General features: G+C 42.3%; 80 protein-coding genes and 1 rRNA gene (1 of these 81 only partly in view). 8 read left to right on the top strand and 73 right to left on the bottom strand.

Annotated features, from left to right (window positions below; genetic code table 11):
- From LC455_RS17750 to LC455_RS17665, 18 genes are all read right to left on the bottom strand, one after another.
- Positions 1 to 302: ribosomal RNA gene (locus tag LC455_RS17750) — 16S ribosomal RNA — on the bottom strand; the annotation flags it as partial.
- Positions 303 to 764: 462 nt separating this feature from the next.
- Positions 765 to 1982 carry a CaiB/BaiF CoA transferase family protein gene (locus tag LC455_RS17745; protein ID WP_223592733.1) on the bottom strand — a complete coding sequence of 406 codons (1218 nt, stop codon included), beginning with the start codon at positions 1980 to 1982 and terminating at the stop codon, positions 765 to 767.
- A gap of 54 nt (positions 1983 to 2036) precedes the next feature.
- Positions 2037 to 3206, bottom strand: a complete 1170-nt coding sequence (locus LC455_RS17740) for an acyl-CoA dehydrogenase family protein (RefSeq protein ID WP_223592732.1) — start codon at positions 3204 to 3206, stop codon at positions 2037 to 2039.
- 119 nt (positions 3207 to 3325) lie between these two features.
- The gene (locus tag LC455_RS17735) at positions 3326 to 4126 is read right to left on the bottom strand and encodes an enoyl-CoA hydratase-related protein (RefSeq protein ID WP_223592730.1); all 801 of its coding nucleotides are present in this window, start codon (positions 4124 to 4126) and stop codon (positions 3326 to 3328) included.
- A 14-nt stretch (positions 4127 to 4140) separates the two neighbouring features.
- A complete protein-coding gene (locus tag LC455_RS17730; RefSeq protein WP_223592728.1) occupies positions 4141 to 5070 on the bottom strand; it encodes a hydroxymethylglutaryl-CoA lyase in 930 nt (309 codons plus the stop codon).
- A gap of 433 nt (positions 5071 to 5503) precedes the next feature.
- Entirely contained in the window at positions 5504 to 6052 is a 549-nt protein-coding gene (locus tag LC455_RS17725) for a Fe-S-containing hydro-lyase (RefSeq protein ID WP_317851450.1), read from the bottom strand.
- A gap of 16 nt (positions 6053 to 6068) precedes the next feature.
- Positions 6069 to 6920, bottom strand: a complete 852-nt coding sequence (locus tag LC455_RS17720; protein ID WP_317851449.1) for a fumarate hydratase — start codon at positions 6918 to 6920, stop codon at positions 6069 to 6071.
- Positions 6921 to 6927: 7 nt separating this feature from the next.
- Positions 6928 to 8436 (bottom strand): FAD-binding protein, encoded by a 1509-nt coding sequence (locus LC455_RS17715; protein ID WP_223592723.1) that lies wholly within the window; start codon positions 8434 to 8436, stop codon positions 6928 to 6930.
- 52 nt (positions 8437 to 8488) lie between these two features.
- The gene (locus LC455_RS17710) at positions 8489 to 9838 is read right to left on the bottom strand and encodes an MmgE/PrpD family protein (RefSeq protein ID WP_223592722.1); all 1350 of its coding nucleotides are present in this window, start codon (positions 9836 to 9838) and stop codon (positions 8489 to 8491) included.
- Positions 9835 to 10752: a succinate--CoA ligase subunit alpha gene (locus LC455_RS17705; protein WP_223592720.1), complete on the bottom strand. Its 918-nt coding sequence runs from the start codon at positions 10750 to 10752 to the stop codon at positions 9835 to 9837. The genes LC455_RS17710 and LC455_RS17705 overlap by 4 nt, the downstream gene beginning before the upstream one ends.
- 1 nt (position 10753) lies before the next feature.
- On the bottom strand, positions 10754 to 11953 hold the full coding sequence (locus tag LC455_RS17700; protein WP_223592718.1) for an ATP-grasp domain-containing protein: 1200 nt from the start codon (positions 11951 to 11953) through the stop codon (positions 10754 to 10756).
- Between the two features lie 59 nt (positions 11954 to 12012).
- A complete protein-coding gene (locus LC455_RS17695) occupies positions 12013 to 12678 on the bottom strand; it encodes a GntR family transcriptional regulator (RefSeq protein WP_223592716.1) in 666 nt (221 codons plus the stop codon).
- 92 nt (positions 12679 to 12770) lie between these two features.
- Complete coding sequence (locus tag LC455_RS17690) at positions 12771 to 14231, bottom strand: SLC13 family permease (protein ID WP_223592715.1); 1461 nt, start codon at positions 14229 to 14231, stop codon at positions 12771 to 12773.
- Between the two features lie 71 nt (positions 14232 to 14302).
- Complete coding sequence (locus tag LC455_RS17685; protein ID WP_223592714.1) at positions 14303 to 15700, bottom strand: MmgE/PrpD family protein; 1398 nt, start codon at positions 15698 to 15700, stop codon at positions 14303 to 14305.
- A gap of 370 nt (positions 15701 to 16070) precedes the next feature.
- Positions 16071 to 16928, bottom strand: coding sequence for an HpcH/HpaI aldolase/citrate lyase family protein (locus LC455_RS17680; protein ID WP_223592713.1), 858 nt, complete (start codon positions 16926 to 16928; stop codon positions 16071 to 16073).
- 57 nt (positions 16929 to 16985) lie between these two features.
- Positions 16986 to 17630 carry a GntR family transcriptional regulator gene (locus LC455_RS17675; protein ID WP_223592712.1) on the bottom strand — a complete coding sequence of 215 codons (645 nt, stop codon included), beginning with the start codon at positions 17628 to 17630 and terminating at the stop codon, positions 16986 to 16988.
- A 30-nt stretch (positions 17631 to 17660) separates the two neighbouring features.
- On the bottom strand, positions 17661 to 18929 hold the full coding sequence (locus LC455_RS17670) for a TRAP transporter large permease (RefSeq protein ID WP_223592711.1): 1269 nt from the start codon (positions 18927 to 18929) through the stop codon (positions 17661 to 17663).
- Positions 18926 to 19480, bottom strand: coding sequence for a TRAP transporter small permease (locus tag LC455_RS17665; RefSeq protein ID WP_223592710.1), 555 nt, complete (start codon positions 19478 to 19480; stop codon positions 18926 to 18928). Before LC455_RS17665 ends, LC455_RS17670 begins: the two co-directional genes overlap by 4 nt.
- A 222-nt stretch (positions 19481 to 19702) precedes the next feature.
- On the opposite strand from LC455_RS17665, the gene LC455_RS17660 reads away from it, so the two are divergent.
- The 3 genes from LC455_RS17660 to LC455_RS17650 are packed head-to-tail and all read left to right on the top strand — an operon-like array spanning position 19703 to position 22210.
- Positions 19703 to 20287, top strand: a complete 585-nt coding sequence (locus LC455_RS17660) for an amino acid synthesis family protein (protein WP_223592709.1) — start codon at positions 19703 to 19705, stop codon at positions 20285 to 20287.
- Positions 20284 to 21222, top strand: coding sequence for an NAD(P)-dependent oxidoreductase (locus tag LC455_RS17655; protein ID WP_223592707.1), 939 nt, complete (start codon positions 20284 to 20286; stop codon positions 21220 to 21222). The genes LC455_RS17660 and LC455_RS17655 overlap by 4 nt, the downstream gene beginning before the upstream one ends.
- Positions 21167 to 22210, top strand: a complete 1044-nt coding sequence (locus LC455_RS17650; RefSeq protein WP_223592705.1) for a DctP family TRAP transporter solute-binding subunit — start codon at positions 21167 to 21169, stop codon at positions 22208 to 22210. The genes LC455_RS17655 and LC455_RS17650 overlap by 56 nt, the downstream gene beginning before the upstream one ends.
- A 138-nt stretch (positions 22211 to 22348) precedes the next feature.
- Here the strand turns inward: LC455_RS17650 and LC455_RS17645 are convergent, their stop codons facing one another.
- The 24 genes from LC455_RS17645 to LC455_RS17530 all read right to left on the bottom strand — a co-directional run bounded on the left by LC455_RS17645 (position 22349) and on the right by LC455_RS17530 (position 51810).
- Complete coding sequence (locus LC455_RS17645) at positions 22349 to 23419, bottom strand: tartrate dehydrogenase (protein ID WP_223592703.1); 1071 nt, start codon at positions 23417 to 23419, stop codon at positions 22349 to 22351.
- Between the two features lies 1 nt (position 23420).
- Positions 23421 to 24005, bottom strand: coding sequence for a FumA C-terminus/TtdB family hydratase beta subunit (locus LC455_RS17640; protein ID WP_223592701.1), 585 nt, complete (start codon positions 24003 to 24005; stop codon positions 23421 to 23423).
- Between the two features lie 12 nt (positions 24006 to 24017).
- Positions 24018 to 24860, bottom strand: coding sequence for a fumarate hydratase (locus LC455_RS17635; RefSeq protein WP_223592699.1), 843 nt, complete (start codon positions 24858 to 24860; stop codon positions 24018 to 24020).
- A gap of 6 nt (positions 24861 to 24866) precedes the next feature.
- Positions 24867 to 25535, bottom strand: coding sequence for a GntR family transcriptional regulator (locus tag LC455_RS17630; protein ID WP_223592697.1), 669 nt, complete (start codon positions 25533 to 25535; stop codon positions 24867 to 24869).
- Between the two features lie 632 nt (positions 25536 to 26167).
- Complete coding sequence (locus LC455_RS17625; RefSeq protein ID WP_223592696.1) at positions 26168 to 26875, bottom strand: hypothetical protein; 708 nt, start codon at positions 26873 to 26875, stop codon at positions 26168 to 26170.
- A gap of 490 nt (positions 26876 to 27365) precedes the next feature.
- A complete protein-coding gene (locus LC455_RS17620) occupies positions 27366 to 29534 on the bottom strand; it encodes a transglycosylase domain-containing protein (protein WP_223592694.1) in 2169 nt (722 codons plus the stop codon).
- A 296-nt stretch (positions 29535 to 29830) separates the two neighbouring features.
- Entirely contained in the window at positions 29831 to 30205 is a 375-nt protein-coding gene (locus LC455_RS17615) for a FixH family protein (protein ID WP_223592691.1), read from the bottom strand.
- Positions 30206 to 30296: 91 nt separating this feature from the next.
- Positions 30297 to 31562: an FHA domain-containing protein gene (locus LC455_RS17610; protein ID WP_223592690.1), complete on the bottom strand. Its 1266-nt coding sequence runs from the start codon at positions 31560 to 31562 to the stop codon at positions 30297 to 30299.
- Positions 31563 to 31642: 80 nt separating this feature from the next.
- The gene (locus LC455_RS17605) at positions 31643 to 31945 is read right to left on the bottom strand and encodes a pore-forming ESAT-6 family protein (RefSeq protein ID WP_223592688.1); all 303 of its coding nucleotides are present in this window, start codon (positions 31943 to 31945) and stop codon (positions 31643 to 31645) included.
- Between the two features lie 26 nt (positions 31946 to 31971).
- On the bottom strand, positions 31972 to 32274 hold the full coding sequence (locus LC455_RS17600; protein ID WP_223592686.1) for a WXG100 family type VII secretion target: 303 nt from the start codon (positions 32272 to 32274) through the stop codon (positions 31972 to 31974).
- 19 nt (positions 32275 to 32293) lie between these two features.
- Positions 32294 to 32485 carry a hypothetical protein gene (locus LC455_RS17595; RefSeq protein ID WP_223592684.1) on the bottom strand — a complete coding sequence of 64 codons (192 nt, stop codon included), beginning with the start codon at positions 32483 to 32485 and terminating at the stop codon, positions 32294 to 32296.
- Between the two features lie 17 nt (positions 32486 to 32502).
- The gene (locus LC455_RS17590) at positions 32503 to 33897 is read right to left on the bottom strand and encodes an Mbeg1-like protein (RefSeq protein ID WP_223592682.1); all 1395 of its coding nucleotides are present in this window, start codon (positions 33895 to 33897) and stop codon (positions 32503 to 32505) included.
- Positions 33898 to 33901: 4 nt separating this feature from the next.
- Entirely contained in the window at positions 33902 to 34588 is a 687-nt protein-coding gene (locus LC455_RS17585) for a hypothetical protein (protein WP_223592680.1), read from the bottom strand.
- Positions 34589 to 34702: 114 nt separating this feature from the next.
- Entirely contained in the window at positions 34703 to 34954 is a 252-nt protein-coding gene (locus LC455_RS17580; RefSeq protein WP_223592678.1) for a methyltransferase, read from the bottom strand.
- A complete protein-coding gene (gene essC, locus LC455_RS17575) occupies positions 34947 to 39569 on the bottom strand; it encodes a type VII secretion protein EssC (RefSeq protein WP_223592676.1) in 4623 nt (1540 codons plus the stop codon). Before essC ends, LC455_RS17580 begins: the two co-directional genes overlap by 8 nt.
- A gap of 100 nt (positions 39570 to 39669) precedes the next feature.
- The gene (locus tag LC455_RS17570; protein WP_223592674.1) at positions 39670 to 45789 is read right to left on the bottom strand and encodes an Ig-like domain-containing protein; all 6120 of its coding nucleotides are present in this window, start codon (positions 45787 to 45789) and stop codon (positions 39670 to 39672) included.
- 37 nt (positions 45790 to 45826) lie between these two features.
- Positions 45827 to 46396 carry a hypothetical protein gene (locus LC455_RS17565; protein ID WP_223592672.1) on the bottom strand — a complete coding sequence of 190 codons (570 nt, stop codon included), beginning with the start codon at positions 46394 to 46396 and terminating at the stop codon, positions 45827 to 45829.
- An 11-nt stretch (positions 46397 to 46407) separates the two neighbouring features.
- Positions 46408 to 48090, bottom strand: coding sequence for a serine/threonine protein kinase (locus LC455_RS17560; protein WP_223592670.1), 1683 nt, complete (start codon positions 48088 to 48090; stop codon positions 46408 to 46410).
- 15 nt (positions 48091 to 48105) lie between these two features.
- Positions 48106 to 48876, bottom strand: coding sequence for a PP2C family protein-serine/threonine phosphatase (locus LC455_RS17555; protein WP_223592668.1), 771 nt, complete (start codon positions 48874 to 48876; stop codon positions 48106 to 48108).
- 197 nt (positions 48877 to 49073) lie between these two features.
- On the bottom strand, positions 49074 to 49661 hold the full coding sequence (locus LC455_RS17550) for a hypothetical protein (protein ID WP_223592666.1): 588 nt from the start codon (positions 49659 to 49661) through the stop codon (positions 49074 to 49076).
- Between the two features lie 24 nt (positions 49662 to 49685).
- A complete protein-coding gene (locus tag LC455_RS17545; protein WP_223592664.1) occupies positions 49686 to 50003 on the bottom strand; it encodes a hypothetical protein in 318 nt (105 codons plus the stop codon).
- A 10-nt stretch (positions 50004 to 50013) separates the two neighbouring features.
- Entirely contained in the window at positions 50014 to 50310 is a 297-nt protein-coding gene (locus tag LC455_RS17540) for a DUF4176 domain-containing protein (protein ID WP_223592662.1), read from the bottom strand.
- Between the two features lie 43 nt (positions 50311 to 50353).
- The gene (locus tag LC455_RS17535; protein ID WP_223592660.1) at positions 50354 to 51469 is read right to left on the bottom strand and encodes a hypothetical protein; all 1116 of its coding nucleotides are present in this window, start codon (positions 51467 to 51469) and stop codon (positions 50354 to 50356) included.
- 17 nt (positions 51470 to 51486) lie between these two features.
- Positions 51487 to 51810: a WXG100 family type VII secretion target gene (locus tag LC455_RS17530; RefSeq protein ID WP_223592659.1), complete on the bottom strand. Its 324-nt coding sequence runs from the start codon at positions 51808 to 51810 to the stop codon at positions 51487 to 51489.
- 180 nt (positions 51811 to 51990) lie between these two features.
- Between LC455_RS17530 and LC455_RS17525 the strand changes: the two genes are divergently transcribed.
- Positions 51991 to 52623, top strand: a complete 633-nt coding sequence (locus LC455_RS17525) for a phosphotransferase family protein (protein ID WP_223592658.1) — start codon at positions 51991 to 51993, stop codon at positions 52621 to 52623.
- Positions 52624 to 52789: 166 nt separating this feature from the next.
- The gene (locus tag LC455_RS17520) at positions 52790 to 53044 is read left to right on the top strand and encodes a hypothetical protein (RefSeq protein ID WP_223592656.1); all 255 of its coding nucleotides are present in this window, start codon (positions 52790 to 52792) and stop codon (positions 53042 to 53044) included.
- Between the two features lie 123 nt (positions 53045 to 53167).
- Here the strand turns inward: LC455_RS17520 and LC455_RS17515 are convergent, their stop codons facing one another.
- The 11 genes from LC455_RS17515 to LC455_RS17465 all read right to left on the bottom strand — a co-directional run bounded on the left by LC455_RS17515 (position 53168) and on the right by LC455_RS17465 (position 64777).
- Complete coding sequence (locus LC455_RS17515; RefSeq protein ID WP_223592654.1) at positions 53168 to 53326, bottom strand: hypothetical protein; 159 nt, start codon at positions 53324 to 53326, stop codon at positions 53168 to 53170.
- A 96-nt stretch (positions 53327 to 53422) separates the two neighbouring features.
- Complete coding sequence (locus LC455_RS17510) at positions 53423 to 53782, bottom strand: VOC family protein (protein WP_223592652.1); 360 nt, start codon at positions 53780 to 53782, stop codon at positions 53423 to 53425.
- A 312-nt stretch (positions 53783 to 54094) separates the two neighbouring features.
- Positions 54095 to 54532, bottom strand: coding sequence for a hypothetical protein (locus LC455_RS17505; protein ID WP_223592650.1), 438 nt, complete (start codon positions 54530 to 54532; stop codon positions 54095 to 54097).
- Positions 54533 to 54793: 261 nt separating this feature from the next.
- Entirely contained in the window at positions 54794 to 55771 is a 978-nt protein-coding gene (locus tag LC455_RS17500; RefSeq protein WP_223592754.1) for a 2-hydroxyacid dehydrogenase, read from the bottom strand.
- A 128-nt stretch (positions 55772 to 55899) separates the two neighbouring features.
- A complete protein-coding gene (locus LC455_RS17495; protein ID WP_223592648.1) occupies positions 55900 to 57000 on the bottom strand; it encodes a Ger(x)C family spore germination protein in 1101 nt (366 codons plus the stop codon).
- On the bottom strand, positions 56997 to 58097 hold the full coding sequence (locus LC455_RS17490) for a GerAB/ArcD/ProY family transporter (RefSeq protein ID WP_223592646.1): 1101 nt from the start codon (positions 58095 to 58097) through the stop codon (positions 56997 to 56999). The genes LC455_RS17495 and LC455_RS17490 overlap by 4 nt, the downstream gene beginning before the upstream one ends.
- Positions 58098 to 58101: 4 nt before the next feature.
- Positions 58102 to 59649, bottom strand: coding sequence for a spore germination protein (locus tag LC455_RS17485; protein ID WP_223592645.1), 1548 nt, complete (start codon positions 59647 to 59649; stop codon positions 58102 to 58104).
- Between the two features lie 220 nt (positions 59650 to 59869).
- Positions 59870 to 60577, bottom strand: a complete 708-nt coding sequence (locus tag LC455_RS17480; protein ID WP_223592643.1) for an HNH endonuclease — start codon at positions 60575 to 60577, stop codon at positions 59870 to 59872.
- On the bottom strand, positions 60564 to 61877 hold the full coding sequence (locus tag LC455_RS17475) for an AAA family ATPase (protein ID WP_223592641.1): 1314 nt from the start codon (positions 61875 to 61877) through the stop codon (positions 60564 to 60566). The genes LC455_RS17480 and LC455_RS17475 overlap by 14 nt, the downstream gene beginning before the upstream one ends.
- Positions 61878 to 62010: 133 nt before the next feature.
- A complete protein-coding gene (locus LC455_RS17470) occupies positions 62011 to 63447 on the bottom strand; it encodes an HD domain-containing protein (protein ID WP_223592753.1) in 1437 nt (478 codons plus the stop codon).
- A gap of 235 nt (positions 63448 to 63682) precedes the next feature.
- The gene (locus LC455_RS17465; RefSeq protein ID WP_223592639.1) at positions 63683 to 64777 is read right to left on the bottom strand and encodes a mechanosensitive ion channel family protein; all 1095 of its coding nucleotides are present in this window, start codon (positions 64775 to 64777) and stop codon (positions 63683 to 63685) included.
- A 252-nt stretch (positions 64778 to 65029) separates the two neighbouring features.
- Between LC455_RS17465 and LC455_RS17460 the strand changes: the two genes are divergently transcribed.
- Positions 65030 to 65998: a bile acid:sodium symporter family protein gene (locus tag LC455_RS17460; protein WP_223592638.1), complete on the top strand. Its 969-nt coding sequence runs from the start codon at positions 65030 to 65032 to the stop codon at positions 65996 to 65998.
- 579 nt (positions 65999 to 66577) lie between these two features.
- On the opposite strand, the gene LC455_RS17455 is transcribed toward LC455_RS17460, so the two are convergent.
- The 11 genes from LC455_RS17455 to LC455_RS17405 form a co-directional block, all read right to left on the bottom strand.
- The gene (locus tag LC455_RS17455; protein WP_223592636.1) at positions 66578 to 67591 is read right to left on the bottom strand and encodes a LacI family DNA-binding transcriptional regulator; all 1014 of its coding nucleotides are present in this window, start codon (positions 67589 to 67591) and stop codon (positions 66578 to 66580) included.
- A 53-nt stretch (positions 67592 to 67644) separates the two neighbouring features.
- Positions 67645 to 68679: an ADP-ribosylglycohydrolase family protein gene (locus tag LC455_RS17450; RefSeq protein WP_223592635.1), complete on the bottom strand. Its 1035-nt coding sequence runs from the start codon at positions 68677 to 68679 to the stop codon at positions 67645 to 67647.
- The gene (locus LC455_RS17445) at positions 68672 to 69670 is read right to left on the bottom strand and encodes an ADP-ribosylglycohydrolase family protein (RefSeq protein WP_223592634.1); all 999 of its coding nucleotides are present in this window, start codon (positions 69668 to 69670) and stop codon (positions 68672 to 68674) included. The genes LC455_RS17450 and LC455_RS17445 overlap by 8 nt, the downstream gene beginning before the upstream one ends.
- A 153-nt stretch (positions 69671 to 69823) precedes the next feature.
- On the bottom strand, positions 69824 to 71935 hold the full coding sequence (locus LC455_RS17440; RefSeq protein WP_317851448.1) for an ADP-ribosylglycohydrolase family protein: 2112 nt from the start codon (positions 71933 to 71935) through the stop codon (positions 69824 to 69826).
- A gap of 86 nt (positions 71936 to 72021) precedes the next feature.
- On the bottom strand, positions 72022 to 73176 hold the full coding sequence (locus tag LC455_RS17435) for an ADP-ribosylglycohydrolase family protein (RefSeq protein ID WP_223592633.1): 1155 nt from the start codon (positions 73174 to 73176) through the stop codon (positions 72022 to 72024).
- A 13-nt stretch (positions 73177 to 73189) separates the two neighbouring features.
- A complete protein-coding gene (locus LC455_RS17430) occupies positions 73190 to 74653 on the bottom strand; it encodes an extracellular solute-binding protein (RefSeq protein ID WP_223592632.1) in 1464 nt (487 codons plus the stop codon).
- 57 nt (positions 74654 to 74710) lie between these two features.
- Positions 74711 to 75589 (bottom strand): carbohydrate ABC transporter permease, encoded by an 879-nt coding sequence (locus LC455_RS17425; protein WP_223592631.1) that lies wholly within the window; start codon positions 75587 to 75589, stop codon positions 74711 to 74713.
- 15 nt (positions 75590 to 75604) lie between these two features.
- Positions 75605 to 76507: an ABC transporter permease gene (locus tag LC455_RS17420; RefSeq protein WP_223592630.1), complete on the bottom strand. Its 903-nt coding sequence runs from the start codon at positions 76505 to 76507 to the stop codon at positions 75605 to 75607.
- A complete protein-coding gene (gene rbsK, locus LC455_RS17415; protein ID WP_223592629.1) occupies positions 76482 to 77402 on the bottom strand; it encodes a ribokinase in 921 nt (306 codons plus the stop codon). Before rbsK ends, LC455_RS17420 begins: the two co-directional genes overlap by 26 nt.
- A gap of 13 nt (positions 77403 to 77415) precedes the next feature.
- Complete coding sequence (locus LC455_RS17410) at positions 77416 to 77727, bottom strand: DUF4387 domain-containing protein (RefSeq protein WP_223592627.1); 312 nt, start codon at positions 77725 to 77727, stop codon at positions 77416 to 77418.
- Positions 77728 to 79086, bottom strand: coding sequence for an acyclic terpene utilization AtuA family protein (locus LC455_RS17405; RefSeq protein WP_223592625.1), 1359 nt, complete (start codon positions 79084 to 79086; stop codon positions 77728 to 77730).
- A 394-nt stretch (positions 79087 to 79480) separates the two neighbouring features.
- Here LC455_RS17405 and LC455_RS17400 point away from each other — a divergent pair, with 394 nt between their 5' ends.
- Complete coding sequence (locus tag LC455_RS17400) at positions 79481 to 79765, top strand: transporter (RefSeq protein ID WP_223592623.1); 285 nt, start codon at positions 79481 to 79483, stop codon at positions 79763 to 79765.
- Positions 79766 to 79816: 51 nt separating this feature from the next.
- Here the strand turns inward: LC455_RS17400 and LC455_RS17395 are convergent, their stop codons facing one another.
- The 3 genes from LC455_RS17395 to LC455_RS17385 are packed head-to-tail and all read right to left on the bottom strand — an operon-like array spanning position 79817 to position 81867.
- Positions 79817 to 80554, bottom strand: a complete 738-nt coding sequence (locus LC455_RS17395) for a GNAT family N-acetyltransferase (RefSeq protein WP_223592622.1) — start codon at positions 80552 to 80554, stop codon at positions 79817 to 79819.
- Positions 80555 to 80588: 34 nt separating this feature from the next.
- Positions 80589 to 81392 carry a cytochrome c oxidase assembly protein gene (locus LC455_RS17390; protein WP_223592620.1) on the bottom strand — a complete coding sequence of 268 codons (804 nt, stop codon included), beginning with the start codon at positions 81390 to 81392 and terminating at the stop codon, positions 80589 to 80591.
- Complete coding sequence (locus tag LC455_RS17385; RefSeq protein ID WP_223592750.1) at positions 81382 to 81867, bottom strand: DUF2243 domain-containing protein; 486 nt, start codon at positions 81865 to 81867, stop codon at positions 81382 to 81384. Before LC455_RS17385 ends, LC455_RS17390 begins: the two co-directional genes overlap by 11 nt.
- A 722-nt stretch (positions 81868 to 82589) precedes the next feature.
- Between LC455_RS17385 and LC455_RS17380 the strand changes: the two genes are divergently transcribed.
- Positions 82590 to 83339, top strand: a complete 750-nt coding sequence (locus LC455_RS17380; protein WP_223592618.1) for a glucose 1-dehydrogenase — start codon at positions 82590 to 82592, stop codon at positions 83337 to 83339.
- Positions 83340 to 83485: 146 nt separating this feature from the next.
- Here the strand turns inward: LC455_RS17380 and LC455_RS17375 are convergent, their stop codons facing one another.
- The 6 genes from LC455_RS17375 to LC455_RS17350 form a co-directional block, all read right to left on the bottom strand.
- The gene (locus LC455_RS17375) at positions 83486 to 84907 is read right to left on the bottom strand and encodes a hypothetical protein (RefSeq protein ID WP_223592616.1); all 1422 of its coding nucleotides are present in this window, start codon (positions 84905 to 84907) and stop codon (positions 83486 to 83488) included.
- A 495-nt stretch (positions 84908 to 85402) separates the two neighbouring features.
- Positions 85403 to 86206, bottom strand: a complete 804-nt coding sequence (locus LC455_RS17370) for a Cof-type HAD-IIB family hydrolase (RefSeq protein WP_223592615.1) — start codon at positions 86204 to 86206, stop codon at positions 85403 to 85405.
- 18 nt (positions 86207 to 86224) lie between these two features.
- Complete coding sequence (locus LC455_RS17365; RefSeq protein ID WP_223592614.1) at positions 86225 to 86935, bottom strand: L-ribulose-5-phosphate 4-epimerase; 711 nt, start codon at positions 86933 to 86935, stop codon at positions 86225 to 86227.
- A gap of 97 nt (positions 86936 to 87032) precedes the next feature.
- The gene (locus LC455_RS17360; RefSeq protein ID WP_223592613.1) at positions 87033 to 88571 is read right to left on the bottom strand and encodes an FGGY-family carbohydrate kinase; all 1539 of its coding nucleotides are present in this window, start codon (positions 88569 to 88571) and stop codon (positions 87033 to 87035) included.
- Positions 88572 to 88615: 44 nt separating this feature from the next.
- Positions 88616 to 89728 (bottom strand): alcohol dehydrogenase catalytic domain-containing protein, encoded by a 1113-nt coding sequence (locus tag LC455_RS17355; RefSeq protein WP_223592612.1) that lies wholly within the window; start codon positions 89726 to 89728, stop codon positions 88616 to 88618.
- A gap of 39 nt (positions 89729 to 89767) precedes the next feature.
- Positions 89768 to 90080: the end of an ABC transporter permease gene (locus LC455_RS17350; protein ID WP_223592611.1), read on the bottom strand. 674 nt of this gene lie beyond the right edge of the window; 313 of the gene's 987 nt are visible here — the last part of the coding sequence; its start codon lies beyond the right edge, outside the window; its stop codon occupies positions 89768 to 89770.

The raw sequence follows: 90080 nt of genomic DNA, 5'->3' as shown, positions 1-90080 counted from the left end.
GATCACCCTCTCAGGTCGGCTACGCATCGTCGCCTTGGTGAGCCGTTACCTCACCAACTAGCTAATGCGCCGCGGGCCCATCTGTAAGTGTCAGCCGAAACCGACTTTCAGCTTTTCCTCATGAGAGGAAAAGGATTATCCGGTATTAGCACCGGTTTCCCGGTGTTATCCCAGTCTTACAGGCAGGTTGCCCACGTGTTACTCACCCGTCCGCCGCTAGACTCCGAAGAGTCTCGCTCGACTTGCATGTATTAGGCACGCCGCCAGCGTTCGTCCTGAGCCAGGATCAAACTCTCCAAGAAAGTTGATTAGCTCATAAAATAAAACGTTGGCTTCGTTTCAGAAGAAACGATTATTATTGTTTGTTGACGTTTTTGTTTGTTTAGTTTTCAAAGAACAAGGCTACTACATTGAATTACTTCTAGAGAAACAACTTTGAAAATTCTACTTGCAGCCTTGCGACGAGCTGAACAATACAGCTTTGAATACGCTATGGCGCAGGAGCAATGTCAAGTTGTTTTTTAGAATTTCTAAGTTATCGCTCAAAAGCGACTTTATTATCATAACAAGTTATTAACTCGAAGTCAACAACTTTTTTGTTTTTCTTTCATCGCCTCGCTGACGACTTTTCATATATTACAGGAGATATTCAGATTGGTCAATAGTTTTTTTAAAAAAATAAAAATGATTTTCGAGTAGCGGTAGCAGCCTAAAAACGAACACCCACTGCTATTATGCAGTGGGCTCATTTAAAGCAATCAATTCTATTTACACGATTCTATCTTCTTATATTCAGCCTGGATCGTACCATCATGGATAAACTGTTTTATTTTTTCATGATCGTAGCCAAGCATAGCTAATATCTCTTCCGTATTCTCTCCAAGTTTAGGCGGAGCTTTTTGAATGGAAACTGCTGAGGTGCTAAGTTCAAAAGGAAGTCTTGCCAGTCTGAAGTTGTTAATAGAGGAGTGAGAAACATCCGTCCACATCCCGATAGCTTCTGTTTGCTGATCCTGAACAACTTCTGATATTTTCTTAACCTTCGAACTCGGTACTCCCGCATCAGCTAATAACTGTACCCATTCATCAGCCGTCTTAGCCTGAAGAATGTTTTCAATCGCCACTCTTAATGTTTCCCGATGCTCCACCCGCTCTGGATTATTTTTGTAGCGCGGATCCTCTATCCATTCATCCTTACCAAGCACCTTACATAATCGCTTGAATAATGAGTTATTGGAAATGCCAATAATAACAGGAGCATCACTGGCCTGAAAAGCCCCATACGGAGCAAAAGCCGTATGGCCCGCACCATTTTTCTTCGGCTCATTCCCGGTCGCAAGCCAGGATAACATATGATAGCCGACCCAGAAGACGCCTGTTTCATAAAGAGAAGTGGTTACTAATTGTCCTTCTCCTGTTTTTAGTTTATGAAATAAGGCGGAAATTACGCCAATGGCACCCCACATGGCACTGCCTTGATCTAATACGGAAACAGGAACGCGGGCAATCTCCGCTCCTTCTGCTCCGTTAATTCCAATAATCCCTGAATCCGCCTGCGCGATAGCATCATAGCCGGGACGATCACAAAGCGGACCTTTCTGGCCATAAGCCGATAAAGAACAATACACTAAAGAGGGATTTAGTTGCTTTAATTTTTCATAACCAAGCCCCATTTTTTCCGCTTTTTGATAGCGGAAGTTTTCTACAAATACATCAGCAGTCTGGACAAGGTCATACACAATCTGACGGCCGCTTTCCTTTTTTAAATCGATGACAATCGATTGTTTATTCCGATTGATTTGAAGGAAATAAACTCCTTCTCCTTCCCAAAAGGGTCCCATTCCTCTAGAATCGTCTCCAGTTTTCGGTCTTTCAATTTTAATAATTTCTGCCCCTAAATCAGCTAAAATCATTGTTAAACTTGGGCCTGAAATATTTGTCGTTACATCTACTACACGAATGCCGCTCAATGGTCCTGGCATCTTGGCTCCCCCTTTTCTAAATAGAGGACCTGCTGCCCTCTTGATGGTCTTTTTTTAAAATGAACGTGGCAATCCAAGGACATGCTGTCCTACATAGCTTACAACTAGATTGTTGGTAATCGGGGCTACAATAAATAAACGTGCTTCCTTAAATTTTCTTTCGATATTGTATTCTTTTGCAAAACCATAACCGCCATAGGTGTCCATAGCTGCATTCGCTGCGCGCCAGGTGGCTTCAGAGGCCAAATATTTTGCCATGTTTGCCTCAGCTCCGCATTCCACGCCTGCATCGAACATTTCAGCCGCCTTATCTCTCATCAATTTTGCGGCCTGGATATCCATATAGCCTCTGGAAAGCGGGAATTGAACCCCTTGGTTTTGCCCAATCGGACGGCCAAAGACGACCCGTTCATTGGCATATTGGACTGATTTATCAACAAAGTACATTCCGTCGCCGATGGATTCAGATGCGATGAGAATCCGCTCTGCATTCATCCCGCCAAGAACATAACGGAAGCCTTTTCCTTCTTCCCCAATCAAGTTTTCAACCGGGATTTCAGCCCCCTCAAAAAATACTTCTGTTGTTGCATGATTAATCATCGTATCAATCGGGCGGATATCAATTTTATCGGCTTGTTCTTTCATATCTAAAATAAACAGGCTCAAACCGTCTGTCTTTTTTGCCACTTTGTCTTTTGGTGTCGTTCTGGCCAATAACATCATTAGATCGGAATGCTCCGCTCTGGATGTCCAAATCTTTTGGCCATGCACCACATATTTGTCTCCGACTCTTTCGGCAAAGGTTTGGATGCTGGTGGTATCACTTCCGGCAGTAGGTTCTGTGATCCCAAACGCTTGCAGGCGAAGCTCACCGCTGGCAATCTTCGGAAGGAATCTTCGTTTCTGATCCTCATTGCCGTGGCGCAGCAGGGCACCCATCGTATACATTTGAGCGTGGCAGGCGCCAGCGTTGCCGCCTGAACGATTGATTTCTTCTAAAATAATGCAAGCTTCCGTCATTCCTAGTCCGGCTCCGCCGTATTCTTCCGGAATTAAAACAGACAGCCATCCCTCTTCGGTTAAGGCTTGGACAAAAGCGGTAGGGTACTCGCTTTTTTCATCTAATTCCCGCCAGTAGTCTTCTGGAAAGCGCTCACATAAAGAACGAACGCTTTTGCGGATCATTTCGTGTTCCGTGTTTTCCATTAATTTTGTATTGGACATTTTTTATATACCTCCTGGTTTATAAAATTGTAACGAGTTTCTTGAGAGTAAAATCGGTTTATCTGAGAGTTACGCTACCTTATCCGCGACTTACGCAATCTCGTCCGCGAGTAACCCTGTTAACGCCCTCTCCACTCCGGCGCACGCTTTTCATTAAAAGCATAAATACCTTCAAGCCTGTCTTCTGAATTCGCACATGTATAGTAAGCTTCTAATTCCAAAACAAGTCCGGTAGCTAAATCCGTTTCCGTTCCTTTATTCACAGCCTTCTTCAAAGCTTTTAAGGAAAGCGGCGCATTCAAGGCGATGCTTTCAGCGAGCTTAATCGTTTCCGCTAGCAAGGCTTCACTCTCAAACACATGATTGATAAGCCCCCACTGCTTTCCTTCTTCTGCAGTAATCCGTTTTCCGGTGAATAGGATTTCTTTTGCTAAGCCGATTGGCAGAATGCGGGGAAGCAATTGAGATCCGCCAATGCCTGGAATCAACCCCAATTTCGCCTCTGGAAGACCTAATCCAACCTGCTCAGCAGAGGTTCTTATGTCGCAGCTAAGCGCGATTTCAAGTCCTCCGCCTAATGCATAACCGTTAATCGCACCGATGACAGGATAAGGAAATTCCCGAATACTTTCTGTTACTTTTTCAAAATAATCGTGCTGCTTTTTCCAGTCCTTCTGGGACATGCCATTCCGCTCTTTGAGGTCCGCCCCGACACAGAAGCTTTTAACTCCGGAACCGGTTACCACCAATACACGGACACTCTCGTCGTATTTTAGTTCCTCTAAGGCTTCTATTAATTCCAAAGCCATTTTCGTATTCATGGCATTCATCGATTCCGGGCGGTTCAAGGTTAAAATCGCAATCCCTTGATGGCTTTCTGCCCTTTCCAATTTAATGGTTTCATAAGTTTTCACTAGCATGTATTCTCATCCCTTTAACATATTTTAGTAGGCACAGGATATATGCGAGAGCTTTTACCAGCCTTTGCGACCTGCCCCGGCAAATCATGTTCTAGTAATTCTTTCAAGCGGTGGGAAGCTTCGATTAAATAATCTAGATTGATAGAGGTACGGACACCCATTTCCTCCAGCATGTGGACCACGTCCTCCGTGCAAACATTCCCCGTTGCACCAGGAGCAAATGGACAGCCGCCAATCCCGCCTAAGGAAGCATCGAAGATTGTGACCCCGGCCTCTAAACCAGCCACGATATTAGCCAGCCCCATTCCCCTTGTATTGTGAAAATGGCAGCCAAATTCAGCATCCTTCCATTCATTCACGATTTGCTTCGTCAATTGATAGACTTGCTTCGGATTGGCCATTCCGGTTGTATCTGCGAGCGTAATTCTTTTGATGTTATGTAAGAGAAGTTTTTCAATGAGATTCATGATGCGTTCGGGCGGGACTGTCCCCTCAAAAGGACAGCCAAATGAAGTAGCAACTGTAACGTTAAGTTGGATCTCGTTATCTGATGCGAATTGAGATAAATGCTTGAAGTTTTCCAATGACTGTTCGGTCGTTTGCCGGACATTTTGTTCATTATGGGTATTACTTGCTGAAAAAACATAATTGACGGACTTGATGCCATTTTGTTTGGCCAGTTCGAGTCCTTTTAAATTAGGTACCAGGGCAACGAGCTGCATTTCGTCCAATGACTTTAGATGCGAATAAAACGCTGCGGTATTGGCCATTTGCGGCACGAGTTTTGGGTGGACAAAGGAGCCGAATTCGATTTCGGATACATTGGCCTTTTGCAAAAGAGAAAAGATCTCTACTTTCTCGTCGACTGTTAAAACTTTGGATTCTAGCTGAAGTCCATCCCGCAAGCCTACTTCGTAAATGGTGACTTGGTCGGCTAATTTCATCGTTATCGCTTCCTCTATAAAAAAGTGATCCATCTTTATAAATAGGATACTGTATCCAATATACAATTTCAACAGTTTTTAGAATTTTCATAAATTAATTTAGGTTTTCTTAAACACTAGAGCAGGGATAACGTGGAATTGTCCCATAAGTGGAAAATGTTTATGGGACATAATTGATATATGAAACTACGAAACTGTCCCATAGACAGGCTCTATGAGACAAAATCATCCTGAAAAACTGCCAAACTGTCCCATAGAAAGCCTCTATGAGACAAAATCATCCTGAAAAACTGCCAAACTGTCCCATAGAAAAGCTCTATGGGACATAATCGCACAGAAAAACCCCCAAAATGTCTCATAGAGGCAAACCAAATGTATAGTTTCCATAACAAAAAAAACAAGGCAGCCGATCAACTCAATCAGCGCCTTGTCCTTATTGAAATTGCAGTTTCCCTATTTTGTACCAATCATTTCCCTCGCTATCCACGATGACCACGGCTGGAAAATCTTTGATTGTCAGCTTATAGATCGCCTCTGGCCCCAGGTCCTCATAGGCGACGACCTCCACGGATTGGATCGTCCGGGCAATCAATGCCCCCGAACCGCCGATAGCGGCAAAATAAACGGCTTTATTTTTCTTCATCGATTCAATGACTTCCTCGCTGCGGTAGCCCTTTCCGATCATTCCCTTTAAACCAAGATCCAGCAAAGAAGGAGTATACTTATCCATCCGTCCGCTTGTGGTCGGGCCGGCGGAGCCAATCACATGCCCCGGCTTCGAGGGAGTCGGCCCGACATAATAAATCGTCTGCCCTTTCACATCAAAAGGCAATTCCTCGCCTCTTTCCAGCGCTTCAAACATTCTTTTATGAGCCGCATCCCTGGCCGTATAAATCGTGCCGCTTAATAGAACGCGATCACCCGCTTTTAACTTCAACAACTCCTGTTCGGATATTGGATTCATTAAATGAATAGCTGACACCACTAATCCCTCCCCCTTAGATTCTGACCTCTTTATGTCTGCTCGCATGGCAGTTCAAATTGACCGCAACCGGCAAGGCGGCAATATGGCATGGTTCAATCTCAATTTTTACATCCAGCGCCGTCGTATTCCCTCCCATCCCCTGCGGACCGATGCCAAGCTCATTGATTTTTTCCATCAATTCCATTTCCAGCTCCGCGATTTCCGGCCGTTCACTGCGATGTCCAATCGGGCGGAATAACGATTTCTTCGCCAAATACGCACAGCGCTCAAAATTGCCGCCGATCCCAACTCCGACGACCAACGGCGGGCAGGCATTCGGCCCGGCTTGAGCGACAATGGTTAAAATATAATCCTTAATCCCCGCTAACCCGTCGGCAGGCTTCAGCATTTTCAATGCGCTCATATTTTCACTGCCACCGCCTTTGGCCGACATATGGATGACTAGTTCATCCCCAGGCACGAGCTCAACATGGATAATGGAAGGAGTATTATAACCTTTACTCTTTTCCCTTGTAATCGGGTGATCGACGATCGAATGCCTTAAATACCCTTCTTCATACCCTTTCTTGACCCCTTCATTGATGGCATCGTACAGACTGCCGCGGCTAATATGGCAATCCTGGCCTACCTCTACGATAAAAACGGAAACCCCGGTATCCTGACACATCGGCACACGCTCTGAACGGGCAATATCCGCATTCAGCAGCAATTGTTCTAAAATATCTTTCCCCGTTTCCGATGTTTCTTTTTTCAAGGCAGATTGAAAGGCTTGAATCACATCCTGTCCCAGCTCAAAATTGGCCTCTTGACACATAGCTGCCACCTGATTCACTATCTCCTCATAAAAAATCGTCCGCAAAGCCATCTTCCCCTTATGCATGAATTTCTTTCGTGAATGTAATGTTATCCCCTTGAATCACTAAACTACCTTCCCATTCCTTTTTTTCCACTTTCACATCCTGCAGGATATGAGCCCCTCTGCTTTCCTTCCTCTTCGCACCTGCAAAGGCCGCAGCCCACGCTGCCCGGACTTTATCATGAAGCTGCAGTGCCGCAACCCCACTTTCTTTATTTAAATAGAAAGCCAACTCACTCAACTCTTTTTCTGCCTTTTCCAAGGAACTAGAGGTTCGTTCAATGCCGACAAGGTTCCACATGATTTCTTTTAACCGTTGGGAAACCTCCAGGGTTTTGCCTCCAGGAAGTGTATCTTTTCCGAAACGCTCTGCCTCGGCCTTTACCGCAACAGGCACGGGCACTCCCTCCAGCGCAGCCATTTTCCCTGTCCGCTTCCCGAATACAAGGGCTTCCGTCAAGGAACCGCCGCCAAGCCGGTTTGCACCGTGAAGGCCGCCGGTCACTTCCCCGCAGGCATATAATCCTTTAATATTCGTCCGGCCATACTCATCGGCTTTAATCCCGCCCATGCAATAATGCTGAACAGGATACATCTTCCAGACGCCTTGATATCCTTTTTTCACAAGCCTGTATACATAAGGGCTGTCCTTCTCCAAGTCTTTAACAGGAACAGCCGAAAAATCCAAATAAACTTCGTTTTGCTTGAACATTTCGTAGCTAAGGATGTCCCTCGTTTCCAGCTCCCTCCTCGGGAAATCCTCCATAAACCGCTCCGAGGACCCATTCAAAAGGATGGCTCCTTTTCCAAAAATCCTCGTCATTACATCGATGTTGGCAGGCTGCTGCAGTCGGTACGGATAAAACTGGACAAATTCCATATCCACAATCTCCGCCCCATGCCTCCAGGCCAGGCCGATGCCCTCTCCCGAAACATCCTTTGGATTATCGGTAGATGCATAGAGCCCGCCGAATCCGCCGGTTGCTAGAATCGTAGAAGGGGCAGTAAATGCCATCACCGTACCTTCCTTTTCCACGACAACTCCTATAACCGCTTGGCCGTCCTTGAGCAAATCAACCAAGACTGCCTGCTCGAAAAATTCTACCCCAATCTCAATGGCATATTGCCTTAACACCTTTGTGGTGTTTTTTCCGAGTCCGTTTGCCGCATAAACCCTGCGGGGAAACGAGTGGCCGGGCGTAGCGACCTTCCGCTCCCGTTCCAGCTCAATCCCGAATTTGCTTTCCAGTTCATTGACCCGTACAGTACATTCCTCTGCTAAAATTCTCGCTAATGCTGGATTGGATAGACCTCTGCTTCCGCGCAGGATATCGTCGAAAAACGTTTCCGGAGAATCCCCTTCTGAAAAAATTGCCGATTGGACGCCGTCCGAAATGACAGAGGAGCCGCCGAATCCCGCTTTACCTTTTGTCAGCAAGGCAACCCGCGCCCCTTCTTCCCTTGCCGAAATCGCTGCACCAAGGGCCGCCTGACCCCCGCCGATTACGATCACATCATAGTTCACGTCTTCACCAACTCCCCATTATTAGTTCGATACGAAACAGGGGTAATCCTGTTTAATGCGGCAAATGCAACTTTCTTCCCAGCCATTCTCTCGTCTCGATGCTATCTAATTGAAAAATCGCTTCCACTTCTGCTTCCGGATTTTCTAATTTATCGGCGGTCATGGAAATAAACTTCTGAATCAATTCCTCTTTGCTCGCCATTTTTTCAGGATCGCCCTTTGGATAATCGGTTGCTTTTTCAAAAATTTTCCCATTATCAAGGAGTACCTCTACACTGGCTCCCCATTTTTCCGGATAGGCTTCTTCATAATAGGGATCAACGAGCACGTCTACTTTTTTCACCAGACTCAAAATCTCAGAGTCTCGTAAGCTTTCTTCCGTAAAATCCCTTAATGAAGCGGAGCCCTTTACAGCGGCGAGACTGGCGCAGAACTGACTGCTGAATTTGCAGGCATAAACGCTGTCCGGATTCGGTTTGTCGGTGATATTCAAGACGGTTTGATACGTTTTAATCGTAATCCGCTCAATCTGCTGATAAGAAAGGGAATGTTCATTCATGATGTCGAGGATGCAATCGATGGCTGGATGTGTATGACGGCAGGAGGCATGGATTTTAAAGCTGTTCTCGGTGATCTTCCACTCTTCCCCAAGATTTTTCGTGATTTTTGAAGGATCGGCCGCTTCCGCCATCGCTTCAAAGAACCCTCTTCTTCCTTCTAAAATTTTCGTCGCGGACGTGAAATTCTTTTTCGCCAGCAGGGCGGCGAGTGTGCCGTTGTAGGCAGCTTTCGCGGTGTGCAGTTGTTTCGTGTTGGCCCCATCCTCGATAAACTCCCACAATCCGGCTGCCTGGCTTCCGGCATTTCCGAGGGCGTACATCGTTTGCTCCACGTTTAAGTTTAATAGCTTGGCAACGGCGGCGGCTGAGCCAAAGGTTCCGCAGGTAGCGGTATTATGCCAAAAATAATAGTGGGACGGAGAAACGGCTTCGCCAATCCGGTAGCAGACTTCATAGCCGACAGCCACGGCAGTAATCAAGTCTTTCCCTGATAAGTCATAGGCTTCAGCTGCTGCGACTGCCGCCGGAATGACCACGGTACCGGCATGGATAATCGAAGATTTATGAATATCGTCAAGCTCGACAATATGGCTTGCAGCCGCATTGACCAGCACCGCATTGCCAAGCGAAGATTTTCCGCCTGTCACAAGGCTTGTCTGCTCATGCCCGCCCCATTCTTCCACAAGCTCTTTCATCGCCTGGATTGGCGGCAGGTCTTTACCGGCCACGGCAGAGCCATACCAGTCGAGGATACAAATTTTTGTAAATTCCACAACATCTTCCGGCAAATCTGTAAAACTCGTACGGCAAACATACTCAGCTAACTTTTTAGATAATGTCATTGTCCCTTCCCCACTTTCTTTCCTACGATTTTTTTTAAAACTTCAAGGATATCATCGTACTCTTCAACGACGATGGCACCGGCTTCCCTGAGCGCCTTCATTTTTAAAGAAGGGCGTCCGGTATCGCCGGAGATCATCGCACCGGCATGTCCAAAAACCGTTCCTTCCGGCAGGCCTTCCGTGAATTTTCCAGCAACAAACGAGATGAGCGGCTTGGTAAATCCGCCGGCTTGGATAAAGGCAGCCGCCTCTTCTTCAAACGAAGTTCCCGGTTCAGAGAATGTTACTACGGCTTCCGTTTCCTCATCTTTTTCAAAAAGAGCCAATAAATCTTTGATGGTGGTTCCGATTAAACTATCGCCGCCAATTCCGATACTGGTGGTGACCCCAAAGCCGGCCCGTTTGACCATCCAGGACGTTTCCGCCGTCATTCCGCCGCTTCTGGAGATAACCCCCACATTGCCGGGTACAAAACAGCGCTCCGGCCGGTCCCCGCCAACCGACCCCATTTTGATTCTGTCTTTCGGATTGATCATCCCGACCGTATTAGGCCCGATGATGGTTACCCCTTCTTTCCGCGCCGCATGCAGCAGCTTGACGGCATCCTGCTGGGGAATGTTTTCGGTGGTGACAACGATTAATTTGATTCCCTGCTGGATTGACTCGAGTACGGCATCCAAGGCAAATCCGGGCGGGACGATGATTAGACTGGCGTTAACCTGATGTTTCTGGAATGCCTCCGCGACGGTGTCATATACCGGGATCCCTTGAACAAACTGGCCGCCCTTCCCAGGAGTGACGCCGGCAAAAATTTTCGTTCCGTAGTCGAGCGTATGGCCGACCACCATGGCGGCTTCCCTGCCGGTAATCCCCTGCACGACAATACGCGTATCCTGATTTATAAGAATCGCCATCCTAGCTTACCCCCTTCATCTTTTCAACCATCACTAACGCAGTTTCCTCAATGGTCCGTTCTTCGCCAAAATAGGTAATCCCTGCCTTCACAAAAATCCGCTTACCTTCGTCGTCATTCACGCCTGCCTGCCGGACGACTATCGGAAAGGTGTTGAGGTCAAGTGCCATATCCTGCACCGCTCTGACGATCCCTTTGGCCATCACATCAATTTGCGTATTATTGGTGATGTTTTGTGAGACAAACAGTCCCTTCACTCCCTCTTTGGAGAGAATTCCTTTTGTCAGTCCATACACCTTCTCTTCTGAAGGATTTCCGCCCGTTTCGGTATAATTGGCCGGCTTGCCGCCTAAGCGGGTCAACGCGTCAAAGCTTAACAGACTTCCGCCTCCGCCTCCGCACATAAAGCCGATATTTCCGCCTTCCATTTCCGTGTAGCGGGCAGTACCGCGGTAATCGGCATCGTTCACCATGACCATTTCTTTTTCAAGCTTTGTCAGCGGCCTCCACGACCGTTCACTCCCGGACTCCACTTTCCCTGAAAGCTCCGGCTGGCGGTAGAGCGCCGAATCATCGATCCCCATCACCGATGCCGCCGCCACTACCTCTTCGTCCTTTGTCAGGACCAGCGGGTTAATTTCTAAGATATAACAATCATATTTTGTAAAAATATCATAAAGACTGCATAAAACGGCCGTGGCCTTAATCAGCGGCTTACCGGTTACCCCAAGCCTGCTCCATATTTCCTTCGCCTGATAAGGATACAACGGAAGGAAAGGGTCCATATGGTGGATAACCACTTTATCCGGGGCGTCTTTCACGAGATCCTCCACTTCCACTCCGCCTTCGGTTGTCGTAATGATGACCGGAAGCTGTTTTTCACGGTCAATCGTAATCGAAACATACCATTCTTCATCAATATCAATCTTCTCTTCTATTAAAAGCTTTTCGACTAGATAATTCCGGACGGTCATCTTTAATAGCTGCTCTGCCTTCGCTTTTGCTTCTTCGATGGTCTCGGCAAACTGAATCGCCCCGGCCTTTCCTCTTTTTCCGACCGGCACGAGCGCCTTTAGGACACAGGGTTTCTCGATATGCTGTTCCGTGATTTCATCTGAAGAAGTGATCACCCAGTGGCTGGGAGCGGGAACACCGTTTTGTTTTAAAAGCGTTTTACTGGCGTCTTCAAGCATTCTTCCCATCTTCATGCACCACCTACTTTGGATATTGGATACAATTATTTTTTAAAAAAAAGAGAGAATTAATTTCTTCCCTCTTCTTTTAAACCCTTCACTAACATCTCACCGGTTCGCGAAATGTGTTTCGAAACCAAGTAAGCGGCTGTTTCCTTATCTTTACGTAAAACGGCATTTAAGATACTTCTGTGTTCGACATTAGATGTATCCTTTTGTCCTTTTAAAATATGGGGAGTTTGCATCGGCAGGCCGTTCCATAAGGTACTGATAAACGTGTTTAGACGCTCCCAGGTACATCTCTTGATTAACAGCCGGTGAAATTCGATATTATAGCGGACAAACTCATCCACATCCGGACTTGCTTCCATTTTCTCCACTAATGCCGTTAATTCCTTCAGGTCATCCTCGGTTAAATTCTCCACACTTTGGAAGACGGCCATTTTTTCTAATTCGGACCGGAGGGCATAAATCTCCTCAATATCCCCCACATTGATGGATTTCACCACGGCGCCTTTATGCGGTTCAAGCTTAATCAGCCCTTCGGCTTCCAGCTTTTGAAACGCTTCACGGATCGGCATCCGGCTGACACCCAACGCATCGGCAAGTTCCGATTGTTTAAGGCGCTCGCCTGGTTTAAAATCGCCTTTTAAAATCGCTTCGCGTATTAAGTTAAGAACTCTTAAATGCAATGTATCTCTGTTTTCAATCATGAGTCCATTTTTTTCGATCATCTTTAACGACCTTTCCAAATCCTATTTGGAATTAGGATACAGAATCCATTTCAAATTGTCTATAGATTCTGATGACTTGCCACAAATATTTCTTATAGGAGCCCTAGCCAGTTCCACCAAGTAACGGCAGTTAAGAGGACTACGATGCTCATGAGGACCGTCAATAAAATACCTGGAATTAAAAACTCTTTTTGCTCGATCCGTCCTGAACTATGAACGATGATATTTGGTGTTGCTTCCACTACCAGAATATACCCATGAAGACAGGCAATCGAGGCGGTTAAACAAATAAGAACAGGGTCCGCCCCGGCTTTAGCAGATAATCCGATAAAAATCGGCACAAGGGTGACGACGGCGGTCGAGACATTCGCCACGGCCAAATGGAGAATATGGGTAATCACGAGAATCGTTATGACCGCCAAAACCGGCGAGTGGAGAAAATAAAGAATCCAGTCGGAACTTAAACTATCGCCAACCAGCTTTGCGGCTCCCGATTTATTAAACGCATAGCCGAGGGAAAGCGTAACACCCATCAAAAGAACCGTATCAAAATTGATCTTCACCAAATTGTCCCATTTCGTGCAGCCGATCCCCGGCAAGCCCATTAACACCACGCCAATCAGGGCGGGAACACTTGGATGTAATCCGTGCAAAGGCTCGGTAAACCACAAGGCGACAATCATGAACAGGATCGCCAAACACTTTTTCTCTTTGGTGTTTAATTTACCCAATTCTTCGAGCTTCTGTTCCAGCTCTTTTTTTACATGGGGAAATTGTTTCTCTTCCTCCGTTAAGGGGAACCGTTTTAATAATGTAAACCATACGACCGGGATCATGATGAGCCAAATGGGGAAGGTGTAGGCAAACCACTGAATGTAGGTGATTTTGATTCCCACGAACTCCTTCAATAATTCCACCGTTAAAATATTCCCGATGGCCGCGGTCATTACCGCAGTGCCGCTGACCGTCCCGCCAAACGCTACCCCAAGCAGGAGCATTTTTCCGAGATTCCCTTTCGCTTTTTCGCCAATGGTGTCCAGTGACATCATCGCGACCGGAAGCATCAGCGTGGCCCTGACCGCTGCTGCCGGAATAAAAAACGACTGGATCTGCGGAATAATCAGAATGCTCCCCAGCAGACCCTTGGCCGTTCCTCCCCATTTCGATAAAAAAACATAGGCGATTCTTTTGGTAAGCGTTGTGTCATTGACCCCTTTGGCAAGCATCATGCCGCCGATAATGAGAAAAACCGCTGGCGAAGCAAATCCGCTATAGACCACATCTGTTGTCACCACGCCGAATACCAGCATTAAGATGAGCAAAATCACGGCCGTCAAGCCAATCGGAATTGGCTCAAACGTCCAATAAAAGACACTCAGCACCAAAAATGCCAACATGATTCTGGCCGAACCGGTAAAGTTGGCAGGGAGGATGAAATACACTCCTGCCATTAAAAGAATGCCAACAAGCAGGATGATGATTTTTTTTACTTCGGGATGTGACTTTTGCTTCTGTTTTGTTAGTACACTTACTCTTGTATTTGGGAAAGCCATATTTCTCTCCTTTTCCCCTGAAAGACATAATCACCTAAGGGACCAGACTGGCGTCCCCTCGGTGATTGGTTTTAATATTGATTTGCGGTTTCCTTCGGCTGGCACAGCTGGAAGAACGACGTCAAATCCTCCACTTCTTCAAAGCGGTCAACAAGGTCAATCAGTTCATGTTTCGCTTCGAGGCTGATGATATCTCCTGTTACATCGATGAATTTCTCTTTGATTTGTTCATCTGTCATCGGGTTATCTTCACTGCCGATCGCTTGCTCAACAAAAAGGGAAAACTCGGTGCCAGCCGTTAATTTAACGGTGAGTTGCACTTGGTCTTCTTTAATCTTTTCATTGATGACAAGGGTAATTTTGTCCCGAAGCTCTTTCACAGCAGGGTCATTTACATATTCATCGGTAAACTCATAGACGCCGGCCTTCAGGTTAAAGAACCCAGCAGCGACACAATGATACACACTGAATTTCCCTTCAAGCCCGGTGGTAATGTTAGTTTTTCCAGTAAGCTCTTTGACAAGCGGATGGGCGGTGATCGTGATCGATTCCACTTCCTCTGCTTGAAGTTTGTGCTCCTTTTGAATCGAAATAATCGCATCAATGGCCGGATGGGTGACGATTCCGCTTGCGTAAGGCTTGTAGCTGTTCTTCTCCACTTCCCACTTATCGCCCCACTGTTCCGTCACGAGCTCGGCCTTGTTCTCTTCAGATAATACTTGGAGGAATCCGCGTTTCGCTTCAAGCGGCTGTTTGGAGGCGGTGAAGCCCTGTCCTCCTAATAATGCTGCTAAAAGTCCGTTCATCGCCGCTTTGCCTGGATGATACGGCTTTGTCATCGTGCCAAACATTTCGCGCAGCCCTGTCGGATCGGTTGCTGCAATCCCAAGGGAGTAAATGGTATTTTCTAGGTCTGAGCCCATCAGTTTGCTGATTGCTGCTGCCGCGCCAATTCCGCCGACGCTTCCGGTAATATGCCAGCCGCGCCAGTAATGTGACGGGTAGACACTTAAGGCCAGTCTCGCTTCGACCTCACAGCCGATGATAAAAGCTTCCAGGACATCCTTTCCTGTTTTGTTATGTTCCTCTGCATAGGCCAGGATCGCTGGAAAAACAGGCGCGGAAGGATGTAATACCGTTTCTAGTAAGGTATCGTCAAAATCAAAGATATGGGAGGACATTCCGTTGAGCAGGGAGGCAAACAGCATGTCGACTTTTTCATTTCTTCCCAGCACGGTTGCCTGCGGCTGGCTGGATGTCATTCTGGCAACGTTCAGTACCATATCCATCGATTCGTGGTTGGCCGCGCCGATCGCCACCCCGAGCCAGTTTAATAGACTTCGTTTCGCTTCCCTTAAGGCATTTTTGCTAAATTGCTCGTAAGATGTATTTGTGATATGTAGGGCTAGTTTTTCGGTTACCATCTGGTTCCCCTCCGTTATTCTAGTTATTTTAATCTGCAGCTTCATTTACGTGGAGCCCTCTTTTTGGCTTTGGCGGGCAATGAAATACCTTATTATTAGCTCTCATCCCGTTTTAGAGATTCGTAGAACCTCTCTACTTGACCGGATTCTTACCTCGACCTCGTTTTGGGTAACGTAGAACCCCTCTATGTGACCGGATTCTCACCTCAACCTCGTTTTGGGTAACGTAGAACCTCTCTACTTGACCGGATTCTCACCTCAACCTCGTTTTAGGTAACGTAGAACCTCTCTATGTGACCGGATTCTTACCTCGACCTCGTTTTAGGTAACGTAGAACTTCTCTACGTGACCAGATTCTCTCCCCAACCTCGTTTTGGGTAACGTAGAGCCACCACTCTCCCAGAGGAAAAGTCACTTAAGAAAGACCAACCGACAGCAGCAACGCTTTCGCTTTTTTATAAACCGGATAATCTACCAGCTTATTCCCCACTGCAATAGAGGCAATCCCTTGCTGCTCTGCCGCTTCAAAGGCATTCACAATTTCTAATGCTTCATCCAATTCCATTTGGCCTGGCGAGAAGATCTCGTGAATCGGCTGCAATTGCTTCGGATGGATGGCAAGCTTCGCCTTGTAACCAAGCCGCCTCGCCCTTTGCGACTCGTTGATCAGCCCCGGTTCATTCGCAAGATCAGGGTAGACGGCATCAACAGGGCTGCCGATGCCCGCCGCTTTCGAGGCATTAACCACCTGCGACCGGGCATACAGCAGCTCGATTCCGTCATCGGTCAACTCGCAGTCCACATCCAACGAATAATCAATCGAGCCAAATACTAATCTCTTAATCATGTAATGAGCTCCCGCAATTTCATAAGCAAATTGAACCCCTCTTGCCGTTTCAATTAATGGAAGAACGACAAAAGAATGAAGATCCCGATTCTGTCTTTCGAGGAAAACAAGGGCTGTTTCACATAACATCTTCATACTATTGGCATATTCCGCCTTCGGGACGACCACCCCGCTTGCCCCCGCCACAATGGCGGCTTCTAAATCCTCTCTCCAAAAAGGAGTATTTACATCGTTAATCCGAATCAACACATCTTTTTCTGGCTGGTTGTTTTCGAGAAAAACTTTTGCACGCTCTCTTGCCTCTTGTTTTTCAGAAAGGGCAACGGCATCCTCTAAATCAAAAATGACACAATCAGCTTCACTAGCCAGCGCCTTCTCATACATCCTGGTTGACGTGGCAGGAACAAATAAATAGGACCTCTTCATTTTTATAGAATCCCTCCTTTTAGGATATTGGATACAATTCAGCGGAAAAATAACTGCTTACTCTAGTAATCGAGTAAGTGTATTCCCCGTTCTCATAATATGGTGCTCCACCAGCTGGCCGAGCCAAATAGGATCTTTTTCATCAAGAGCTTTAAGCATAGCCTTATGCTCTTCATTCGAAACCAGTGTGGTATCTGGAATTAAGCTCGGAACATGTGCAGGATAGCCTTCAATAAATTGTTTGCATAATACCTTTACTTTTTTCCATTTACACCCGCTCTGGAGCAACAAATGAAATTCCCTATTATTCTCCACAAATGATTCCATATCACCTATCGCGATATCTCGATCCATTTTTTCTACTAACTCCTGAAGCCTTTCCCGATCTTCATTCGTTAAAAAGTTCATCGATTTTTGTACGGTAACAGCTTCCATCTTGGATCTGAGAAAATATAACTCTTCGATATCATCCCTTGTGAGCCCCGTTACTTGAGCCCCTTTATGAGGAAGGATTTCAACCAGCCCTTCCCTTTCCAGGTCTCTTAACGCTTCGCGAATCGGCATGCGGCTTACTCCCATTAGGGAAGCTAACTCATCCTGGATTAGCCTTTCACCCGGTTTTAAATCTCCGGTGATAATCGCTTCACGTAGTCTCGTTGTTACTTTATTTTGTAAGGTCTCAAATTCCATAACCGCTTTCATCCTACTACCTTCTTTACAGCTCGAGTCAGATTACTTGGCCAACAATAAGGATACCTGCGGGAAAATAACCACGATCGCCAGGGCGAGAATCATTAAGGCAAAGAACGGCAGAACGCCTCGGACTACTTCCCCAACCTTTTCCCTTGTAATGCCGCTGACAACGAATAGATTCAGCCCAACAGGAGGTGAGATCATAGCCAGCTCCATATTGATAGTCATAATGATGGCAAAATGGATAATATTAATATCAAATAATGCTAAAACCGGTAATAAAATCGGCAAGGTGATTAAAATGATGGCAACCGAGTCAAGGAACATTCCCATAATAAAGAACATGATATTAACACCAATCATAAAAATCCACTTATTAGATGTGCTTGCTTCAATCCAAGTCGCAAATTCCTGCGGAACCTGTTCTGTTGTCAGGAACATACCGAAAATCATGGCCGATGCGATGACAAGGAAGATCATCGAAGTAATGTTAATCGATTCTTTCAGGACCTCTCTAAATTTCGGAAAGCTTAATTCTTTGTAGATAAAAATAGAGACAATTAATCCATATAAGCACGATACAAATGCTGCCTCTGTTGGTGTAACCGCACCTGAATAGATTCCGCCAAGAATAATGACAGGAAGCAGGAAGCCCCAAAATGCTTTAGCCGTCTTTTTCCATCTTTCCTGCATCGATTGTTTTGGCAATTTCCCATAATTATTGATTCTTGCATGAATAATAGCAGAGACTAATAGAATTCCTCCAAGCATTAATCCAGGAATGATTCCCGCAGAGAACAGCTTTCCAATTGATTCTTCAGCAACCGTTCCATAGATAATTAATGGAATCGAAGGCGGAATCAAGATTCCTAGTGTACCAGAGGCAGCGACAAGCCCCATCGCGTACCTTTTGCTATAACCCGCTTTCACCATACCAGGGATCATGATGCTTCCAACGGCAGCCGCCGTTGCCGGGCTTGAACCTGAAATGGCCGCAAAGATCATACAAGCGAGGACTGTGATAACAGCCAGTCCACCACGGATATGCCCTACCCAAGATTTCAATGCCTCAATTAAATAGTGCGAAATGCCGCCTTTTGACATAATGATTCCAGCGAAGACGAAACCTGGGATGGCCATCAATGTGGCTGAGTTTAAGGAATTGAACATTTTTTGAATAACAGTATATAGGGTAAAATCCGACATTGAAAGTGCTATGACACTTGATAATCCCAAGCTGACGGCAATCGGTACCCGTATTAAGCACAGGACGGCAAAAACTAGAAACAGGACTAAAACTGGATTCATGCGCCTACTCCTTTCTCATTTGAACTTCCTTCTTTTTGCATCTCTTCATATAACAGTTCAATCTCACCGATAAGCTCTCTTTGATCGCCTTTCGCCGCTTTGTAAGCCTTTACAATAAAATAAAGACCTAATAGCCCCATTCCGATAGGAAGTACCAGATAGGAAATCCAGATTGGCATACCGACATCAATTGTCTTCGTTCCTTGTTCTTTTGAAACCGTTATCAATTCTAAGGATGAATAAGCAAGGTAAAGGGCAAATCCTGCTCCTATTAAATTACTAATAGTTGCTACAATTCTTTTTAAACCTTTAGGAAGCTTATCAAATAATAATTCTACTTGGATGTGCCGGTTGTCTTTGAGTGCCAAGCCGAAACCGATAAAGATGGACCAGGTGAGCAAAAATTCAAAGATTTCCGTGATCCAAGATTCTGGCGCATTCAAAACATACCTTGTAAAAACTCCGTACAAACTTACAGCTACTCCTCCAATAAACAGCACTCCTGCTAAACCTTCTTCGATGTGATCAAGCCATTTAAAGAGTTTCTTCATAAAATCAACTCCTTATACTGTGGATTGTATCCAATCTACAACTGGACCTAATTTAAAATATACAAGATGGTACCCAAAAAATAAATAGAAAATTTTATTTATTTTGTATTTTTTGTGTATTCACAATATTTATCGATTTTGTTATAGTGGTAATATCAGCATTTGACGAAGACATCTCGACTGTAGATTGTATCCAAAATCCAAAATATCAGGAGGGTAAAAATGGAATTAGAAATCAGAAAAATCGTCACTGTTTCCGAAGAGACCTTTATTGAAGGATTCAAAAAAGCAGATAAGCCTGTTCGGATTGCGGCTGCCTTAGCCGTCATTAAGAACCCTTATGCTGGCAAGTATGTGGAAGACCTTCTTCCTCTCATCCAAGCGTGTTCCGAACAACTTGGTGAACTGCTGCCAAAGAAAGCGATGGAAGCTTTAGGTGTTACAGGTGAGGAAGTAGAAGGTTATGGAAAAGGGGCACTCGTTGGACTCGATGGAGAGATTGAACATGGTTCTGCGATCATCCACACGCTAACCTTTGGAAATCCGTTCCGTTCTCAATGCGGGGACGCGGAAACACTCCTCCCTTCTGCTGAAAAAAGAGGGGCCGCCGGCAGCAGTTTGGATTTAGCTATTAAACACAAAATGGATGCGAAAATCCGAAGTCATCATATGACATTTGAAGTAAGAATCCCTGATGCACCTAGAAATAATGAAATCGTCATTGCGGCTGTCGTGACAACAAGCGGACGTGCTCACCCGCGCATTGGCTCTCTACATAAAGAGCTTGAAGGAATTTTTCCTTCATGATCCAGACAGTAGGTTTTATTGGGCTTGGTAAAATGGGGCTGCCGATGGCAAGAAACCTGCTGACAAATGGATACGATGTTTACGGAATGGATGTCAATGATTCCGCAATCAGCGAATTCCAGAGCTATGGCGGGAAAACTGGTAAACTTTTAGATTGGATTCACAACGTCCAAACGATTATTCTCATGCTCCCCTCATCTAAGATTGTAAATCAAGTCATCGACGAAATTATTGATCATTACTCCTCAGAGTCTTTAACCATCATTGATATGAGCAGTTCCTACCCGGAAGAAACAAGAACCAATTTTAAAAAACTAGAAGAAAATAACATCGAATTTTTGGACGCGCCAGTCAGCGGAGGCGTTAAGAAAGCGGTCACTGCTGAGCTAACAATCATGATTGGGGGCAGGGTTGATATCTTCACCAAATGTAAGCGTTTGCTAGAATCGATGGGAAAAAGCCTCTTTCATGTTGGCCCCATTGGAAGCGGTCACTTAATCAAGGCGATTAACAACTATCTTTCTGGCACGCATCTATTGGCTACCTGCGAGGCCGTCCAATTGCTCGAGCGTTTTGAGGTAGAGCCCGAAACAGCCATTCATGTCTTTAACCAAAGCACTGGCCGAAGCGGTTCAACCGAGTATAAGTTTCCATCCTTTATCCTGACGGAAAGTTTTGATTCTGGTTTTAGTCTGGAACTGTTACGGAAAGATTTAGAAATGGCTAAAAATCTATTTTTACAAACAGAAGCCGAGACAAATCTTCCGCAGCTTGTTTTTAACAGATTCGATGACGCCAGTCAGGCACTTGCAAAGGATGCGGACCATACAGAAATCTATCAATATGTATCAAGCTATTTATTACAAAGGGGGAAATTAAATGAAAAAGATTCAGAAACTATTCATTGCAGCGGTAACTCTTCTATTAGTATTTAGTCTAGCTGCCTGCGGCTCATCATCAAAAGAAACAAGCGGTTCAGGCGGTAAATCTGGAGATGGCATTCAAGAATTAACGATTAAAATTTCCCATGTTGTTGCGGAAAATACACCAAAGCAAGCCGGGGCCCTTGCCATGAAAGAATATATTGAAAAAGAATCCGGCGGCAAAATTAAGGTTCAAGTATATCCAAATAGCCAGCTATTTGGTGATAAAGATGAATATCAGAACCTGGTAGCCAACAACGTTCAATTTATTATTCCGGATATGTCCAAGCTGGTTGGTAATGACCCTGGATTCAATGTTCCTGCCATGCCTTTCTTGTTTAAAGATGATGCAGCTGCCGACGCCTTCTGGGATGGCGAAAAGGGCCAAGAAATCTTTAAGCGTTTAGAAAAAGACGGCGTACATGGTCTTGCCATGTGGCCAAACGGTGCAAAACACATGACGAACAATAAGAAACCAATTAAGTCACCAGAAGATTTAAAAGGCCTAAAGATTCGTACCCAAGGCGGACAGTTACTAGAAGAAATTTACAGCAAGCTAAATGCAGGTTCCGTATCCATTCCATTCGCTGAACTTTACACAGCCCTCCAGCAAGGTACGGTTGACGGAGAAGAAAATACTTACAGTAATATCGAATCCAAGAAATTCGACGAAGTTCAGAAGTATACAACAGTAATGGGACATACCCGTGTTGACTATGCCCTATTAACAAATACGAAATTCTGGAATAGCTTGAATGATAAAACAAAAGCTATTGTTCAAAAAGGTGTGGAAGAAGGAACAAAAGTTGCTCGTGATTCTGCCGAAAAGTTAAATGAGGAATCACTTAAAAAGCTAAAAGAGCGCGGCCAAACTAAAATTAATGAGCTAACTCCAGAACAAATTGATGCATTCAAAAAAGCCCTTCAGCCAGTTTACGACGAATGGAAAAAGAAAATCGGCGAAGACATCATTAATGATGCTGAAAGCAGAAACAAATAATCGCTAGTTAGTTTAGTAAACCCCTAGTCTTGTAGATTAGGGGTTTCGTTTGTGGTGAGGCGGCACTTTGCTAACCACAATAAAAAAAAGAGATTGCCTCAGTACAGAGACAGCCTCTCTTATTTAATCACGAAGCACTTAAGACACAGAGCAAACCTTCTTCAACCGGCTACAAATGGCTTCGCCAACCTCAACCGTTGAGGATGTGCCGCCGATATCCGGAGTCTTGATTCCCTCATTCGTTACCTCTTCCACTACATCCAGAAGCTTCTGACCCAGCTCGTGCTCCCCAAAATGATCAAGCATCATTTTAGCGGTCCACACCTGGCCGATTGGGTTGGCAATGCCCTTGCCATAAATATCCGGCGCTGAACCATGCACTGGCTCGAACATAGACGGATACTTTCCATTTAAATTAATATTCGCAGCCGGCGCAATTCCGATACTCCCCATGATCGCCCCGCCAATGTCGGTTAAAATATCACCAAATAGATTACTAGCGACAATCACATCAAAAATCTGCGGACGTGTCACGAAAAAGGCCGCTAAAGCATCAATATGATAGGAAGCGGTTTGAATATCCGCATAGTCTGCCTTAACATTATTAAAGACCTCATCCCAAAACGGCATCGAGTGGACAATACCGTTCGACTTTGTCGCGGATGTAACATGGCCTCTTCTTTGTTTAGCCAACTCAAACGCGTAGCGCATCGCACGCTCTGTACCTTTTCTAGTGAAAACAGCATTTTGGATGGCAACCTCATCATCCCCGCGGTGAATCCTTCCGCCCACTTCGCTATATTCACCTTCACTATTTTCCCTCACGACGATTAAATCAAAGTCATTAGGATTAACTAGCGGTGACTTCAAACCTTTAAAAAATTTAGCCGGACGAATATTGATCGATTGTTCAAATTCGCGGCGAATCTTAATCAAAAGCCCCCATAACGAAACATGATCTGGAACCAGCTGAGGGTTTCCAATCGCTCCTAGAAAAATCGCATCAAAGTTTTTTAAGATATCCAAACCGTCTTCCGGCATCATTTTTCCATGCTCGAGGTAGTAGTCACAGCTCCATGGAAACTCTTTGTACTCAAATTTTAAACCGCCATGAATTTCAGCCACTGTATCTAAAACCTTTGTGGCAACCGGAACGACTTCTTTGCCGATTCCATCTCCTGGAATGACAGCAATCTCTAGTTTCTTCATATTATATACCTACTTCCTTATTGGCATTTTTATTAAAATTTTCATACTTGGCAATCTCTTGTTCATACAAATCTTGACCGTGCGCGTCATAAGCAACCAATAAAGGAAAGTCCTCGACTTCGAGCCGTCTGATCGCTTCCGGTCCTAAGTCCTCATAAGCCACTACCTCAACCGCTGTCACCCTTCTGCTTAAAATGGTGGAAAGCCCGCCGATTGCGGCAAAGGAAATAGCACCAAACTGCTTACAGGCTTGCTTGACCATATCTCTTCTCGGCCCTTTTCCAATTGTCCCTTTTACCCCGTATTCATACATCGCAGGAGCGTAAGGGTCCATGCGAAAGGCTGTCGTCGGGGCCACGGGTCCGATAATTTGCCCAGGCTTTGGCGGGCAAGGACCGGCATAAAAAATAATTTCATTCCTTAAATCAACTGGCAAAGGCTGATTTGTTTCGAGCAGGTCAACCATTCTCTTGTGGGCGGCATCGCGAGCCATATAAATTGTCCCTGTTAAAAGAACTTGATCCCCAATCTGCAGCTTTTGGATATCTTCATCGGTCAGCGGTGTTTTTAGTCGATATTCTGCCATTTCCGTCCCCTCCTACAGCACAGCCGACTTTTTACGGGCGGCGTGACATTGAATGTTTACTGCAACCGGTAATGCGGTGATATGACAGGCATAGGTTTCAATCGGCACCCATAAAGCGGTACTGGTTCCGCCTAACCCTTGCGGACCAATTCCCGTGTTGTTAATTTCCTCCAGAAGTTCTTTTTCCAATTGGGCAATATGCGGTTCATGATGATGAACACCTATTTCCCTTAACACAGCATGTTTCGCAAGCGAGGTTACTTTATCAAAGCTTCCCCCGATGCCCACTCCAACAACAACCGGCGGACATGCTTTCCCTCCTGCCTCTTTAATCGTCTGCAGAACAAAATTTTTAACCCCTTGTATGCCTTCACCTGGAAGCAGGAATTTCATCGCACTCATGTTTTCACTGCCTCCGCCTTTTGGGAGCACCGTGAATTTAATTTGATCACCGGGAACAATCTCGGTATGTACGACAGCTGGTGTATTATCCCCTGTATTGACGCGGATGAGCGGGTCCCCGACGACCGATTTTCGCAAATAACCTTCGCGATAGCCGGTCCTCACCCCTTCTTGAATCGAATCTAAAAAGTTTCCGCCTGTGATATGGACGTCTTGACCGACTTCCACAAACACAACGGCCATGCCCGTATCATGACAATAAGGCATGTGATTCATCCTGGCTTCATCTGCATTTTCCAGCAGCTGCTGCAAGATAGTTTTTCCAATCGGAGAAGCTTCTGTTTTCTCCGCACGTCTAAATCCCGCTAAAACGTCTTCAGGCAAGTAATAGCAGGCCTCCCAGCAAAATTTGGCAACGGTTTCAACAATTTGATCGACATGGACGATTCGCAATACTTATCACTCCTCTAACTGTTCAATAATATGAATTAAATTGGATAGATCCTCGTGCGTATGCTCTTTTAATCTATCAGATGCTTTTTTAGGGTTTCTTTCTTTTATAGCAAGGTAAATGTCCGTATGACCTTTTAATATCGCGTCCAACCGGCCATCACCTTGGATATTTAAGACACGGTAATAATAAATGAGGCTGTTTAAATCCTCAACTAATTTCATTAGTCTTGCATTCCCGCTGTATAGGATAATTAGTTCATGAAAACGGGCATTACATGCTACAATAATCTCAGTATTACCTGCTTGGATGGCTTCCGCTGTTTGCTCTAATATTTTTCCGAGCTCTTGAAGCTGCTCATCGGTTCCACGTTCCGCTGTCAGTTCAACTGCTTTAGACTCAAGTGAAATCCGGCATTCGTAAATATCGCGTACATCCTGTAAATTTGGCTTGTAAACGGATATTTGGGACTTTTCGTCCATAACCAGCAATCCTTCAATAATCAACCCTCTAATCGCTTCTCGAACGGGACTGCGGCTGATTTGATAATGTTTAGCAATCTGGGCCTCATAAAGCCGGTCCCCAGGTTTGTAAACACCACTAAAAATACTTTCTTTTATGGATTGCTGAATTTGTTGATAATATGGCAATGGCTTTTGCAATGGACTGTCAAACATTTGTATACCTCTTCTCAATTTTTAGTTCCATTATGGTCATTTCTTAGACGTTATTTTTATCACGATGTCGGCTGTCGACAAGATACACTTTAATTATATGATAAGTTTTCAGACATTTCAAATTTTAATTCCTTATGTTCAAAAAATAAAAATGACAAAACTTCGGAACAGCGGCTTTGTCTATTTTTTAAGGGGCTTTGTCTATTTTTTTGGGTGGTTTGTCTATTTTTGAGGGCACTTTGTCTATTTTTTTAATAGTTTTGTCTAGCTAAAAACTGGAAACCAAGGAACTCAACTTCAATTCCCACGAATATGCTTTGGACATTTTTTGTGGTGCTTTGGACTATTTCGAGGGCACATTGGACATTTTTAAAAGCACATTGGACATTTTTTCAAACAGTTTGGACATTTAGCTGAAAAATGGAAAAACAAAGCCCCATTTATGGACCATTTCATATCAGTCATGGATAATCTCATTGGCCATATCAATCAAGTCACTAAACTAATCGTTTGATTAGTTTTCCCCTTAACCTTGTTATAACAATTTTCCCCCTTTTCATCTCGAAAGAAATTTGTCGAATGTGAAGTAAAAAAACAAGCGCTCCCATAAAGGAAGCGCTTGTCCACAATTTTTAAGATTTACTTAATTCAATAATCGCATATAGCTTCAATGCTTCGTATTCTTCAGGCGTTAACCGACTCATAACCGTTGATTGAATCTCCGACTTTACTTCAGGAGTTAGTCCTCCCTTAGCTTTATCGGCGAAACCCATTAGCTCGCTCATCGTGAATTTCGTTAATAAAAACTTCAAGACTTCATCTCTTGAAGAGAACTTTAATTTCGAATCATTAGTGGACGTTTTTTCCGTTTTCGGTGATTTCGGGGCTACCTTACTTCCTCCCGCAGCAGCCTGCTCGTTACCAGCAGAAGCAGTGGTAGAGGCAGAAGCAACTAGCGGAGTATTCGCCATTTGCACCACTGAATACTTATCAAGGATTTGCTGTTTTTTTTCAGAGCCTACTTCATCCTCAATGAATTGCTGAACGGATGGATCTGTTAATAGTGCTTGGATCTCCTTTTTCGGTACTTGATGAGAAATTTCTTTGACCACTTTTTCGGAGGCAAGGTCCATCCCAAATTGATAGCCAAAAAAGCCAATTACAGCAAGTAGAACGACAGGCAGCCCAAGCTTGAACCGTTTCTTCTTCCAAAAAGGTGTGACAGGGAAACGGTGATTGGATCCAACCTTTTTATAATATTGTCCGTCCTCATCCTTATAATAGCGAATTCCAAAAAGCTTCATAGGTGTTCTAGTTTCTTTCATTTTCATCTTGTGCATGACGAGTACCCCTTAAAAAAATTAAATCTGAACCCATTCATTTTCTTGCTATTTACAAAAAAAGTCAACAACAAAATGATGGACTTTTAAAACCGAATTTATTTGTATATAATAGACATATAATAAAAAAAGAGAAGTGCGCTAACACTTCTCTTCTGCAACCTCTACCGTCAGGGTGGTGGTTGTCATGTTTAGTTATTTACTTTGAGAACCACCCTTTTGCTTGCGACGGCGCGGGGTGGTTTTCTTGTACTCTAAAACGGTTTTCCGAAAGAAATAGGCACAAACTTCACGCAAAATTCCCTTCAGGGCTTCTCGTAATATTTCAAGAAATAAATCCAGTATTATCACCTCCTTCCCTAATGCCGGAAAAGAAGATCACAACCTGGCCACCCTCACAATATTCAGTTGCAACTCCATTCTAACACTTTCTAATAAAATAAAACCCTATCAATCTTCGACAAAATCCGAGGAGGGAAAAGCATCGGAATCAATCGCCGTGTTTATGCTTTCCTTTGCCCTTCTCTTTTCCTTGCTCTTTCCATTCCTTTTGTTGATTTTTCATTTCTTCTTTTTGCTTTTTCTCTTCATCTTTCTCTGACTCTTCTTCTTTCTTAGGAATGATTGGAACCTCCGCAGAACTTATACCTCTGATATACAATTCATTATTCATTCTGTAAACACTGCTTGGCTGTTTAAAATTGGATGCGTCCGTACCGAAAGCTTGCATCATCGCTTTAAACATGAGCTGCGAGATTTTCGTCGTAGTGCCGCTCATATAGTTCCCCTGGCCGTTTTGCGCATAACCCGTCCAGACAGCCATGGTGTATTGCGGGGTGTATCCAGCGAACCAGCTGTCATTTGTCGCGGAACTTGGATAGCCATATTTAGCCCTCGTTTTTGCATCAAAATTGGTGGTACCTGTTTTACCGGCAACATCCAGCCCGGGAACATTGGCTGTTTTCCCTGTCCCTTCATTAACGACTGAGCGCATCATATCTGTCACCATATAGGCCGTATAATCATGCATCACTCGTTTTTCTTTTCCCGCAAAACTAACAACTGTCCCATCCGGAAATACAACCTTTTGGACAAAATGCGGTTTATTGTAAACACCATTATTGCCAAAAGCACTGTAGGCACCTGCCATATCTAATGGACTTACAGTATTACCACCAATCGAATAGGATTCATACACTTGGTTATTTTTAAAAGTAATGCCGAGATTTTCTGCAAAATTCTTTGACTTATCCATCCCAACCTCTCTCATTGTTAAGAGCGCCGGGATATTGTAAGAGTTTTTTAATGCCGAACGTATGGTCAGCACCCCATGATACCCGTGATCCCAGTTGGAAATGGACTGGCCGGTTTCATAGGTCGTCGGCTGGTCATCAATTAAATGTGCAGTCGACCACTTTAAGTTTTCAATCGCCGGGCCGTAATCAAAAATCGGCTTAAAGGAAGACCCCGGCTGACGGTTAATATCAACGGCAAAGTTGTTGCCCAGGAATGACGCTTTATAATCATTCCGCCCGCTGCCAATCGCCCTGACTTCCCCCGTTTTCGTATCTAAAAAAACAAAAGCTCCCTGAAATTTCGCATCCGGATAGTCTATAACTTCACTGGTATTCATCATTTTGTCAGCATAATTCTGTGCTTTTGGATCGAGGGCTGTATAAATTGACAACCCATCCTCGCTAATGTTGACATCCTTCAGTTTACCCTTTACTTCTTTCACCGCCGCATCCAAAAAGGCTTCATATGGCATGCTTTGCTGCGCGCTTTTAGGTAACAGTCCCTCTGTTACAGGAACTTTTTCTGCTTCTTTCATTTGTGCTTCCGTAATATACCCATCCCGAAGCATCGAACTTAGGACAATGTGACGGCGCTTCGTGGCTGATTCTTTGTTTTCCGGTTTGGTCGGATCATAATTATTCGGACTTTGCGGCAAACCGGCTAACATTGCTGCCTGCGAGAGCGTCATTTTTTTCAAATTATTGGCTTCAAGTCCATAATAATTCTTCGCGGCCGCCGCCACTCCGTAAGAGCGGTTTCCCAGATAGATTTTGTTCAAATACATCATCAAAATTTCATGCTTGGAGTACTCTTTTTCCAACTGATACGCCAGATCCCATTCCTGCACTTTTCGCTTCAATGTTTTCTCTGGAGACAAAAAGGAGTTTTTAATGACCTGCTGGGTAATCGTACTACCCCCCTGAGATCCGAAATCTCCGGTCACGTTCACGAAAATGGCCTTGGCCGTCCGTTTGAGGTCGATTCCATGATGCTCGTAAAAATGGGAATCCTCTGTGGCAATAAACGCATGTTCCAGCACTTTGGGCACTTGTTCATACGAAATTTTCGTCCGCTTTTCCTTCCCGTATTCATAAAGGAATTTTCCGTTCTTATCATAAAATTTCGTAGAAAGCGGATCCTCCAGCTTTGAAGCATCTAATGAAGGTGTACCCTTAACCATTGAAGCGAATGTGATGGCTCCTGCTCCTGTTGAAACAAGGCCAAGCACCAAACAGACAATAATTACTTTTTTCCATAAAGATCCCTTTTTCAATAAGGATCCTCTTTTCGGTGTATCGTTATTTTGTTTTGCTTTTTCCGCTTGTTTTCTTTCCTCACGAGATTGATAGGTTTCTTCTGACATTCTTCTTCTCTCCCAGGTTAAATTACTCAAAGTTGATTAATCCAGTATTTGGATGTCATTTTACGTGGAACTATTTATATACATTCGGAAGGCAGCTTAAATTTATGGGTGAGGACCAGGCTCTTTTTTTTTTTAAAATAGGATTGGACATTTTTTTGCGGGTATTGGACAATTTCGGGGTGGGTTTGGACATTTTTTCGTAGGCATTGGACAATTTCAGGGTGCCTTTAGACATTTTTATATCCACTTTGGATTATTAGACAAAAAATGGAAAAACTCCAGCGCCCGAATCTACGCTAGTGTGCATTCTTATAAACAATGGAAAACCGTTTTTCCCCCGCCCATTTTTCTTCTTTGTAATCGATCTTAATGGCTGCAGTATAATCGCCTTCCATCTCAATATTCGCTTTTCCGGCGTAGACTCCATCCCCCATTTCCTGCAGCTTCATGGAAAGATCGCCATGACTCATCCCTTGCATTTTCAAAACTGCGCTAACCTTTGCACCTTCCACTGGTTTACCTTCACGGTTCAGGATTTTCAATTCAATGGGAGAAGCCTGCCCAGGTGTAAACGATTTTGGCGTAGAGAGCTTTATCTGAAAGTTATTTGAGCTGCAGCCTGAGATCAAAACCAATACGATACTAAAAACAACGACAATAAATTTGTTCATCTCATCACAACCTTTCAGGTCATTATAACACAACAGGGACGATTCTCTAGGCTCAAAAAAAGCCATGAGAACCGTCCCCGTGGTCTCTATGTTAAAATAACTTAAACACATATTCCTCATTCGCCAATTTAATCGTATCCTCATGTCTCAGCTTTACTTTTTCAAGCGGAAGCACTTTTTTGCCATTAAGATAACTGCCATTCCGTGATTGCTGATCGATTAAGAAGTATTCCCCGTCTTCCATTACCACTTCAGCATGAATACGGCCAACAGCTTTGTTCACCGAAGCATAATCGGCTTGTTCCGGGTCGCGGCCGAGCTTAAATACATCCTTTGAGACCGTGATCTTTTCGCCTGACTGCACGAAAAGTAAAAACGGTCTTGGAACCGAATGCTCCTGCATCCCCAGAACCGTCGTTCCCTCCCCCTGGAGTTCAGACAGCTGATAAACACCTAATACGGTGGTGCCCCCTTGTTCCTCCTCCACAGAAGAAGCGTGATAATTCGGAACAATATTGATCGAGGTGCCGGCAATGGACGCTGAACTCTTTAATACCGAGTCTCCTTCACCCAGCTCCGTACGGGTAATCCTTTTATATTGAACCTCTTCTTCAATCTCCAGCTTCTGGCTAGTTTTCTTATCTGCTTTTCTGCTGGTGTTTTGCGAAGTTAACATACCATTATCAACAGAAGACAATACTTCACTAATGTTCAATTGCCCAGGGCTGTAAAATTGACCATCCAGCTCTTCATCAGGAGCTTCCACCCGTGCCGGCTTTTCTTCGTGTCCACCCGCATTAGAAAACCCGACTAGTTTTTCCTTGAACTCTGCTAAATCAATTTCCGCCTCACCAGTAAGATTATTATGGAGACGGATAAAAAACGCTCCATCATCCCCCTCATCATAAGGAGCTGCGGCCACTAAATCCCTTAAAAACTCTTTCATTGATACCTTTTCAAAAATATTATTTTTAATAGGGATATACATAAATACTAATCTATTTGAAAAGTGATCAAGAAAAATATACTTTTTATCCAGCAGGAGATGATCCAAAACCAAAGGGCTTTCCTGCAATTCTATTAAACCATCCACCAATTTTAATAAATAGGCGGTCAGATGTTCTTTCGTAAGCTTTTGTGAAAACAGTCGTTCCACCGTAAAATCAGAGACCTGGTCATAGCGGATATAAAGATCCTCTTCTTTTTTCAAAACAGCCAGGGGCAGGATGCCTGCAGCTCTATTATGGGATATATAGTCGACAGCTTCACCGTCTATTTCCACTTCGGAAGGAACGTGATAAAAAAAGAATTTTGAGATGCCGTAGCTTTCTACCTTAAAATTGAGATGTTTAATCATTTCGTATCGTCTCCATTATTGTAATGAGAATAATCCTAACTCTCTCCTTTAAAAAAGAAAGAGTTAGGATCACGGAATGTTTATTTGAACGCTCCCGCGTTATTATTAATGGCATCTTCTGTCGCGTTATACGCATTAACCGTTTGATCTAGAAAGGTTGCGTAGCTATTCACGATTTCACGAAAATTTTCAAACGTTGGTTGAAGAGCATTAAAATTGGTTCTAATGGTATTGGATGCATCACTGTTCCAAGAGCTTTGCAATGCATTCATTTCTCGTTTAATATCTTCAAGGCGGGCGGCCAAATTGTTGTTTAAGGTACGAATTTGGTTCGCTGTACTTTGAACCTCATTAAGAGAAATTTTAATTCCTTCTACTGCCACAGAATTTCACCTCACGATTCTACTGATTAGTTTGTTAAACGCCTTGCTGCGTTTACGATTTCCTGTTGAGTATCACGGTAAGTTTTTGCGCTTAATTTTAAGAACTCAGAATACTGCTGCATTAATTGAGTCATTTTTGCCAAGTCATCCTGGAACTGCTCAATTTGGGTTGTGTAAGCGATATTGTCTACCCCGTCCCAAGCAGCCTTCATAGCGCTGACTTCACTGAAAAGTTGCTTGTAAATTCGTTGATAATCAGCCGATTGTTGGTCAATCTTTGCGGCAGCAGTGTCTAACTTCGCTGGATCTACTGTAATCGATCTTGCCATTCTTCTCACCTCCTTTAAATTATATTTTTCTTAACTCATTGCTTACCCGAAGGTACTTATTAGCCGCACTCTGAAGGCTTGAAGCACTGTTGGCAGAGCCAATTCCTTTAAACTCCGATCCTAAGCCTCGGGATATTTCATCTAATTCCTTTGCAATATTATTAATATCGTATATTAGACTACTAATCTTATTTTTCAATGCTTTATCCATATGGTTCCCCCAACTAATTAATGTAAAGATCTCGCTTTAGCAACTAACTTAGACTCGGCTCTTTCTAAAAGATCAGCTGCTGTGTTTAGATACGATATATTTTGATTAATTCTTCCGTTGAAGGTGGTCATGATATCAGCTTTTATGACATTATCTAAACCAGATAGCCCTGCTTCTAAATACAAGGAATCAATTCTATCATTTAAGTCAGCCGTCCTGCGTTTAATGGATTGAAGCTTTTGTACATAATAAGCAAGCCTTTGGGTATTCACTTTCATATAGGGTTCCACAGGAAAGCTATGACTGCCGAAGGCTTGTCCAATCCTCTCGCCTAATAAACGGACTTTATTTTTTACCTTTTCAAAGAAGTTCTTTACACCGTCTATTACATTGTTGGCCACTACCTTTAACCCTGCTATGAATTTTACACAGGCGTTAATGGCAAAATTGGCCGCTGCCTTCAACCCTTTCCATGTGGCCTGGATAACCATGAGGGTTGTTTCTCGAATAACAATAAATTGTTCCCTAATTTTATTCCCTACCCAATCTACTAACTTATCAGCGTACATGGAAGTGATAACAGCAAAGTCAACGATATCGCTATACCATTTCTGCCCAGCGTATGAATCCTTGAAGTTTCCATTTTTATCAAAATCAACACTTGTTTCATAATGAGGATAAAAGGGATCATCATAGTCAGGATCATTAATCTTTACTGTTCTATCAACGTAGGGTGCTGTTCCTAATTGTGAGACAATATCTCCTTCGTATACGATAAAATTGTTTCTGTCCCCGCTTAATACTTCCCTTTGAGAAGAGGAAAGGGTATCCCAATAAAGCGGAGCTCCGTTAATGATATAAGCTTTTAAATCTTTATTGATATCATAGTAATGCACTAGGACATAGGCAGCTAAATTACCACCCTTAGAATGACCAAAAACAAACTTTTCTCCCGGTGAATTTTTTATAAATTGCTCATAGAATTTACCGGCTTCTTTTTGCTGCTGAATTTCAATTCCCAAAAAAGCTAACGCATTTGATCCCCAATCCGTTTTAAGATGATCTGGATTTTTCATATCCTCACTACCCCTAAATACGGCAGTGGCGTTCCCGTCTTGATCTTCCCAGGCATAGCCTACAAAGCCTGATTCAGACTTGCCACCCATGTTTGGATTATTGTTCTGATACCCTTTTAGAGTTACATTGGCTAGATTGGAGTGCTTAAATCTATCAGAATGAAAGTATTCTTCTAACTTTTCCCTTCTAACATCTCCACCGTTGTCGGGAAGTCTCTTTACTTTTTCCCATATCTGTTCAACAGTGAGACCTTTAGTACGTCCTTCTGGTAAATCAAAGTATGACAATTGGAGGAGGATGTTTTTTTCTTCATCATTTAAGGTATTAAGTGACATAGGATCACTCCTCGACCTTTTCATAATAATCTTTGATTTGATCAGACTCCGTTATATTGGAAAGATTATCAACCATAATCGTTCCGTAAACCTTAGCATCTAAATTTGTCCAGGGGACATTATTAATATTGGAAGTCCGAATATAATCGGAAATATCTTCGGAACTGTCTACAAATCCTACTGAAACGCCATAAGATTCGATGTTCAATGTTTTCAGTAACTGCAACAAACGATAAACCGGCTCATAATATTCGGTTACATCTGGGGACTTTGATGTTTTTACTGCAATTTTTAATACAACATCAGCATCCTGATTTTTATTGGCAAAATACTTAAAGACAGACATGTCCTTCATAGAGCTATCGTATTTTCCATCTTCCACATATACTAGGGCTCTATATTCAAAATCTCCCGGAAGAATGCTTTTTACATCTGAATCGAATTTCTTGGTAAGCTCATTAGACCATTTTGATAACACATACGTATCATAGTACTCACCTTCATGATCTCTCTTTTCACCTGCTAAAAAAACATTCTCTGGCTTTCCTTCGGGGTGAACAATCACTTTGTCTGAACCATACATTGATTTGAAAATAGGACTTCCTTCTTTAACGTTTTCCACTTCAAATGTTTCATCGTATGTCTTTTCTAAATAGTTGATAATTTCATTTTCAGGAGTATTCTTTTTCATACAACCTGTTCCCCCTATTATTAATATGGATGGAAGAAGTATTGCTAATATCCTCTTTTTCAGTTTCATGTCTGTCCCCTTCCTTGAGGCGGTTTAAAGTAGATCCCGCTGACGTTATAGCAGCATCAGCTTGGATCCATTTTTCAAACCAATTTCTTCAATGGTCATGTTGATATCAAATACCTGCCCCGTGATTCGGTCGCAGAGGGCGGTTTGTTGGGTGGCCTTATAGTGCCCTTGGGATAATTCCGTTACCGTATTCGAAAGCAGATAGGTTACTTCGTAGATCTTGCTTTTTAACGGAATGAATACATCGAATGAATGGTTGGAGGCGGGATTATACACTTCTACTAAAATCTTATGCATATTCTAGTACCCCCTCTTCCTTTTCCACGGTCGCTACCAGTTTTACTAGTTTTACTTTTCCTTTTCTTAGTATCCAGCCAAAGTCTTCCGGAAGCTCCCCATACATGTCATTGGTCATCTTATTAACCTTCAAGACAAACTGATCGGAGATTCCGCTGCCCACCCAGATGGCCTCACTTAGAGAAGCTTGTTTTTGGAACCAGCTTTCATACGTATAAGAGCTCATTCGATCCGCTGCATCCGAAAGAATGATCGAAACGTTTAAGCCCTCTCCTCTTTCCAGGAAGACCTTCAATTTATCGAAGCGGTCGTCAGATAAAGAGGACTGTAGATCCGAGAACCCATGAATGAGACACGTGATCGTATCAAATACCGGAGCTTCTTTACCTTCGGCAAGTGCATCCTTCGTTGTGTTGTTGCGGAAAACCAATGTATTGAAGAGATACACGATCATTTCATCTAACTCGTTCATTTCGCTTACATATTTGCAGGCTAGATTCTCACCATTGGCAAACTGGCTGCCTGGATCGATGACAATGACTTCCTTGCCCTTTTGTTTGGCCGTCATCACTTCTGTAAGACCTTGCATAAAGGAAGTGCTTGACTCCAAGTTAGCAGACGTCACCAGATTGATGAAGGAATCCGTAAAGTTATAGGAAGAAACACGTAAAGATGCTTTTTCCACTCCAATTGGAACCACGCCTGATGGGCCAAAGTGAATTTCATCATGCAAATAGTCGATGTCCACTTTTTCCGGAAGAATCGGAATTCGTTTGGCTCCATTCTTGCCCCATCTTTGCTGATAGTCCTGACAATACTTGGTGATAAAGGAATAAATGTCTTCAGCCCCCTTAGAAATTTGGGCGGTTTGGAATTCATAAACCGAATCCGTTTTGACTATTCCTCTGCCTTTGAACTTAGATGGATAAACGCCATCGACACTGCCCAATACACCGGAGTATTCGGATGGATCATTCAGCTGCAGCACATACATCTGCTTAAAGTTTTGCAACAATTTATAGCGGATTGCTCCTGTATTGAGGGCAGTTACCACAAAGTAAAGGCCATACTTCGTACCTTCGCGCGTTAAATAAGAGAGTGCTTCCTCGTGCTGTTCATACATCTCAGAGAACGCCGAGTAGTTATGAATCATCACCACAATGGATGGTGCTGTCTTACCTGATAGTCGGTTGTACTGGTGGAAGTCCCCTCCATATGGTGAGAACAGCTTTTTCCGGTTAGCAATTTCGCTCGTTAATATCTTAAATAAGTTATCAATTTTCTCGCCTTCATGGGACAGCATCACATCACCAACATGCGGTGCATCTTGGTACCAGCTTAATGTTTCGGAACCGAAATCTAGTAAATAAAGATTTACCTCCTCCGGTGTGTGATCTTCCATTAACGAGAATAGAAGTGTCGTTAAGAAGGTCGTCTTACCGCTTCCAGCCACACCGTAGACAACGGTATTCCCTTCCTGACTGATTGGCAGCGTCAACACCGACTGGCTTTGTTTGGCCGGATCATCGTATTCTCCGATTACCGGATTAAGCGTAAAGCTTTCAACTGAAGCTCGTTTGTATTTCTTTTTCAATTCGCCAATATAGACGAGTGGCGGAATTGGATCCAGCCATAATGGCTTGACTTTAATATTTTCTTGGCTTGCAAGATTGGCTAAGTATTTGGTTACCTCATCAATTTGACTTGATGGCTTTTGACCAGTCTTTTTCCGTTTATCCATTTTGGCCGCCTTCATCACGCGTCCTAAATTATCAATTACCGCAATGCCATCGTCTTCTGTCTTCTCCACTTTATCAGCTGGATAATAAGGAGCGCCTGCCCAAGCCGATTGGCCCAGCTCAAACAATTCATTGTAACCTACCTGCAGGAAGAAGCGGCCGGTTTGTTTGATTTCAGCCGCATCCGGACGTTTAATCACTTCCATACTATCGGCTTTTTCTTGTACCTTTAAGCTAATTCGGAATTTACTGTTACTCCAAATTTGATCATCGACAACCCCGGAAGGCTTTTGCGTGGCCAAAATCAAGTGAACCCCTAAGCTTCGCCCAATCCTTGCGGCACTGACCAGCTGATCCATAAACTCCGGCTGCTGCGTTTTTAATTCGGCAAACTCGTCGGAAATCATAAACAAATGCTGCAAAGGCTCAGAGACAACGCCTTCGCGATATAGTTTTTGATATTTATAGATATCAATAATACTTTCATTTAAGCGGCGGCTTGTCTCACTAAAGATCGCCTGACGCCGTTTTAATTCACTTTGAATCGAAACCAAGGAACGTTTGACCGCAGCTCCATCCAGGTTGGTTATCGTACCTGCAAGGTGCGGCAGGTTTAAGAAGGCATTCGCCATTCCGCCGCCCTTATAATCGATTAATATAAACGCCACTTCATCTGGATGATAGTTAACCGCCAATGACAAGATAAACGTCATGATAAATTCAGACTTACCGGAACCGGTCATACCGGCAATCAAACCATGCGGACCATGATATTTTTCATGAAGGTCAATTTTAAACGGTTCGCCCATTTGATTGACCCCAATCTGGGTTTCAATCGTCAGCGTTGGATTATTTTCCTTCCAGCGGGTAGGTGAATTTAAATGTTCCACCTTTCCTACACCAAACATTTCTAAGAATGTCAGCATATCTGGAAGGCTATACGCATCAACCGAAGAGGCCAGTTGAATGTTGGCCAGCTTTATCGCCATCTCTTCCGGATCCTGCTGCATGTAAATATCGGCCTTAAATGGCTGATACTTGCCGGAAATATCATCTTTATCATAGATTTTGCTAACCGGTTCATCCAGCTCGATGACGTTGGAGCATTCCTTCGGCAGCCTTTCCAGCTCGTTATAGAGCGTGACCAAACTGATGCCAAGGTCTTTCTTTTCTTTTAAAAGCAAGTTCACCATTTCCGCCTTGCCGGCCAGCTCTTTGCTCATCGAAAACACAACATAATGCTGGGTAAACTCTTGTTGTTCTTTTTCAGCCATTGCTGCTCGGTTAGCTATTTCTTTTTCAAAATAAACGGAAAGCTCCTTCATTTCATTGGCGTCAGAGGCAATAAATCGGATATTGGTATTTTCCGACCAAACATGCGGAAGCCACTTGACGAACTTCCAGGACTCCTGTTCACTTTGGTCATAGAGGAAGACCATTTTTAACTCGTCATAACTATGTAAGGACGCAAGTTGAAAAATAACCCCTTTTACAAACTCAATGACATTCTCTCTCTTTCCAATAATTCCGCTTACGCGCTCTTCGACAAGTGATAAGGTGACAGGCACTTGTTTTAAAACAGAAGGAGTTTCGACTAATTTATAAAGCTCATCTTGGAGATTATCTTCCTCAATCGTAAATTTCTTTTCTGGATATTTAATCTCGACTTCCAGCGGTAAATCCCCTAAACCTAAGCGGATCTTTAAGAAATCATTCTGCCCGATCACCCGCTCCCACAATGTCCGGTCACGTTTGTCGATCCTCTCAAGGCAGGAATAAAGGGAAATATGATTTTCATGAAGGATTTCTTCCTGATACTTACCTTCATCCTGGATCGTCTGTTTCATTTCTTCTAGATACTGCCTGTACTTTTCTTGACGGATATTCTCATTTTCAATTCGTTTTTTCTTTTCATGCTTTTTAGTCAGAATCGGCCAAAGAATCGTCCCAATCAACATGCTCAGCGACATGATCAAGGTCGGCAGAGCATTCATCATATTGCCGCCGTTCCTTGCCACGTTTTGAACCGCGAAAATCCCTGTAAACAAGGACGCCATCCCCATCGTCATCGATGGTCCAAGCATGAGCATTAAAGGTGTTTCTTCCATCGTATTCATCTGCGGCGGCGGGTCAATCTTGATCGTTTTTTTCTCAATATCCCGCTTAAAGCGCGGCGACCGATAAAATAAATCTTGATTTTCAGCTTCGACTAAAAAATCATCTAACTCTTCTTCCGTTTGAATGACCGGCTGCCCGGCCACAAATGGCTTGAAGGCATTTCGATCTAGAAAAACCAATTGATGAGGGTTATTTAAACTAATCAATCTGCCATTAAAGATGATTCTTAATCCCATGATGGAGATGACATCACCAATTGCGAGTTCCTTTTTTTCGATTTTTTCACCATTAACATAGGTTCCATTGGAACTATTATGGTCTTTAATCACCGCACGCCCTTGTTCATTGTATTCAATCGAACAATGCGAGCTCGATACCAATTTATTTGTAAAACAAATGTGGCTGTCCTTTGAGCGTCCGATTTTAATCACATTGGCTGAAACAATATGTCTCGTAAACTCATTCCGATCTTCACTAAAAGGTTCAACATATAAGAGAGCAGCTGGTTCATTATCCCGGAAAATTGTATACGTGCTGAAGGGTTCAACTGCTGCTTTTCGAGCCTTTTCGTTCGCAATGCTTTTTAGATAAGCAAATTTATTGGACTTCAGATACCACTTGCCATCTTCCGCTTCTACAGCCATTAACTCAATGGAGTTATTGTTCTGATCGACGGTGGTTAAATGATATCTTCCCGTGATTTTTTCAGGTAAAACCGTCGTAAAAGCTTTACCCTTATCAAAAAGTGTTAATATCAAAACAATTCTCTCCCTAAACAATGATGCCGTATTCGATTATAAAGAAGGATATCCCTCCTATTGTCTATATATAATAGAAGGGATACGGATTAATCATAGATTAGCTTGCTGCTTCTTCGTGATCATCTTCGAATTTCTTCTTTTTACGGAAGAGGAAGAAGGATGTAGCGGCAATAGCCAGACTGCCAACTCCCCCAAGAGATCCTGCAAATAATGGCTTATTATTATACCAGCGGACAATTGGGTTAGTGGAAACAAGCAAATCATTTACTTCTTTCGTTAATTCATTTCCAGCTGCATCGACAGCAACAATCTTCACATTCTGCTTATCATTGGAATTCTTAATCGCAAAGGTGTAGTTTTCACCATCTGCTTTATTCTCTACCTTTTGATCATTCACATAGAATTCAGCACCGTTTAAGACAAGATTATCCTTGATGGAGACTGTAACAGCTTTTTCCTCTACTGGATACTGCTTGCCGCTTTCGATATTAACCGGCACGACGACTGGAGCTGTTTTATCGATACCGAAAGAAATTTCTGCTTTTTTGGCTTCATCAATGTTTTCATTAATATTACCGGCTGCGTCTTCAGAGTAAAGTGCGACGGTGTAACGGCCATCGCCGCTGAACAGCTTCTTCTTCACAACATAGGTGTACTGGCTCCACTTACCTTTTCCGCCTGTTTCTGTCACCGTATAATCGGATCCTTTCACAAGGTCAGATGGTGTGCCATTTTTAGTCACCTTCATCTTAATGGTGTCTTGCTTTAAGCTGTCAACATTGGTTTCAGTCAGGATGACATCTTGTTCGTTCTTCACATATTTTCCTTCGATCGCTTTGAGTGAATCATCAAAGACATAGACAGAGCCAAAACGATTGACAGAGAAACGGATTGTTTTCGTTGAAACATTTCCTGCAAAGTCCGTAAGGGTAGCGGTCAAGGTATAGAGATCGTCATTTTCCTTTTTCTTTTCGAAGTTTTTGTACTTAAATACCTGGCCATTTGCTGCATCGGTATAGCTTCCGGCTAATTTAGCTGTGCCTCTGTTTGCACCTTTTAAAGAAATTGATACGGCTTTTTTATTGAAGTTCGTATCAGAATAGGTGATAACAGGAGCGACATCTTTATTATTGGCCGACATATCCTCCACACCTGTAATGGTCAATTTAGGCACAGTTTGGTCAATAATGAACTCATCCTTTGGATAATCTGCCGCGATGTTACCAGCCATATCGGTGTACTCAATATCAAAGCTATACTTCCCATCGGCTGCATAACTGATTGTCGCGGTATGAACATCCCCATGGTTTGACCATCCGCTTACACGCGGGAATGCCGCCGGCTTGCCGCCATCGGATGCGTTACCTGTTACTTTAATTCGGCTTGTTTCAAAGTTATGCTCGGTAATGGAAATGGTGGCCGTTCTCGCCGCTTTATAATAATTTCCATTAGCTGCTGCGTTGTTATTATATGAAACTTTAATAACAGGAATAGTTTTATCAAGTGTAAATTTTTGCTGGGCAAACGGTGCAGCTGCATTTCCAGCATTATCTTTATACTTGATATCAAACGTATAATCTCCATCCGCACTATATTTCACGGTTGCCGTATGCGTTGTTTTATTTGGATCTTTCGTATTGGCGACTGTTTTCCAGCCAACCAATTTTGGAATCACTCCATCGGTGTTGGTAATCTTATGGACCACATCCGCTGCTTTAAAGTTACGCTCATTTACCACAATCGTGGCTGTACGGTCAGCTTTGAAATAATCAGCATTTTGCGGGTCATCTGTGTTGTTATCATAAGTAACATCAATGGTTGGTGCTGTCTTATCAATACTGAAGGTAATCTTCTTTTCCGTCGTATTACCTGCCCGGTCGGTCATTTTCACCTTGACATTAATGTCATTACTATCATTCTTAACCGTAATGGTTTTGGTCATTTCTTGAACAAGGTTTTGATCGAACTCGGTATGTTTCCAGCCCTCTATATTACTGCCATCCGTATAGCTTTTATCATTATTAATCTGGAGGCGGCCATGCTGGTTGTTCTCCTGATCGTATGGTGCTTCCACCCACCATTCAATCTCCCCAATACCAGAATACGTATCGGTAACGGTTAGATTCACATCCACATTTTTGTTATAAAGATCAGCATTGTTAGTATCTTTTAGAGTCGTTTTGGCTCTATTAAAATCAATATGTTCTTCTTTTCCGTGCTTCGCTGCATCTTCGATTACCGAGCCATCTGGTTTTACCACACCACTCGTATTATTGACATTGTCAAAAGCTTCGGCAAAAATCTGTCCTTTAAAAGAGGCCGGAACCGTAAATGTTAATTGACTTGTTGTAGGAATCCCTTCAACAGTTGAAATATCCTTTGTTTCACTCAATTTACCCTTTGCATGCTCTGGATCATTCAAAGGATTATTCAATGAGTCAGGAATGACAGCATACATTTTGCCATTCTCGTAATCTTTTAAATAAACAACCATTGATTGGAGTCCACTCGTTGCTTGGTAGTCATGATCAGTGTTAGGATCATTCGCTGTAACCGTCACTTGAACGGGCTGCTTGAAATAGAAACCATATTTGGTCGTTTCAACGGCTTCCGGTTGAAGCGTTTCTGTTGCATTTTCATTCTTATCCTTTGATGAAAAAGCAAAATCAGTAATCGTTGGTGCTGTTTCATCAATATAGATGGTTCTATCGGCCGTATTCACATTTCCGGCATTATCCACTACTTCTGAATAAATATGGTACGAACCATCCTCTTCACGACTGATTCTCTCATCATTCGTATCTGTAGCAGTAAGATCCGGATGTAATTGTGCCGTTTCTTTATCGTGATAATCGTACTCGTCAATTAGTTTATCGTTCACCTTAATTTGAACGGCATTGACACCGGCATCGGCATCTTGAACATCGACATCATACGTTGCCTCACCGCTATAGAATTCGGTTTTAGACTTATCCACGTATGAAGCTACGTCTTTTTGAGGTATAACAGCAATGTCAGTTGTCGGTTTGTTCTTTTCAATCATGACAATACCGCTGTCTTTTGCCTCGATATTGGAATTGGCAGCTGTAACTAGGTACGGCTCAACACTCTTGTTGTTTACATTGTCCGTGACTGCGACATTAAACGTCCCTTTAAAAGAATCCACATCAAGAATGTAAGTGGCTTGAGCTGTTTTGCCGTCGTTCTGATAACTATCAGGATCTAATTGTGGAACTACCTTTTCTGCCGATGCATCCGCTGGAACGGCATGTAAGGCAAAATCCTTAATACCAGAAGCTTCATCCTTCACCTTGACCGTTACTTTAATCTGCTTATTGAAGAACGTTCCAAATGAAAGGAAGTTTAAGACTTTAGCAATCGTAGAATCATTAACAAAATCGAAAGTAACGGCATCCTTGCCATCCGCAAGGGTAGGCGCCTTTTGATCGATATAGATCTTCTTTTTCACTTGATCCGCTTTATTGTCATTACCGGCATTATCCTTTACCACGACATTAAAGTCATAGGATGGGCCCTTATCAGCAAGCGTTTGTGTATCAATCTGGTCAATGGCCGGATTGATTTGCTTTACTACGCTGTCTGAAAAATCGTATTTCTTGTACTCCTCATCATTCAGATCAATGGTAACCGTATTAACACCGGACTCTTGATCCTTCGCTTTTACATCTAATTTTACATCTTCACTATAGAATTCCGTTTCTCTTCCGGTTTCCTCATCCTTTACCACATACGGCTCTTCTTCTTTTCCATGAAGAACGGTGATATCGGCAGATGGTTTTTTCCGGTCAATCATGAACACAGGATCGCCTTCCGGTTCGATATTGTCTTTTGTCACATCAAACGTTTGTGTATTGCCAACATTGTCCGTAACATCTACTGAAAAAGTTCCCTCGAAGCTTTCATCGTCAAGGACAAAAACCGCTTTCGCTGGATTCTGATCAGGATAGAAGAACTTTCTTGGAACAGCTTGCTTCGCAGCATTCTTTGACACGGCATTCAAGGAGATATCGCTAATTCCAGCTGCATCATCCACAGCCTTAACAGTCACCTTAATTCCATTATTAAAGAACATTCCAAGTCCAATTCTAATGAAGAAATCAGGAATAAAATCATATAACTTTTCCACCTTAACAGACCGGCCATCCGCAAGTGTCGGTTTTGTTTTATCGATGTTGATGTTGACCGTTTTAATATCAGATTTATTCCCGGCCTTATCAACAGTCCAAATTTTATAAACACCTTTATAATCTCCATCCGCCGTCGTGATTGAAAAACGGTTCTTTTCAAAATCATAAGGAACTTCTGTTTCTGTTACCTCTGAGTCTTTACTATAGTAGACTTTATCAATCGCGGATGAGTAGCTGCTATCACCATTATCAATACTTCCTGAAATAGTGACTGGCCCGTTGAACCAATAAGAGCCATTTACTTCCTTTTTGCCCTGGCCATCTAAGATTACATCGTTGATAACCGGTTTTTCGGTATCAAATACGACCTCAATTTCGCCGGGTACATTTACTTGTGCTTCACTTTTGAATTGATTATTAATGCGCACATACATATCGGTAATCGTCGTGTTTCTATTTTTATCAATGATATACCCCGATTTATAACCATTTCCAAGTACTGGTAATTTTATTTGATTATAATCTAGAATCGGAACAATTTCGACTTTTGCATTATTTCCATAAACACGAATTTCTTTATTATCCACAGTATGTTTACTCAAAGGCTCTGTCATCGACACATATTGATCCCATGTACCTGGCAGGACGCGCATTTTACTTAATTCCACTTCAATGGTTGTATCTTTTGTAATATGTGTAACCGTATAAGTATAGTAGCCATTATCATTCAAATCGATGCCAGTAGAATATGTAGTTCCATTCACCTTTACCGAATTCACCAAATATTTACGGTCCGGATTGATGGCGATGGTAATAGCACCGTCATACTCTACTGAATTTGGAGAGGTTACGGTACCATTGTCAGGATCGACCACGGTAACGTTGTACTTGTTCGGTGCAAAGACCACTTTGACGGTTGTATCTTTGGTTACTTCTGGAGCAGGGAACGCAAAATCCACTGTTTCATCTGTTACGTTTTTGGGGATTTCAATTGGTTCATCCCCAAACTTTATACTTTCAATATGCTTACCTGTTTTGGGGATGACTTTGATAACAGGCTTTGAGCCGTAATCTACTTTGACCGTTCCCCCGTCAGAATAATAAGTTTCATCAACCTGTGCCTTACCATCGTCGTTCCCTTCATAGTCAAAAGTAAGGATATAGGAGTTGATGGCAAACTTCACTTCCACCTTCACATTTTCCGTTACCGGCTTTAATGGAAGCGGATAGTTGATCGTGCTTTGCGTAACATCCGCTGGCAGAATAACAGGTTCACCATTCAATGTAATACTTTCAATATGGTAGCCCGTCTTTGGAATCACGTTAAAAGAAGGCTTTTCGCCATATTTGGCACTAACAACCTGTCCATCTGTAATGGTTTGATCACCATTTTCTACCGTTCCAAGGTCTTTATTATAGCTGACCGTAATCGGATAGAGTTTTGCAGCAAACACCACTTCAATAGTCTTGATTTCAGTTATTCCTTCGATCGTAAAGGAGTCAGTAATATTTTGTTTTATCTCGTTTACTGTTATCGATTGAATCTCGTTACCCGGATCCGGAAGAATCTTTACGTTAACATTAGACCCCTCTGCAACCTGTACCGGTGCTGAATATTCAGTATTGTTAATTTCAACCTTACCTGAACCAGTTGTTTTGACAATAACATCATGCGTTTTTTGATCCGGTGTAACCGTAAGACGATTCAGCGCCGTGTCATATGTATAATGTTTTGCCATCACTTCATTAAACGTGATGGGAAAGGTGTCCTCCCCAACTGTAAATTGAATTTCACCGCTGCTAACATTGGTCAATTCCGGAAATTGGACGATTCCCTTATTGTCAGTCGTCCCTTCTAAACTCACCGAATTGTCGGTATTATGTCCCGTGACCACTTGATTCGGGACATCGGCCCCATCCTTGACAATTTTCAACGTAAATACATCCTGTTCATTTTGAGCCAGAACAGGCGAGGTCACAACACCAACCGGTATGCTATACGCGACCAGCATAACGGCCATAACAGCAGCCAAAATGCGGGTGACCATCGATTTCCTTCGTAGGTGCATTTCTCTCTCCCCTTGTTTCTTATTTATAATGAAATGATTAAATAACCTCGTTTGTATGGATGACCTTAAGATCCTTAACGATCTTAAATTCAACCGCCAGAATCGCTTCTTCCTCCACCCCTAACACAACCGTTTCATCCAGGACCGTGGTTTCATCTAGAAGCTCTGTTCCCTGATCCAGGAGTACTGTTTCATTTAATAGCACTTCTGTTTCCATGGATAACAGTTCCGTCTGATCTGAAAGAAGCACGGTTTCATCGTCCTTGTTAGGTAAAACCTCAGTTGGAAGGCTCCCCATTCTGGCCGGCCGTGAAAGTTCCTTGGTCGGTCCAGTCCTTCCTGTTTTTCCTTTAGTGCCTAAACGGTTAGTACGAAGGCCCTTTTGTTTTGGCTCTTGCTCAAGAGCAAAGGCTTTAGGTGTGTGACGCTTATTGCCTGTATTCTGTTCGCGGATTTCTTGGATCTTTCTTGCTGCGGTTCTGCCTGTTAAGTCACCAATAATGGCTGGAATGTTCATCTTAAGAAACATAAAAATGGACACGATCAGCAGAACTCCTCCAAGGGAATATCCAACGATGGAAATTCTTAGCCAAGCTATTGCATCCATTCGAATCCCCCCTATGTGTTCCGATATGCATTATCAATCGCTTTTTCCGTATCTTCAAAGCGGCTGATCAAATCATTTTTCATCGTGGTTGTTTTTTCGGCATTCACCGTTACATTGTTTGTACTTTTCTTCACAGACTCAATCACAGAACGAAGGTCACTTTGCTCTACCCCATCTGCCTTAAACTTCCTGGCATAGGTTTCAACCGAGTACATCGTTAATTTATAGAGTTCTAGTTTCACAATTTCACTTTCATCCGGATTTTGATTGATCATTTCAATCAACGATTTGATGTTTTCCCAATAAGGCTTGTATTTACCTTTATCTGAAGCCTCTTCAATTTGAAGGGTAATATCTTGATTAAACTTTCCGATTTCCTGGTAGATAGCAGCCATTTCGTAATAATCACTTTTCTTGGAACCATAACGAACGGCATCCTCAAACCATTTAACCGAACTTTTCATTCTTGTAATTTGATTGTCACTATTATTAGATTTACCATAGTCGTAATAGTACCAATAGGCTTTACCAACCTCAAAAGCAAGGTCACCATAATGGGGATTCTCTTGAATATCCATTAGATCTATTTTTTTCTTGAATTGTTCTTCTTCCTCAACAGTAAAAGCTGCATCATTTTTAAAGGCGTTCAATAATCCAATATAGGCCTTGTTCTCATTTGGCTTAATATCAATAGCGTTTATGTAGTAGTCCATTTTCCTGGTATCCGCTGTTTCTTTTTCAGCAAGCCGGATATTCCGATCGTAATCGGCATTATTTTTTTGAGTGTTCATCACTTGCCCAAGGATTCCAACCATCAGGCAAAGAACAGCCGCCACGAAAACGATGCTAAATTTCCGAAGTTTGGCCTTTTGTTTGGCACGATAAGCATCATCGACTTCTTCATAATGCTCCAGTGCATATAACAACTCGGCACAGGATTGATACCTATCCGCGGGATTCAGTTGGGTACATTTTTGAATAATTTTTTCCAATCCGCCTGATAATTGAGGATTCCAATGCCTAATCGGATATAACTCATACGGCGGTTCAGCAGGTTTCTGCCCTGTAACCAAATGATAGAGTGTCACACCCAGGCAATAGACATCCGTTCTTGCATCCGTCTGTCCCTTGCCGCCAAACTGCTCAGGTGCCGCATAGCCCTTTGTTCCTAAACTGACGGTATCCGCCAAATTCTCTTGTTTGTACTCTCTGGCAATCCCAAAATCAATCAGTTTCAAATTTCCATCAGGCTTCAGCATGACATTAGCAGGTTTCATATCGCGGTAAATAATCGGAGGATTATTGGTATGTAAATAATCGAGCACTTCACAGAGCTGCTTGGCCCATTCGATCACAGTATCCTGTGACTGTGCACCATACTGATCCAAAATCTTGCTCAGCGGTTCACCTTCAATGTAGTCCATAATGACATAAATAACATGCTCTTCTTCAATGATGTCGACGATCCGAGGCAAGGACGGATGGTCCAGCTTCTTAATCATATTCGCTTCGGCAATCGCACTTTGAATGATAACTTCGTTGTTCTTATCTTTTGCTTTTTTTTCAATCTCTTTGACTGCCCACTGTTTGTTCAAACGTTTGTCCATGGCTAGGTATACCTTGGACATCCCGCCTTTGCCAATCAGCTTCAGGACTTCATACTTCCCTTCTATTACAGACCCTAACTGCGCCAAAAGAATTCCCCATCCTTACGTAATTTTAATAAGCACCACGGTGATATTATCGGTTTCCTGTCTTTGCTTATTAAGCTCGACTAACTCTTTTGTCTTTTGTTCCATCACCCATTCATTAGGTAACGATAGTGGTGAGAATGCTTGATGAATCTCTTCTGCCGTGATCATATTGCGAAACCCATCAGAACAAAGCATATACACTTCGCCAGCAGCAGCCCTGCCTGTCCTAAATTCCGGAATCACCACTTTGGATGCCCCAATGCACTGCAGAAGGACATTTCGCCTTGGATCCTTCTTAGCCTGTTCCAAGGTTAAGGTGCCCTTTTTAATCTCTCTCGCTACCAGGGTCTGATCTTCCGTTAATACCTCAAGGTTATGATCGTCTAATCGATAGATTCTAGAATCGCCCACGTGGCCAATCAGCATAAACTGTGAATCTATCATCAAGAGGGCCGTCAAGGTAGTTCCAAGTTGAATTTGGACCTTCTGGCCGTATGCACCAATCCGATGATTTTGCTCTTGGATAATGCGTTCCCAATCCTGTTGAATCTGATTCCATTGATGAGTAGCAACCTTGGGTGGAAGTTCGTTTTCAAACCATTCAGAAAAAGCATTTATGACACTGGCACTGGCCACTTCGCCTTTGGTTAGTCCCCCCATGCCGTCGCAAATAACCGCTAATAGCACCGTTCCGACAGAAGTTTCAGCAATCTTTAAACATAAACTATCCTGATTTGTCGCTTTCTTATTGCCTATATCGGTATAGGCCGCAGTTAATACTTTCATTTCAAACCTTCTTTGCTTATATGTAAAATATTGAATAGACTAGAATGCTTACGGAACATGTCGAAAAATCCTTTCCTCATTTTACAACATATGGGAATAAGTGTCGATGAAGAAGCCACTTACATCCAATTTTCAGGTAATTTTTACTAGTAGTGCATAAGACAAAAAGACGATTCGGCCATTAACCGAATCGTCTTTTATGAATCTATGGTCATGCTTCTATTTTGTTGATTGAACTTTAGACGTTTATAATAGGTCCAGATAAAGAGAATAATAGCAATCACGCCTAAAAAACTGCCTGCTAGGAATCCGAGCACAATGAATAATATGTATTTCATAAACTCTTTTTTCACGGTCAGAACCATTTCAGGCTTTTCCGTCCCTGTATATCCTGCTGAAATTTCATAGGTTCCGGGGTGATCAATCTGAAAACGATAGACCGAAATTCCTTTATGCCCATTCAAACTATAGGAAGAACCATTATATGATTCTAATTTTACGGATTGATCCGCCGATTTCTCTTTAATCGATACATCTACGCCAGAAGGATCTTTATCTGATTCTACTTTTTTGCCGTCTATTACTGTTTGATATTCAAAAAAGATGGTATAGGTCCCCTTCTCTTCAAATACCAAACTCTTATTCCCCGGAATGGTTAGCTGTTTATCATCCTTTTTACCGGAAAGTAACGAAAACAAGCTCACCAGACATAGAACAAGTCCCAAAAGTAAAAGGAGTCCGGCGACGGCATACCTTTTTTTACTTGGCTGTTGACCAGGCTTCATTCCTAGATCCAACCTCCCTTTAAACTACCTTGAAATCCCATTCAACAGGTTTGCCTTCATAATAGGGTAAGCTTTTAACTTAATAAAGAGAATAAATAGAGTGAACGGAATTGTGAAAATAAGGCCAAGCAGCACGATTGGCCCATAAATAAAGGCCCCGCCGACAATAACAAGTGAATAAATAATCGGAATCAAATACACAGGAAAAAACATGATATTCATTATTAATAAAAAAATGTATTTGACCTTATCTGTCGCTGCTGCACTACGGCTCTTTTGTTTACACTCATTGATTTCATTGGCTGTTATTTTTAAAATATCTACAAATAATTTTAGTTTCATCATTCGTCTCCTAGTTAAATACTTCCTTTAGGCGTTCTCGAAATAGGATTTCTCCCTCTGTTTCGAGCCCCTTGTAAATGACTTCTTTAATTTGGTCATGGTTAAAGAATACATTCGTAGCTTCGGAAAGATGGCCTTGTGGGTAGGGGCACGCCACATAGTCCCAGGTTGTTTCTGTTCCTGCTTGCTCTTGCTTTCTTCCATATACCATAATAGCCTGCTGGATCGGATCAACGATTACTACTGTTCCAATCGGCAGTAATTCTTCTGTTTTTGGAAGTTTTAATCTATTAATCTCATTCGTCATTCAACGAACCTCCCATTCTATTTATAATAGAATTGTTCTTGTTCTAATCATCCTTTTCAATGCCAATTCCTATTTTAACTCCTATTAAAAAGGAAGCTTCTAATGTAGTTTCCAATCCCACTTCTACCCCTGCACCTACGCTGCCGGCAGAGACACCGCCAATTAATTTTAAATCATAATCGGTAAATGGAAGCGGGATATATAGGTCACCTTCCGCCTCTGCCAGCGATGCTTGGGCTCCAATACCAACTTTATTAGTATCAACACCAGCAAATGCATTTGCTGTTAAGATATCTGCTTTTCCACCGGCACCAAAGTTTCCGATGAGTGGAATATCTTGGTCGAATCCCGATCTTCCTTCAAATCCTAACACTTTTCCTTCCGCCTTCGCAAGTGGAAATAGACCCTTACCGCCCACACATGTCGTTCCCCCGGCTGTCAAAATATCAACGTTTGTTTTCGTATCGATAACGTCGGTGTCAAACTCGACTTGACCATTTATTCCAGAGAATTTGGCCTCCCCGCCAATTTGTCCATGATTTTTATAGCCACTTATACCTACCCAATCGTATTCGTAATAGCCCACCCCACCGGATGCAGTGATACCATCCGCTGAAGCCTTACCCTGGTCGCCGATTAAATAGTTTTGGCCCTTCCATCTATCCTTATTACTTGTTTGCGATCCATTCTGACCGCCTTGTGATGCCCTCTTATCACCAGGATCGGAGACGCTTCCTTGTGAAGACGAGTTACCATAAAAACCCTCTTGGTAGCCAGCCGGCCCGCCATGGATATTGGCAAGCCTGTCTAATGTTCTATAGGCCGCAAGCATGCCCGGAGTAATCCCAAAAAGCTTGCTTTCCATTTTGCTTAAGGACGAGGCCTTCGAAGCGATTTTACTCTCAGCCGAGGAATAGCTGTCCATCGACTGATTGATAAAAGTATTCAAGCGTTGAATTTCATTCTCGATTTTTTGAATCGAATTGCGTGCCGTTGCCAATCTTCCACTAATATTACGACGAGCTAAAATTCTACCATCAATACCGGAGGCAACAGAACCTACTCCATGGCCAATGTTGGAAACTTTCGCTGAGCTCGACGGCAGACTACTAGCCGATTGACTTTTGACGTAGTCCGTCTTGATCTTAATCGATGACAAAATATAGCATCCCCCTTTTAAGATGTTTTCGCAGCAGCAGCGGCAGCGGCTGCCTCTGCTTTCGCCTTTTCAGCCGCCTCTTTTGCATCCTCTTCACGCTTGATTTCATATGCAGCCGATACGATATCCGGCGCAATGGAATTCAAGACTGATGACGCACTTACGATTTCTCTATTAATTTTCTCTATCGATTGATTTATGTAACGAATCTCTTCAGCTTGCCACCCACTGCTTAAGCTTCCTTGTAAGGCCGTCAATTTATTCCTAACTTCCCTAAGCTCAGAAGAATATTCTCTTATTCTGCTAGCTTGAGAACTTGCTGCCCCCACATTAATTTTCACGATGCCACCTTCTCAAATAATTTCTAACATCCTAGTTAATTCCAAATTCTACATTTTTTTATTATATAAAATTTTGTTGGGGACGTCATTAGTTTTGCCACGGAATAGAAACCAAAGGGACGGTTCTCATGGTTAAAAAAGCCATGAGAACCGTCCCCGTGGTTTGGTCGGGTGGATGAAATGGCTAATAATATTCAGAATGATATTGAGAAAGTAATGGGGGAAATACATTCTTTTGAATTATTAGAGGAACAGGGCTGTACCTCTGAAGTCCACCGTATTCTTACTATCAAGGGGTCCTACTTGCTTAAAAGCGCTTATGATGAGAGATATCGAACCTGGCTAAAGGCAGAGGCTCAGGTTCTAAAAAAACTAGCCTACAAAAGAGAGATTCGAGTCCCCGTATATTATGGATTTATCGAGAAAAAGGACAGCAGTCACCTCATCATGTCATTTGAGGAAGGCATGACATTAACAGCTGCTTTAAAGGAAGGAGTGTCTGAGGCCGATAGGATAGCGTTAGTGAGATGTTTTGGACAATTTCTGCATCAGTTTCACGAAATGAGGCCGATTGAAGCGCTACTAAGGGAGAATGATTGGCTGGAGGAACAGCTTCTCAAAGCACAAAGGTATGTAGAAAACGGTCAAACAGAAGGCAGCTTAGATTTGTTAAACCGGTTAAAGTCACAAAAACCGCAGCCCGTCCGACCAACGATGATACATGGTGATTGCACAACCGATAATGTGCTTGTAATCGATGGAAAGATAAAGCTTTTCATTGATGTGTCTGGAATGACAGTCGGAGATCCTTGATAAGATAAATCCCTGGCGATTAGCCATTTTGTTGATAATCCTAAATACTTACATGCCTTTTATGAAGGATATACACGTTATAAAGTTTCAAAGGAAGAATTTATGTATTTTAATGAGGGGCTTTATGAGTTTTTCTAAAAGCTTTCGTATTTATGGAGAATAATGATTGAGGGAGCGTGGATATGGCCGATTGAGTGAATCAGCCCTCCTTGCGGACTTAGGAGCATTATTTTTGTCTGATCGTGTCCCTTATCGGGCTTCTGGCGGACTTGGGGGCATGATTTTCGGCTGGCCGTGTCCTTTATCGGGCTTCTGGCGGACTTGGGGGCATGATTTTCGGCTGGCCGTGTCCTTTATCGGGCTTCTGGCGGACTTGGGAGCGTATTTTTTGGCAAGCCGAGTCCTCTACGACTCAGTCTGATTCCCCTTATCAGCGAAAATGGATGCTAGAGGGAACCTGCGGGCTGGCTATTCGTTAAGGCAGAAACAAAAGGATGGTGAGCACGTTAAAAGAAATAGAAAAACGCCATAAAAGGCGCTCAAGTTAATCTTTTTTATCGTAATTGTCGTCGATTCCATCATTACCCTTGTCCAACCCGGTCATATTATTTACGACTTTGAATATTAAGTCTAGTCCCTGGTCCATTGTATGGATGGATTCCTCTTTGTCTTCTTGCTCCCTATCTTTCTCTTTCCCTTCCATCTTTTGTCACCTCCTAAAAGTAGGATTCGTAGTAGAGCAAAAAATATTCAGGTGCCAAAAGAATAGCGGAGGTCGAAGGCTTTTTTTTTCAATCACTTAGTAACTATAAGAGTGTTCTACATACTCAACAACCATACCATCTGGTTGTTCCACAATCATGCTATATCCCGAAAAGTCTTTCGTAATATCTTGACGAATCACGGCACCATTATCCAACAGCCATGTTTTATAAGCCTCAATATCCTCTACCAAGAAACAAATCGCGGAATCTGGTACCTTTGACAAAGCTTCATCTGTCCCGCTTACAAGCAGAAAGTCTCCTAAAGCGGCAATATCCAATCCTTTACTCCAATAGTTGAATCTTGTTGCCTTGGTCTGAAACAGCCCTTCGTAAAACGGAACAGCTTTTTCAAGGTCGTTCACATAAATCCTATTTATGATTTTTTTGATTTTCATATACCTTATCCCTCTCGTACGTTTTTAACTTACTGAATTATTTTACAATTTTATCAAAAACCCAACAATCTAAACAAAAACTACTAAAATGGCGCTGTTAAACTTGGTTGTTGATTTCTGCCCGTATTTCATATTATCCGCATTATGAAGGACATTTCTCTCGATTTCATGATGGGATCGGGTATTAACAACCCCTTTTATTGACCGTTCTCCTCTTTTAAGGATCGGCTTTGTCCTTCATCTAATCAGCATTAAACTTTAATATAGCGATACAAAAAAAGAGAAGTGCCCCACCACTTCTCTTTGCAATATTTAAAAGTTTAACTTTATAGCAGGGATGGTTTCAGTGAAAAACTCATAGATGATGCCGCCTAATAGGACGATCGCTGGTATGACGAGGAGGCCGAAAAAAACATACGCGTATATCCGTCTGATAGGTATGCGGTCAACCCAATTTGTTACCAAATGAACCGACATTGCTAATAGAAAGCCACCCAATAGGAAAAGGAGCGAGAACAAAGTGATTCCTAATGAAGCTTGAGGTCCAAACAATTCATTACCCGGATTGGATAAAAAGAAGGGAATCCCGAAAATACATAGATTCATCGCGCCATAAATCAATCCTTTACGTACCCAGCCGTTGGGCAAGTAATGGTGAACAAATGTATAAATGACACTGTTAGCCAAAGTAAAACCGAGACCTAATAAGACTAAGAAAAAAGTTCCTTGAAACGTAAATCCACTGGCCAAGAGAGGGAATACAACCGCGATAATTTTCATTACAAGGCGTAATAATAGACCAGCAAGAATTCCAGTAATAACTGCAGAAAAAAAGCCAATCCCTAAATTCCTTGCGATTCGGGCAAATCGGGTTGAAGGTGAAACGCTAACCGATGTTTTTGCATTGGTCTCACGTTCGATAAGATATTCCCCCTTTTCCTGTTCAATATCATTTAAATTATATTAAACGTTAAACAGGAAAATTCCTCCAGTACTCCATGGGGGTCCATTTTAGCGCTGACATACAACTGGATTGATTAGGTTCGGAGGTATCTCCCCCAGCACACCCTGGACGAGATTCTCAGCAGCCAGCTGCGCCATTTTCAATCGAGTTTCATGGGTGGCCGACCCAATATGTGGTAAAGTCACTACATTATCCATCGACAGTAGCGGATGGTCCGCTTGAACAGGCTCCTGCTCAAAAACATCGAGTCCTGCCGCCAGGATATCCCGATTTTGCAGCGCGCGAACCAAGACCTTTTCATCTACCGTCGCACCCCGCGAGCCATTCACAAAAATAGCCGATTTCTTCATTAACTTAAATTCCTTTTCACCAATCAGCTTCACGGTTTCTGGAGTCAGCGGGGTCATAAGACAAACAAAATCCGATTCCCGCAACAATTCCTCGAGGGAGCAATACGTAGCCTGAAACGTTTGCTCCGCTTCAAGATTGCGGGAGCGATTATGATACAAAATCGGCATATCAAACCCAAAATGAGCTCTTTTGGCAATGGCCATTCCGACTCCGCCCATTCCAATGATGCCTAGCTTTTTATGGTGCACATCGACTCCAAACAGATTCTCACCATCTGTTGGTGACCATTTTCCTTCCTTTACATACTGATTCAATTCCGGCATTCTTCTGGCGGCGGCCAGCATCAGCCCAAAAATCGTATCCGCTACCGTATCATTTAAAACGCCCGGAGTATTGGTAGCCATGACGCCCCGACTGGTTATGGCAGGAATATCGAAGTTATCATAGCCGACAGAAACATTACTTACAATTTTTAACTCGGGAGCATGTTCCAAAAACTCTTGATCTACCTTTAAACGGGAACCAAGAATTCCCTTGGCATCCTTTAACTCTTGATAAAAACTTTCATATGTATCCTCATTCAACTCTTCAAAATAAACTACCTCACACGCTTCCCGGATAAATTCCAAAACTGTGGAATCGAGTTTCTTATAAACAATAACCTTTGGTTTCATAGGCACTCAACTTTCCTCTTTTTAATGATATATCTATTGTATAATTGTCCACCCCTAAATCACCAATAATATACATAGACTGAAACCAAAGGGACCGTTGTCTTTTATAGGAACCGCATTGCCATGTACTACTTAATCGTCCCCATCCCGCTAACTGTTACATGTACCTTGACGTTCACATCAGCCTTCGAAAAGGCTTTTCCCCATTGATTTTGGACTTCTTTCCACTCTGGGTACTTATAAGCTCTTGCATAGATTCCAAATCCGAAAGGGTCAATCCCCTTGGTTTGCGTTTTCTTTATTAAGCGCTCAAAATCCGCTTCCATTTTCTTTTCAATACTCTTTTGGAGTTTCGCTGCGTCTTTCCTCACATTGAATGGAAAAAGCCGTTCTGTAATGGTAACTCTCATTTTTACATCTGTGTCAAAAATAAAATGATTGTCATACCTTACCTTTGTTTTTACCTTAATGCGCGGAGTACTAAAGCTGATCCAATGATCATGTCCATTCGATTCCAAAGGGACGGAAATGGTAAATGGAAAATCCCCTTTTGTTTTATGCTGCAGAATACGTAATAATTTGTTTTCATGCGGCGTTATGCTTAACTTATATCTGCCTTGTTCATCCAGCAAAGCCGTGCCGGTCAACATGATTTTGTGGTCTTTTTTCATTTCGGTAATGCTTGCTGTTATCCCTTTTTCTGTCGTTTGCTCATGGAATTCTTGAAGTGTCGTTTTTATGGTGACATTTCTTCTGTAAGCTGTATCCACTAAATTGGCTAAATACAAAGGGAGACGCGGCTTGTCTTTTGGCCTGAAAAAAATAACGTCCGAAACAGGACCATCTACGGCGACAACTCTTGTTGTAACCGTATTTTTGGGGTCCCGATAAAAAGGATCGATATAATCAATCCAATTATTTCGTTTTAACAGCTTTTTCCCGACTAAGAGTAATTGTGTTTTGCTTCCCGATGTTAAAGCCATTACGGTCGTATCAAACAGCTCCCTGGAATCTCGAATTGTAACAGCCTTCACTTCCACTTTCTCCTCTTTAACCTTTGCTTCTTTGTTGAACACCGGACTTGACATATACACCAATAAATGGTCATTCTCATCCATGTCTAATCCTAGTATAAGTGACAGTGTGACATCTTCAACATACATTTGGTCCACGCATCCGGTCATCATCATAGCCACGAGTGATAAGCAAAGCAGTGTCTTCCTTTTCAATGACTTACCCTCCGACGGAATTTTTCATATATCCAGCTATAAACCCATAAAAAGGGCGGGGCAACGAATGCCAATACCAGCCCGCCTTTGACCACCTTCTTCTGCCACCCTTCCGAATCAACCCAAGTAGGTTCGAGCCAAAATACCGTTCCAATAATGATCAATAATAAAATAATCACGTAATTGCTGTGATCCTGTTTTCCAAGCAATTGACTAGAACAAAACGCAGCAATGTATACGCAAGGAATCCAGGCTGTGGAAACAACAATCAGATAAACAGCCAATAAAACCATGTCAAAACGCTCCAAAAAACGAAATTCAATGAGTTTAAGTAAATTCAGTACAGGTTGATTGAATTCAATAATCCCATCGGGGCTAAAATAGGCAAAGCAGACGACCGTCACAAATACATAAAACAACATCGTTAAGGTGTTCGCAATCGTAATTCCGAGCACCGCATGCTGCTTTTTTTGTAAAAAGGGGTACAAGAAGAACGCTACTTCAAATCCTAAAAAGGAAAAAACAGTGGTCGGCACAGCAGATAAAACCGGTTCCCACCCTTCTTTAAGCAAAGGAAGGAAGTGAAGCCAATTTCCATCCTTTAGCGGTATCAATAAAAACAGAGGAATCCAAATGACCATATAAAAAGATAGTTCCGAGTACCTGCCTAAAACACGTACCCCATTGCGGGCTACAAAAAAAGTCGGAATCGAAAATAATAGCAAAATGATATAATCAGGGGTTTTAGGCAGAAACCATGCCTTGATATAGAGACAGGCATTTACAAGAATGGTCCACGCGTAAAATGCAAAGTACACCATGTAAACCGAGATGAGCGCTTTCCCCAGTATTTTTCCGAAAAAACGTATTAGAATTTCGTATAGGGTGTCCTCAGGGTATTTTGCAGCCGTTTTAACTAAAAAAATGCTGGCAGCGACCGAGAATAACCAGCCAATTATGATAGTGATCCAACCGTCGGTTCCAGCTTTTTCAGCAAGTATGCGCGGTAGGGATAGAACACCGGTCCCTACCTGCGTTCCATTAATCAAAAAAATATACTGCATGAGAGTGATTTCATTATAGGCATATTTCTTCATCGTTTCACCTTTTAGTACGATTTCGCTCTTGTCGAATAGTTGGAATTGCCCCGGTTCCTTTTGGGCGACTTTTCATTGTCCATAAAGGAAAGCGCAGAAATGCATCCTTCATATCAGCAAATCGGAATGGAGCCAGCGGAGTTCCATAGGGTGTGCCTAATGATTCAAGACTAACCAGGTGGGCAACTATGGTCATCCAACCTACCACAAGTCCTACAACTCCAAACATGGCGGCGGATAGCATCATTGGAAATCTTAACAGTCTAATGGACGAACTCATATCATAATTAGGGATGTTATAAGAAGCGATGGCTGTAACGGCAACGACGATGATCATAATGTTGCTGACAATTCCCACAGCAACAGCCGCCTGCCCAATGATAATGCCACCCACAATGCCGATGGTCTGACCAATTGGAGTCGGCAGCCTTAATGCCGCTTCCCTCATCAATTCCAAGATCGTCTCCATAATTACTGCTTCCAGCACAGGCGAGAATGGAACTTTTATCCTTGATTCAGCAATCGAAAGTAAAAGCTCCATCGGTATGACTTCAAAATTAAAGGAAATAAACGCAACATAGCTGGCGGGAAAAAATAAGGTAATGATAAAGGCTAAAAAACGGCTTACTCGGATAAAGGCAGAAACTAACCAACGGGTACCGTAATCATCCACAGCCTGGAAAAAGGACATAAAATTTGTCGGAGCAATCAATACGCTCGGAGAACGGTCCAAAACAATCACAAATCTTCCTTGGAGAATGTGGGATACTGCTGTATCAGGTCTTTCGGTCAACATAATTTGCGGGAAGGGTGAATAAGGATTATCTTCAATAAACTCAATCAGTTCGCCGGTATTAATGATCGCGTCCACGGTAATATTTTGAATCCGTGTTTCCAATTCTCTCAGCACGTCATCAGAAGCCACATCTCTTAAATATAAAAGGGAAACCTTTGTTTTTCCTCGTAACCCGATTGTCATTTCTTTCAACATTAATTCGTGGTGGGGAATATACCTGCGAATTAATGCGATATTTTGAGTCCCTGTTTCCACAAACCCTTGATGAGCACCTTTTAGAGCTATTTCATTTTGCGGGTCATTAAGTTGTCTTTGCGGCCATCCTTTTGTATCTAATCGGTACCCGGTGTTTTGTCCATTTAACAATAAAACACTATCCCCACCTAGAATCGCACTTTCGATCTGGCCCCACGTATCAACGACTTCGACATCTCCTATTGTTATGGGCAGTTCCTTATCAAGTTCGAAGGAGCTGCTCATCAATGGCTTCAGAACATGATTATTAATCGCATCTTTATTCGTCAATCCAGGCAAATAAACCAAAGCAGCATCAGATTTACTAGCGTTAATTGAAAAGCGGCGTATCACTAAATCAGGTGCTTGAGAAAATACCTGTTGGAGTATCTCTGTATTATGGGTTAAATCAGAGTCCAGGACATCATCTGCGCTCTTTTTTTTCTGAAAATTAGAATGGGTGCTTACTTGTTTGTGCAGAAAAGAGCGCTTGCCTTTTGAGGGCTTCAGAAAATCAAACATCCACTCCGTCCCTTTCTCAATAGTTTTAAGATTTTGCTTTTAGTATGCATTTACAGAGGAAAAATATTCTAATCTGCACTTTAGAGTTTTCTAACTTCCGGCTCATGATCATTTTGTAATTTTATTAAAGCCTGTTAACAAATTGTAAAAACAAGAGGAGGAGGAATCATGGCGGAGTATTCGAACTGGTCAGGTGCTTCGAGCGGTGCCAGACACCTAATCAGATTTTTCCCCCTATACGGTTAATTGGAACGTAATTTGAATTAAAACTGTCAGTGCTTGTGCCTGGAAAAGCTTGAAACAATCGTTGCCTCATATCTATATCATGTTGAAAGACCATCATCCAAATGGAGAAAAATCCTGTTGAGGTAGCTGTATCAACGATCTGTACTCTCATTTCTTCAGTATCATTCTTCATTAAGTGCCGGTAAGAACGCTCTGCTTTATCTAATGCAGTCCGTCTAGACCTCCACCGTGTATCTTTCATCTCTGGATTTTCACTAAGTTCGTCAGAAGGAATACGATCTAACCCAGTTAACTTTATTGTATTTTCGGCTAATTGCCTGAGGACGGGAGAGAGAGTAGGAGAAACATAGATTAAGCCCCCTGAAGCATACACAAAAGCTAATAAGGTATTATCTTTATCAGGCCAAAGAAATTGATCTAACTCAACATGTTTATTACCTTTAATGGAATTGCAATTATTACAAGCTAACAAGAAATTGTCCCAATCCAATTTAAGGTCTGGATGCATAGATTTCGGTTTTACATGTTCTACCGCAATATTTCCACCAAGATTTCTTTCACAATAAGAGCAATAAGCACCCAACCTATTGATGAGATGCCCTCTTGATTGTTGATATTTTTTCAATTGTATGGGCTGCCCGTCTTTATCTGTTGGTACCGGCCCTTTGTCAATCGGTCTCATTTTTCTTACTTCCCAAACCAGCAGCCTGTCTTTCCATTTGCAAAAACGCATAGTAAGCTACGTCCGTACTATACAAGGCCTCTAATTGATCTAATTCAATTTTTAATTGCTCCACTTTAAAGTCTGATGCCTTTTTCCCTTCTTGTAAAAGAGAATAGTATTGCTGAGCTATTTTAAACATTTTATTAAGCTTTTCACTTCTTTGTACATTTTTGATTTCCATTACACTTTCAGCAATGTCTTCAATACTTCTATTTACGAAAGCTTCACTCCTTACAAAATCATTGTCATCTTGTTCATGAAGACGCCGCAGCTCTCCCTCTTCAAGAGATTGAATGATAAAGGGTGAATGAGTGGTAGTAATAAACTGTACTTTAGGGAAGGTTCTTTTTAAATCCTCCACAATTCTACGCTGCCAGCTAGGATGTAAATGCAAATCAAGTTCATCAATTAATACAACTCCTGGCGTCTCCTCAACAACAGATTCCCCTAATGCTGGATTTAACTGGGCCATACGGTGAGCTAAATCTGCGACCAAGCCTAACGTATTACGAACTCCATCGCTCAGTAAATGAAAGGATAATCCCATACCATCGTATCCAATCGCTCTTAATTCTTCGGATTCAACATCAAATTCAAGTGATTTCCAGTCCCTCATACAAACCGAAATGGCTTTTCGAACGGCTTTTAAAGCGGGCGGCGTTTCTTTCCTCTGCAGCTCAATATAGGTCATTTTTTCCATCCATCGGAGAAAGTGCTTTTCATTAGAAGCAGGGTCTAAACAATACGAGTACCCTTCTAGCCGGTTATGGCTTCTTTTTATATCCATTCGGTCCTTTTTTTGCACCCATACCCTTCCGGTTCCATAATACGATATCACCGGAAGCACCACTGGTTCACCTTTACTTACGGCCCTTTGTAAATCGGAAGCGTATTTTATGATAGACTTAGCGTCTCTACTCGTAGTGGACCCGTGCTTGCCATTCACAGCTCGAGACCATGTCAGAACATGGCCGCCTACTTCTCCCTTACAGCTTACTTTAACTGGAAATTGCATCTGAACATCTGACATTCCACCGTGGATATATATCCTCCGATGAATTTCATCTCGTCTAATATGTCTCGAATGTACGCCATTCAATCCACTTAAAAAGGAACCTAAAGCAACAGCTATACCATCTAATACGGCCGTTTTACCAGTACCATTATCTCCAACAAGAACAGTAAATTTATCTGAAAATGTTATATGCCTTTGTTCAAATCCGTGGAAATTCTCCAAATGCAATTCATGAATAATCATGAAAATCAAACCTCCAACAATATTATTCTCGGTTATTAATAACATATGAAAATTTTCAATTTACTTTCCAAATTGGAAAAAGGGGTCAGTCTCCATCTGCGTTACGGCAGTGAGTGACTGACCCCAAAAATAATTAGCTAAACTTAAATTGTTGAATCTCCTGTTTTATTTTTCTAAAAAATTCTCTGCCATTTTCGGTTTTTGTATCTGCCCGCATATAGACTCTGCCCACCAAGTACTTGTTGGATAAAGCCTTAAATATAATCGAATCTTCTATCCAAGCCCCATCCTCTGCAATAAAATAGTTTTCGTCGTGATCTTTGTTCAGTAATATCGCGTTCTCTCCATTTAAGTCTTTTAATGGGTCATTTGTAGTTACGCTTTCTTTCACATAGGGAAGTAATTTCAAATCCTTTTTTATGATAAAATCGATAACTTTTTTAATCTTTTTATCAATGTCTTTTTTTCTCATTTGTCCTTTTTCAGGATAAATTTCAATAATTCTTTTCCATAGTTTCCTATTTCTTAATTCCCTTATCGTGATCTTATCCTCTTCATCAGGTATGGCAGCTTCGAAGCTGTCCAAAAACGCATCATCTGAAAACTTTAAATAATCAGCAACAAACTGTTCAACAGAGTGGCATTTTACAAATTCATATCCATTCTCTCTTAATTTTCTTGTTGCATGAGATAACATCGCTTCACATGCTTTACTTGTCTTATGGAAGTATACTTGCACATATAATTCATACCTTGCTTGCACAAAATTCTCAATAGCAGGCAATCCGCTTTTCTTAATGCCCAGCCTTACTTTTTTACTTTCTTGATCCATAAAGGGAAGCAAGGATTTAAGCAGTCTATTAAGATCGTAGGTTCCGTATTTTACTCCCGTAAAATAACTGTCTCGTAATAAGTAATCCATTCTATCACAATCTAAAGGCGCCCCTGCTACAATTTGGTTCAGAAAAGGAATAAGGTTATATTCCCTAATAAAAATAGTACTAAGATTTAACTGCTCATTCATAATGCTTAATATCGTTTTGATTCTGTCCGGCATAAGTCCAATGTCAGTAAGGACTTTAGCAGTAAAGTAATAGGAAACATATTCATGTTCAACTTTTTCATCCATGCTCCCCTTATTCCTTATAATCTCTTCAAGGGAATAAGCAAATTCATTATTAATCTTAATACTGTTGTCACCTTTTACAAGACCAATAAATTCAGCGCTTTTTGGTGCAAATTCTTCAAATAAATGTGACATGGGTCCATGACCAATATCGTGCAGGAGAGCAGCGATTCTTAAATTCAAAAATATCTCAACAAAATCATCGATATTAAAATAATCCTTATCTAAAATATTCTTATTTCCTTCAATAGCATATTTTTTTTGTTTGTTTTTCAATGTACTAGCATTGTTAAGAGCATTTAAAAACATTTCACTTGCCAAGTACATAACACCAAGGGAATGCTCAAATCTAGTATGATGGGCAGAAGGAAATACAAAATATAAAAATGTATTTTGTTTTATTTTCCTCAACCGCTGAAAAAGAGGATGTGAAATGATTTTCATTTCCTCTTCCGACATTCGAATTAGACCATGAATGGGATCCAATATGCTTTTGCTTAACTTATCGGTTAAAAAAATCATCCTTTTACCTCTCTCCAAAATATATATCTATAAGTATAATAATTCACTTCCCCCTCCACTTATTCCAATATGGTCCAAATAGGAAAAATCCTTTGCTAAGAATGCCAAAAAAAAGACCTCTACGCCAACCGTAGAGGTCTGATTAATTATTTGATTTTCAATCAAAAGAACCCATTGTTTGCAGCAATTCATTGGATTGCGGTGATACATAAATCGTCCGGCTTGGAAAGGCGACTTCTACTCCCTCTTCCTCTAGAATCCCCATGATTTCTAAGTTAATTTCATGCTTGATTTTAACGTGTTCCGCCCATACGGTCGTATTCGTGAAAAAATAGACCAGAACATCTAGACTGCTTTCATTATAATGATCGAAGGCTGCCATAATCGTATCCGGATGGATCTCTTCATGCGTCCGCAGCATTTGATCAATCCGGTAAACTACTCGCTTAATTTGGTCTTTAGTCGTTTGATAGTTAAGTCCCAAGTGGAAAGTGATCCTTCTTTTTCCCATCCGGCTCCAATTGGTAATGGCCTCATTCGCAAGTGTCGCGTTTGGAACGGTCACCAATGCCTGACTAAAGGTTCGAATTTTCGTACTTCGGAAATTAATATCCTCGACGATCCCCTCAACGCTAGGAGTCAAAATCCAATCGCCAATGGAAAAAGGTTTTTCTGTTACAATGACAATTCCGCCAATGAGATTGCCTACCGCCTCTTTTGCTGCTAAAGCAAAGGCCAGACCCCCTAATCCAAGCCCAGCGACCAACCCATTGACATCGTAATCAAATTCCTGGCCGATAATGCTGATACTGATGGCAATCAGGATAACCCGGATGGTCCTTGAAAAAAACGGAATCAAAATGGAATCAATCTTATTGGTTAATTTTTCATTTAAACTGATTAAAATCCCTGAAGTAGGAGAGGTCAAATTAAACAATCCCCATGTAATTAAAACGATGACCATGGAACGCAAAAGTTTTAAAAATAAGGCATTCTGTTGTTCGATAAAAGGAAAATAGTCCATGGCCAGGTACAAACCAAAAATAATGAAAAACCAGCCTAAGGGACGTTCAAATGCCAAACATATTTGAGTAAAAAAATCCGTTGGCGTCTTCCTCGTCAATTTTAAAATCAACTGAAACACATACTTGGTAAAGATGTTTCGAAAAACAATAAATAAAAGCAAAATCCCTATAGAAATCCCTAAATTTTTTAACACGTCATAGTCGATATGAAATGAACCTAAAGACATTTTTTATTACCTTCCCTCATTTAGCTGTTACCTGCTTTTTAAACCTCTAAATAATAACTTGTTTAAAACGATATTTGAATGCAACAAAAGACTCAAAACGGTGAAGATGGAAAAAGAAAGGGCTTCCATCTGTACCTTCACACTTCACCGCTTTAAATATTTAATTTAATAGACTAAATTTATTGATATTTTGAAATATTTAATCTAATATGTAAAATATTGAAAAAAATTTTTTAAACTGGAGGGTTTACTTTGAAAGTTATCGAGAAAATCAGCAGCTTTGCGGGGAAAACATTTACGTTATGGGTTTTGATTTTTGCAGTCATTGCTTATTCTTTTCCTGAGCACTTTGTGGGACTGGGAGGCTATATTGTTCCTTTACTAGGGATCGTTATGTTCGGAATGGGCCTGACACTTGAGTTATCGGATTTTAAAGAAGTGTTTAGAAGGCCAAAAGAAGTAGCCCTTGGAGTCATCGGTCACTTTATCATTATGCCGCTGCTTGCCTTTTTACTGGCAGTTGGACTTGATTTACCGAAAGAAGTCGCGGTCGGAGTCATTTTAGTAGGATGCTGCCCGAGCGGAACAGCTTCCAATGTAATGGTGTTCCTGGCAAGAGGAAATGTGGCGCTCGCCGTTGCAATTGCTTCAGTCTCTACGCTTCTTGCACCAATCGTTACACCACTGCTCATTCTTCTGTTTGCAAGCAAATGGGTGGATGTCAGCGTGGCATCATTATTCCTTTCGATTGTACAAGTGGTCATTGTGCCACTAGCTCTTGGCTTTATCATTAAAAAGTTTTTTGGAAAACAAGCGAAGGCTGGTGCAAAAGCAATGCCGCTAGTTTCCGTTATCGCGATTGTGTTAATTGTATCTGCTGTCGTTGCAGGCAGCGCGGCTAAAATTGCCGAAACGGGCCTGCTAATTTTCGGAGTGGTGATCCTTCATAATCTGCTTGGATTCTTGATTGGATTCTTCTTTGCCCGTTTATGTGGAATGGACTTGGCCAAACAAAAGGCTGTTGCCATGGAAGTCGGCATGCAGAATTCCGGATTGGGAGTGGCTATCGCCACTGCACACTTCTCGCCATTAGCGGCAGTACCAAGTGCCATTTTCAGCGTTTGGCATAATATTTCCGGTTCCCTTCTCGCCAATATTTTTAGCCGGATGAAGGATAAACATCAACCAGATCAAGGCAGCAAGCATGACATGGCAGTGTAGATTAATAAAATCTTTTAAAACCATTCTGTTAAAACAGGGTGGTTTTTTCTTAACCGGGCATTAGGAGGAGCCACTCCCTAATTACCGTTGTACCGATTTTTTCTTCCACTCGGGCATTAGGAGCCTTTCCTAATTACCGTTGGATCGAATTTTTCTTCCGCTCGGGCATTAGGAGCCTTTCCTAATTACCGTTGTACTGAACTTTTCTTCCGTTTGGGCATTAAGAGCCCTCTCTAATTACCGTTGCATCGAATTTTTCTTCCGCTCGGGCATTAGGAGCGCTCCCTAATTACCGTTGTGCTGATTTTTTCTTCCTCACGGGCATTAAGACCCCTCCCTAATTACCGTTGGATCGAATTTTTCTTCAGCTCAGGCATTAAGAGTCCTTCCTATTTACCGTTGTACTGAATTTTTCCTCCGCTCGGGCATTAGGAACTTTCCCTAATTACCGTTGTACCGAATTTTTCCTCCGCTCGGGCATTAGGAACTTTCCCTAATTACCGTTGTACCGAAATCTCACCTCTGCTCGGGCAATAAGAGCCATCTTACGTAAAAAAAAATAGCTATCCAAATAGATAGCTATTTCCTTATAAATCCCAGCGTAGATTCTCTTTTGATTAACCGGACATCCAAATCATATTGATTGGTATCCTGCGTGTTTTCAATAAAATGAATCAATTTATTCGTGGCTGCAACACCAATATTATAAATCGGCTGGTTGATGGTACTTAATTCAGGTTCCACCATCTCCGTGATTTTGATTCCGTCAAACCCGATTAGAGCAATATCGGCAGGAACCTGGATCTTCAAGATTTTCAATGCCTTGAGCGACCCAATCGCCATCATATCGTTCCCTAGAAAAATTCCATCAATATCCGGATGCTCCTCGAGCATTCGCTGCGTTAATTGTTTGCCGGCTTCCATGGAAAAATCACCTTGAAAAACAATCGGGCTTTGATTCGGGAAGTATTTCGAAATCGTATCTTTATAACCCCTGATTCGATCGATCGAAGGCGAAAAGGATCCGGGACCGCTGATATGAGCAATTTTCTGGCAGCCAATTTCAATCAGGTGCTCCACAGCTATGACGGCTCCCTTATAATTATCAACACCTATCGAGTCATTCGACTGAAAATCAGCGGCACGGTCCACCCTCACAAATGGTATCTTTAATTTCTCAATACCTTTGAGGACTTCTTCATTAAAATCGAACGATGCCAGGATAAATCCATCTATATACCTGCTTTGGAAATCCTTCCAAAAACGAGGATCCTTCAAATCTGCATCATGGGAATTCACTAATATTAAATTGTACCCTTTTAATTTGGCAAATTCTTCAATCGCAATTACAAGTTCCGGGAAAAATGGGTTTGTAATATCAGGAATAATCAGGGCAATGGTATTGGATTTCTGCTTCGCAAGACCTCTGGCAATCTCATTCGGTTGATAATCAAGCCTCTTCATGACCTCTTGGATTTTTTGCTCTGTTTCCTGACTGATATAACTAATGTTATTAATTAATCTTGATACCGTTGCAACTGAAACCCCGGCTTCTTTTGCAACATCACGAATGGTCACTTTTTTCTTAGTCACGATCTTTCTCCTCAACCAACGGCCTTGTTTCCTTCATTATAATTTTTTTCATGTTATCCTTCAATTAAACTTTTAACGATTCCAGAAATGGTATGGCCTTTTAAATGCGGGATACTGAACCCTTTCAACGTATCCAATGTATCGAGCCATGTCGCCGGTATTTTTTCCATCCCTTGAACAGCTCCAGACAGGGCTCCCACCATCGCCGGCATGCTATCTGCCTGTTTCGGAAGCATGAGGGATAGCTGGATCCCTTTTTCGAAATCGCCTTCCGCTGCTGTAAAAATCGCATAGGCAGCTGCCAGCGTCTCGGGAGCTATATTGCCATAATTATAAATAGAATTAACAATTTGCTGGTTCCAAAGGGGAACCGCCGCAAAACCGTTGCCTCCCACCGATTCTAAACTCGAAAACGCCTGATCGATCTTTCTTCTTAGCCATGTATTCTCGGGAACATACTTTAATCCCTCTTCCACAATCTCAGCTGCGGATGCGCCTTCGATGGCAACCGCAATACTAGCCGCCATTGCCTTTGCTGCGTACACTCCATCTGCCGCATTGGTAATCGAAGCCATTTTTTCAGCAATCATCGCAGCTTTTTCAGGCTGGCCATGAAATTTAAGCCCAATTGGCACAGCTCTTGCAACCGCACCATCGTCAAAGTGATGGGGATTATCATTTCCGGATGCCGGCCAGCTCAAGCCTTTTTTGATATTATCAATGGACGCCCGTTCGCTGATTCCGCTCCAGATCTCCGCTTCATGATCGACAACAAGCTTTTTCCACTGTTCGAAAAATTCTGCTTCACTATAGTCTTGGCAATTGATTAACGTTAACGCCGAAATGATGGCAAACTCAGTATCATCCGTCCCGGAAAAATCTAGTATTCTTTCATCCATGGCATGCGTAAACGGCAAGGAAAACTTATTGATTCGGTATTCATCAGTCTGCTTGCTAAAATCCCAAAGCCGGTTTCTTCGTCTGGTCGGGAGGACAGAAGTGCGGTGATACATGGCTGGAAATCCTAGTGAATCCCCTATTGCCAAGCCCATCATCGCTCCATATGCTTTATCAAAAAGATTACTCATGATTTCCCCTCCCAACAATCACATCGGTAAATTTCTCACTTAAGTCTCGGATATCAATGCCCTTCGTCTTTCTTACACAGACACCTTTAATGACATTAATTCTTCTTTTCCAATCTTCCGGGATCACTCCTGCCCCATTTAAGGCGCCTGATAATGCACCGTTCATGGAGGCAATTGTATCTGAATCTCTTCCGATATTGGTCCCGCCTAAAACCGCAGGAATATATTCACCCTTCGCAGCAGCAAAAACACCATAGGCCAAAGCCGTTGCCTCCGGTGCCACATCGGCCCATGGATAATAGAAGATCGACACTTTGTTATATAATTCTTCCATCGCATCCTGAACGTTGGCATACTTCATGCCAATATTGACCGCTTCCTGAATTTTGCGATAGGACCAGGAGTCTTTTGGCAGCGCATCAAGACCGTGCTGAATTGTTTTTTCCCAAGAGTCGCCTGTCATGGCATACGCCACACTTGCCGCAACCGCCTGTCCGCAATAGACACCATCCCGATCATGACTGATTCTTGCCTCAATTTCTGCTATTTTTGCGGCCTTTTCAGGATCGCCTGCAAAGTATACGCCGACAGGAGCGATCCTCATGGCTACACCATCACTCCACATTTCGTGATTATCCATACCAGTGTAAGGGGCCTTTAAACCTTTTCTTAAGTTGAAAATGGCATCTACTTCACTGAAGCCCCCGCCTTTGAAGCCGCCTTCCTGATCGGTCAGGAACTCGGTCCATTCTTTGGTCATGTCCTTCAAGGTGAGGTTTTCTCCATATTTTAAGAGAATAAGAGAAGTCAGCATAGAATATTCAGTATCATCCGTTCCAACAGGGTCATCGGAAACAAAGCCATCGACCCAGTTATACTTCTCTCTTATGCCTTCCATTGTCATCCCTTCCGTCGGAGCCCCCAAAGCATCCCCAACCGAAAGCCCGATCAAGCATCCATACACTCTGTCATATACTTCGTTACGATCCATGATTTTTCTCCTTTTTAAAAAAAGTGGTCAAAAGGAAAGGCAGCACGTGCTGCCCTATCCGCTGATTGAGGTGCGCCATCCGCTAATTGAATGAAGCTATCCGCCAATTACAGCCCGTCATCCGACAATTGCCGCCGCACCCCATTAATCTGTTTACAATTCCTCCACAAAAATATCAGAAATCAACGCTTCGCCCGCCTTATTCATTGCGAACCCAAACATTCCTCTTTCGTAGCGGCTATCCTCAAAAGAAAGCACATCCACACCATTAATCGCAAAGTGGATTTCCGCTCCCTCACAAACCAGTTCAAACTGGTATTCCTCATCATGCTTCCAGGCAAATGGAACCGTGATCAATCTTTCAAGACCGAAATCATTTCGCATCAGCGACACTTGATTTTCGCCATCAAATCCAACTTGATAATTTCGCAGGATCCCTTCTGCCCTGAATACTAAGGCATGATGCTGCCCCTTCGCAGGAAGAACGGCCGCCTTCAATCTAACGTTCCTTGTATAGTAGTTACCTGTAAACGACGCACAATCCGTCTGACTGCTCGCCTTCATTTTCCCATCTTCAAGCGTCCATTGACCTTTATGATGAGCAAATGGCGTCACACATAAAAACTCAATCTCTTGTTTGGCAAAATCAATTGAGTAACGTCCTTTTCCAGAGACATGGAATTCATCCAAATACAATTTCCCAAAGCCGCGATTATCAAGAGGAGACGGACTTTCAATCATGATGCCAACCTCATCGATCAACGCACCATCCGTCTCAGGAACGATAAATTCAATTTCATTCCATTCCCTGTCCTTAAGGACAACAGGCTCCAATAAAAGATTTTCTTTTGTAAAAGAATTCCGGACAAATGGAGTAACAATAAACTCCAGACCCCTGATCTTTTCCAAATACACCTTCATCGAGACCGTTTGGCCGCTATAGACTTGCGGAGCAAAAGTCGGTTTATATTTTTCATCATTAAATTCTTCTCTGCGATAGAACGGCTTATAGAAAACTTTTCCTTTTTCACCTTGAATCATCCGGTCAATGAAAATCTCTAAAGAACCGTCCCTCCTAAAACCATGATCGCCATTGTGCCGCAAAAACGTTTTAAAAGGAAAATCCGTCCGGAAACCATGGGTAGAGCCTGGAAGCGTAAAATCAAAATAGATTTCTTCTTCCTTATAACTCGCGGCTAACTCAACAGGCGGCTCCTCACCGGCAAGCTTGTAGCCCAAGAGTGCCAATGACTTGGAAAAAGTAGGGATATCCAACACATTTAAATAACCGGATACACTGGAAGTAGCGATAAAGTCATTAATTGGTTTTCGATAGTGGTCCGGAATCGCGCCAATCCCAGCCCATACACCGACAATCGTGCCGACATTTCCAGCATTACAGTCGGTATCCCAGCCGCACATTGTCGCAATTTCGATTGTCCGGGCAAGATCTCCTTCTCCATATAATAAGGAAAGGATACAAACACCGGCATTCGGGATGATATGGCAAATTCCCGGGTACCGGTCATAGCCCCAATTCTCCTCAAGGTACTGACGACATAAACGGAAATCATTAGGATGCGCTCGATAAAAATCGCAAACAGCCTGAACCACCTTAGCATAAGTGGAATCCTCCGGAATCTCACTCAACCCTGCCGCAATGATTTCCTCCACAGAACCAGCCGAAAAAGCTTTCGAGATACACGCCGCCATAAAGCGGGCACCATACAGTCCGTTCCCATCATGGGAAACACTCGCTGCTTTTTCCGCATAATCAGCGGCCTTCCTCACATCATTCGGAAACAATAATCCCCAGCTGTCTATAAAAATTTGCCCGCCGATTTGTTCAGCAAGGGTGAGCCCGTTTACCTCAGTAGAGCCGGATTGTGGTGCGGGAATTCCCTTTTTTAAATTGTTATAGGCGGTATGCTCCGTGCTGATGCCTTCACCACCCCACCAGAACATGCCGATGCCATCTCTGGCATAATTCAGCCATGCCCGGCCGACATCCTCTGCGGTAAGCTCCCGATTCTTGGCATCATCATATAACGCCCGGATGAAAAACACGGGTCCGTTCGCATCATCATCAGCGGAAAAGGTTTTATAGTCTTTTAAGTAGCCCTTTATGTCACCGTACACATCTTGAATCATTTCCGGCGTCCATTCTGTTGGCTCAACAGGAGCGCCCAATCGAATCCCGGCATTCATCCCTAGAAATCCGGCATATACTTTTTCCAAATAATTAGCAGTTAACAACCCGCTCACTTCCTTTTCCTCGCAGTACTCTTCGGAGCAGTTTTAAAACGGAAGGGAATCCGAAGACACTTCTGATTCCCTCCAACCCCGACTCCTTACTCTTCCAAATATCGTCTTCTTCTCTCATTTAGCTCAAGGTCTTCCCTAATGATCTCCTTTGCCACTTCCGCAAATGAATCCGCAGTCCCGATAAGGTCCATCTTATTGATTGTTTGCAATTGGTGAATATCTTCCTCACGAATCACGCCGACTCCGTATTTCGCACCTAGAATCACACCAATCATGACCCCGATCGAATCCGTATCCCGTCCAGAATTAATCCCGTCATAGATCGATTTATAAAACTCGCCGTCATTTAACACGATAAACGCCAAAGCCAGCGGCAGTTCTTCAATCGAAAACAATCGGCTTGGCGTATAATGGTTCGATGGGATGCCGACCTTCTCGATTTTGCGGTGAACATCATCCTTCATTGGAGAGTACTTCGCAAGAATCGACTGGAACACCTCAATCACCTGGTCCATATCAGCCTGTTCATCTCGAAGCTGCGCAGCTGCTTCTGTCAATTCGATAATCGCCTGCTTTGTGCCATCCTTGGCAAAATAAATCGCCGTCTGGACAATCTCATCAATGGTGACGTTTTCCTCAAAGGCTTTTGCCACGCAAGCAGCCAACACGCCAGCCGCTTCCAATCCATAACTGCTTTGGTGACCCATCGCAAACAGGATCGCCTCATCATAAGCTGCTTTTGGATTGCCCGCATTGACAATCCCAACAGGAGCTATATACATAGCGGCACCACAATTGATCATATTTCCAATTCCAGCTTCGCGCGGCTCACAATTGGCCAGCACATGCCGGATAAAAATATATTTTTCAGGATAAAAAAGCCGGTCAATGATCATCGCCTCTCTGCCGAATTCCGGAATATAGGTTTTCTTGAAAGCAATTTCTTTCACGAATTCATTCCCGACATCGTAGGCATCAAGGTGTCTTCTTTCCTTTAAATAAACATGGATCAAAGCCGTGGTCATCAAGGTATCGTCAGTGACGATACCTTGCCCACGGTTTTTTCCAAGAGTGACATCAGCCGGTGCATCCTCTTTATACCATCGAGTATTAAGCGATTCGACACGGCCGTATTGCTGTTTAATTTCTTGATAGGTCAATTTTTCAATTGGTGCTCCTAAAGCATCACCTAAGGCTGTTGAAAGAAGGACCCCTCTTACTCGCTCCTGAAAAGAAACCATTTTTTAGAACCCCTTACTTAATGTTTTCGTTCGCATATTTCGTCACGTCATCGCCGCCTGCTTTTTTCCATTCCTGAACAAACTTATCAAAGTCGCTCACAGGGCGCTTACCAGTGATAATATCGGTAGAGTATTCTTTATATAGGTTTTCCATAGCATCCCAATTTGTAATGAATTTCTCTGGGATGATGAAGCTGTTATCTTTTGTAAAATATTGCTGCACTTCTTGCTGAGATTTTGTTGCCGGCTCGCTTAGAAGCGGAGTTTTTAATGGTGTTTCAGGCTGATAGTTGGTTGGCTCCCAATATCTTGCATACCACTCACTATAGTACTTATCCGTTAACTCGATTTTATTATCGACAACATTGTATTCCTCGCCTGCATAGCCTAGACGGTCAAGCATTTGTCCTTTTGGACTTGCAAGGTAATCTAATACTTTGAAGACAACATCTTTATTTTTAGACTGGGAAGAAATCGCATATCCGCGGGATTCCTTCGTAATATCTGTTGCACCGTAACCTTGGAATTCACCTTTCGCTGCAGGAAGAACCACTAATTGTGCCTGCTCGCCATTCACTTCCGTCATTTTGCTGTTGTAAAGATCGATAACCTTACCGTTTGTACCTGTGATAACTCCTGCTTCGCCATCATAGAAAGCTTTTTCTTTTGTATCCCATTGCTTTGTTAAGTACTGATGGTCAAGAAGGCCTTCCTTGTAAAGCTTTTGATAGTAAGCAAGTAATTCTTTTTGCTGGTTAGAAACTTTGTAATACTCATATTTGCCGTCGTTCTTTAACCATGTTTGGTTAATTCCAAAAGCCATTTTAAAAATCGCATCGATTTCTGCCATGTCACCGGCAGCCGTTAAAGCATAAGCAGGCTTTTTCGCTCCTCCTGGAGGGTTAGAAACTAATTCTTTTAAAAACTTGTAATAGTTGTCTGGAGTCGGGTTTGCCATTAAATCTTTAGAGCTTGCCATTTTATCAAACCAATCTTTGCGAATGACTGGTGTTTTTTGATCAAGAGGCTTAATCCATAGTAAGTATGGATAGTTCTTTAATCTTTCTTTATTATGCGGCTGAATAATATCTTTAATATATTTAGATTTTTCGATATATGGTGTTAAATCTTCTAATAAATTCTGCTGAGCCATTTGCTGGTCTCCGCCTTGGAAATAGATCAAGTCAGGGATATCGCCGCTTGACAACAATAAGTTTAATTTTTCAGCATACGTACCTTGAGGAACTTCTACAAGCTTGAATTCAACATTTACGTTTTCATCTTTCTTTAATGCTTTCGCTAATTCATCGTAATACTTAACAGAAGCAGGGTTAGACGGGGCATCATCCTTCGCTACAACACGAATAACTGTTTTACCGTCCTTGGTTTTTTTAGCTGAAGTATCTGCACTGTCCTTTGAACAGGCTGCAGTAAAAATCATTAGAACACTAAAAAGCAACAACAAAAGTTTCTTCATTTTCATTTCCCCCTTAATTAGTGATCATCATTAATAGTTTGCAAGTGCTTGAAGGTATCAGTCTTTAACACCTCCTTCAAGCGCACCTTTTGCATAATATTTGAGAATGAGCGGATATAAAATCAGCAGCGGAACAATCGAAATCATAATCGTTCCAGCCTGGAGTGACGCAAAGTCCAGGTTCTTAATTTGCTCATAGGAACCAACAGCGAGCTGTCCAAGCATGGAGGAATTATCCCGCTCGACCACAAATTGTCGCAACACGACCTGCAGCGGCCATTTATTTGGATCGGTCAGATAAATCGTCGCCCGGAAGTATTCATTCCAGTGATAAACACCGTAAAACAATCCCAATGTGGCCAAGGCCGGCTTCGAAAGCGGCAGCATGATTCTAGTAAAGATGCGGAAATGCCCGGCCCCATCGATGCGGGCTGCCTCAATAATGCTTTCCGGCACATCGCCAAAGAATCTCATTAAGATAAATAAATAGTAGACATTGATCGCTTTATAAAGAATCAGCGATGTATACGTGTCCAAAAGACCGAGGTTTTTGACCAATAGATATTCCGGAATCATCCCCGGTTCGAAAACCATGATGACAATCAGCAAAAACATCACTAGTTTTTTCCCGACAAAATTAGTTCGTGCCAACACGTAGGCCGCCATCGCAGTCAGGAATAAATTAAGCGCTGTACCTGCAACGGTAATGAAAATCGTGTTGAACAAACTGCGCAGGATCAGCGGATTAGAAAGCAAAATCTCATAGTTTAAAAAAGTGAACCCTTTCGGTAAAATATCCAGCCCTTTCAGCTCATGCACCTTCAATGGATCCGATAAGGACATCGCCAGTAAATTCAGGATCGGGATTAAGACCGAAATGGATAGCAAGAATAAAATGGTATAAATAATCACAGATGACAAACTAAGCTTTTTCAACTCTTCACCTCCACTTTACCAAACGCCTTTTCCAGAAATTTTCTTCGAAATAAAATGGGTTCCGAGAATCAATACGACACCAATGACACCTTTAAATAAGCTGGCTGCTGTCGCATAGGCGTATTGTCCGTTCAGGATACCAATCCGGTAAACGTACGTATCTAAAATATCAATCACACTAATAACAGAATCATTGATTAAGTTGAATACCTGATCAAATCCGGCATTCATAAAGAATCCAAGATTTAAAATAAAGACGGTGACGATGGTTCCGGCAAGCTCCGGCAGCGTAATATAACGCATTTGCTGCAAGCTGGAGGCCCCATCAATCCGCGCTGCCTCATAAAGGGAAGGACTGATTTTCATGATGGCCGCTAAGTACAGGATCGAATCCCATCCGGCCGTCCTCCACATTTCTGAAAAGACTAATACCCAGCGGATATGCTCCTTGCTTGTTATGAAATCCACCGATGGCATTTGAAAGAAATTCCGAATCACATTGATGCCCCCATCAGCGGGATTTAAAAAGCTGATCCAAACCCCGGCAATGACGACCCAGGAGAGGAAGTGAGGCAAGTACACAACAGATTGTACATATTTTCGAAACGGGCCGACCCGCACTTCGTTAATCATCAGTGATAAGATAATCGGAATCGGAAAGATAAAAATCATCTTCATCGTACTAATGATGATAGTGTTCTTCAGGACATCAAAGAAGGCCGGGGAACTAAACAGCACCTTAAAGTGCTTTAATCCCACCCATTGATTATCCCCAATGATCCGATAATCCTGAAAGGCCAGTTTCATCCCAATTAAGGGTACGATATTAAAAATCACAAAATACGCAATAGCCGGAAGAAGCATTAAATAGATGACCCAATCTTTTCGAATTCTAGATAACGTGGCCTTTATTTTCATGTTCCTCCTCCTCTTTCAATAAAAGTTCAACCTCATGCCGGTAAGGCATCCCTGTTTGGGCTCCTTTTTTCATCACCGAAAGTCCGGCTGCAACATTGGCAAAGCGGATGCTCTCTCTTAATTTCTTTCCTTCTGCTATTCCAACCGCAAAGGCTCCTGAGAACGTATCGCCAGCACCCGTCGTATCCACTGCTTCCACCTTAATAACTGGAACATTGATAAGGGCTTGGCCGTCAAAATACGATACCCCATCCGTTCCGCGAGTGATGATCAGTTTGTTTGGATACTTCTCCAGCAAGGCTTCCATCGAATCCTCGCTGTCCAACACCATTTGATACTCGTACTCATTTGGAGTGATGTACGTGATTTTATCCAAGATGTCTTGGCGGATTTTGTGAGCCGGGGCTGGGTTCACGATGATCGTTTTTTGACGGTCATAGAGAACCGGAACAATGTATTCCATCATTTCAAGCGGCGTTTCCATCTGAAACAAAACGACATCATAGTTTAATAGTTCCTCTGAAACCGTCTTAATATAGGAAACATCCGTTAAATTATTGGCTCCAGGAACGACTAAAATCCGATTCTCACTATTGCACAATTCAATGAAGGCCGCACCAGTGGTGGTTCCTTCCGCAACATTCAGGTTGTTGACGGTTACCTTTTCTTTTTTCATATTTTCCAAGATGATTTTGCTGTTTTCGTCATCACCGACGGAGCCGAATAACGCCACGCTTCCTCCTAAACGGGAAGCCGCTACCGCTTGGTTCGCACCCTTTCCTCCAAGTGATAAAAAGAAACTATTTCCTAGCAGGGTTTCTCCAAGCTTCGGTAATCGGTCCGCTTCCACAAAGTAATCTATATTTATACTCCCTACTACTGCAATCTTCTGCATACTCATCTCCGCCCTATTCTATTGTTATCTCCATTAATGGTGCGTGCTGCTGGGCACCGTATACATCCCGATCTCCAATGCTTCCCGAGGATACCTCTCTCGCCATGGTAATTTTGATTCCCAAAGCCTGGTCAAAGAAAACTAGGTGATGAACTTGATGTTCCGTTAGATTATATAAATCACAAATCGTTTTGACATTGATTTTTCCAGAGTCCTTTACTCTTTGGTACCTATCCTTTGAATCAAACAGAATATCCAAGGTCACTTCAAAGGGTCCTGAATTTTTGCTTCTCAATACTTTGGCTAGTTCAAATAAGGTTGCCATTTAATCGCCCTCCTCCAGGTATTCGATTTGGAACGGGCTTTCATCAATTTCCATCAGATGATAGATGGAGAATTCATAGACAGGTCCAAACTCGATATCACTTGGTGCAAAAGGAAAGGCGAGATTGCCAGCCGTTGATTTTCTTTTTTCATAGCCAAAGTGAAGGAAAGTAGAGCGGACGGTGGCACAAATGCTGTTGGCCAGCTCCTGCGTCTTCGCAATAACCTCGAACATAACCCCAATTTCATGACCGTTAAACGGGGCCTTCTCCTTTGAACCAAGCACGGCATTCATCCCATAATTGAAGAAATTCACTTGATAGTCTTCCGGATTGATTTCACTGTAATATTCAGCTGTCTGCTCTTTTACACGATGCTCGATTTCTTCGATATTGTCGATTAAAATCGGGTCTCTTACGCCGGCGATCACAAACGTGCGATAAGCCGCTTTTTTCGCTCCTTCGAGTTTAATAAAGGTTTTTTCGGATGGGATCAAGCGGCTGTTGGTGACCTCGACGACACCTTCGCTGATCTCTTGAAACTCGCAGGCACTCAAATCGAGCGTAAACCCAGGACCGTGTAAAAGATAGGGATGTTCTTTTTCGTAAAATGTATGGGCCGCGACACTGATCGGCGTGCATTTTCTTTGTGGATTCAGCGATTGAACGGTAAAGGAATCCTCTTTAATCGTTCCTAAAATGCTGTCTTTGGTTGTCCCTGGTTCCGCGCAGAGTGCGCCGCATTCTAGTATTTTTCCTAAGTGATAGGAAAGGCCAGGATCTTTCTGATGATAGATTCCAATCGCGGCAAATGGTGATGGATCATAGGCCCTGCCGCAAATAATAATGTCACTGCCATTCTCTAATGCTTCTAAAATCGGTTCATGTCCCATCTGGGCCACGATATTAATAGATTCCTTGATTGTTTCCTCTGTTAGAGGCGGGATATTGGCTGTCAATGGCTGAATTCGGTTGCTCCGATTCGCCTCGATGATCGTCTCCTGTGAAAAATCAGCCCAAATGACCGCGATCTTCGCTTTAAGGCTATGGTCTTTTAGTATTTCTTGAATGATTTCAATAGTTGATTCCACATGCGGTTTTGCGCCTGCTCCCCCTGCCGAGCCGATAATGACCGGGATTTTTCCGGCGACGCCATTGGTGACGATTAACTCTAGGTCCTTTCTTAGCGCCCGTTTGCTGACGATAGATACGCCGGCCCCTAGCTTATGTGGCCCCGCATCCGTTGAGCCCGCATCCACGACAATACCGTGAAGCTCTTCCTCAAGGCCCTTCATAAAGGAGCTGGCCGGAAAACCATATCCTAGCATTCCGCATGGAGATAGAATTTTAATTTCTTTCATGATTTATACCCTCTTTACGTTGGGATTATCTCTATATATGTAACCGGTTACACATGGTGTAAAAAAAATATATTAATAGATGATTGTTTCGTTTTATATCTCATATGTAACCGGTATCATGTAACCGGTTACATACTAATCATAGTATCAAACGTTTTTCCCGTCAATCATTTTTTAAAATTATTTTTTAAGTGTATACGGTTTATATCTAAATTCTATTTCAATATAACGATGAATGCCGAAAAGCCAAAGGGCACTCCTTCCACGGAAGCGGCACAATGGCAACCGGTTTGGTAAAGACTCCTAGATCTAAAAAAGGTAATTGAGGGTTCACAATCACAAACCATTCTTCGCCCACATATGATGTTAGGAATTATCAAAAGGAGTGAAAGGAATGGTTTATTACCCCCCTCAAGAACCAATGCGCCAGCAGCCACAATCTCCTCCCCCGCCATACGTTCCACCAAAGCCGGCTACTTCACATTATTTAATCGACTGTTTAAATCAATACACATATGTTTGGCTCGTAAATGGAGAAGGCTTCTGGTATTACCCAATAACTGTCCAATATGGGGCAGTAACAGGATATAGATGGAACGGTACATTCTGGACATTTTATGGTTTCGATGAAAGATTTATTGAAACCGTTGCATGTTATCCAGTCCCAACACTATATTAACGACTAAAAAGCCTTGTGGATTAAAACCACAAGGATTTTCATTTAAAAAAATCATTCCACCCAGTAACACCCGCGTACCATTTCCTTCATCTCTTCATATCCTGCTTTTTTATACATGTTGATGGCGATTGGATTGTTGGCGTATAAATAGCTTACGGTATGAAGGGTTTTATCATTAAACTCCGTGATAAAGTTGATTAATTGGGCTCCATAGCCTTTCCCTCTTTTATCACTTTTTGTGAAGACATCATTGATTCTTGAAATATCGCCCTGTTTGTACAAAGACGCCATACATACTAAAGCATCACCTTCGTATCCGCCAAACAGATAAAAATTGTTGTTACCTAAAGCCTTCATTAACGATTTATATCCCCACTCGCTCAGCTCCTGACCAAAGTGGCTTAATTCCGTTGCATCTGACAAGTGAAGTCTATTAATATCAATCATTCTATCCCGATCGATGAATTTTTTGTTTTTTTGTACATAGAAACTTAGCCCTTCAATCTGTTTTAAAAATCCTTTCTTTTCTAAAAACATTCCCACCATACTTTTGCTTCTAGTAAACGTATAGATACGCGGAGTAATCGCAATCCCCCTATAAAAATCGATGATTTCATTAATGGCCAAATCCCAATCACCATCAAAATCTTCCTTAATATAAGCGTGATTACTATCGTAAGATAATGGATTATCTCCATCATAAAAGATTCGGCCATATGGCTTTTCTACAACGTTCGCCTGCAGTTCCGCAAAATGATTCTCAAATTGGATGATTTTATCGACTAACAATTTTTTATCCTCCTACACTTCAATGACCGCTACTTTATGATAACGGTCTTTCAGATGAAAACCGTCCCCATGTCCATGGCTTTTTAGATTTATACCATTGCCAGCAGAGTATGTAGATTAAAACGATATCAATCGCATCTCCACCATAATACATGAGCATACTTCCCATTTCTGCTTGTGTTTTGGTTACTCCCAATGGAGGGTTGGCATATATGTATTTAGATAAGATTCCATGACTTGCAAATGAAAGGACCAAAATAATCGCACGGTAAATAAAATTGGTTCTATGTGGGGTTGGGTCAATAGAAATGAAAGCTGCTGTAAACACAAACCCTGCAAGAAATACATGTAAATGGATGAAAAAATAAAGAACAATATTGTGGTGCATCGCAGAATATAAGTCTGTCGTATAAAGGACCCATAATCCTCCCACATTGATTAAAGAAGCGAACATGGGGTCACTAAGAATCCGTACGGGATAACTCTTTAGAATTTTTGAAAGCTGCCGTGCCCGTTTTACATGGAGATTTCGCATAACAAGTGTCATTGGCGCAGATAGAACAATTAGAAGCGGAGCAGCCATTCCGAGAAGTAAATGTCCTAACATATGTGCTGTAAAGTCCATATGAGCTCGATTTGCTAATGGGCCTATAACTATTACAGTTATACAAAGAATCCCTAACCCCCAAGAGATGGAACGGTACAAAGGCCAGCGTTTGAAATGACGATTTGATCTAAAACTAGCGAAAATATACACAACTAATAACAATACAAACGCTATTAACAGGATAAGCTCGTAAGCATTTCCATTACCATGATAAACATGTTCATTGTGCATGACTGCCTTTACCCCTTAGAGGTTTTGTATCCTTTTGTGTCCTTACAATTAAAATGATGCTAATTATGAGCATGATTAAGGCAAGTATGTTCCATATTATGTCGTAGATCATTACATTTTCGACATAGCGAATCTGGTGAATCCTCATAAGCTTGTGTTGGATGGTTCCATCGTATAACTGGAATCCTCCTCCCCCAAGCAGCATTCCTCCTATCCACCTTTTCAACCAAAATGCATTTCTGCGCCGTAAATCTGCAAGAAGGAATAGCCCCCCGATAGTTGCAAACCAACTGAGAGCATGAAATAAACCATCTGAGACCAAACCAATACCCAATGTGCTTTTGTCATAAAAATGATGCCAATGTAAAATTTGATGAAAAACAGTTTCATCAAAAAAAGCAACTAAACCGATACCGAAAAAAATACCCGACCATAAATTTCGGGCTAAAAATGAAGGATTTGAATTTGCTTTCATAACCAAGATTGTTCCTCCAACCTTTTATCTAACTTATTACAAATATAACCAATACCACATATCTTTAAGCAATATTGTTTATTCAGAAACACCCCAAAGGAAATGGTAAAAACGGCCACCCCCATATATATAACACCATATTATATGGGCTCTTCCTAATTACCATAGAACTGAATTTCCCCTTCACACGGGCATTAGGAGCTCCTCCTTGTTACCGTAGAAGCAAAAATTTCCTTCACGCGGGCATTAGGAGTTTCTCCTAATTACCGTAGAAACGAAATTTTTCTTTCCCTCGGGCATTAGGAGCTCTTCCTAATTACCATAAAACCGAATTTTCCCCTCACACAGGAATTAGGAGCTCTTCCTAATTACCATAGAACAGAATATTTCCTTCACTCGGGTATTAGGAGCTTCTCCTAATTACCATAGAAGCGAAATTTTTCCTCACACGGGTATTAGGAGCTTCTCCTAATTACCATAGAAGCGAAATTTTTCCTCACACGGGCTTTAGGAGCTTCTCCTAATTACCATAAATCTGAATATCTCCATCACTCGGGCATTAGGAGACCTCCCTAAAGCAAAAGGACAAGCCCCCTTAACGAATTCCGCAAGGACGTTTCTCATGGCTTTTGATGTTATCCGTGTAACCGCACGAACCCTCCCTATGGCCCACCCTCCTTTTTGTGTTATCTTAAACTTATGTAAAGGAAGGTGGAAAAATAATGGGTTTCTCTAATAAAACGGTAGTCATAACAGGTGCAGGGAATGGAATTGGTAAAGGGATTGCCTTACAATATGCAGAAAAAGGCGCCAATATTGTTTTGGCTGATATTGATGATTACGCTGGAGCTAATACCGTAATGATAATCAAGGAAAGTGGCGGCGAAGCGCAATTCGTCCATACAGATGTAAGAATAGAATCGGATATAATCCGGTTAATGGAGACAGCTATTCAATCCTATGGCCAGATTGATATTTTAATCAATAATGCAGGAAAGGCATTATTCAAATCTCCTTATGAAACTTCGATTGAAGAATGGGATGATGTCATCCATACCAATTTGAGAAGTGTTTTCTTGGCATCACGGGAAGCAGCCAAATATATGCGGCATAACCAGGATGGCGGGTCGATTGTCAATATTGCCTCCACTAGAGCGATCATGTCAGAACCCAATTCGGAATCTTATGCTGCCACAAAAGGGGGAATCCTTGCCATTACCCATGCGCTTGCTGCCTCATTCAGCGACGACAGGATTACGGTGAATGCGATTTCCCCTGGTTGGATAGAAACAGGAGATTATTCAAAGTTAAGCAGACTGGATCATGAACAGCATTTATCAAAGCGTGTAGGAAAGCCGGATGATATTGCACGAGCCTGTCTTTATTTAACCGCGAAAGAGAATGACTTTGTAACTGGAATTAACCTTGTTGTCGATGGTGGAATGACGCGAAAAATGATTTATGAGGAATAATGGAAAAGATCAAAAAAATAGAGACACTCAGGTCATTCAATGAGTGTCCCGTATATAACTTCAAAAAAGTCATTATCCCCAAAAGGACGGCTCTCTCATGGGTAATCATGCATTAGAACCAGAAGAACCGTCCCCGTTGCCTCTTTTTATTTTCCTACAAGGAAAAGCGGATCATATGGACGAAGCTGGGAGGTAAATTGCGTTCCGAAGCGTGGATCAGCTACGACGGTAGGATCTAGGACATTATCGCCTTTAGGTTTATTGCCATTTTCCGCCCAATCTACAAGAGCATCTAAAGCATCAATCTGTTCTTTATTGGTAAATTCACAGTGGCCGATACCCCGGATTGCCCGGCTAACGAGTAAGTCGGATTTTCCTTTTTCGGCAGCATTTTTTGCATAAATTTGTTCCATTGAGAACGGAACATAAAGATCACCGAGTGTATGAAGAGAGACAGTAGGAACTTTCAGATCTCCCGTTACTTTAGGAATAGCAGCTAAACCATTATTGTGGCGGCCGTTCGGATCATTGGTGATGCGACGAATACTATCGTTCAGTAATTTTTCCTCATCGGACAATGCAGGATCATTGTCCAACTGGTATACAGAGTCGGTATTGTTGATTACATTACCCGTTGCTTCCCCGTATGCTGGATTTGTTGGGATGCGCTGGAGGAGGAAATCGTCAAACATCGTTCTGAATGAGATTTCGAATAATGGGCGATCTCCACCTGAGAGATTCTCCGTTACCTTTTCCAATTTTTCTCCCAATGAAGTCAAGTTCTTAAAAACATATGATTTTGTAGCAGAGTTATAGACTAAACCATTTCCTAATTTTTCTCGAAGTTCGGGAACTGTTTTAGCAAAGTATTCATCATCCGCAAGAAACTGTTGATTTTCCTTACTAATTCCAATTAGCGATTGAGCAACAAGGCTATAATCTGTAAAAAAGTCAAACAGCTCCGAGTCTCCCATTACACCACACATCGGCAATGCTCCATCCACATCACCATATTGTTCTGCGTATACTCCTGTGACGTGTCCACCCATGGATTGGCCTATAATATAGGTGCGAGTAGGATTACCTACTAAATTCCTGAACAATCCATTCAAAGCATGAGTGTCTTTTACACCCGATTCTACATCATAGCCATTCGTACTATAGCTGGAAGCGGCCCATGCATATCCGCGCTCAAGAAGTTCTTTTCGGATGGAAGGTTCAGTAACTGTCAACTCTTGGCCTGTGCCACGATATCCGTGCGCATACAATACAAGCTTCCCGTTCCAGTTCTTTGGAACTTCAATCCAATAGCCCGCACCGTTATGTATGCCTTTCAGTATTTTTGTATTTTCAAAACCTTCTATATGATTAATTGCATTCAATTTTGTCTCATTAACAAAGAAGTTCTTTTTGTTCTGACCGTTACCAATGAAAAATTCAGGCGGTTTTATATCCAACACAATAGATTGGTCTGTTGGTGTAACCTGGTTTGCTAAGGCAGAGGAACTGACTACACTAAGAGAAAGAGTCGTTGCTAATAAAGCAGTCATAACATTTTTTCTTTTCATTATTGATCCCCCTTTTAAGATTGTATTATTTCGAAAATTGAAATAATATCCAATACAATTATAGGACAAGCCTTTTTGTGTGTATAATTAAAGCATTCTACATAATTTTCCAGAAAAGGAGATAATCAACCAAATTCGGATATTATCAAACAAAATTCATTGAGCCCATGGAGAAGATTGGAGGAAGATTAAAGCAAATTGCCTAGAAAGTACTGCCGGAATATAGGACTGTAGCCACGGGGACGGATCTGGTTTCAGTCTAAATTTATTTAAAATTTGTAACCCAAATAAAAATTGGATAGCCCTTAAAAGGCTATCCAGCACCAATCATTATTTCCTTAATATGACCATTTCCGAGGAAATTCGATTTGTAATTTCCCTAATCAAACGTTTGATTAAATCTTCTTAATGCCTTGATAAATAAGCATTTTATTGCCCTTTATCAAAAAAACTTGTCGAGAAAACAAATGGTATTTCCCCTGAGAATAATCACCTTTAGCTAAAATACGTCATATTTCCCATTACTCTATCCAACGCATAGGCAACACCATTGTCGTTATTAGACTTAGTCACAAAGTCTGCTGCATTCTTTACTTCTTGAGGAGAATTTTCCATGGCTATGGCAAGACCAGCAACCTCAAACATGGCAATATCATTAAAGCTATTCCCCATAACGAGCACTTCCTGAGAGGAAATTTGCATCATATCCATCAGCTGATGAAGCGCCTTTCCTTTAGATGCGTTAATATTCATAACATCTAGATATCTATCATCGGAACGCGTAATATACAATTTCTCTTTATATTTTGCCTCTAAATGTTTGAAGGCGTCTTCGATTTTTTGTGGAGTATGTGCATAAATGATCTTATATAATTCCTTTTCATCCTCAAATTCATCTATGAATCTAGCCTTTAATTTTTCAAGTTCCCAATGGACCTTGACCATATTTTCGTTAAAGGTGTGCACTTCCCCATCAAGATATAAACTGATGGGATACTGATTTTCTTGACCGTATTCTACTATTTCTTTCGCTAATTCACTAGGTAAACTGGAAGAGTAATGTACCTCGTCCGATATAGGATTTTTGATTAACGCGCCATTCGCTGCAATAATGGGCAAATCTATCCCTAAATCATTAACATAGGGATAGATGGATTCATAGGGCCTTCCACTTGCCAATACAACGCTGGTTCCTTCTCTCTTCAGCCTATGAATGGCCACTTTATTAGTATCTGACACATGATGGTCATCGTTTAGTAAGGTGCCATCCATATCTAGGACTACCAATTTATACTGCATTCATATCATTCCTTACTCTTAGTTCTTCACTTCTTGGGGTTGAACCTGACCATAATAGGCATTCTTGCCATGCTTTCTTAAAAAATGTTTATCGAGAAGATGATCATCAATGGAATCAATTGTAGGTGACAGGCTTTGGGTATAGTAAGCTAGCTTCGCAATTTCCTCCATGATAACCGCATTTTCAACCGCTTTTAAAGGATCTTTTCCCCAATTGAAAGGTCCGTGACTGTTGACAATGACACCCGGAACAAAATTAGGATTTAAGTCTTTGAATGTCTCGGCAATGACTGTCCCTGTGTTCTTTTCATAGTCAGCAGCAATTTCAAGCGGAGTTAACGGCCGGGTACAAGGGATTTCACCGTAAAAATAATCCGCATGTGTGGTCCCATAGGCAGGAATGGCTTTCCCTGCTTGTGCCCATTGCGTACACCAAGGAGAATGGGTATGTACAACACCGCCAATTTCAGGAAATGCTTTGTACAACTCCAAGTGTGTCGCTGTATCGGATGAGGGATTTAAATCGCCTTCAACTTTATTTCCATCTAAATCCACTACCGGAAGGTCCTCTGCTTTTAACTGGTCATAGTCAACCCCGCTTGGTTTTATCACAACAAGCCCCAACTTACGATCAATGGCACTCACGTTTCCCCATGTATATATAACTAAATTACGCTTTGGGAGCTGCAGATTTGCTTCTAAAACCTTTTTCTTCAGTTCTTCTAACAATCAAATCACTCCGTTCTTTATTTTAAAAAAAGAAAAGCAGGTTGGATTAGAATAAAATAATCTTGACCTACTTCTCTTTTTAATAGATTCTCCAATTCTACTGATTGATCTTTGTTATACGCTTCATACTATCTTTCGTACTTACATACAAATTCTTATATTCCTCATAGTACTGATCATATACACTAGTATTTTCAGGATTCGGGTAAATCGGCTCCTCGAAATCCAGCCAATCTTTTAATACATTCGGGTCTGTGATGATCCCGGTTGCAATCCCTGCCAACACGGCATCTCCCAGCGGTGCTTCTACATCGTTTTTAATAATTCGAACTGGATAACCCGTCACATCTGCGTAAATTTGCGGCCAGTTCATCGATTTTGAACCGCCGCCGACAAAAATCAGTTCTTTATCTAGTACGGCATCCGTGCCCAATACCATTTCCATATTGTGACGCAATGAGTAAGCCACGCCTTCCATGAATGCCTTATATAAATGGCCCTTCGTGTGAACTAAACTTAGGCCCAGCACGAGACCGCGTGCACTGCTGTCCCAAATCGGGCTTCTTTCCCCCATGAAATAGGGAAGAACCAATAATCCTTCAGATCCAGCCGGAATATCTTTTGCCTGCAGATCTAATAGGGTATAAGCATTGATGCCCAATTTATCTTCAACGGCTATTTCTTCCGTACCGATCACATTTCTAAACCATTTTAAGATCGCACCCGCAGTAGCGGCCCCGCCAAAGGTATAGATAATCTCACTGGAATCTACACAGTGCGGCATACTTACTAGATTAGGAGATAAGTTTGGTGTTTGTGTAATAAATCCCCAGCACATGGAGGTTCCCAGCATCGCTACATGGTTCCCTTCAGCAAGAGCGCCGGCACCCATGGTAGCAACTGGAGCATCTACTCCACCGCAAATGACAGGAGTTCCTGCTTTTAAGCCTGTCTTTTTAGCCGCTTCCTCGGTGATTCCTCCAACAATTTCAGTACATTCTACGAGTCTTTCAGGGAAAAAGCTCAAAGGAATACCTAATTTTTCGACCATTTCCTTTGACCATTTTCTTTCTCTTAAGTTAAAAACGCCGCCGATGTTTCCGGCTGAAGAGTAATCAACCGCCACTTCTCCCGTTAAGGTGTAAACGATATAAGGGGCGGGCGGTAAAAAGTACTGGATTTTGCTCCAAACCTGCGGTAAGTTATTTTTCATCCAAAGAATTTTCGTAAATCCGAAATAGGAATTGACGGAGTTCCCTGTGATCTCAAATAATTCATCAAGGTTGATATTTTCCTCAACCCACTTTACCTCGTCTTCTGCCCGACGATCCATCCAAATTAAGCAAGGTGCCAATGGTTTCATCTCTTGATCTACTGGGATTCCAGATCCACCGTACAAGCTGCTGATCGCCACACCTTTAATCTGTTCAGGATCAACATTTGATTTTTCAACGACTGATTTTATCGTAAAATTAACGGCCTCTTCCCAAGGCTCAGGCCATTGCTGAGCCCAGGAAGGCTTTGGTGTTTCCACCTCATAGCCTTTATAACTATGCGCCAACACTTTTCCATTTGGATCAATTAATACTGCTTTTGTACCTGACGTTCCTATATCAACACCAATTAAGTAATCCATAATATCACCCTTCACGCTGCTAATCTATTATTCTAGTTACCTAATTAGGGCTTTAATAATACCTTGATGGCTTCTGGATGATGAGCCATTTCCATTGCTTCTGCAAAGTCTTCCACTTTATAAGTATGGGTAACGATTCCTTCAGCCGTTAATAGATTGCGCTCAAATAAATCGATGGCAACTGGGTATGTGTATGGACCTAAGTGGGAACCTCTTAGATCGAGTTCCTTCCTGTCACCGATGACACTCCAATCGGTTGTTACTTCACTGCCAAATACACTAAATTCGATAAATCTGCCGAGTCTTCTAACCATCTCTAAACCTTGTGTTACGCCAGATGGGTGTCCTGTTGCTTCAATATAGACATCACAGCCATACCCTTCTGTTAAATCCTTCACGATTTTGATGGCATCTTCTTCTAGTGGGTTGATTACCAGGTCCGCACCAAGCTTTTTAGCTGCTGCTAATCTTTTCTTATTCGTATCTAAAACAATTAATTTCTTCGGTGTTTTTAAAGCAATGAGCTGGACCATACATAATCCGAGTGTACCTGCACCTGCTAGCACGACCACATCTTCAAATTCGATCGTTGCTCTTTGAACGGTATGAACCGCACATGCCATCGGTTCTACTAGGGCAGCCTCTTCAGCGGTTACACCATCAGTAATTTTATAGATTCTTGCCGTGCTGCTAAATTTCATATATTCAGCCCAGCCGCCTTCTGCCACATCTTTTTGGAATCCATAAATATTATGAACATCACACATCCAGTACTTTCCTGTTGTACAGAATTTACATTTTCCACATGGGTTAATTTGGTCAGTGGTGACGCGGTCCCCCACCTGCAGCCCATATTTTTCAGCAGAACCTTCTCCTAATTCAGCGACAATGCCATAGAATTCATGGCCAGGAATAACCGGCGCCTTCATCCAAGGATCTTCTCCGCCCCAATACATTTGCGATCCATGGTATGCCTTTAAGTCGCTGCCGCAAATTCCGCAAGCTTCTACTTTAATGACGACTTCTTCTTTACCTGCTTTTGGTACAGCTACTTCTTCCACACGATAATCTTCCGGACCATGTGCTACAACAGCTTTCATTGTTTTTGGTAATGCTGACGCTTCAACCGCTTTTACTGTTTCTGGTACTACTGACATTTCAAACATCTCCCTGTAGGTAATTTTTCAAAAAATTGGTTAATCTTTTTGACGGAAACTGCTATAATAGATGGCTGCCACGATAATGGCCCCTTTTAGAACACGTTGAACATATGGGGATACACCCATTAGGTTTAGCCCGTTACTTAAAACTCCTAATAATAAGGCACCAAGAATGGTTCCAAAAATATGTCCGCGGCCGCCGGCAATACTCGTTCCACCTAATACAACGGCAGCAATAGCGTCCAATTCATATCCTTCTCCTGCCATCGGCTGTCCGGAAGAAAGTCTTGAGGTCATAATTAAACCACTGATGGCAGCTGTAATCCCACTGACTAAATAAACAAAGATC

This window comes from Neobacillus bataviensis (assembly GCF_019969725.1).
The sequence above is the reverse complement of the archived record's forward strand: the minus strand, read 5'-3'. Positions and strand labels throughout refer to the sequence as shown.

Coding starts and splice junctions, on each gene's coding strand:
- rbsK (WP_223592629.1), bottom strand. CDS start 77,402: ATGCAGAAGATTGCAGTAGTAGGGAGTATAAATATAGATTACTTTGTG.
- LC455_RS17650 (WP_223592705.1), top strand. CDS start 21,167: ATGAAAAAGATTCAGAAACTATTCATTGCAGCGGTAACTCTTCTATTA.
- LC455_RS17420 (WP_223592630.1), bottom strand. CDS start 76,507: ATGAAAATAAAGGCCACGTTATCTAGAATTCGAAAAGATTGGGTCATC.
- LC455_RS17370 (WP_223592615.1), bottom strand. CDS start 86,206: ATGCAGTATAAATTGGTAGTCCTAGATATGGATGGCACCTTACTAAAC.
- LC455_RS17695 (WP_223592716.1), bottom strand. CDS start 12,678: ATGATCGAAAAAAATGGACTCATGATTGAAAACAGAGATACATTGCAT.
- LC455_RS17525 (WP_223592658.1), top strand. CDS start 51,991: ATGGCTAATAATATTCAGAATGATATTGAGAAAGTAATGGGGGAAATA.
- LC455_RS17615 (WP_223592691.1), bottom strand. CDS start 30,205: ATGAACAAATTTATTGTCGTTGTTTTTAGTATCGTATTGGTTTTGATC.
- LC455_RS17375 (WP_223592616.1), bottom strand. CDS start 84,907: ATGAAAAGAAAAAATGTTATGACTGCTTTATTAGCAACGACTCTTTCT.
- LC455_RS17660 (WP_223592709.1), top strand. CDS start 19,703: ATGGAATTAGAAATCAGAAAAATCGTCACTGTTTCCGAAGAGACCTTT.
- LC455_RS17745 (WP_223592733.1), bottom strand. CDS start 1,982: ATGCCAGGACCATTGAGCGGCATTCGTGTAGTAGATGTAACGACAAAT.
- LC455_RS17655 (WP_223592707.1), top strand. CDS start 20,284: ATGATCCAGACAGTAGGTTTTATTGGGCTTGGTAAAATGGGGCTGCCG.
- LC455_RS17490 (WP_223592646.1), bottom strand. CDS start 58,097: ATGAAGAAATATGCCTATAATGAAATCACTCTCATGCAGTATATTTTT.
- LC455_RS17610 (WP_223592690.1), bottom strand. CDS start 31,562: ATGATTAAACATCTCAATTTTAAGGTAGAAAGCTACGGCATCTCAAAA.
- LC455_RS17465 (WP_223592639.1), bottom strand. CDS start 64,777: ATGTCTTTAGGTTCATTTCATATCGACTATGACGTGTTAAAAAATTTA.
- LC455_RS17565 (WP_223592672.1), bottom strand. CDS start 46,396: ATGGATGCAATAGCTTGGCTAAGAATTTCCATCGTTGGATATTCCCTT.
- LC455_RS17445 (WP_223592634.1), bottom strand. CDS start 69,670: ATGGATCGTAACGAAGTATATGACAGAGTGTATGGATGCTTGATCGGG.
- LC455_RS17590 (WP_223592682.1), bottom strand. CDS start 33,897: ATGTCACTTAATACCTTAAATGATGAAGAAAAAAACATCCTCCTCCAA.
- LC455_RS17550 (WP_223592666.1), bottom strand. CDS start 49,661: ATGAAGCCTGGTCAACAGCCAAGTAAAAAAAGGTATGCCGTCGCCGGA.
- LC455_RS17630 (WP_223592697.1), bottom strand. CDS start 25,535: ATGTTTGACAGTCCATTGCAAAAGCCATTGCCATATTATCAACAAATT.
- LC455_RS17390 (WP_223592620.1), bottom strand. CDS start 81,392: ATGCACAATGAACATGTTTATCATGGTAATGGAAATGCTTACGAGCTT.
- LC455_RS17555 (WP_223592668.1), bottom strand. CDS start 48,876: ATGAAAGTATTAACTGCGGCCTATACCGATATAGGCAATAAGAAAGCG.
- LC455_RS17410 (WP_223592627.1), bottom strand. CDS start 77,727: ATGGCAACCTTATTTGAACTAGCCAAAGTATTGAGAAGCAAAAATTCA.
- LC455_RS17675 (WP_223592712.1), bottom strand. CDS start 17,630: ATGAAAGCGGTTATGGAATTTGAGACCTTACAAAATAAAGTAACAACG.
- LC455_RS17600 (WP_223592686.1), bottom strand. CDS start 32,274: ATGGCAAGATCGATTACAGTAGATCCAGCGAAGTTAGACACTGCTGCC.
- LC455_RS17625 (WP_223592696.1), bottom strand. CDS start 26,875: ATGCACAAGATGAAAATGAAAGAAACTAGAACACCTATGAAGCTTTTT.
- LC455_RS17510 (WP_223592652.1), bottom strand. CDS start 53,782: ATGAAAATCAAAAAAATCATAAATAGGATTTATGTGAACGACCTTGAA.
- LC455_RS17430 (WP_223592632.1), bottom strand. CDS start 74,653: ATGAAGAAACTTTTGTTGTTGCTTTTTAGTGTTCTAATGATTTTTACT.
- LC455_RS17475 (WP_223592641.1), bottom strand. CDS start 61,877: ATGATTATTCATGAATTGCATTTGGAGAATTTCCACGGATTTGAACAA.
- LC455_RS17480 (WP_223592643.1), bottom strand. CDS start 60,577: ATGAGACCGATTGACAAAGGGCCGGTACCAACAGATAAAGACGGGCAG.
- LC455_RS17450 (WP_223592635.1), bottom strand. CDS start 68,679: ATGAGTAATCTTTTTGATAAAGCATATGGAGCGATGATGGGCTTGGCA.
- LC455_RS17705 (WP_223592720.1), bottom strand. CDS start 10,752: ATGGCGATTCTTATAAATCAGGATACGCGTATTGTCGTGCAGGGGATT.
- LC455_RS17585 (WP_223592680.1), bottom strand. CDS start 34,588: ATGAAAAAGAATACTCCTGAAAATGAAATTATCAACTATTTAGAAAAG.
- LC455_RS17435 (WP_223592633.1), bottom strand. CDS start 73,176: ATGGTTTCTTTTCAGGAGCGAGTAAGAGGGGTCCTTCTTTCAACAGCC.
- LC455_RS17720 (WP_317851449.1), bottom strand. CDS start 6,920: ATGGCTTTGCGGACGATTTTTTATGAGGAGATAGTGAATCAGGTGGCA.
- LC455_RS17620 (WP_223592694.1), bottom strand. CDS start 29,534: ATGTCAGAAGAAACCTATCAATCTCGTGAGGAAAGAAAACAAGCGGAA.
- LC455_RS17740 (WP_223592732.1), bottom strand. CDS start 3,206: ATGTCCAATACAAAATTAATGGAAAACACGGAACACGAAATGATCCGC.
- LC455_RS17360 (WP_223592613.1), bottom strand. CDS start 88,571: ATGGATTACTTAATTGGTGTTGATATAGGAACGTCAGGTACAAAAGCA.
- LC455_RS17700 (WP_223592718.1), bottom strand. CDS start 11,953: ATGGGAAGAATGCTTGAAGACGCCAGTAAAACGCTTTTAAAACAAAAC.
- LC455_RS17515 (WP_223592654.1), bottom strand. CDS start 53,326: ATGGAAGGGAAAGAGAAAGATAGGGAGCAAGAAGACAAAGAGGAATCC.
- LC455_RS17735 (WP_223592730.1), bottom strand. CDS start 4,126: ATGCTAGTGAAAACTTATGAAACCATTAAATTGGAAAGGGCAGAAAGC.
- LC455_RS17570 (WP_223592674.1), bottom strand. CDS start 45,789: ATGCACCTACGAAGGAAATCGATGGTCACCCGCATTTTGGCTGCTGTT.
- LC455_RS17685 (WP_223592714.1), bottom strand. CDS start 15,700: ATGAAGCTGCAGATTAAAATAACTAGAATAACGGAGGGGAACCAGATG.
- LC455_RS17640 (WP_223592701.1), bottom strand. CDS start 24,005: ATGGCAGAATATCGACTAAAAACACCGCTGACCGATGAAGATATCCAA.
- LC455_RS17405 (WP_223592625.1), bottom strand. CDS start 79,086: ATGAAAGAAATTAAAATTCTATCTCCATGCGGAATGCTAGGATATGGT.
- LC455_RS17730 (WP_223592728.1), bottom strand. CDS start 5,070: ATGAAATTAGCCGACCAAGTCACCATTTACGAAGTAGGCTTGCGGGAT.
- LC455_RS17670 (WP_223592711.1), bottom strand. CDS start 18,929: ATGAATCCAGTTTTAGTCCTGTTTCTAGTTTTTGCCGTCCTGTGCTTA.
- LC455_RS17385 (WP_223592750.1), bottom strand. CDS start 81,867: ATGAAAGCAAATTCAAATCCTTCATTTTTAGCCCGAAATTTATGGTCG.
- LC455_RS17665 (WP_223592710.1), bottom strand. CDS start 19,480: ATGAAGAAACTCTTTAAATGGCTTGATCACATCGAAGAAGGTTTAGCA.
- LC455_RS17690 (WP_223592715.1), bottom strand. CDS start 14,231: ATGGCTTTCCCAAATACAAGAGTAAGTGTACTAACAAAACAGAAGCAA.
- LC455_RS17380 (WP_223592618.1), top strand. CDS start 82,590: ATGGGTTTCTCTAATAAAACGGTAGTCATAACAGGTGCAGGGAATGGA.
- LC455_RS17355 (WP_223592612.1), bottom strand. CDS start 89,728: ATGTCAGTAGTACCAGAAACAGTAAAAGCGGTTGAAGCGTCAGCATTA.
- LC455_RS17580 (WP_223592678.1), bottom strand. CDS start 34,954: ATGCATAAGATTTTAGTAGAAGTGTATAATCCCGCCTCCAACCATTCA.
- LC455_RS17500 (WP_223592754.1), bottom strand. CDS start 55,771: ATGAAACCAAAGGTTATTGTTTATAAGAAACTCGATTCCACAGTTTTG.
- LC455_RS17470 (WP_223592753.1), bottom strand. CDS start 63,447: ATGAAAATCATTTCACATCCTCTTTTTCAGCGGTTGAGGAAAATAAAA.
- LC455_RS17645 (WP_223592703.1), bottom strand. CDS start 23,419: ATGAAGAAACTAGAGATTGCTGTCATTCCAGGAGATGGAATCGGCAAA.
- LC455_RS17540 (WP_223592662.1), bottom strand. CDS start 50,310: ATGACGAATGAGATTAATAGATTAAAACTTCCAAAAACAGAAGAATTA.
- LC455_RS17545 (WP_223592664.1), bottom strand. CDS start 50,003: ATGAAACTAAAATTATTTGTAGATATTTTAAAAATAACAGCCAATGAA.
- LC455_RS17595 (WP_223592684.1), bottom strand. CDS start 32,485: ATGGATAAAGCATTGAAAAATAAGATTAGTAGTCTAATATACGATATT.
- LC455_RS17400 (WP_223592623.1), top strand. CDS start 79,481: ATGGTTTATTACCCCCCTCAAGAACCAATGCGCCAGCAGCCACAATCT.
- LC455_RS17710 (WP_223592722.1), bottom strand. CDS start 9,838: ATGACATTATCTAAAAAGTTAGCTGAGTATGTTTGCCGTACGAGTTTT.
- LC455_RS17680 (WP_223592713.1), bottom strand. CDS start 16,928: ATGAAGAGGTCCTATTTATTTGTTCCTGCCACGTCAACCAGGATGTAT.
- LC455_RS17485 (WP_223592645.1), bottom strand. CDS start 59,649: ATGTTTGATTTTCTGAAGCCCTCAAAAGGCAAGCGCTCTTTTCTGCAC.